Source organism: Priestia sp. TGN 0903, assembly GCF_050846855.1.
GTDB lineage: Bacteria > Bacillota > Bacilli > Bacillales > Bacillaceae_H > Priestia > Priestia zanthoxyli.
Map to the genome: position 1 here is coordinate 288,358 of NZ_JBOZGL010000002.1, position 114,127 is coordinate 402,484.

Consider the following 114,127-nt stretch of genomic DNA (forward strand, 5'->3'; position numbering starts at 1 on the left):
GGTTTTTATTTGGTTGAAATAAAAACGAATGTTTTTTTATTTTTTTATTTTAATGTTCGTGTATATTGTTGACTAAAGGGTTTGTTTTTGATATATTATCAAATGGCTAGAAAATAACCGAATGATAATAAAAAAAGAAAATTCGGTCAATAACTTTTATCTTTTACCCAAAGAAAAAAGATGATGGGAGAATGTACAATGAACTCAAAATATGATGTTATTGTGGTAGGGGCAGGACCCGCTGGAATTTTTACTTGCTATGAGCTAACGTTAAAATTACCGGAAGCAACTATTTTATTAATCGATAAAGGACACGATATCTATCGACGTAATTGTCCGATTCTTCAGAAAAAAATTGAAAAATGTCCCCCTGCAGTTGGCAGAAAAGAGTTTGCTGGCTGTTTGCCTGCTTGTTCTATCACAAATGGTTTCGGTGGAGCCGGCGCATATTCAGATGGGAAGTTTAATATCACCAGTGAATTTGGAGGCTGGATGACGGATTATCTGTCTGAATCACAGGTGGTAGATTTAATTAAATACGTGGATGAAATTAATTTAAAACACGGAGCAACCGATACGATTACGGATCCGTTAACTGATAAAGTTCGTGAAATTGAAAAACGCGGATACGCAGCAGGATTAAAGCTATTGCGTGCCCAAGTGCGTCATTTAGGAACAGAGCAAAATTTAGAAATTTTAAAAAGCATTTATGAATACTTAAAAGAAAAAATTGATATGCAGTATAAAACGGAAGTAGCCGATTTAATAACAGAAAAAGAAGATGGTCAGCATATCGTGCGCGGTATTGAATTGAAGAATGGTGACAGAATTACGGCTGATAAAGTCGTGGTTTCACCAGGTCGAGACGGCTCGAAGTGGATGAGCGACTTACTAAAAAAACGCCGTTTGAAAATGATTAACAATCAAGTAGACATCGGTGTTCGAGTAGAAACATCTAACGTTGTTATGGAAGAAATCAACAAGCACTTGTACGAAGGGAAATTTATTTACAATACGTCTGTAGGTACAAGAGTCAGAACGTTCTGCAGCAATCCTTCAGGGCATGTGGTAGTAGAGAATCATTCAGGGATTATGTTAGCAAATGGACACGCATACAAAGATCCGAAGCTTGGAAGTCAAAATACGAACTTTGCGCTGCTTGTTTCTCATAAATTTTCGGATCCATTTGATCAGCCGAACGAATATGCGCACGAAGTATCAAGATTAGCTAATATGCTGTCAAACGGAGGCTTAGTTGTTCAAAAGTATGGAGATATTTTAAAGGGGCGCCGTTCAACAGCGAATCGAATTAAAGAAGGCTTTTTAGAACCAACGTTAAAAGAAGCTGTCCCTGGTGATTTGGGTTTAGTGCTTCCATACAATACAATGAAAAGCTTAATTGAAATGACAGAAGCACTGGATCATGTAACGCCTGGGTTAGCATCTGAACATACGCTGTTTTACGGTGTGGAAGCGAAATTTTACTCCGCCCGTCCGAAGTTAAACGATAAGTTTGAAACTGAAATTTCCGGTTTATACGTGGGAGGAGACGGAGCTGGTATTACGCGAGGACTCGCGCAGGCAAGTGCGTGTGGTGTGTGGGTAGCGCGTGACATTGTTGAAAAATTAAAGAATCGTAAAGCAAGTTCTGAACCTGTTACTGTATAAAAAAAGAGGCCGTCACGGCCTCTTTTTTTTATGGGTTAAATAACGAGAGGGAATAAGTAAAAAGTAAAGAACTTGTACCGCTCCAACTCCGATAGTTTTATACGATAATTACCCGCTCCTTTTTTAAAAGATAGTAGGAAATCTATACTTCTATCTTGAGCAGAATTAAGTAGAATAAGGGGAATTGATAATGTCGATTTCTTCGCATCAATAAAGTCAGTGAAATTTTAGGGAGTGTATATCAAGCAGTACAAGGATAAAATCAACAGTTGGAAAGAGTTATTTTTTTGATAAGTAAAATATTTATGGAAGCAGTAAAGTACATGGATATTAGAATAATTATACATATTTATGAATGATATTAATGAGAAGAAAGTTCACTTTATAAACTATTTTTTGAATTAATTTTTTATTCATTAGATTGTAAGTCTTGTTAAATAGGTGTTTTTGGTTTATTGAAATATGGTGTAAATATTTTAAAATATAACAATTCTCAACTTTTTACGATAAAATCATGCATTATTTTTGAATAAAAACTTGACAGGAATACATAAAATGAATTTTAATTAAAGTAACAATTATTATCATGCAAAAATATTAAAGAAAATTATTTGCTTAATCTCTTTTGTTTTATAAGAGAACGGAGGACCCATATTTGTGCGTAATGTACTTGGGGTGAATCTTGAATGAATCAAGTAGGGTAACTCACGTACCCGAATCCGACAGCTAACTCCGTAAGCATTCAGTGAGGGAATAACAGGTCTATGAAACCATGATATTCTCATGGTTTTTTGTATAGCTAAAAATATTCCTAAACTATTAATCTGAAAATTTTTAATATATTGTATATTTTGAGTGTTATCACCCTCAATGCATGGTAAAATAAGTATAGTAGTTAGAATCATTCTAATATAATTTATTTATGGGAGGTAAATCTATGAAGCTATCGACAAAGATCATTATCGCGCTAATTGCTGGTGCTGTTGTAGGAGTGTTGATTAATGCTTTTGCTCCAAGTGCTTTTGCTCCGCTGGACAAGTACTTGTTTACGCCGCTTGGGCAAATTTTCTTAAGCTTAATTAAAATGCTTGTTGTACCAATTGTGTTTTTCTCTATCACGTTAGGCGTAGCAGGTTTAGGAGATCCTAAAAAACTGGGAAGAATCGGGGCAAAAACAGTTTCGTACTTCCTAGTGACAACAACCGTTGCTATTGTAATTGGTTTATTATTAGCGTTTGTTATTAAACCAGGAACATTTGGATCTTTTGATACAAAAAACGCTTCTTTTGAAGCTGAAAAAGCACCGCCGGTTGGAGAGACATTCTTAAATATGATTCCAGTCAATCCAATCCAAGCGATGGCTGAAGGGAATATGCTTCAACTTATCGTTTTCTCTATCTTTATCGGTTTTGGTATTACGATGCTTGGAAGTAAAACCAAAGGGCTTTATAATTTACTCGAGCAAGGCAATGAATTGATGATGTACCTTGTAAATCTAGTGATGAAGTTTGCTCCTTACGGAACATTTGGGCTTCTTGCAACAGCGGTTGGAAGTCAAGGCTGGCAGGCAATTAAAGCGATGGGGCTTTACATGATTGTAGTCGTGCTCGCACTGTTCATCCATTCGATTGTAACATATGGGGGGTCAGTCGCTCTTATGGCCAGACGTAACCCTATTGAATTTTTTAAAGGTTTTGCTCCTGCGATGACAGTTGGATTCAGTACATCAAGCAGTAGTGCAACGCTTCCGATTTCAATGAATGTGGCTCAAAAAAATCTTCGTGTCCCGGAGTCCATCAGCAGTTTTGTTCAGCCGTTAGGTGCTACCATTAACATGGATGGAACAGCAATTATGCAAGGTGTCGCGACTATTTTTATTGCGCAAGTATACGGCGTTGACCTGTCGCTGGGTGCTCTTGTGACGGTTGTATTAACAGCGGTGCTTGCTAGTATTGGTACAGCAGGCGTGCCGGGAGTTGGTCTCATTATGCTAGCGATGGTATTGAGTTCGGTTGGCCTGCCTGTAGCAGGTATCGGATTGATTATCGGGATTGATCGCTTGCTTGATATGCTTCGTACATCTGTAAATATTACGGGAGACGCTGCGTGTGCCGTTATTGTGGCTGAGTCAGAAGCAAAGCGTATCGATAAATCTGTAACGCAATCGGCTTAATAAATGTAAAAGCTCTAGCTATATGCTAGGGCTTTTTTTATTGGCAAGAAACTCTTCTTTTCAGCATACAGTTTAATAAGAGTATGTGTTTGAAAGGAGAGTGCGGAAATGAATAAGACCCATGTGATAAAGCCGCTGCTCGACGACGACTACCCAGTTATTTCATATGGAAAAGGAATTTATTTGTACGACCAAGATGGAAAAAAGTACATAGATGCTTCGTCAGGGGCAGTTACAGCAAGTATCGGACACGGCGTAAAAGAAATTATTGATGCGATGACGGATCAGGCACAGAAAGTTGCGTTTGTATATCGGTCGCAGTTTACAAGCGATCCGACGGAAGCCTTAGCTAAGAAACTATGTGAATTAAGCAGCAATCATTTCCAGTGGAGCTTTTTTGTTAACAGCGGGACAGAAGCGACTGAAACGGCTATGAAAACAGCCATTCAGCATTTTCAAGAGCAAGGAAAGCCAACCAAAACAAAGGTTTTGTCACGCTGGATGAGCTATCACGGTATTACAATAGGAGCGCTGTCTATGTCAGGGCACGTTGGAAGACGAAAACGTTTCTCGTCTTTGCTTGAAGATTATCCTTCGGTTTCACCTCCTTATTGCTATCGATGTCCGTTTCATCAAACCTATCCATCCTGTAATCTTGCTTGTGCACACGAATTGGAAACAGTTATCAAACGAACCGGCCCTGAACATATTGCTGCTTTTATTACAGAGCCCATTGTAGGAGCTGCCGGAGCAGCTCTTACACCTCCACCCGGTTATTATGAAGTGATAAGAGAAATTTGTGATAAATATGATGTGTTATGGATAGCCGATGAAGTCATGACTGGAGTTGGGCGTACAGGCGTGATGTTTGCATATGAGCACTGGGGAGCTAAACCAGACATCATGACGCTTGGAAAAGGAGTGGGAGCAGGATATACACCGATAGCCGTTACGTTAGCTAGCAGCAAAACGATTGAACCTATCATGAACGGATCCAAATTAATTATGAGCGGCCATACGCTAAGCGCTAATCCGCTGTCAGCGGCTGTAGGGCTAGCTGTCTTAGCCTATATTGAAAAGAACGATCTTGTTCAACAAGTAGCGCTGAAAGGAGCCTATTTAGTAAAAAAATTGAAGGAGCTTCAACTTCTTTACCCTATCATTGGTGATATTCGTGGCAAAGGCTTACTAGTTGGTCTTGAGCTTGTACAAAATCCAAAAACGAAGGAGCCTTTTTCATCCTCCGAAAATATGACGGCGCGCGTAATAAGTAAAGCCCATAAAAATGGTCTTCTCCTTTATCCTTCACAAGCAGGAACAGATGGAGTAGAAGGAGACGGTATTATTATTGCGCCGCCATTTACGATTACTCATCGCCAACTTGATGAAGCGGTCGTGTTGCTTTCGAAAACATTGTATGAAGTACAAAATGAAAAACAGGGAAATGAGGTGAAATAAGTGACAAAGGTCGAAAACTCATTTCAAAAGATTACAACTGTGGAACAAGCAATTGAATACGTGGATCATGCTGCTACGCTGATGATAGGAGGGTTTGGAGGCGTAGGCAGTCCGCCTTCTCTCATTGACGGCCTTATTGAAAGCGAAAAATCAAATTTCACACTGATATGTAATGATTCAGGCTTTCCTCATATTGGTGCGGGAAAATTAGTAAGTCAAGGAAGAATTCAAAAACTGATCGCTTCTCACATTGGATCGAATCCCGTGGCTGGAACGCTGATGACAGAAGAAAAGCTGAAAGTTGAGTTTTCTCCTCAAGGAACGCTTGCTGAACGGATTCGAGCGGGGGGAGTTGGACTTGGAGGAGTACTGATTGATGTAGGAATAGAAAATGACATTATTCAATTTGGAAAAGAAAAAGTGGAAGTAGACGGCAAGACATTTTTAGTTGAAAAACCGCTCACAGCCGACGTGGCTTTTGTATATGCAAAAAAAGCAGATCCATTCGGCAACTTGCTCTATGATAAAAGCGCTCGAAACACTAATCCATTAATGGCTATGGCAGGTCGTATAACTATTGCTGAAGTGGAGGAAATCGTTCCTCTTGGCGACATTGACCCAGAGAATGTGATGACGTCAGGCGTATTTGTGGATTATATTGTGCCTTCAAAAGGAGTGAATTGGAAATGGGTTTGGGAATAGATATTCGTCATCGTATTGCAAGACGTGCTGCGGCTGAAATCAAAAACGGCATGATTGTTAACTTAGGGATTGGCATTCCTTCTCTTATTCCTAATTATGTACCAAGCGCTGTTCATGTGATGTTTCATGCTGAAAACGGAATTTTAGGGTTAGGATCTTCGCCTCCTTTAGGTGAAGAAGATGAGAATGTCTGCAATGCAGCAGGCTATCCAACAACTACTGTTCAAGGGGCTTCATACTGTGATAGTGCTACAGCCTTCGCGATGATTCGAAAAGGATACGTCGATATGACCATTCTTGGTGCGTTAGAAGTGAGTGAAAAAGGGGATTTAGCTAATTGGATTGTGCCAGGTAAGCGAGTTCCTGGGATGGGAGGAGCGATGGAATTAGCTCAAAAAGCGAAAAAAGTCATTGTGCTAATGAATCATACGAGCAAGACAGGAGAACCAAAACTGGTCAAGACATGCTCTTTACCTCTTACTGCTTCGGGCTGCGTGGGATTAGTTATTACGGATCGGGCGGTTTTTAAAGTAGAAAAAGATGCGCTTCTTCTAACCGAGTTAATGTCTCCTTATACCGTAGAGGATATTTTGAGTTCAACAGAAGCGACAGTTCGCCTGAGTGATCAATTGATTACGATACGATAAGGAGGACCATTACATGAACATACAGCAATCTATTCATAACTGGATGACAGAGCATCGTCAAAGTGCAGTGCGTTTACTCAAGCGTTTCGTAGAAGAAGCAAGCGTACAGGGTTCTGAAAAGCATGCGCAGGCAATTGTCATTGAACGCCTTCGACAGCTGCAGTTAGATATTGATATATGGGAACCAGACGAAAAAACACTTCGTACCCATGAAGCTTTTGCCTCCAACCGTTCTAGTTTCCGAGATAGCCCGAATGTGGTAGGCGTGTTAAAAGGAAAAGGTGGGGGAAAATCCATCATTTTAAACGGACATATTGATGTTGTGCCTCCCGGCGATCTTTCACAGTGGAAGGAAGACCCTTATACGGCCGTTGTAAAAGATGGAAACTTATATGGGCGCGGTGCAACGGATATGAAAGGAGGAAATGTGTCGTTACTTTTAGCGATTCAAGCATTAAAAGAGCTAGGTATTTCATTAAAAGGAGATGTTATTTTTCAAAGCGTAGTAGAAGAGGAAAGCGGAGGGGCAGGAACACTTTCCTGCGTGCTTAGAGGGTATAAAGCAGATGGTGCCATTATTCCAGAACCAACCAACATGAAGATCTTTCCTAAACAACAAGGCTCGATGTGGTTTCGCGTGACCGTACATGGAGTAGCAGCACATGGAGGGACTCGGTATGAAGGCGTGAGTGCCATTGAAAAAGCAGCTGTTGTGCTTAAACATATTGAGGGTCTTGAAAAAGAGAGAAACAGCCGAATTACAGACCCGCTCTATAATAAAATTCCCATTCCCGTGCCCATTAATATCGGAAATATACAAGGAGGAACGTGGCCTTCTTCAGTTGCTGATCAAGTAGTATTAGAAGGCAGGATAGGAGTTGCTCCGCATGAAAAAATGAAAAATGTCAGAGCGGAAATGAAATCGTGGCTTGAACTTTTGCCTCAGTGTGATGAGTGGTTTGCTGAGCATCCTGTCGACTTGGAATGGTTTGGGGCCCACTGGCTTCCTGGTGAAATTGAATTAGAGCATCCGCTTATGACCTCTCTTTCGTCCTCTTTTTATCATGTGAAACAGAAACAGCCGATCATTGAAGCATCTCCTTGGGGAACGGACGGAGGGATATTGTCACAAGTTGGAGATATTCCAACAGTTGTGTTTGGACCAGGAGTAACAGAAGTAGCCCACTTTCCAAATGAGTATATTTGTATTCAAACGATGCTTGATGCAGCAGAAATTATTGCGCTCACCGTAGCAGACTGGTGCAGTATTGCGGACTAAGCTAAAAAGGGAGAGGATACAAACAAATGGCGAAACAAGAAACTATTTGTCAACCAACCTTTGCTATGACTCTTTTTTTAGATGAATGTAACAAGCGTCTGAGAATGGATGATTACCGGGGAAATGTGAACGATATTTACAGCTATATATATAAAGAAATGGATAAGGCAACGTACGAAAAGTGGATTATAAAAGCACGTGCCGAACATCTGTTGGACTGGATGAGCTTGGGATTTTCTTTAGAAGCAACTGTTCCCTACTATTTTAACGGAAGCGACGCGTATCTTTTATGCTACTATACGTCTCAATCCCGCCGAGACAGCGGGGAGACGTTAAAAGAAACAGAGCTGCTTCAAGATGTTTTGAATTTGCCGACATCTGATTATTCTCCTTTATCGAATCAACTGATCATGCGCCGAGCCATTTCATCTGACGCCAAACAACTTTCTCAGCTCTACCGTCAAATCTTCACAGTGTATCCGACTCCCCTCTATGAAGAAGAGTATCTCTTTAGTTTGCTTCAAGAAGATAATTTGTTTTATATCATCGTTGACAAGAACGATATCGTTAGCGCTGCTTCTGCTGAAATTGACTATGTCTATCACAATGCTGAACTAACGGATTGTGCGACTCTCCCTGCTTACCGAAAGTATGGATTCATGAAGCATTTATTAAGCGCACTAGAGGCGGAGCTAAAACAGAGGCATATTTTTTGTGCATACACAATAGCGAGAGCGCTTTCATTTGGGATGAATGCCGCTTTTCATCAGCTTGGGTATACCTATACGGGACGGTTAACGAATAATTGTTACATTTATAAATCGTTAGAAGATATGAACGTATGGGTGAAGGATCTATCAAAAAGTAAAGGATGAGAAATAATTAACCAATTTATGGGCTGTAACATATAACAATAGTAAATCTTCATAAAGGAGCGATTGTATGTTATATGATTTATATAAGCCGTCCCGACATTGGAAAGATATCGAATTATGGAAAGATGTGCCCGAGGAAAAGTGGAACGATTGGATTTGGCAATTAACAAACACAATTCGAACGCTAGATGATTTAAAAAAAGTCATTAATTTAACTCCTGAAGAAGAAGAAGGAGTGCGCATTTCAACCAAAACCATTCCGCTTAATATTACGCCTTACTATGCATCTTTAATGAATCCAGATGATCCTCGCTGCCCCGTCCGTATGCAGTCTGTTCCGGTTGGCCAAGAACTTCATAAAACAAAATACGATCTAGAAGATCCGCTAGATGAAGACGAAGATTCTCCAGTGCCAGGATTGACTCATCGCTATCCGGATCGCGTTTTGTTCTTAGTTACCAATCAATGCTCCATGTACTGCAGATACTGCACTCGAAGAAGGTTTTCAGGACAAATTGGAATGGGCGTTCCAAAAAAACAGTTAGATGCTGCGATTGCTTATATCGCCAAAACACCTGAAGTGCGAGATGTACTCATTTCAGGCGGTGATGGCTTGCTGATTAATGACAACATTTTAGAATATATTTTGAAAAATTTAAGAGCTATTCCCCACGTGGAAATTATTCGAATTGGCACCAGAGCACCCGTTGTGTTTCCCCAGCGAATAACGGAAAATTTATGTGCCATTTTAAGAAAATATCATCCAGTGTGGTTAAATACTCACTTTAATACATCCATTGAAATTACGGAAGAGACAAAAAAAGCATGTGAAATGCTTGTCGATGCAGGCGTTCCAGTTGGCAATCAAGCGGTTATTTTAGCTGGGATTAATGACAGCGTAGCTATCATGAAAAAGCTTATGCACGATTTAGTAAAAATACGCGTTCGTCCTTACTATATTTATCAATGTGATTTATCAGAAGGAATTGGGCATTTCCGCGCACCTGTTTCCAAAGGGCTTGAAATTATGGAAGGGCTGCGAGGTCATACGTCTGGCTATGCTGTTCCAACGTTTGTTATTGATGCGCCAGGAGGTGGAGGAAAGATTGCCGTTCAACCAAACTATATTATTAGTCAAAGCGCAAGTAAAGTTGTTCTGCGAAACTTTGAAGGCGTGATTACGACGTATCCGGAGCCAGAAAGCTATGTGCCTGGGCGTGCAGATGATTATTTTCGAGCTGTTTATCCAGAATCGGATGCTAAAGATTCTTCCATCGGCATCTCGGGTCTTATGAATGATGCTCAATTCAACCTTGTACCGGAAGGGTTAGGGAGAGTAAAAAGACGTAAAACATATGAAAGTGACAGTGCTCACGAAAGCCTAAAAGACAAACGTGAAAAAAGAGATGAATTAAAAGATAAAAAGTTTAAAGCTCAATTGAAAAAAGACGGTAAAAGCGACGATGCTCCATCATCTTAAGGAGGTCCTGTAATATGACTGTTCAATGCGCATGGTGCGAAGAAGAAAAAGCGGTAGAAACAACCAATACCGCATACTGGGAATTGCCAGATGGAACGAGAAGTATCGAAATTACTCATATGCCATGTATCAGCTGTTCAGGTTGCGGGATGTCATATCAAGAAGAAGAGATCATAGAAGAAGTGGAAACACAGCTGCTTCTTGTCGATACAAAAAAACTTGATGAATCCATTCGGTATGATGAGCTATTAAAAGTGCCAAGATTATTAAAGCGCAACTACTTTAAATTCTAAAAATCCGCCCCTTATTTTGTAAGGGGCGGATTTTCTTATTGATAAGCCTTTGTTCCAGCAGTACGTAGGCTGTATGCGTGCTTTAAAGCTACTGTAACAGGACGAACAGTTGGAAGTTCGACTTCGTCTATTTTCGAAACGGGCAAAAGACCAACGGACGTGCTCGTAATAAAAACTTCATCAGCGTCTTTTAAAAAGGAAGGAGTCATATTTTGTTCTCGGATTTGAATGGCTTGTTCCTGCGCACATTCCAGTACGTTAGCGCGCGTAATACCGGATAGAATTTTTCTTGTGGCAGGAGTCGTGAACAAGACGTTGTCTTTTATCGCAAATACATTGCTGCTCGACCCTTCGGTTATGTATCCGTCTTTTACTAAAATAGCTTCTTTGCACCCTTTAGAAGCCGCAGCTTGTTTGGCCAGAAGGTTAGGAAGTAGGTTCAATGATTTGATATAGCAATTAGCCCATCGTTCGTCTTCCAATAGAAGAGTGGAAATGCCTTTTTCATAGGCTTCTTCAGGTGTTTGGCGAGGATGGCGTATTGTGAGTGCTAATTGTGCAGGTACATCAGGAAATAAATGATTTCGAGGAGCAATCCCGCGCGTAACTTGAATATAAATATCAGCGTCTTTTAACGTTGATTTTTCCATTCCTTGACGAATGATGTCCTTTAGTTCCTGTCTTGAAACCGGCAGTTCAATAAAGATTGCCTTTGCACTTCTTTCTAAGCGGTCTAAGTGACGTTCAATCGAAAACGGAACTCCTTTGTATACACGAATAAATTCATAAACACCGTCTCCAAACTGGTGACCGCGTTCATCAATTGGAATAACAGCCTCGTTAATATCTCTAAACTCTCCAGCATAATATGCTAATTCCATCTTGAAAAACTCCCTTCCTTTAGATATTAAAACGTTAACATAAAATTCAGCAAAATGAAATTATTTACTTGGTTTCTCTAAAGAAAATGAAAAAAGTCATACTCCTAAAGGAGTATGACTTTTATGAAAACGTACGTTTGAATGCTAATGAAAATTTCTGAATGGCTTTTTTAGGTGTAACAAACTGAACGATGAGCTTGGTACCGGTGATGAACCAATCGACAATACGGCTGCCAAGAAGCATCGTTACTAAAATGGACAGTGCGATTAAGACGATAATACCCCATGATGTTGGCTCTAGACTTTTTGAGAAGTCAGTTGTAAAGAACCATTTTAAAATGAAGCCGTGCAATAAATACACGTATAGTGATCGCTGTCCAATGCTTGTTAAAGCAAAACCGCGCGTTGGAATTAAAGCCATAAAGGCAAAAGATACAAGAAAAGCAATTCCATAGTGAGAAACGCGCATTAAAAATTCGGCCACATTGTCGTACGTGTTCGTTCCATACAGCATATCTGTGTAAGCCGTGTCGTCTAAGAAAGAATAGCTTCCAATTAATGTAACTAGTAATACGATGGATGCAATGATTCGATTTCGCGCTGTCAAAAGATTTGTAAAAGGCTCTTGTCGCTGTGACAAATAGTAGCCTAAAAGGAAAAACGGGAAGAAGACAAACATTCTGCTAATGCTTAGAATTTTATCAAATCCGTCAATATCAATGAAGCCCATTGCAAGTCCAAGCGAAATAGAGACAGTTAAGCTAATCCACATTGGGAATTTTGCAAAGAAAGGAAGCATTAATTTCCAAAAAATTAAGCTCAGTAGAAACCACATTGCCCATCTAGGAACCAAATATTGAAGCGTGTACGTTTCATCTGTATAAAGCACACTATAATAAAGAGTATAGATCGTTTGGAAAGCTAAGTAAGGAAGAGCCACCTTTGTAAATATTTTTTTGTAATATCCTTTTTTATGGAAATTTTTCGAGAAATAACCTGCTAGTAAAATAAAGACAGGCATATGGAAAATAAAGATAAAGTGATAAATGGACAGCATTCCGCTGCTATCTGTTCGGTACGGAGAAATCATGTGCCCAAATACAACTAAAAAAATTAATACGAATTTAGCATTATCAAAGTAAGCATTTCGAGTATTCATAGTATTATTTTTCCTCAACATATGCTGATGTAAACCTCCCACCAACAAGATTTATTTAAATGGCGATTATTGTTAGAATAACCTTTCACTACGGAATTAAAACATGAATTCTTCTTTTTTGCAATTACATAAAGGCTTGAGAAACCTGTCGAATCAACGCTTTTGTTATAAAAACGATGTGTTTTTGTTACAAATGTCTTTTTGAAAAAAGAAAAATATTGATATAACAATATTTATTCGTTACGCTAATAGTGAAATTTGTTTTGCAACTGTAACATGAATTTAATATTTTTTGTCCAGTAAAACACTCATATTGCAGTGTTCGACATCTACATATCACAGAAGAAAGTTGTAGATTTCTTGAAAAAATGATAGAAAAGATACACATACCGCTGGAGGGGGAGTACGATGAAATCCTTTTATCACTATATAATGAAATTCCGATCAAATAAAAAACATGATCGAATGGGAGAGTTTGCGCGAAGTGCTTATGATGATCACAGCTTCCCGAAATCTTCAACAGACTATGACGAACTGAGTTCTTATTTAGAGCTCAACGGACATTATTTATCAAGTATGACCGTATTTGATGAAGCATGGGAGCTTTATCAAAATAATGCGTGAGAAAATAAAAAGATCCGAACGATGAATCGTTCGGATCTTTTTATTTTCCTTAGCCTGTACAATAAGCAGAAAAAAATGATAGAGGGCAATAGATAATAAAGGCTTGGTTCTAAAGATGTTATACTTCCCCTTTTTTAGTTACTGCATATAATATTGTAACTTTTCAGTAGGTGTATGTTTACTAAGGAGGTGCGACGATGGCAGGGAAGAAAAAACCTAAATACGGAATTGGTGAAACAGTCGTTGTAACAATATACGGGACCGTTGGCACTATTACCGATATAAAAGTGATGGATGGGATTTTTGTATACGAAATCAACCATAGTGAAGGTCTTTTTTTAGAAGATACAATTGAGCTTCTAGAAGAATATGAAGGTCAAATATTAGTACAGGAAAGAGTAGAGCTTGAATATAAATTTTTCTTCGGCGATATCGTCCAGGTTTTTAATTATGGAAAAGAGTTATTTAAAATCATTGGTATTCGAACAGAAATATGGCGTTATAAAGAGGATTCATGGGAAGATATTGTCTATGAATTGTCACGTGTAACAGATGGAGAATGGCTTGAGGCTAGTGAAGAAGAACTCATTCTCGTAACTCCTCATGAGGAAACAGAAAATTACGCTCAAAGTGTTGATATGTTGTATTTAGGTAAAGAAATTAAAAAGACGGAGTTGCTACCAAAGATGAAAAAACAAAACGGTTCTGAAAAAGAAGAAGTGAGGTTAACTAAAGAAAAGCATGAGATTATAAACGGTCTTTTAGATGTGTACAATGATTATAAATTTTTGTATGAGCTTTTTGAAGATGAAGAATACGCTGAAGTCATGAACTTAGTGCTGAAACATTTAAAAAAGATAGCAAAATCCGAACAAGGAAAATAGCAGGTAGATGCCTAATAAATAAAAGATAGCCGAGATAGATCATCACATCTCTCTTAGCTATCTTTTATTGTGTATACGGCGATGGTAATGAAAAAAGAATGGGTATAATTACCTTTCTATTTAAACTGCTGAAATTTTAGACATACTATTGCCAAATTGTTCATAAATGTGTATAAGGTAAAACTTCAAGCAGAAGATGGAGTGAACCTATTTTTAAGAAAAATAAGGTACGCTAATCCGTTCAAACGGGATAAGGAGTGATATTGTGAAAGAAATCGAAGTGGTCATTGATACGGAAGAAATTGCGGAGTTCTTTTACAATGAACTAGTCAAGCGAGGCTATGTTCCCGCTGAAGAAGAGCTAGGCGAATTAGCGGATATAACTTTTGATTATCTCATTGATAAATGTATTATTGATGAGCAAGATGAAGAATAAAAAGATAGATACATCTGTAACGACGGGGAAACTCGTCGTTTTGTTTATGAGACAGCGGTTATGAAAAAGGATTAGCAGCTTTTATAGCGGATTGCACTTTTATATGATGCTGAAGGGGAATTTTTTTAACTGAAGAAGCGGGAATAGAGTCAAGAAGAGAAAATATGCTTTCGTCTTCAAACCAATCTTCTTTTCTTAAAAAAAGATGTACGCGGTCTCCCCAGCTCATAGTTAAAGTCGGGCTATAGAGCTTTTTGGAATGAGTTCTGTCATTTGTAAATATATCTGAATTATAATCGCTTCGAGACCCTGTATGAGGGTGTTTAAGGCTAAAGGTATAAATAGCATCATGCAAGTTTGAATAAAAAAGAAGAACGTATAGGGTTTTTCCCACTTCAATCCGTCTTATCACAGACTCAAAATGGTAGACTTTCGTTCCACATAAATCAATTTTATTACCTGAATAATAGGGAAAGACGATTTGAGTCATACCGAGAAAATTTTGAGTGTGAAACTGCCAAGAGTTAAGAACATCACGCTGAAACTCTTTTTTAAAGAGAACATTTTTTTCGATATGATACTGTTCGTTCACAATCAGGGCTATTGATAAGAGCGTTTTGTTTCTGTGCTGCCAAAAGTCATTCCAAACAGCTTTCATAAAAGAAGATATGTGAAAGGCGGGGAGTAAATGAAACAGATTGCTGTTTTGCTCTTTGCTTTTTTCATAGAGTAACAGCTGAGCGTAAGCATCATGAAATATCGCTGAGTTGGAATGTTCTAAAAACAAGAAGTATGCGTGCTGTTTCTCTGATGAAAGCAGGGATTTTATTAAGGTAGTGGAGAGATCTGTCATATAATAGCCGCCGTTTCGTGAAACTAAGTGTGCTAAAAGAGCCCAGTGAATTTCAGGGTGTTTTTGATAATAGTCCAAATAAGCTTGTGTACGTGTAACATTGTTTTGATTAGCTTTTTTTACTTTTCTTCGAATTTCTTTAATCCATTTTACATCTTCTCCAATAAAAGAGAGCGGGAGAATAGCAGGAGGTTTGTGCTGCATCATCTGCTGCAGACGAAGAACATCCTCCAATCTAATGAGGGGATTTGTGTCAGTAGAAGTCATGTTAAGCCTCCTTTGAAACGTTTAACTATTTTAAAAAAGGGTAAGGGACTTTTTGAAACCTTTATAACATTTCGTACGTATAAAGGGTAACAAATGTTAAGAAAAGAGGTTTTCTTTATGTTCAGAAAAATATTTGAATCATTAACTGGATCTAAACATCGCCGCTACAGCAGCAGTGATCGACACTACCGAGGTCCACGCCACTACAGCAGCAGTGATCATCATCACAGACGTCCGCGTCACCATAGCAGCAGTAGCGATTATAAACGAAGCAAATATTATGACAGCCACAGTCATTCAAAATATGGTCATCACCATTACAAGCGTAAACGCAAAAGCGGAAGCTTCTTCTCAAGCTTTTTCTCAAGTTGATTTGGAATGAAAAATCGAATGTTCAAACACTTTCATCGCTGGCTAGTTGACCGTCCTTTTAAAAAAGGAACAGTCATTTGTGAGCGCTATGAAATCATAAATGTACTGGGAATGGGGAGCTATGGTATAACATATGTTGCTAGTGACATTGTGCAACAAAAAGAGGTAGTAATAAAGCAGCTCCGCAAAACGAAGCAGCGCACGCCTCAGGGGCTGAAGTCTTTTCATTATGAAGCAAAACTGCTGTCTCAACTAGATCATCCTCAAATTCCTTCGCTGTATGAAGCTGTTGAAATAGATGAAGGGTGTTTTCTAGTGATGGAGTTGATTCAAGGAAAAACGTTTGAAGATTTAATTTTTGAAGAGAAGCGCGTATATACAGAAGAAAAAGCGCTTGACATTTTACTTGATATTCTAAAAGTAGTTTCCGTTATTCATGAGCAAGGAATCGTTCACCGTGATCTTCGTATTCCAAACATTATTGATGTTAACGGGACCATCTATGTTATTGACTTTGGTCTTGCAAGATTTTTGGGAGCTCATGAAGAAACAAGCAGCCTTATAGAAGAACAGCAGTTTATGAGACAAACATCGGTTGCAAGCGATATCTATGCGCTTGGTCATTTTCTTTTATTTTTATTGTATTCTGGTTATGAGCCGACGGATAAACAAGAAAAAAGCTGGGAACAAGAGCTAAGCTTGTCGGCGCCCATTAAAACCATCATTCAAAAAATGCTGAGAGCAGATGAAGCGTATGAAAGTATTAAAAGTTTACAAAAAGACATTTATGACTATATAAATAGTAAGAACTCGGGGAGGGAAAAGCATGGCGCTATTTAATAAAGCGTTAGCCCGCATTGGAATTGGTGCAGCGCGAGTGGATGCTAAGCTTGTCAATGATGAATTTCGTGCTGGTGAAACGATTGAAGGGATTGTTGAAGTGTACGGCGGAAATGTTGAGCAGAAAATTGACAGCATCTATCTGCGTCTATTCACAACCTATGTAAAAGAAAGAGACGATAAAAAATACAAGCAGGACATTGAACTTAATACGTTTAAGATTAACGACCCGTTTACGATCCAACCATCTGAAACCAAGTCTATTCCTTTTACCTTTCAGCTGCCTGATGATACGCCTGTTACATTAGGGAGAACCCGAGTGTGGGTGGCGACGAGCCTCGATATTAAAGATGCGGTTGATCCGTCGGATATTGATCATGTAAAAGTGCTCCCTAACCTTATGGTAACAAGCACAATTGAAGCGATGGAACAGCTTGGCTTTCGCTTGCGCCAAGTCGAGTGCGAAGAAGCTCCTCGCAGGATGAGAAAAAGACTTCCTTTTGTTCAAGAATTTGAATTTGTTCCAAGCGGTGGAGTGTACGCTGGGAAAGTAGATGAAATTGAAATCATCGTGCAGCCGAGCGGCTTACATGACTACGATTTATTTATAGAAGTAGATCGACGAGCCAGAGGGTTTGGGGGGTTTTTATCTGAAATGCTGGATGCAGATGAGTCGCTCGTTCATGTTCATGTTTCTGAAAAAGAAATTCCTCAGTTAAAAAATAGATTAACCAATATTATTTCACGCTATAGCTAACGTGCATAGCTCTCCTTTATTTTTCGTATATTAAAGACAGTAAAAAGAAAGGAGAGAGGTATATGCCGCAATCAAAACAAACGAAAAAAATAAATGCAAAAGAGGAATTTTCGGCTGAATTTGTCGTTCATCAAGCTCCCAAGCCGGAAGACTATATTCAGCCAAAACGTGTGAATAAGTAAAGCATGTAGCACGCTACATGCTTTTTCTTTTAATAGGTTGGAGGAAATAAAAAATGGTAAATCGCACTACAAAATATTCTCTATTTATTGTATCGCTTTTAGCTTTCTTTTTACTCATTTTATTTACGTTTAATACACCTTGGGTGAAACAGCTTGACTTTAATGTACTTCATACCATTGAAGGATGGAGGACGGATACGTTAACACCCATCATCATATTTATAACAACTGTAGGATCTTGGTATGTCACTGCGCCAATATGGTTTGCCATTATAGTATTTCTTCTTTATAAACGAAAAGGATTGCTCGCTTTATATATCACGCTTGTTTTTTGGGGAGTTCGCGCTTTAAATTGGGGATTGAAGGAGATTTTTGCAAGACCAAGACCTGATTGGAGTCAAGTCGTTCCCGCCTCTCACTATAGTTTTCCGAGCGGACATGCCATGAACTCAATGGCGTTTTACAGCGGAGTGCTTTTGTTAATATGGATGTATACAAGAAGCAGGGCTATTAAAACGGCAGCTGCATGCGTAATTGCTATTATTATTTTATTAATTGGATTTAGCCGTTTGTATTTAGGCGTACACTTTTTAACGGATATACTAGCAGGATATTGTGTAGGACTTGCTTGGTCATTAGGAGTCTACCTCCTTTCTAAGCGCCTATATAACCAAAAATAGGAGCAATGGTTACATTTTTTTCGTTAATATTTCATTTTGTTTAAGTAGGTCTATTGATTCATCCATTCAAAAACAACTAATGATAAAATGGGAAACAAATATTTTATGTACATGTTTAATAAGGAGAAACTAGTAATTTCGACAAAAAACGTTTTGATTCGATAAAGGATTTTCGGATTTTATCACTAATTATATAAGAATACATGACGTAAAAGAGTAAATACTTGCTTTTGGGTGGAGGGAAGAATGTTGAGTGTGTGGACCACAATAAAAAAACAATTTAATATTAGCACAGAATATGATGTAACCATTATGCAAACAGAAGAAAAAGGCGAAAAGCGCGGATATAAGCCTGTCCATCGTCTAACGATTACAGCATTCGATCATCAAGACGCTGCAACACAAGTATTTCAGATGTTTAATATTGCTGATAATTTGCCAAAAGATTGTGATGCGAGATTTATTAGCACAGGCGATATTTTGTTAATTGATGAAGGTACTCGAGGGAAGTATTACTACAAGCTATGGACAGACGGATGGCAAAAAGTGAATCGCCTGCATGTACGTTAAACATAAGGTAAAAGCGACCTATCTGGCCGCTTTTTATTTATATGTTGACTCTTAGTAATCACGAGTATGATGACCAGGGCCATTTTTTCGGTTTGTTGCTGAATATTCATCTCCATGGGCTTCATGTTCTGCTATAATTGCTTCTTTTGGAATGTGATTATTCTTTTTAGGCGAATTAATTCGGTTGCGATGTTTTTTCCCCATACATATCACCTCAGCTAAAGTTAGTAAATCCCTTGCGCTATTAGCGTACCCTTATATAAAAAGACATACTACGCCATTTTTTGGGCAGTATGTCTTTTTATTTTTGACGCATAATGTTAGAAGTAAATAGACATGCAAGGGATACAATATGGTATAGTGAAAGCGTAAGATTTTTTACATATAGGAGGTACGAAATGAGCGTACATATTGGGGCAAAACAAGGTGATATTGCAGAAACAATTTTACTTCCAGGTGATCCACTTCGTGCAAAATACATTGCAGAAACGTTTTTAGAAGATGTAACTTGCTATAACGAAGTGCGCGGTATGCTTGGATTTACAGGAACATATAAAGGAAAGCGCGTTTCTGTTCAAGGAACGGGAATGGGTGTACCATCGATTGCTATTTATGTAAATGAACTAATGAATGAATATGGTGTTCAAAACCTAATTCGCGTGGGTACATGCGGAGCAATCCAAAAAGATGTAAAAGTACGTGACGTTATTTTAGCCATGTCTTCGTCAAGTGATTCACAAATGAACCGCGTTAAATTTGGTCCTATTGACTACGCACCGACAGCTAACTTTGATTTATTAAAGCGCGCTTACGATGCAGGTGTTGAAAAAGGCCTTCAGTTAAAAGTAGGAAGTGTATTTACATCTGATCAATTTTACAATGAAGACGGCCAGCTAGAAAAATTAGCAGCTCACGGCGTATTGGCAGTTGAAATGGAAACGACGGCTCTGTATACGCTAGCCGCTAAATACGGCCGTAATGCTTTGTCGGTTTTAACAGTAAGTGATCACATCTTCACTGGTGAAGAAACAACGTCAGAAGAACGTCAAACGACGTTCAACGATATGATTGTTGTTGCGCTTGAAGCAGCAATTAATGAATGAACATAATTTCATTTATTTGCTGAATGGAAGCGAAATGCTGCCGCGTAACAAATAAAAAGACGAGAAGCAATCAAGCTTCTCGTCTTTTTATTTGTGAAAATTAATTGTTTCCAAATAGGAAATTGTATGGTACGATTTGATACGTTAAAAACGGCCTTGATTTTCGTGAAAGTCGAAAATCGTATAAAAAATTCATAAGAGGTGATAAACCATCATGATGGCAAGTATTAAACAGCAGTGGTTTTCAAATGTTCGAGCAGACATTTTGTCAGGGATGACAGTTGCTCTTGCGCTTATTCCAGAAGCCCTTGCTTTTTCCATTATCGCCGGTGTCAATCCTATGGTGGGTCTGTATGCATCTTTTTGTATGGCAATTGTGATTGCTTTTACAGGTGGAAGACCAGCTATGATTTCAGCTGCAACAGGAGCAATGTCTTTATTGATGATTAACTTAGTCAAAGATCACGGCATTGAGTATTTATTTGCAGCTACTGTTTTAACCGGAATTATTCAAATTTTACTTGGTGTTTTGAAAGTAGGAAGGTTTTTATCATTTCTTCCTCAAACAGTGATGATTGGCTTTGTAAATGCGCTCGGTATTTTGATTTTTACCGCACAGCTTCCGCATTTTGAAGGAGCAAATTGGATGATGTACGCAATGGTAGCCGGAACGCTGCTCATCGTCTACTTATTTCCGCTCATGACCAAGGCAATACCATCTCCGCTTGTTGCCATTGTCTTGATGACGATTGTAGCGATTGTCTTTCATTTAGATTTAAAAACGGTAGGAGATATGGGGAATATTACGCGTTCGCTGCCGGTTCTTCACTTTCCAAAGGTTGATTTATCAGTGGAGACACTGGTCATCATTTTACCTTATTCGCTTCCTTTAGCGATTGTAGGTCTACTTGAATCTATGCTAACGGCAACGGTGCTGGACGAAATTACAGATACGCCTTCGAATAAAAATAAAGAAGCGCGCGGTCAAGGCATCGCTAATATTGTAACAGGTTTCTTTGGAGGAATGGCTGGCTGTGCCATGATTGGACAATCTATGATTAATGTAAAATCAGGGGGACGTGGAAGGTTATCTACCTTAGTCGCCGGAGTCTTTTTATTGTTCTTAATTATGGTGCTTGGCGATGTTGTTAAACAAATTCCAATGGCTGCTCTTGTAGGCGTTATGTTTATGGTAGCTGCCGGTACATTTGATTGGCAGTCCCTTAAAGACTTAACGAAATATCCGCTATCGGATGCCATTGTAATGGTTGTTACGGTGGTTATCGTATTGTTTACACATAACTTAGCATTAGGAGTAATGGTAGGTATTGTTTTAAGTACGATTGTATTTGGCTGGAAGATGGCTAAAATCAAAACAACTTCACAAACAGAAGGTAATACGAAGCAATACAGAGTTTCAGGACAATTATTTTTTGCTACCATCAGTTTCTTTATGGATGAATTTCAGTATGAAACAGACCCAGATACCATCATTATTGATTTTAGTTCTTCTCATATATGGGATCAATCGGCCGTGATTGGCATCTCGAAAATTATCGATAAGTACGAGCGATTGAATAAAAAGGTTATTGTAAAAGGATTAAATGAAGAGAGTAAAAAAATCGTTAGGCAGATTGGCTTAACGTCGCTGTCGAACAAGTAAAAAAGGTGTGCAGTAGCACACCTTTTTTACTTGTTTCGTTTTAGTAGCTGTATGAGCCAGGTGGAAAAAGAAGTTGTAGATGAGGGTGCGGATGTCTGTTTTAACAAAATAGCATAGGCTTTGCGCCGATATTGGTAATCAAGCATGCATATCTACTCCTTTCAAAACAGTTTTTGAAAGCGTTTTCTTTATTGTAGCATGCTTAATAGGGAGATAAAAGAAAAAAGAGAGACCATTGTCTCTCTTTAATCATTTCCAAACATATAGCGTTTGTGATGCCATGAGATTCCAAACATCAGACCCATTGCAAACATGTTCCCCATCAGTGAACTACCTCCATATGAAATAAAAGGAAGTGGAATTCCGGTAATAGGCAAGACTTGAATGGTCATACCGATATTTTGAAATACGTGGAACGTAAGCATTGAAATAACGCCTACACATAAGTAAGAATTGAATTCATTTTTTGTTTCAAGCCCTAGCTTGATCAAGTAATAAACGAGTACGAAGAAAAGACTAATAACAATGCTGGCGCCTATAAAGCCAAACTCTTCTCCAATAACCGCAAAAATAAAGTCGGTCTGTCCTTCTGGCAAATAGACAACTCCATTTCCGATCCCTTTACCGTTTACCATTCCTGACCCAATCGCATCTAACGATTTCTTTAAATGATAGCCCTCTCCCGAACTATACGACTCAGGATCAAGCCAAGAATAAATACGTCCAAATTGGTATTGCTTAACCCCTAGATACTTTTCTAATAAGTTAGGTGCATAAACAACAAGTCCCAAAATAACAGAACCAACCGCTGTAATACCTAAAAACGCAGGCGCGATGATTTTCCAGCTTACGCCTGAAACAAATACAAGTCCAACTGTGATTGCTAAGAACACAAGAGCGGTACCTAAGTCAGGCTGCTGCATGATTAACAATAAAGGTAAAGCAAGTACAGCGCCTAGTTTACCAAGCAGTAAAAAGTCTTCTCTTACTGTTCGGATACGATATTTTTCATTGTGTTTAACAATGACCGTACTCAGTGTGATAATCAAAAACACTTTCATAAACTCTGATGGCTGCAACGAGAAGCCGGGAAGTGTGAACCAACTTTTTGCCCCGTTAATTTCTCTGGCAATACTTGAAGGAGCCACTAGTAAAAGAAGCAATAAAAAGTTCCCAAATCCATAAAAAACCCACGTTAGCTTTTGAAGCTGATCGGAGTCAAAACGCATGACAAATCCTATAATCACCATTCCAATAATATAAAAAACAACTTGTTGCGCTACGAAGTTCTTATCATACTGCCCAATTTTTTCAGCACTATGGATTGCCACAACGCTTACGCAAAACAATAGGAAGATTAGGAAAGCCAAGTTCCAGTCAAATCTACTAACATTTCTTTGATTTTCACCCATATTATTCACCTGTCACTATTAAATCTCATTCTTTCTTTATGATAAAAGAAAAATGCTGGTTTTTAATGCAAAGTCGATTAATGAAGAGTCGCACTAACCCCGCTTTGCAGTTTTTGCTTTGAATATAGACTTGCTAAAAGTAAGAAAAGATATGTCGCAAGCTGCGTTACCATACAGCCTTTTATTATACATGAATTATTCTATAACATAAATAGGAGAAATGATAACAATTTCTTTTTTCTAAAAACTCTATTTGTAAGGATTTATTCAATTCATCTTCTTTATCTCCTTAAAGGTTAATATGAAAACATATTATAGGAATTTATCTTTTTTTGCACGTGAAAAGATAAAGAAACATGTATATATATAACGAAAGAAAGGGGCAAATAGTTTCATATGAACGACTGAAAAATTCTAAACTGCAAGGACTAAATCTAGCAAGCTATACATATGAATAATAGTAAAGGTAAGAGAAAGTGTTCTACACTATCTTTTTCTACATGCAGACATTCAACTTCTTAGCTCCCTACAAGTAAACAGTCATAGTCTACTTTCTTACTGATGAACGTATGGAAGGCATAGGGTAGATTACCGAATAAGAGACACAGGATATTAGGAAAATAATAGATAGAGATTAATAGAATCATAACGTAGAGAGGTGTGTTTATGATTATAGGGGCAAGTTTGACAGCATTTTTATTATTATGGTGGACAATTTTTTATAGCGGGCGCTACCATCATTATGTTTCAGAGCCTGTTGGCAAAAGAATTTCCCTTCACGTAGGAATACATGTTACCTTAGTGGTTGGAGTGAATGCATGTCTCTGGCTTGAGCAGCCGCTGCTTTTTTCTAGCATTTTAGCAGGGTGTGCAGGACTAGGAGCCGGATGGTTTGTGGGGATTCCTTTTTCGGTAAAAAGTATTTTAAGCGGAATAATGGGGGGCATAGGAACCGGTGTTAGTTTTTATATCTCTATGAGTATGTGGATAGATCAATTTAACTCGCTGTCTTTTTTATTGATAGGAACGAGCGTTATTTTTAGCGGAAGCTCGTTATTTCAAGTGTTAAAATCGATTCCGTCATTTGAAAAGGTACTGGTGAAAAGGTGGGTTCAACATCCTTTTCTGATAGCGCCTATTTTGATTACCGTATTTTGGCTGTATAATTTTATTGAAAAATATTTTCCGCAAGCAGATCCAACACGCAAGTAGTTTCCGTGTTGGATTTATTATTTCTTCGGGTAAGCCTCCTTTAAGCTCACCAAGTTTGACATCGTTCCATTAGTCTATAGAAGGTAAAAGTAGACATTCACCTATCTTCATTATGATGCATATTGTAACGTAGCAAGCATTATAAAGGGGGAGTGCGTATGTATCCATATCAATACGATCCACGTTTTCAAAATTTGTTTCCACCTGGAGGAGGCCAAGGCTTTCCATCGTTTCCACCTGGAGGAGGAGGTCAGGGCTTTCCGCCGCCGCCACCTGGAGGAGGAGGTCAAGGCTTTCCACCGCCACCACCTGGAGGAGGGGGCCAAGGGTTTCCGCCGCAGGGAGGGGCGCAGCCACCTTCAAGTCCGCCGCCAGCTTTTACACCTACACCAAAGCTAGGTTCAGGAGGTCCATCGCTTTATGCTGTTGATCCAGGCGCTATTTCAGGATGCTTATACCGATACACCTATATATGGCCGAGAAATGGTCGACCTTACTGGTTTTACCCAACCTTTGTAGGCAGACGCTCAGTTGCAGGATATCGCTGGACAGGATCTTTCTGGGTGTATGCAGGGGTAGATGTAAATCAAATTCGAGAATTTCAATGTATATAAAACTCCGCTTGCGGAGTTTTTTTGTGCGAAAAGGTTGACGCATAAAAAATGGCGTTATATAATAAATCTCGAATTAAAGATAATTTGTTTAGTAATATCTCGAACTGATGATAATAGACACTTTTTAGGAGATGACATTTATGGCAAATGTATTATATGTAAAAGTAAATCCGCAGGTTGATGAAGCATCATTTTCAACTCGTTTAGCACAGGTTTTCTTAGATGAGTATAAAACAGCAAACCCGACTGATACAGTGACAACGCTTGATCTGTATAAAGAAACAGTTCCATTCATCGATGGAGATGTTTTAGCAGCATGGGGAAAAGCTGGAGCTGGTGAAGAATTATCAGCTGTTGAGTTAGAAAAAGTAACGCGTATGGGTGAATTAGTAGAGCAGTTTTTACAAGCTGACAAAGTTATTTTCTCAGCTCCAATGTGGAACTTAAGTTTCCCTCCACTAATGAAAGCATATATTGATAACATTTTAATTGCAGGAAAAACGTTTAAATATACTGAAAATGGTCCAGTAGGATTAGCTTCAGATAAAAAGGTAGTATTACTAGAAGCTCGTGGAGGCGTGTATTCAGAAGGCCCTGCGGCAGAGCTAGAATTTACTCAAAGCTATTTACGTACAGTAATGGGATTCATTGGTGTTCAAGATTTCCAACTGGTTGTTGCAGAAGGCATGGCTTACACGCCAGCAGAAGCAGACAATATTCTAGCAAAAGCATCTGAAAAAGCAAAAGAAGTTGCGTCAACGTTCTAATCTCAAGAGGCTGGGACAAAAGGATTTTAGACGAAGTGAAAAACGAACCACTGATCAAGATGTTTGATTAGTGGTTCGTTTTTTTTTGTTACGGTGAACGTAGGTTTCATGTTTGTAAGTCTTTCTAGCAGTTGATGGGAGGGCAAGCCGAAGACTCCTGCGGGAAAAGCGGAATAGGTGAGACCCCACAGGAGCGTATGCGACGAGGAGGCTCAGCATCCGCCCGCGGAAAGCGAAGTCTTGCACGGAAATCAACTGCGGTGTCAAAAGCGGTTCGGCTCATGTATACGAGTTATTCGTCTTTAGATTGGATTCATTTGTTTATGTCTTAACCTCTTTTTTAGGGTTAAAATTCAATATCCACCCTTCAGAAGATGTAGAAAGGGTTACATAAAGTGCAGCATAGGGAACGTGCTTCTTATAAAAGCGCTTATACATTTTTATTTACAAGATAAAAAAAGCATGGTTAAATAATGACCATGTTAATGTACCATCAGGATAGGGGAAGTTTTTCTGCAGAATCATTGGGGTATGCTACAAGTACAATCTAAAAAAGGGTGATTGAGATGTTTAAAAAATTATTTGGTAATAAGACAAAATCAAAAGAAACAACCGTTCTAGCTCCGCTTTCAGGTAATATCCTGCCAATCAGCGAAGTGCCAGATCCAGTGTTCGCACAGAAGATGATGGGAGACGGTTTTGCAATCGAACCTTCAGAAGGACAAGTTGTTTCACCCGTTGCTGGGGAAGTCGTTCAGCTTTTTCATACAAAACATGCGGTAGGCTTAAAAACAGAAGCCGGTACAGAAGTATTAATACATATCGGCCTTGAAACAGTGGCAATGGAAGGCGAAGGATTCGAAGCTCACGTAACACAAGGTGACAAAGTAAGTGTAGGAACACCTCTTATTACATTTGATTTAGCGCTTATTCAAGAAAAAGCGAAAAGCATTATCACACCAATTGTTGTTACAAATAGTGATGCAAGTGAAAGTTTCGAAATTTTGGCTCAAGGGACGGTTCAAAAAGGCGAAACTGCTTGTGCAAAAGTAACGATGAAGTAATAAGCAAGGCCTTTTCCTTTAAGAAAGGAGAGCGCATTTGAAGATTTTAAAAGTGTTAAATAACAACGCCGTTGTCTTTAAGGAAGGCGGAGTTGAAAAGATTGCGATGGGTCCCGGCATCGCTTTTCAAAAAGGTAAAAATGATCTTATTAATGCTGCAAAAGTGGAGAAAGTCTTTGTCATGAAAGAAGAACAGGAAAAGTTTCAAGAACTATTAAAAAATCTTCCTGAAGAGCATATTCAAGTGGCGGAAGAAATCATTTCGTATGCTGAGCAGCAGCTTTCTGCTACGCTAAGTCATCATGTGCATATTGCTTTGAGCGATCATTTATCCTTTGCTGTCGAAAGGATAGCCCGCGGAATTTCCATCCAAAATAAATTGCTTAATGAAATTAAATCACTCTATCAGCCTGAGTATGCAATAGGAGTGTGGGCTCTTCAGCATATCAAAAAGAGGTTAGACATCACGATGCCGATTGATGAAGCGGGATATATTGCGCTTCATATTCATACGGCGAAACTGAATTCACCAGGAATGCAGCAGCTCATGATGAATACAACGATTATTAATGAAATGGTTACGATTATAAAAAAAGAGCTGAATATGGAGATTGATGAAAACAGCATGTCCTATCAGCGTCTGCTGACTCACTTGCGCTTTGCGTTAAATCGTTTAGCGCAAAATGAACCTTTTCATGAGATGGATGAAGAGATGCTCGACGTATTAAAAGTCAAATATAAAAAATCGTATCAGTGTGCTGAAACGATAAAGCAATTTGTCAAAGAGGAGTACGACATTAATTTTCCAGAAGCGGAGTTAGGCTACATCACGCTTCACATTTGCCGAATAGAGCAAAGAATATAGAAAAAAGCATTGACGAATATTGTTGCATTGAGTACAATGAAAGCGTATTAATTGAATAATCGGGATTGTGACTGGTAAAGCAGGCAAGACCTAGAATGCGCATAAAGGACAAGTGTGTCTTTTATAAGCGTGTTTTAGGTCTTGCTTTTTTTATGACATACAACAAGGAGGAAGTAAGATGGACGTAAAAGAAATTGCTAAAAAGCTTGTTCCGCTTTTGGGAGGAAAAGAAAATATTGCTAGTGCCCAGCACTGTGCTACGCGTTTGCGCCTCGTTATTCGAGATGAAAGCAAAATCGATCAAAAAGGTTTGGATGAAATAGAGGATGTAAAAGGGGCTTTTTCAAATTCAGGACAGTTTCAAATCATTTTTGGAACCGGTCTCGTTAATAAAATCCACGCTGCTTTTGTTAAAGAATTAGGCGCTGAAGAGGCTGCTGCCCCAGTAGATCACCAAGAAGAAATGAAGAAGAAGATGAACCCATTTGCCCGTTTTGCCCGCATGCTTTCCAATATTTTTGTTCCGATTATTCCAGCCATTGTAGCAAGCGGTTTATTAATGGGATTGCTCGGTATGATGAAAGCGTTCCACTGGGTCTCAGAAGATAGTGCGTTATTTGTTTTATTGGACATGTTCTCAGGCGCAGCATTTATCATTTTACCGATTTTAATCGGGTTTTCAGCTGCAAAAGAATTTGGTTCAAACCCTTATCTTGGAGCGGTTATCGGAGGGATTTTGACGCATCCGATGTTATTAAATCCATGGACATTAGCAGATGCTAAGCCAGAATATATGGATTTGTTTGGCTTAAGTATTCCGCTGATTGGCTATCAAGGTACGGTCGTTCCAATTTTATTAGCTATTTACGTGATGAGTAAAATTGAAAAGGGCCTGCGGAAAATTGTGCCGAATTCGGTTGATTTACTTGTTACGCCTTTTTTAACTGTTATTATCACGGGCTTTGTGTCACTTGTGTTTATTGGTCCTTTCGGCCGCTATATTGGAGATTTAATTTCCATTAGCCTTCAGTCTCTATACGATGTAGCCGGAGTGTTTGCAGGAATTTTGTTTGGTGGCTTATATTCAACCATTGTATTAACAGGCCTGCAGCATAGTTTTCATGCTATTGAAGCAGGGCTGCTTGCTAACCCGAAGATTGGTGTTAACTTCTTACTTCCTATTTGGGCCTGCGCGAATGTAGCGCAAGGAGGAGCAGGGCTGGCTGTTTACTTTAAGACGAAAAATGCCAAAACGAAAAAAATTGCGATTCCGGCGGCTATTTCTTCTTTCTTAGGAATTACAGAACCGATTATCTTTGGCGTCAATTTACGGCTTCGCAAGCCATTTATTGCTGCGGCTATAGGCGGGGCAGCCGGGGGAGGCTACGTTGTACTTATGCACGTAGTAGCCAATGCATACGGACTCACAGGTATTCCAATGATGGCAATCGCCGCACCGCTTGGTATGAGCAATTTAATTCACTATATCATCGGTATGATTATTTCTGTGGGTGTAGCATTCGGCGTTACGTGGTTCATGAAACTAAAAGAAGACTGAGAACCAGCGCTAAGCATACGAGAATAGAGAATGGTATTAGATTTGCTCATCATATTTTATGGTGAGCAAATTTTGTGTCGTAAATATGAAACTTTTTAAAAAGTAATACGTAGAACAGTCAAAGAGATAAGTTGATGTTGTGTAACAGGAACGTAAATGCTACACTACATATATTGGATTGTACTATTATAGTCAGAAAGAGAGCTGGCACATGGAATTTTATCACGATCTTTTTCTATATGCGCCGTATTTATCTGCTTTCGTTTTATACATCCTTTGTTATTATATGCTTCGTGAAGCTAGGTTTACGGCTTTTCATGCGGAACCTGTCACTGACCATGTGAATGCAGGGATCGATCCTTCAGTATTAACGATATGGAAAAGACGAAATGTATTTATACATGTGTATAGAAAAACACCAGTTAAAGAGAAGAATAATGATGAAGAAGATCCTTTCCTTCTGAAAAACACTTCATACATTTAGTCATTATTAGGAGGAAAGAATATGAAAAGAAATAAAAAATTATTATTGCTTGGTTTAATGGGAGCGCTTCTTTTAGCTCTAGCCGGCTGTAGCAGTACAAAAACACCGGTTACGGCTACAAGTGGCGGATTCTGGGATCATTATTTTGTTTACCCTTTATCTATGGCATTAACGAAAATTGCTGAGTGGGCAGGCGGAAGCTATGGTCTGTCTATTATTATTGCGACGGTTATCATTCGTTTAGTTCTATTGCCACTTATTTTAAAACAGCAAAAGAGCACGATGGCTATGCAAGCACTTCGTCCAGAGATGGAAAAGATTCAAAAGAAATATGCTGGTAAAAAAGATCCGGAAACACAGCAAAAGCAGCAAAAAGAAATGATGCAGCTTTACCAAACGCATAAAATTAATCCGGTTGGCGGATGTTTGCCAATCTTTATTCAAATGCCTATTATTATCGCATTTTATAATGCCATTGCACGAACGCATGAAATTGCGCAGCATTCATTCTTATGGGTAAGTTTAGGAAAGCCAGATCCTTACTTCATTTTACCGGTAGTTGCAGCGATTACGACATTCTTACAAATTCGTGTAAGTATGACGGATGAAATTCAACCTCCAATGAAAATGATGATGAACATTATGCCAATCTTCATCTTAGTAGCGGGAATTTCACTTCCATCTGCTCTTGCACTATATTGGGTAATTGGTAACTTATTCGGAATTGGACAAGGTTACTACTTGAAAAAACGTATGAGTTTATTAAAAGAAAAAGATGCGGCCAATAATGCAGCACAAGCTAAAACAAAGCCATCACCAAAATCTAAGTCAAAATCATAATATACAAAAAGCGCAGCTATCCGCTGCGCTTTTTTATTTTTTCAAAAATGTGATGAGATGAGGAGATTTGTGTAACGCTATAAAAAAAGACAGGAGTGAACATGGTGAAAAAAATAGCGTTATGTCTGCTTTTTCTTATGTTGTTCCCTATGCAAATAAATGCTGCCAATACAGTGAAGGTCAGTTTTATACGGCAAGGAAACCTATGGGTATATGATAACGGTACCGAAAGGCAGTTATCCTATGCCCGTCATGCCTCTATGCCTCAATGGTCATCACATGGAGATATAGTTGCGTATGCAGAAAATGATTCTTTAATGATTGCACCGTTAAAAGGAAAACCGCTGCTTGTTGAACATGATGTGACTCATTATCAATGGTCACCGGTTGCCGAGGAGCTTGCGTATATTTCGAATGGAATCTTAGTATATTACAACGTTAAAACGCATGAAAAGAAGCGTGTAGCCATAGGAGTTGATCAGTTTTCATGGTTTCCGGAAGGAGATCGATTTTTAATTACGTCAGCTGCTGCGCTGGCGCCCACGGGATGGGGACCGGTAAAGCTATATACAGTGAGCAAATATGCAGGGTTAGATGTGAAAAAAGTAGAGGCTTTTACGACGCTGCCAGCAGAAAATGATTCATTTTTTGCGTATACAACAAGCAGCTTTAAATGGTCTCCTAACGGTCAATGGATTAGTTTTATCGCTATTCCAACGGCTTCGATGTCTGCAGATGCAAATAAGCTGTGCATCATTACAAAAGAAGGAAAAGCTTTTCAAGTGGTGGGAGATATGCTTAATGTACCCAATTGGTTTAAGTGGAGTAATGAAGAGCAAGTACTGGCATTTATTAATGGAGAAGGAAGATTTGCCACCGAAAATAAAAAGTTCACTTTAAAAGAGATGCCCGTTTTTAAAGAACATGTGTTTACGCCAAAAGGCTTCGCAGATTGGGATTTCACTTGGACAGAAAAAGATAACATCATCATTTCACGTGTGCCCGAAGCAGGGTGGTCGAATGATGAAAAAAAGAGGCCGCTGCCTTTTTTATATAGCATGAATGTAAAGACAAATAAGCAAAGTCAGTTCACATTTCCGCAAAAAGGCTTAGGCGATTACGCGCCTGTTTATCATAAAGCAACGAATCAAACGATGTGGATTCGTACAAATCGAAAACAAGCAAATCTTTTAACGCGCATAAAAGATACGAAAAATGACAAGGTACTTATTTCAGATTTAGACCTGCCGGGAAATTATTATGAGCTGTATCGGTGGAATGAAGTATTTAGCGTGTACAGTCCTTAATAGCTAATTAAAACATAAGAAACTAAGGTGAAAAGATGAATATACGATTGTTGGCAAAAGAAGACGCTGACGTGTACTTTGAACTCCGTCTTCGTGCTTTAAAAGATCATCCCGAAAGTTTTATTTTAAGTTATGAAGAAGAATATGAAAAAGAAATTGCTGATATCAGAAATTATTTCCCAAGCAGCCAATCAGAATTTGTAGTAGGAGCTTTTATGGAAAGCCAGCTTGTAGGGATTGTAGGGTTTCAGCAGCAAAAGCCTTTAAAAGTTCAGCATAAAGGAGATATTTGGGGCATGTACGTAGCCCCTGAAGCAAGGGGGAAAGGTCTTGGGAAGAAGCTGTTAAAAGCCGCTGTTGAACAAGCTTTTTCCAAAGCGAATGTTTTGCAAATCTACCTAGCTGTCGCTGCTAAAAATGAAGGGGCAAAAGCCCTATACAAAAGCCTCGGTTTTACTTCTTATGCGTATGAAAAAAGAGCTCTTCAAGTAGATGGTGAATTTATTGATGAAGAGCATATGGTATTGTCTATAAAAAGCCTTTGATCATATCAAAGGCTTTTTTGTACGGGAAAAATTTAGCTGAAACGTATAGAGATGGAAGCACATTCCCCATAAATATGCTATGATTTAACATATAGGATTATGGAGAGGCGAGGCAGCGGATGGAAAAACTGATTGAATTAAAAAATGTTGCAAAAGTATACAAAAAACATACCGTATTAGAAAACATTCATACGACCCTTTATAAAGGAGAGACTGTTGCGATTGTTGGAAAAAATGGGGCGGGAAAAAGTACGTTTTTAAAGCTAATTGGCGGATTATCTAAACCGACTAAAGGAACAATTCACCTTGATAAAGAAACCGGTACGCCTGGATTTGTGGTAGAGCAATTTCCTCAGGAGCTGCGTTTTACCCTAGCAGGTTATTTGCAGCACATGGGACGAATTCAAGGATTGTCTAAGAAAAAGCGCAGCTCTAGAATTGAAGAGCTGCTCGAAACTTTCGAAATGGTAGAGTTTAGACATGAAGAAATCGTTTCTTTTTCAAAAGGAATGAAGCAAAAAGTCAACATGATGCAAGCACTGCTGAGTTCTTCTAAGCTGCTATTGCTTGATGAACCTCTATCAGGATTAGATGCGCGTGCTCAGCTAGAAGTAGAACGAATTTTTACAAAGCTAAAAGAACGAGGGATGACCATTGTATTTACGTGTCATGAAGAAAGGCTCATACATGCTGTAGCGGATCGTGTTATCACCATTGGGTCACAGCGCATTTTAAAAAATGAGCGCGTTCAACTCATTGAGCATTTAACGGTTATTGAGGCAAATGTGATTCTTAATAAGCCACTTCGTTTATTAAAAGAAAAGTGCACGAAAATTGAACAGCACGGAAACTACTGGATTTTTTATATAGATAAAAAATATGTAAACGAGTTTCTTGCAGAATTACTTGCTGTTCAAGGTGAAGTTGTAAAGCTATATCATATGGAAAGGGAAGAAATTTAAGATGGGTGCATTGATTCGCTATCATTTTATTACATATATTAAATCGTATCGATATATTCCGCCGCTTGCACTTTATATTATTTCGCTGTGTATGAACTATACATATAGACCGAACCCGGTGCTTGATAGCTTTTTTAATACGGCGCTTTTCCTCTTTTTTCTAACCACTTGGTTTACAATGTCGCTGTTTCACGCGGAAGATTCCAGTCAAGAAGTTATTACAAAACTTCACGTAGGGAAAAAGAATAAGTACTTTACGAGCAAACTTATTAGCTGTGTTCTGCTGTTTACATTTTTATCAGCGGTTTCAATTGCCTATCCCGTGCTGCTTGATATGTTTGAAGTGGATATATCCACTAAGCAAATGGTGTTTGGGTTTATTATTCACTGGACGTTTAGTTTGCTTGGTATGAGCATAGGTCTTGTTTTTACAAGAGATGTTGTAAGAGAAGGCAGCTTATCGTGGTTTGGACCTCTGTTTATTTTAATCATTACGCTTGCAGCGGCAGGCGTTTCATTTCCGTATCAAGGAGGCGGACTGCTGCTGTATGTACTGCCGCCCGTATCTGCAATCATTCAATTTATTAACGAAGGATTAAATAAATTTTTGGTGTTTGGCTGGGCTTTGCTTTATGCCATAGCATTAATTAGCCTGTACTTGTGGCGAGCGAATAGAAGAGATGTATAAAGAATAAACACTTGCCGCGGCAAGTGTTTATTTTTTATGAAGCACGTTATAAAGACGATCCGGGTAATTAGTAAACATGCCGGTTACGCCCCACTCGATAAGTGTTCTCATTTGTTTTTCATCATTTACTGTATACGGGTGGACGTCTAAATCATACGAGCGAGCTTTTTGTACATATGGTTTTGTCAGCGTGCTTGCGTTAGGACCGATGCCGTTCGCGTATGTTTTAATTTGTCTGAACTGCTGATCTGTTAACATATTGGTTTGCTTGGAACGAATCAGTTGAATTAGTTTCATAGTAGGTCGGTATCGATGGACGGTTTTTAAGCTTTCAGGACTAAATGATTGTACAATGACGTGATTGGTATGAATGTTGTACTTAGCCATCAGCGTTAACAATTCTTTTTCCATACCTGGATATTCATGAGGAGATTTTGTTTCAATATAATAGTTTGTTCGATTGCCAAACTTACGGAATATTTCTTCTAAAGTTGGAATGACGGCTTTTTTAGGACCTTTTCCTGCGTTCAAACGCTGAAGCTGCTTCACTGTATACTGTTTTACATATCCTGTTCCATTTGTCGTGCGGTCAACTTTGTAGTCATGAATGGCTACAAGCTGCTGATCTTTAGACATGTGAAGATCAAGTTCAATGTAATCCGCTTTTTGCTGGACGGCCGTGAGATAAGATTGCATCGTATGCTCTGGCTCATATCCTGATGCGCCTCGATGAGCAATAATGGCTACTTTTTCTGCTTGAGTAGAAGCTGCCTGCGTATGTATAAACATAAAAATACCGCATAAACAAAAAGTGAGTGAGCTTACAAACCACCATTTTCGTCTCATATCAAAACTCCTTTTTATTGAGGGGTCGTGCATTAGTTTACCAGCGAGATGTTGTGTTCATATTAAGGCTGTGTAAATATTTAAATAAAACGAACCAGTGTGTAATTAAAAGTAATAAAGGCCGATGTTTAGTGAGAAACATCGGCTGTTTTTTCCGGGCGGAGGCTTGTATAAATAACGAGTCTGCGCTCATGAGTTTTCTGTTTATGATCAAATGTTCCCGTACAGGTGATTAAATTAAGCTGGTGTTGAAAAGTTGGACCGAAAATCTCTCTGATAGGAGCAGACTCTCGGGGGTAAGAAGCTTTATTGGTAACAACAAAGGCCAGCTGCTGACCTTGCTGATCGGTTACAAAAATTTCATCTCCTTTTGTGAGCTTGTCGAGATGATAGAAGATAGCGGGTCCTTTTTGGTCATCAACATGTCCTGCAATGACCGCATTTCCTTCCTCTCCGGGTCTTGCTCCAAGCTTAAACCATGCTACATCATGACCATTATCAGGAACGCTCATTTCACCTTGATTAGTAAGGCCCATTCCTTTTATAAAAGCCTTGATATGAAGCTTCGGAATAATAAGCTGAGATGGAAGAGGTGTAGAAGCGGTCCCTGAAGATTTCAAGGATTGAGCCGATTTTGTTTCAGCCATCTTCACAACAAAATCCGTCGAGCTATTTGCAAATGCTGATTGGGCAAACCAGCTGCTCATGAATAGTATAAAAGAAAAGGTGAAAACCCCTCCTATCCATTTCATTCGCTTTCGTATCCTCTGTGACGACGAACAACAAATATAGCGACCGCTCCAATTCCCAATAAAGTAAGAACAGGCACAATTGAATTATAATTATCCTCTGAAGCACCGCCCATACCGGTTTTTGGCATTTCGGAAGGCATAGCGGTATTATCTTTTAATAACAGCGTTTCAAGGCTGTCGGCTTTGTTAATAGCGAGCACCGTGTAGACCGTGTTGGCTTCTAAATTAAGATTTGGAATTTCCAGTATTTTTTTATTGTCTTGACTAGTTGCGATGGTTAAATCATAAGTTCCGGCATCTACTTCAGAATAATTTGTCATTTGTTTAAAAGCAGTGTCTTTAAACAAAGTAGGGCCGTGATTAATACCTACATTAACAGCGGGAGCATCTGGAGAAAAGTGAGCAATTCGGATTTTACTCTTTCCTTTAGCTACGTTCATATCATCTTGAGCTACTTTTAATTCTAAGTGTGCAACTTGGTTAATAGCAGCAAGGGTATAGGCTTTGTTTGCTTCGACGGTTACATTAGTTGAAATGACAGGTTTTTCTTTTCCTTTTGTACCTATAGCATATACCTCTACTTTATGAGACCCCGCAGGTACCTTAAGGTAATCTGTCACATCTTTAAACGATGCGCCGACTACGATGCTTTGATTGTCCACATATATATCTACTTCAGGTGCATCAGGTGATGCATGCACAACTCGTATCATTGCCTCCTGCACAGCTGCAGAAGTGAAATTATCTGAAAAAGCTAGCAATAAAACTGCGAGTAAAGAAGCAGCAATAATCTTTACACGGTTCATAACGTTTTACTCTCCTTTTAATCTAAGTTTGTCCTGTTAATCCCGTATGAAAAGTGGTCGGGGTGCATTCACTTTTGAACGTACTCGGGCATTTATTCACTTGTTATCATCTACAATTTTATCCAATATATGCATAATTTATTTCATTAGATGAAATTTTTGTAAAAGAGCAGATAAATAGTTTGAATTTTGTGATAATATTAAAATAGAGCGTTTAGTTAGTAATTGATGTCTCTATCACAAAAAGGAGGGGAAGTTATGTGCTGCAAACGAATCATGAAATAAAAAAGGTTGTTCATCGTTCGCTATCAGCTAAAATGATTGTAAAGCGTATGCTATTTATTTTAGTGGGGGCCCTTTTAATGGCCGTCGGGCTAGAATTTTTTCTTGTCCCTAATGAGGTTATTGACGGTGGAATTGTAGGTATATCTATTATTTTATCCCACTTAACGGATGTTCAAATCGGCTTTTATATCTTCGTATTAAATCTTCCATTCTTTTTTATTGGATACAAGCAAATTGGAAAAACATTTGCGCTATCTACGCTATTAGGTGTTATCATTCTATCCATTGCTACCTCTATTTTTCACGACTTGCCGGTCTTAACAGGCGACCCTCTTTTAGCAACTGTGTTTGGCGGAATTGTTCTCGGTGTGGGAGTAGGAATTGTTATTCGATACGGAGGTTCTTTAGACGGCACCGAGATATTAGCTATTTTATTTAATAAGCGTACGCCGTTCTCCGTAGGTGAGACGATTATGTTTTTTAATTTATTTATTTTGGGAAGTGCCGGTTTTGTATTTGGCTGGGACCGCGCTATGTATTCTTTAATGGCTTACTTCATTGCTTTTAAAACGATTGACATTGTGATTCAAGGTTTAGATGAGTCCAAGTCAGCTTGGATTATTAGCGAACAATATGAACAAATTGGTGAAGCAATCCTTGCTCGTTTAGGGAGAGGCGTCACGTATTTAAACGGGGAAGGTGCGTATACGGGAGATGATAAAAAAGTGATTTTTTGTGTTATTACCAGGCTTGAAGAAGCAAAGTTAAAAGCGATTATCGATGAGATAGATCCATCTGCTTTTTTTGCTGTAGCAGCTATTGCTGAAGTCAGGGGAGGAAGGTTTAAGAAACGAGATATTCATTAATGAAGGTTGTCTGCTAATGAGACTGCCCCTTATTATAGCTTACAGCCGAATTTTTAGCTTTCTCTGCTTGATTGTTTGTAATGGTTTACGTTACTTTTGCTGCTTCATGCATATTGAGCCCCTCTTTTTTCTTGTATGTCTTTGAAACAAACATGTAAAATGTCTAAAAGATATAAAAAGAGTACATAGTAAAAAAACAGAAAGAGGGAGTGACATGAAAAAAACGTTAAAAATACTAGGAGTCAGTCTTGCCGTTCTTGTTGCAGTAACCGCGGCTTTTTTTGTTATATGGTCGGGTTTTGATTATGAACCTTCAAAACAGCTTCACTCACTGGTAGATGAGAAAAAAGTAGTGAAAAAAGACGATTATTACGTATTTAAGCCTCAAACGAACAAAGAGATAAAGGCCGGCTATATTATTTATCAAGGTGCTAAAGTAGAGCCGTTAGCATATGGCTATTATGCTCAGCAAATTGCAAATGAAGGATATCTTGTTGCTGTTGTAGATTCTCCGTTTAATATGAGCTTCTTTAGTCAAAATAAAGCGACGGATATTGTGAAGAGCTACCCGAAGATTGCCGCATGGTTTATCGGAGGGCATTCCCTTGGAGGAGTGAGTGCAGCGTCTTATGCGTATGATCATCAAAACTCAATAAAAGGCTTAGTTCTTTTAGCATCGTATCCGATGAATAAAAATGATTTTTCAACCTCCACTTACCCTATTTTGTCTTTAACCGGTGAGAAAGATGGTTTGTCGACGCCTGAAAAAATTAAAGAAACCAAGCATTTACTTTCAAAAAATACGGAGCTGGTCCAAGTAAAAGGAGCTAATCACGCACAGTTTGGAATGTACGGGAAACAAAAAGGCGACAACAAAGCCAGTATTTCTCCTAAAGAGCAGCAGGATGAGCTAGTAAAAAGAACGGTCAAGTGGTTCAACAGTCAAATGAAAAAGTCCGTCAGTAACTAACTGACGGACTTTTTTTCTTTTTTTGGAAATAATACTTGAAAAAATAACCAGTTAGTTATATAGTTAGTTACATGAGTAATGAACCACTTAAGTGAGGTAGTCAAAATGAAACAATCATTAGATCATCAGCGACCAATTTTTCAACAAATCAAAGAAACCATCGAAGAGAATATTTTAAATGATGCTTTTCCAGAAGAAGAAAGAGTACCGTCTACGAATGAATTTGCCAAAATGTATCGCATTAACCCTGCAACGGCAGCTAAAGGAATTAATCAGCTAGTTGACCACGGAATATTGTATAAAAAGAGAGGGATCGGGATGTTTGTATGTGCGGGTGCCAAAGAAGTGTTGCTTACACAAAGAAAAGAAGAATTTTATAACCGTTTTATCGTTCCGCTGAAAAAAGAAGCACAGCATTTAGGAATTACGGTAACCGAGTTAAAAGAGCTGTTAGACAAGGGGGAAATAGAATGAATATAGAAGCGCAGCTGTTAAATAAATGCTACGGATCTAAGCAAGTGTTAAAGGATATTTCACTTACGCTAGCACAAAATAAAATATACGGACTGCTAGGTAGAAACGGAGCGGGTAAAACGACTCTGATGCAAATTGTAGCCGGACATATTCCAGTTACAACAGGAGAGGTAAAAGTGGGAAATCAATCTCCGTTTGAAAACCGCTCTGTTCTACAAAACATCTGCTTAATTAACGAAAGCGGAAATTTCAAAAAAACATTAAAAGTCAAAGACGTGCTAAAAATTGCCTCCTTTTTTTATCCTTATTGGAGCCAGGAAGCTGCTGAGAGGCTTATGGAAGAGTTCGATTTAGATTGTAATAGGAAAGTGAAAGCATTGTCTAAAGGTATGGAATCAGCGTTAGGAATTATTGTTGGGTTATCTTCTCGCACAAGCATCACAATTTTTGATGAACCTTATATTGGACTTGATGCTGCGATGCGAGCCCGCTTTTATGAGCTTTTATTGGATGAATATGAAGAATATCCACGCACGTTCATTATTTCAACGCACTTAATTGATGAAGTAAGTAATTTGTTTGAAGAAGTACTTATTATGCAAAAAGGAAAGCTGATTCTTCAGGATACAGCAGAAAATTTGCAGCAGCGCTGTGTAAGTGTGAAAGGACCTAAAAGTCAAATTGAAGAATATGAAAAAGGAAAGCAAGTCATCCATGAACAGGTATTCGGGGGAGAGAAAAAAATAGTGCTGTTTAATGAAGATATTTATGCTGAAGAACTTGTCGACAGTTCGTTTCATGTAGAAGCCGTTCACATACAGGATATTATGATTTATCTTACAGCCAATCGTGGAGGTGTAGCGTAATGAAAGGACAGTTTGCAGCCATTAGTTATTCGCTCTACGTTGAACTAAAGTATTTAATGATTCGCTTTTGGACGATTCTGCTAGCTTTTGTTGCAGTAGATATTTTAGTGTTCAGTCAGGTGAATGAGCATCTTCTGTTAGTAACAAGTATGCCGCAGTATATCTTTTCAGGTATTGTAAGTTTTATTATCATTCGAAAAAGTTTTTCCTTTTGCTTAAAGTTAGGAGCTACTCGTAAAGCATATCTTTCAACGATGACCTGTGTTTTTGCTCTATTTGCAATTGTAATGTCTTTTATCAATGTTGTCATCATGAGCATTTCAATGAAGGTGATTAATAGTTTGAATTTAATGAATGTTCAGCTTTATTATGCAAGTGATTTTATCTTCCATGATCCTACTCTCGCTGTTCACTTTTTAACGGACGCTGTCTTTATCTTTTTTATTACAGCAGCCGCGTGTTTGCTTGGCAGCATTGTCTACAAATTCGGGCAAACAGGAGGGATGATCAGCGGTGCTGTTCTGGTGTTACTGTTCACAATTCCAGTAACAAAAGAACCGATTATTCATTTTATAAAAAGCTTTTCGAGCGGGTCGTTATTGCTTACATTCGGAACAATGGTTATCGTAAGCTTCCTACTCTTTCTTATCAACTGGCTGTTTTTAAAAAAAGCGTCTCCTGTCCATCAAGCCTAATAAAAAAGCAATCATTCCTTTACTGAATGATTGCTTTTTTACTGTACTTTTTTTGAACAAGCTGCATCAATATCTAGAATCCAGTCGTGAAACTTTTGCTGAAGCAGTTGAAGAGAAGACTGATTGTTTGATACGATGTCCAGGCCGCGCTCGTCGTATAGGTGGAAGATGGTTTCTTTATTCAAATTCACAATGTAACACTCTTCTTCAATAGCCGGATGAATATGAAGATCACGGTTGGCAATTGATTGCAAAAGAAGCTTTTCTTTCACATCATTTGTTTTACAGGCAATAATATACTCAGCGTTATTTAATAATGCTACGGATTGAACTTCTTGTTTCTTCAGGCGAGAGCGGATGAATTTTTTAATAGCTGTTTCTTTTTTCTTTTTTAAAAGTAAATCATCCTGTGCAGCATTCGCTTTGAAAACAAGCAGCAGCTCATCATTTTTTTCATGGAGTGTTTCAAAAATTTCGTAAGCGCGTGCGTACACATTTTTCATGTATTCTCGTTCCCATACGCCTTTTTGATTGGTAAGCGTAAAGCGAATACCCGCAGGCGCGTTATAAAAAAGAGGTCTTTTCATTTGAACATTTGGAAACATTGTTGTTAAGTATGATTGAAGCCGCATTGTGGTCATACGCAACACCTCATTTAGTTTAGTCCTGACTTAATATGTTGAATTTAGTCTATCACGTGATTAGCTAAATTTGTAAAGAAGTAATGTTATTTAATCAAAAGGTAACCAAACTGTTATATTTTGTTGATTTTGCATTATTTCTTTACACAACCTTTGCGGATGAACAGGTTTTTTCATACGCCTGTCGTATTACTTAACGTAGTAACGACGTGAAGAAAGGGTGATAGACGGTGAAAAAACAGCTTGTTCTTATTTCAATTGTTACAGCTGCTTTCTTTGTGCTTATTTTTCACAAAACGATCTTTCAAGAAGGTAATCCTCTTCCCATTGCATGGAGTATTGTAAAATTAAAGTCTTCAGGTGAAGATGTTGTTCAAATATCTGATAAGCCTAAGAGGTACCTCATTCATTCAAATGACTATTTAACGTTTATTAAACAAATGAAAAAGAAAAAAGTGAATTTTCAATATCAGGACGATAAAAAGTTTTATTTTAATAACGATGATGAACGCCAGCTGTTCATCAGCAAAAACTATACCGATAAGTTCACGATTATGGAACTAAAGAAAAAAGAGCTGACTGAAGCTGGCGTTGAGTAATAAGACTAATCTCTGCCCTGTGTACCAAAATCTTTAATTTGAACATCGACATGATAGTCGATGGTCGACTGGCTAAATATTTCATCCCATTCATGCTGATGTTTTTTCCAAAAATGAGGATGATGAATTCGTACGTAATTATGCAGGTCAAGCACATCAGCTTTGTAATTATTTTGTAATAAGCGAAGTGTTTTTTCTGCGTCTTTTCGAATAATTTTTTCTATTTTTTTCTCGGTGTTCTTTACATTAGAGGCGGCAAGAGCCTGTTTTGAAGTCTCCCAATCTTCTGATAGCCTGCCGCTTGTTTGAACGTTGATGTCAAAATGAAGGGAGTGATTTGAATCAATGCGGGCCTTCACATCTTGCTGAACATCTCCAATTTCATAGGAAAAGGGGTATGGACCGTGTTTGCCGTAAATAATTCCGCCTTTAATATTCCCCGTTAACCACGTTAAAGCCTCCACTTGGTGCTGAGTTAAGGTGAATTTTGCTTTTTTATCTTTTATGATTGCCGCGCCGTCTATTTCAACGCTGTTTTTTATTTTAGAAAGCCGCTGTATTAAAAAGCTTTGATCTGTTTTTAACTTAGCCGATAGCTCTCCCATGGTTAAGGGATTTAGAATTTTATTCGTTTTGAATTTATTGTAAACAAGCTCGTAAATTAAGTTGACTGGAGGCACAGACATTCCTTGAATCGTTAAAACGTTTTTAGCGTCTCCTTTTGTAACAAACGCAAGGCTGCTGCGCCGTATTTCATTATCACGTACAAACTGATTGATAAGCGCATCAAGAGGGATTGTCTTGCTCGCTTTTTCTCCTATTAAAAGTGCTCGCTGATGCTGGCTGTATATAGGGTCAGATTTCAGCGAAATATTTCGTGTGATTTCATGAATGGTAGGGCCGGCTGTTGTAATGTTTTTGTATGGAATGGAAGAAGACATATTTCCGGATTCCGTTTCGGTTAACGTTTGATGAGTCAGCACAAGCTGATTTTTTCCTGTTTTTGGTTCGATTTTTGGTGTAATATCCATTGCCACTCCTATAACAAGAGCAAGTTGTTCAATATTCCGATGGCTCATACAGCCGCATAATAAAAAAACGGTCATCATGACAGGAAGACATTTTTTCGTCATTTGAACACAACCTTTTTTATTTTCATTAACGTGCTGAAAAAAAGAGGGATAACTAAAAATGTCACTAAAAATGCCCAGCCTAATACCGTTGAAAAATGGGACACGTCGCTTGCTGTTTTGGGGGCTAACGAGCTCATAAATAAAATGGGCACAAGAAAGATAATATTGGTAGTTGACCGGTTTTTGAAAATCTTTTTAAATCCTGAAACAGCCAAAAAGAAATACATTACAAAAGTTAAAAAAAACTGAAGAAGCCAGACAATAAGTAAAAATAATTCAAGCCTCTCAAAGAAAATTCCTTTTACTTCATGCGTCTGAACAAATTCAATCGTAGGCCAAACGGTTGTTTTTACCTCCGGAACGGATAAAGCGCCTACAACTAATACGTAAGTGATAATATACAAAAGTAAAGGAATAGAAAATCCGATGATCGAAACTTTTCGTAAGTGATTTTTATTTTTCATATGCTTCGGAAGAAAGACAATGGTTTCAATCCCTAAAAAAGAAACAGAGACGGTTGTAAAGGCAGCAAGAAGCGGGCTGAATCCGTCAGCTAATACAGGCTGCAAGTTTTTTAAATCCACCATACCGATGCTAAGAGCGTATAAGGTAAGAAGAATGATGACCGTTACAGGAAAACATAGTGCCATTACTTTTCCAATAGAATCAATACCTCCCGTGATTAAATAAACGCCTGTCAAAATAAACGAAAGAATAATTAATTCAATGGGCATCGTTTCCAGTAAATAAAAATGAATCATTTCTGCCATAGCTCTTACTTCAAAGCTTGCTACAGATGTAAAATAAACGACCATAGCAAAGTTGAAGATATTTCCAATTATCTTGCCGGTTACTTCCTGTGTAAAATCAAACATACAGCTAATTGTAAAATACTTAACCATCCAGACTAAAAAAAGAACAATTCCAATAAACAAAAGACCGTCCATAATCAGTACAATCCATCCGTCTGCATTATTTGTCTGGTTTGTAATACTGCTTGGCAGTGTTAATAAACCGACGCCAAGCATAGTTGAAGAAATAATTGAAATGGCGTAAAAATCTGAAAGAAGCTTGCTTGATTGTGATTGTTGCATATGGTCCTCCTTTTGTTAGTTTTGTTTTGATTTATTTTTAGACTGTTTTAGGCTTTTGTTTGGAAGACGAACATAAGAGTCTTTCCACGCTTTTTTATTTAACGCAAAAAACGGTTTAAAGTAGGCTATACCAAAACTTTCGAGCTTAGTTAGATGAATGACAAGAACAAGGAAAAACATGGTAACTCCGTATAATCCAAAGATTGCTGCAATCATCATAGATACGAAACGCAAAATTCGAAACGAAAGGCCAATTCCATACTGAGGAACGGTAAAGGACGCAATTGCCGATACGGATACAACAATAATCATAACGGAGCTAACGATATGGGCTTCCACCGCTGCTTGACCAATCACAACCCCTCCTACAAGTCCAACTGTTTGTCCGACAGGAGTAGGGAGACGCAGCCCGGCTTCGCGCAATAATTCAAGCGTCACTTCCATGACCACTGCTTCGATAAAAGGAGAAAAAGGAACGTTTTCTCGTGTAGCCGCAATAGTGATAGCTAGCTCCGTCGGAAGCAGACCTTGGTTAAACGAAACGAGTGAAATATAAATAGCTGAAAAGAATAGGGTAATAAAAATAGACAAGTACCTTAGTAATCTCAGCAACGAACCCGCTATCCATCTTTCGTAATAATCATCGGGTGATTTCATAATCATATCGAAAGTTGTAGGTACTAAAAGAGCAAAAGGAGAGCCATCTACTAAAATGGCTACTCGCCCTTCATTCACCGCAGCGAGAACGCGATCCGGTCTTTCTGTATTTTGCACTTGAGGGAACGGTGAGTAGGGTGCTTCTTCTAAAAATTCTTCAATCATTCCTGAGTCTTGAATGTTATCTAAAGGAATGTCTAATAATTTCTCTCGGACTTGATTCACGATGTGAGTTTGACAGTGTTTATTATGAAAAACGATACTTGTTCGATGTTCCTTTGTATTTCCAATGTAAATGTCTTCAATAACCATTTCTTCTTCGGTAGAACGCTGCCTTAAAAGACCAAGGTTTTCATCTAAGTTTTCGATAAGCGCAATTTTAGGGCCACGCACTACTTTTTCTGTTGTAGGTTCACTTAAAGAGCGCTGTTTGGTCATAGACATATTCAGCGAATATGCCGTGGTGCTTTCGCTAATGAACAGCAAGGGCTGACCTTTAAAAAAACACGAGATCGCTTGCTTGTATGTATAAACTTCTTTGTCTTTAATGACAGAAATAAACGAATCGATGTCATCGAGTGTTTGCGTTTCACTTTTTGCTTTGGTCTCAACAATATGCTGAGTGAGATTATCAAGTTTTTCTCCGTCGACTAATCCTTGGAGATAAATAATGCATATATATTTTGTGGGGGACAGCCATAATTTTTTGGAACCAACATCTGTATTTTGACCCACCAAATCTAGAAACGTTTGAACGGTGTAGTCTGCATTGGGCTGAAATTTTGAATCAAGCATAAATAAACTCACCGCCTGTTGTATTAATGAGCTTAGTGTTTACGATGTAAAAACGAGTTATGCGAAAAATGTGGAAGAATAGAAAAGATATGTTATGGTAAAGAAAAGAGGTGATGGTATGCTACATTCATTTACGTTAAAAACGAATAAGCGTGACGAAATGATCGACGTTACGAGTCATGTACAAGCAGTAATAAGAACAGAAGGATTAAAAGAAGGGGCTGTAGTTGTTTACTGTCCTCATACAACCGCTGGTATAACAATTAATGAAAATGCGGATCCCGATGTAAAAACGGATATGATCCGACGCTTCGATGAAGTATATCCTTGGGAACATAAGTTAGATCTTCATATGGAAGGAAATACGGCGGCACATCTCAAAGCGAGCACGGTCGGCCCCTCTCAGCATATAATCATTCACGATGGGCAGCTGCTGCTAGGAACGTGGCAAGGAATTTATTTTTGTGAGTTTGATGGACCGAGGAACCGTACGTATTATGTGAAAATTTTATCCCTGCAATAACTTTTTTTCATACTCATTGTCCAACTTTCTTTTTAAAGTTGTTATAAAACAAAGTTTAGTTAATATAAATGTTATATAACAGTTAAAGGGAGAGATTGAATAATGGAAAAGATCGGTGCAGAACAAGAAACAGTAAAAAAAGAAAACGAAAAAACAAACTTTACATGGGTGGAAGAATACCCAACTATTTTAGACATTGTTAATGAGTATTACAGTACGTGTCGATAATGTGAAGAATCTGGGGCAAAATTATTTTAGTTGAAGGAAGATCCGAACGCGTTTGATTCTTGCTGGAGAATCCAACGCATTCGGATTTTTTCATTGATATAGTGAACGTAGATTTTATGTATGTAGACGAGGAGGCTCATCAGCCGCCTGGGGAAAGCGAAGTCTTACAAGGAAATCAACAGCAACGTAACAAGCAGTTGAGATTATTTATCTCGTTTGTTCGTCTTTGGATTGGAATAATTTAGTTAGGTCTTAATATCTTTTTTATAAAAAAGATATTATAGTAGCAATTTTTCTAAAAGGTTTAATATAATAAATATTAGGGTACTGAATTGTATGAAGTAAAGATAAAACGCATCGTTTCATACTATTTCCTTTTTTACCGCTAGTATAGCCTTGAAGAAAAAGTTTCATTTGATATACTAACTATACGCTTAGTCTTTAAGAGAAAGATGAAGATTCATTGTCATTGTTACACGCAGTGAATGAGCTGCCTTTGCTTGGCGAAAACGTCGTACAAACAAAGACAGATAGCGAATTGTTTTGGGTGCGTTCATTTAGTTCAAAACAGGGAGGCGATTAGTCTATGTTACTTGTACGTATGGCCATGATTGGTTTCTTTTCATTAACAGCCATATCATTGTTTTCTTTTCAGTCCGTTGAAATTATCCATGCCATTATGGACTTTTTTTCATCAGCTGATAAGTACTAAAAACGATATCTTTTTTAAATAAAAAGCGGATAACCCTTAGGGGGCTATCCGTCAAAAACCGCCCAAAAGGCGGTTTTTTTATGCTTATAGCTGTGCTCACAAACGCACTGCATTCATTCTCTGATGACAAAGTCTACGTGTTTTTTTGATTAACATTCGTTGAAATAAGTATTTACGTACTGTTCAAACTGAAGCCAATCGTCCACGCGAGGGACATTTACTTCTTCGTTGTATGGGTAGCTCATGGCAACAGCATGGCGACCTGTAGCTTGAAAAGCCTTCAAATTATGCGGTGCATCATCAAATAGCAAGTCTCCGTATATTTTATCTTTTTGGTGTGTAAACACGATATTGTACTTTCCGATAAACGGAAGGTGTTTTTCAACCCACTGCTCTTTTTCTGTATAAGCATAGGTACGGCTGCTTGTGACAATTAAAATGGAAAACCTTTCATAAAGTCGTTTAAGAACCTCAACAGCATGAGGCAGAGGTTGTAAATGTAAAAAAAGCCCCGGCTGATCGAGGTAGTCATAAATCTTTGTGCCGCATTCCGGCTTTACATACTTTTCTGATTCCCAGCATTTTAACTTTTCAACCGATAAGCTGTCGCAATAATCTTTGTTATATTGGTTATGCCAATCCGTCATAAGATCACAAATGACAGAATCCATGTCAATTAAAAGGGTGTGCATTTATTCAACTTCCTTTACAGTATTCATCTACACGCTTGGTTTTGTAATGCGCTGCTTCTACTATACCAAATCTTTTACATGCAGAAAAAGAGCAAGCCGCATCAAAATCGCACAGCTTGCCCTTTTTATCGAAACTACATTCTTTTAGCACCTAAATAGCGTTTGCTCCAATAGCTCTCTTTTAGAGAAGAGATGCTCACACCTTTAGATGAAGAACAGTGAAGAAACTGGTTGTTTCCTAAATAAATTCCTGCATGGGAAGGCCCTTTTGTATAGGTTTGGAAGAACACAATATCTCCAGCTTTTGGACTTGAGACGCGCGTTCCTTTTTGGTAAATTTGAGCTACTGTTCGAGGAAGCTGAACCCCGCCGCCATGTTTGAACGCATAGCCAATAAAACCGCTGCAGTCAAAGCCGCTTGGCGTTGTTCCGCCCCAGCGATAGCGAACGCCCATGTACTGTTTTCCTTTGTTAATCACTGCGTTAGGGTTATAGCGCGCTGAGCTAGAAGACGATTTGCCCTTTGCTGAAACGCCTAGTTTAGCGTACGTTCCTTTTCCGACAATACCATCTGCTGCTAGTCCATTTTTGCGCTGAAATGATTTTACAGCAGAAGTTGTAACAGTCCCAAAGTATGTAGTCGTATTCCCTTTAAAATAACCTTTATTTTTCAACGTTTGTTGTAGTTGTTTAACATCTTGGTGATTCATGCCTTGGCGAAGCGTTTGGTCGCCTAGAGCCGCTTGGCTGACAATCGGGCTAGTAGAAACAATAACGCCAGCAAGCGTAAGAGCTGCTATTACTTTTTTCATAAAACTAGTACCCCCTGAAAATTTTTCCTGATTTGAGTAAATTCATCATATCATCTTTCGACAGTGTTCTACGTTACAATTTCATTACATATATGAAAAAAATGAAATATAAAGGTGAATATAGTCTTATAAAAGCTGTAATTAAAAGGGTTCTTTAGATGTGTAATATTGCTAGAAAAACTTTGAATATTTGACGGTAAATAACTAAAAGATATGAAAAAGTATGTACATTTAAAATTTAACAAAGAAATATGTTGTGAATTACTACACAAAAAGTTCGAACTCGGGTAAAATGTAGAACTATAATATAGTAGTCATATATGTGACTTTGATGAGGTGAAAGTAATGAAAAGAATAGGTGTATTAACAAGCGGCGGAGATTCTCCAGGTATGAATCCTGCGGTTCGTGCTGTTGTGCGTAAAGCAATTCATGAAGGTATGGAAGTTTATGGTATCTTCCAAGGATATCAAGGATTAATAGAAGGAAATATTAAAAAGCTAGAAGTTGGAGATGTTGGTGACATCATTCAACGCGGCGGAACGATGCTTTATTCTGCAAGATGTCCAGAATTCAAAACAGAAGAAGGGCGTTTAAAAGGTATTGAAAACCTTAAGAAGCACGGTATTGAAGGCTTAGTAGTTATCGGTGGAGACGGATCATATATGGGAGCTGTAAAACTAACAGAGCTTGGTTTCCCTTGTATCGGTATTCCAGGAACAATTGATAACGACATTCCAGGAACAGATTTTACACTAGGATTTGATACGGCTCTTCATACGGTTATCGATGCAATTGATAAAATCCGTGATACGGCGACTTCTCATGAGCGTACGTTTATTATTGAAGTTATGGGTCGTAATGCAGGAGACATTGCTCTTTGGTCAGGTCTTGCTGGCGGTGCGGAAACAATCCTTATCCCAGAAGCAAAAGATGAGTTCCAAGAAATGGTTGATCGTTTGAGAAAAGGACAAGAGCGCGGTAAAAAGCACAGCATTATCGTGGTAGCTGAAGGTGTAGCTAATGGTAATGAAGTAGCGAAACAGCTTCATGAAGCTGCAGGTATTGAAACGCGTGTAACAGTATTAGGACACATTCAGCGCGGTGGTTCCCCAACTGCTCAAGATCGTGTGCTAGGAAGCCGTTTCGGCGGTCGTGCAGTCGAACTTTTACTAGAAGGTAAAGGCGGCCGTGCAATCGGTATCCGTAAAAATGAAATTGTAGATTATGATATTATGGAAATTTTAGGTGAACCTCACCATATCAATGCTGATATGTACCGTTTATCTAAAGAGCTTTCAATCTAATCACAGTGTTGCTGAGGCGAAACTTCTTATATTGAAGGAGTTTCGTCTTTTTTTGACTGCATCCCTGTCCCTTCACAGTGTTTGCATGTTTTCATGTAACCGATACCAGGAATAACAGCTAGCTTTCCGAGCCCTTTGCAAAAAGTGCAAATTAATTCAAAACCAAACATTGGTTCATCCCCTCTGTACACGTTTTCTTTCAGTTTATCATAAAAGTAGACAAATAATTTTAAAAATTATAGAAATAATCAAAAAAATGATTACATTTGAACAGCGAGTGATATAGTAAAGAGAGAAGACCATTTTATAAAAGAGGAGAGGAAGCGTGATGTTTAAACGAATTTTACTTGCCTCAGATGGCTCAGAGCATGCAGCTAAAGCAACAGAAAAAGCCGTTCAGCTGGCTCAGCTTACGGAAAACAGTTTTATTCAAGTTATTTATGCAGTAGAAGGTGATTCAAGATTAAAATCACTTAGCCGCGACGAGGAACGGGAAAGTCGGATACATACAACGGATGAAATTTTAAAGCAAGGAAACGTGGAGTATGAGATCACCTTTATGCACGGAGACGCGGCTAAAACAGTGATTCAATTTGCTAATCAAAATTCATTTGACCTTGTAGTAATAGGAAGCAGAGGGTTAAATCCTGTAAAAGGCATGCTGCTTGGAAGCGTTAGTTCTAAGATAGCACAGCAAGTAACAATTCCTGTGCTAATTGTTAAATAGGAGAGAAATGCAATGTCAAACCAGTACAAAGAATTAAAACAGCTCATTGATGATGCTAAACACATTTGTTTTTTTACGGGAGCAGGAATGAGCACAGAGTCGGGCATACCTGACTTTCGCTCTCAAAATGGCTTATATCGCCAAAACAAAAGCTTTGTGGACATAGTAGCTGCTGACTTCTATGAACAGTATCCTCATGAATTTTGGCCGCTGTTTAAAGAAATTTTTCATATTAAAATGCTGCATCATTATAAAGCAAATACGGGCCATCGCTTTATTGCTGAACTAGAAGACGCCAAAACCGTGCATGTGATTACGCAAAATATCGATGGGCTGCACCAAGATGCAGGAAGCACGAACGTTTTTGAAATTCATGGGTCCATTAAGAGAGCTCATTGTCCGAGGTGTAAAAAAGAGTATGACTTAGCGTATTTAAATCAGTCAGCTCTCCCACAATGTACAGCGTGTGAGCGCCTTTTAAAGCCAAATGTTGTTCTCTTTGGAGATGCCATTCATCAGTTCGATGAAGCAGTTACAGCAGCGCTGTCATCTGATTTATTCATCGTGCTTGGTTCATCGCTTGAAGTAGCACCGATTAATCAGATTCCGCTGCTTGTGAGCCGGTACAATCGTACAAATATGGTGATCATTAATAAAGAACCTACGCATTACGATTATTTGTTTGATTTGGTTATCTATGATTCCATTGGACAAGTGGTTGCAAATTTATAAGCGTCTATGCATGGACATAGCGCTTTTTTAGCATTTAGTGATAAAGTGTAGGGATGTATCATATGGTGTAGTACATCATCCATTCGCTAATGGATAGAAGGGATGTTTTTGCATATGAGTGGAGGCCTGAGAGTTTGTCTTTTCATTGTTGGTATTGCACTCAAAGTGACAGCTGTTTTGACTTTGATTTTTGAAATGAATCTTGTCCCTATTCACGGAAGGAGTCTCACTTATTATGCTGAAGCGATAGGTATGAAACTCCCCATTATCTGTTTTGTCCTTGGTTTTTTTTGTGTAGCAGCAAGCTTTTATTTGCCTGCTAAAAATCGCCGCACCAGTAAATAGCAAGGGCAGGAGACTAACTAAAACGTTTGACTGCAAAGTTTTTAACATTTAAAATAAAGTCAATAAGTTTAAAAAGAAATAGGATAATTATTCCTAAATCTTTTTAGATATACGGAAATAGAGGTGATTGGATGGGGCAGTGTACCACGTTGGCGAAGTAGCATTATATGCACCAGTGTCAAAGCGTACAATACAGTATTATACAAACCTACATTTGCTTCACGCATATCGCTCTTTATCACATAATCGCTCTTTTAAGGCGTTAACAGACTTTAACTTTATAAAGATTGTAAACTACTAAATTTTTTATAAATGAATTGGGAGAGAGAATCAGCGCTGAAGCAACATCATGAAATGAAGCGATGTGAGCCATTGCTTCACATCTAGAACAGCTGAATAAAGAATGACCTGCTAGATTAACGAGTGAAACGTGAGATAAGGAAGAAAGGCTGGCAGTTTTGCTCCATATAAAAATGTTTATACATTTATCATGTGATTCCTCCTTATATGCACTTTTCCAAGTGATCAGTACAGGGATAGAGTTCTTTATCCAAATTTTTTATTTTTTAGGAGGTGAGTCCTTACTCGTTTTTAAACGAGCTAAGGAACTTGATTGGACATATTTAACTTGATTTTACTAGCGGTACTGATTGCATTAACTGCTTTTTTCGTTGCTACCGAGTTTGCGATTATTCGCGTGAGGAGTTCCAAAGTGGATCAGCTTATAGCAGAAGGGAGCAGCAATGCAAAAGCTGCGAAGCAAGTTATTTCAAATTTAGATGAATACTTATCTGCGTGCCAGCTTGGTATTACGATTACTGCGCTGGGAATTGGTTGGTTAGGAGAGCCTACACTTTCGCATCTCCTGTCACCATTACTTGATCAACTAGGGATAAGCGGAGCGTTAACAAAAGTACTATCTGTTGCGATTTCTTTTGCGGTTGTTACATTTATAAATGTTGTGGTCGGAGAGCTTGCTCCGAAAACATTTGCAATTCAAAAAGCAGAGAAAGTCACTTTATTATTTGTTCGTCCGCTTATACTCTTTTATAAAGTAACCTATCCTTTCATTTGGCTATTAAACAGTTCTTCTCGTTTAATAACAGGGTTATTTGGTCTAAAGCCTGCTTCAGAAAATGAGCTTGCACACAGTGAAGAAGAGCTTCGCATCTTGTTATCAGAAAGCTATAAAAGCGGTGAAATCAATCAATCGGAGTTTAAATATGTAAGTAAAATTTTTGACTTTGATGATCGCGTTGCCAAGGAGATTATGGTGCCGCGTACGGAAGTCGTTTCAATTGACCAGGAAGATACGGTCGAATACATCCTTGAGATGGTCCAAGAAGAACGGTTTACCCGCTATCCGGTCATCGATGGAGATAAAGACCATATTATTGGAATGGTCAATATGAAAGAAATTTTAACCGAGATTGTCATGAACAACAGCAAGGAAAAAATAGATTTAAAACAGTATATCCGTCCTGTTATTGAAGTAATTGAATCGATTCCTATTCATGATTTATTGCTTAAGATGCAGCGTGAACGCATCCATATGGCTATTTTAATTGATGAATACGGTGGAACAGCAGGGATTGTAACAGTAGAGGATATTTTAGAAGAAATTGTCGGTGAAATTCGTGATGAATTTGATGCGGATGAACTTCCATTAATTCAGAAAGTCAAACCCGATCATTATATTGTAGATGGAAAATTATTAGTAAGTGAGCTTAACGAGCTGCTTGGCACGACAATTGATGATACGGATGTTGATACAATTGGAGGCTGGGTCTTAACGGAAAAATATGACGTCAAACAAGGAGAAAGCCTTAGCTTTGATCAGTATGATTTTACCGTTACGAAAATGGAAGGCCATCACATTCAATATATTGATGTGATTAAAAAACGTCAGGTACATCAAAGTACGGATGAAGCGGTTAATGTGTCGGACATGAACCAGTCACAGGCTTTATCTTCATAATAAGAAGGCGCATTGCGAAAGAGCAGTGCGTCTTTTTTTAAAAGAAAGTGTGGAGGGAAGATGACAAAGTCATATGATGGAACTATGGGATAATATTACCGCTATGAATCTTGAAATCAATTTGCTTTAATAAAAGTATGAAAACTCTATCAAAACTTTTATTAGTAACATTGTTGTCTGTCACTCTAGCTTTTGGTCTTAATAACACTGCGCAAGCAGCAACCGTACATACCGTTCAATCGGGAGATACGATGTGGAAAATAGCAGTAAAATATCAGGTGGGCGTTTCCGAGCTGATTGAAGCGAATTCTGCTATTAAAAATCCTAATTCGATCTATCCGGGACAAAAAATTACCATACCAACAGATAAAGCGGGAAGTTCATACGAAGAGCAAGTGGTTCAGCTAGTGAATCAAGAACGTGCTAAAGTAGGGCTTAAGCCTTTAAAGTCTAATTGGGAAGTAGCTCGCGTGGCTCGCTATAAATCGCAGGATATGATTGATAAAAATTATTTCAGTCATACATCGCCTACGTATGGAAGTCCGTTCGACATGATGAAAAAATTTGGCATTACATACAGTACAGCAGGTGAAAATATCGCTGCTGGACAAGCAACTCCAAAAGAAGTGGTTAACGCATGGATGAATAGCGAAGGTCACCGTAAAAACATACTATCAAGTCAATTTACCGAAATCGGAGTAGGTTACGCTAAAGGCGGAAGCTACGGTCATTACTGGACTCAAATGTTCATTTCAAACTAAAGAAGAAAGGAAAAAAAGCTGACTACTAAGTCAGCTTTTTTTAGCTTCGAGCACTTTCTAGAAATTCTTTTGGATTGCCAGAAAGCTTTCCGTCCTGCTCAACGATGAGTGTGCGTGTAGGGAAAGCAAATTCTACGCCTTCTTCTTCAAGAATGTCCATAATTTCGAAGTTTATATTTTCTTTTACATCTAAGTAATCAGCAAAAACGGTTGTATTTGTAAAGAAATACAGATAGATATTTAAACTAGATTCATAGAAACCGTCAAAATTTACAAGAATCGTTTCATTGTGAATTTCTTCGTGCTCAGTCAGCATCTTTTTAATTCTTGCCACTACGGTTTCTAACTTTTCTTTTGGTGTATTATAATTCAAGTTTAAATGAAAGGCAATTTGACGTTTCCCCATTTTAGCCCAGTTAATAATAGGTTCATTAGAAAGAGTAGCATTTGGAACCGTTACGACTGCTTGAGCGAACGTTCGAACTTTGGTGCTTCGAAACGTAATATCTTCTACAACGCCTTCAACACTTGGTGTTTTAATCCAATCTCCAATGGTAAAAGGCTTTTCAGTAATAATTACGATTCCGCCGAATAAATTACTAACGGTGTCTTTTGCGGCTAGGGCAAAAGCAAGACCACCTAAGCCAAGACCTGCTACAAAGCCGTTTACGTTAAAACCCCATTCTTCTGCGATGATGGAGATAGAAAGCATAACAACAACGATGCGGATAAACTTTTCAATAAAAGGAATAATGATTCGATCCACTTGGATATCAAAATTTTTGGCAAACGTTGCAAAAAATAAATTGGTAGAAGCAGCTAAATTATACAAGCCCCATCCTGCAAGGCCAACAGAAGCTGAACGAACTAAATGTCTTTCCGTATCGGCTGTTAAAACATCAAAGGGAAGATAGGGAAGAGCAAGCTTGAAACCAATAATCACAAAAATCCAGCGCAGCGGCTTTTCAAAAGCTTCTAAAACGCTCGTAATTAAATTGATTTTTTTATTTTTGACAAAACCAATAATAAACTTAAACAAATAAGTCGTGAAAAGCTTGCGAAGAATTAAAAAGATCAAAAAGATCCCAATCGCAATCACGATTTTTTTCCAATCATCTAACGATGATAGAGACTTCAAAAAATCCATACAATCCTCCTAGTTACCAAAACTGTGCTACAGTCCATTTATATCCGTCAATTGAAAGCATTCCTATGTAGAGTGTTCTTTACCCTAAATTCATGCTTTTTAAAAGCTTCTTCCCTATTAAAATAGCACAAAAATACCTGTAAATCTATTTAAGTGATAATTATGAATATATCTCTTTTTAGTAAAAGAGACAGACAATAGTCTGAAAATAAGTTGTATAATAAATAGGTGATATTATAAACGTTAATTTATCTTATTATTTATTTAAAACGTTCGTTGGAGGGAGAAAGCTTTGTTAAGTCAATTAAATAGAATGCTAGAAAAATTGATGCCGTTTATTACGCCGCTCAGCTTGCTCATAGGAGTTCTTATCGGTTCATCATTAAGTCAGTATACCTTCTTAATTCCATGGCTTTTTGCATTAATGACGTTTGCCGGAAGTTTGAATTCAAACTTTCACCAATTAAATGCCACGATACATCGTCCATTTCCAATCATTATGGCTCTGTTTGTTTTACATATTTTTATGCCAGCATGGGCTTGGAGCGTTGGCCAAGTGATTTTTCCACATGATGTATTTACAAGCACGGGTCTTTTGCTAGCAGCAATTATTCCAACGGGAGTGACTAGTTTTATATGGGTCTCGATTTACAAAGGAAGCATTCCTCTTGCACTATCCATTATTTTAATTGATACTCTTTTAGCACCGCTTATCGTTCCTTATACGCTTTTATTGGTGGTTGGAGACACCGTACATTTGGAAGCGCTAAAGTTAGTCAAAGATTTATGTTTTATGATTGTCCTTCCATCTTTGTTAGGCATGTGCTTAAATCAATATACAAAAGGAACAATTAAGCAGACCTTAGGACCAAAGCTGGCACCTGTTTCGAAAATAGGGTTAAGTGTGATGGTTATGGTAAACGGGGGAGTGATTGCACCTTATTTAAAACATATTGATAAAAAACTGCTGTTTATTATCGTGATCGTCTTTTTAATGAGTTCAGCTGGTTATTTCTTCAGCTGGATGATTGGCAAATGGCTAAGATGGGACCGAGCAAAAGTTGTGACGCTTACGTTTTGCGGAGGCATGAGAAATATTAGCGCCGGAGCCGTATTAGCCGTATCTTATTTTCCAGCTCCCGTTGCTGTACCGGTCGTATTAGGGATGTTATTTCAGCAGGTATTAGCTGCTTTATCAGGGCGTTTAGTTCAAAACTATTACCAGAAAAAAGACGCTGAATTTGCTTCATTAAAATAAATGAAAAAAGCAAGGGACGAACCACAGTAATCATAAAGTAAGCACTCTGGTTTAACGATCAGAGATAAGATACTTTTACACTTGCTGCGTTCAAGATAATGAGATGATTAGAAAAAGGTGCGGTGTGGCATACTAGAAAGAAAAAGGTCGGATATTCTTGCTTATCAATATAGCGCTGGCGTTTGTTTTACCTTGGATTTTTGGCACCCTCTATTTACATCCTAGAAATCGTCGTTTACTGCCTTTAGTAGGAACTGCTTTTTGCATTTTAGCAATCGTTATCAATGAATTAGGGAGCTATTATGGCTTTTGGAAACTCCGGACTTCTTTAGAAAATGAAGCATTAGAAGCGCTGCCTTTTAATTTAGGTGTTTATCCTGTATTGGCCAGCTATATGATTTTTTTAATCCAGCGAATCGGAAAGCCTCATTTTTTTATTTTTCTTATAGCGCTGTTTACAACATTTTTAGAAGGAACGTATATGTATATGGAAAGAGTTATATACGGAAACGGATGGAATCTCGGCTGGACATTTTTTTCCTACTGGATTCCGTACAGCGTAATTTATTTATACTATAGGTATTTGGTTAGTCTTAGACTTCTTCACTAGAAGAAAAAAAGAAGTAAATTTGCGCAATAAAAAAGCCGTGAATATTCACGGCTTTTTTTATTAGATCGCTTCTTTCGAGCTAGATTTATCTTTTGAATGATCCCATGCATCAATATTATCAAGTCCAGAAATGCTGTCTTGATAGAAGACAGGGTCTTTTCCAGCTTTCTTTTGGGCAAGATAATCTTTGAGTGCGGCAAAGGCCACTTTCGAGAGCAGGAGAATTGCGATTAAGTTGACTACTACCATAAAGCCCATAAACAGGTCTGCTAAGTCCCATACAAGCTGAATTTGAGAAATAGAACCGAACACGATCATTGCAAGCACAGCAACACGATAAGTCATCAGCCAAGCTTTATTTGTGTTCAAGAACTCAATATTTGTTTCTCCGTAGTAGTAGTTACCAATTAATGTACTAAACGCAAATAGGAAAATCATAATTGCAAGAGCACCTGTTGCCCAAGAACCAATATGAGTGCTTAAAGCAGCTTGTGTTAATTCAATACCGCTTAAATTTTTATTTGTATAAGCACCTGAAAGTAAAATGATAAAGGCAGTACTACTACAAATAATAAGCGTATCCGTTAATACACCAAAGGCTTGAATTAATCCTTGTTTTACCGGGTGGCTTGTTGTTGCAGCTGCGGCTGCGTTTGGCGCACTACCCATACCCGCTTCGTTTGAGAATAATCCGCGTTTAATTCCTTGCATAAGAGCTGCTCCAAGAGAACCGCCAGCAATTTGCTCGAAACCAAATGCATTTTTAACGATTAACGCAATAAGAGAAGGCATTTCTTGAATGTTCATAATAATAATGAAGAGTGCTACTGCAATGTAGGCAACAGCTAGTACCACAACAATGTATTCTGACATTTTTGCAATACGCTTAACTCCGCCAAAAATAATGGCAGCGAAAGCCACTGTCATAATAATTCCTAACACTAGACGATTCGTTCCGAACGCATTTTCAAACGCAAGGGTAATCGTGTTCGATTGTACAGCATTAAAAATTAAGCCAAAGGATAAAGTGATTAAGACAGCAAACAGTCCGCCCATCCAGCGCTTTTTTAACCCTTTTTCCATATAGTAAGCCGGTCCGCCTCGGAAGCCGCCGTCTTTGTCTTTTACTTTGTATATTTGTGCTAACGTACTCTCGACAAATGCTGAAGCTGAACCAATAACGGCAAGTACCCACATCCAAAATACAGCACCAGGTCCCCCTAAAGCGATCGCAATCGCAATACCTGTAATATTCCCCGTACCAACGCGGGCTGCCATACTGATACAAAACGCTTGGAATGGCGAAATTCCGTCTTTAGAAGAGCTATCCGCACCTTCTTTTAATACACGAATCATTTCTCTTAATAACCGAATTTGTAAAAACTTTGACCTGAATGTAAAAAACAAACCAAATGCAATCAGCATCGCAATCAGTAAGTAGGACCAAAGAAATTCGTTGATTGAACTAACAAAACCTTGAACTACTTCTTGCATAGTTTCACCTCTTCATGAATTATAGTAGAATAATAATAAAAAACGTGAATTTATAGAATTTTCCCTCTATTTAGATAGATCTCCCTATTTCCCCGCTGTTTTTCTTCATTATCCTTGTCGAATCTTGTTGCTAAATCTGAACCTTATATATATATAAAATAATAATTTTGGTCTTTTGTCAACTAACCTCACATGGAAAAATAGGGTGATATGACAAATGAAGCGGGTATGAAAAGGTGATAACAGCAGGGATGAAAGAAATTTCATTTTGTTTTACTTAATTGTTGCTAGAAAATAAAAGTTTTAGGCCAAGTATCCCAAAAACGGTTCCTTTTACATATTTTAATGTGTGCTGAAAGATACGGCTTTTTTTGACTTTTTTCCCAAGGCCAGAAGCAAATAGCGCAATAAGTGAAAAGATGATGAGCGTTTCGGCGATAAAGATGATCCCAAACAAAATCATCTGCAAACTTACATGTCCAAGAGACGAATTAACAAACTGCGGTAAGAACGTAATGAAGAAAATAGCTACTTTTGGATTGGTTAAGTTGCTAACAAATCCTTTTCTAAAGTGATGGTGGTGCTGAACGTTTTCTGTTAATTCCAACGGACCGCTTTTTTCGCGAAACGATTGGTAGGCTAAAAACAGCAGGTACAGAACACCTACAACCTTTAGAATCGTAAAGGCAATAATTGATTTTTGAAAGATAATAGATAGCCCCACTGCGGCTAAAAGAGTATGTACAAATGTTCCCGTAATGGATCCCAGTACGGTTTTGATGCCTGCTTTGACGCCTGAAGCAATACTTTGTGTCATTACAAAAATCATGTCTTGTCCTGGTATTAAGACAATGATAAGTGACACGGCTATGTAAGGTATAAGCCAAGAAAATGTCATGATAATTCCCTCCCAACAGAATTTTAACCATTTCGACAAAAAGTTCTCAAGAGTGTGTGCTAATGAATTAATAGTTTAATGGAGTAAAGCTAAGAAGGTATAAGAGCTTAAAAAGAGGTTATTCTCCTTAATAAAAATCAATAAAAGGTGTAGGAAAAAAATAGGTGATGTTGTATAATAATTCGATATACTTAATTTTTATAGAAAGAAGGTAAAATTTATGAACTACTGTTTAGCACAGCCGGAGGACGCTGCTACAGTTCACGATCTTATGCTGCAAGCCTTCTCCGTCTATCGCGATTCTGTCCCACCTTCCAGTGCTCTTGATGAAACAACGGAATCTATTATGCAATCGTTAAAGCATGGAAAAGAAGCTGTCATTTTATACGTCGAAAATAAGCCCGTAGCGATGGCGCGTTTTACGCTAGAAGAAACGAGCTTATATTTTTACCGTCTGTCTGTTATTCCTGCTTTTCAAGGAAAAGGACTGGCTAAACGGCTTATTCAATGGTTAGAAACATACGCCAAAGAGTGTGGTAAGGAAAGTTTATCATGCAAGGTGAGAATGAGTGTTTCTCGTAATATAGCTTTATATGAATCAATCGGCTTTTACATAGAGGAAAAAGAAATCGTACATAGAGGGGGAGTGAATATTCCCGTAGTAAATATGAAAAAAGAGATTCTAAAAGGAGTAATGGCATGAATAAATCAATTCTTCCTTTACCGCCTCCTGTCTTTCTTTTAATCGGTGTATTAGCCGTTTCCTTTTCTTCTATTTTAATTAAATGGTCGGATGCGCCTGCTTCTATTTTAGGAATGTATAGACTGCTGTTTACCGTCCTTTTATTTTTACCGTTTTTACCATGGAGAAAAATGAAAATTCTTTTTAAAAACAGCACGGTAAAAGAATGGCTAATGCTAGCTGTATCAGGCGTGTTTTTAGGGCTTCATTTTCTGTTTTGGATGGAATCTTTTTCACATACAACAGTTGCTAGCGCTATGATTTTGACTGCGCTCGAGCCGGTCTTCGTAGTGATTGGAGCTTATTTTTTATTTAAAGAAAAAACAAGCAAAGTAGGAGTCATCAGTATTTTAATGGCTGTTAGCGGCTCGGTGATTATCGCATCGGGCGATATCGGAGTATCTAAAACGGCTCTTTACGGAGACTTACTTTCTGTTTTAGGTACAGTGGCCGTTTCTGTTCATATGCTGGCGGGGCAAGATCTATGCAGGAAAATGCCTCCAATCATCTATAGCTTCGCCGTTTTTTTAATCGGTGGACTGGTTCTATTTGTTTACAATATTTGTACAAACGTATCGCTGACTCAGTATGACACAAAGGATTGGTGGATCTTTTTGCTTTTAGCGCTTATTCCTAATATTTTTGGTCACGCCTTATTTAACTGGCTGTTAAAGTATGTAGGTGCTACAACGATTTCGATGGCTATTTTAGGCGAGCCAATTGGTGCCATCATTCTCGCCTATTTCTTGCTTGGAGAAATGACAACCATTTCTCAGCTAGCGGGAGGAATGATTGTGATGATTAGTGTGATGATCTTCTTAAAGTACAAAGCAGCAGAGCCCGAAAAAGTTATAGCTTTTCAAGAAAAGTCGAATATCAGCTAATGGGATAGGCAAGCAGCACCGAGTATGATACAGTTTATTTATCATTATTTACCATTTAGTAAAGAGGTTTTTATTAAACTACATAAAGCAGGTGTAAATATGCTGAAAAAACTAACGGACCACGTTTATTACTTTCCTCATTCTGAAGAAACGGATCGGCCGGTGCTCGGGCTTATATGCGGGGAGAAGTATAGTTTCCTCGTAGATGCTGGGAATTCTCCTGCGCATGCATCATCATTTTTAGAAGAAGTGGAAAAAATGGGAGCCCCTCCAATCAAAGGAGTAGCTATTACGCATTGGCACTGGGATCATACATTTGGCATTCATGCAATGAACAAATATACAATCAGCCATCATTTGACGAAGAAAAAGCTGGCCTATTTAAAGACACTGCGCTGGGACGATGATTCCTTGGATAAACGCGTCCAGGAAGGGGAGGAAATCGAATTTTGCCGGGATATGATAAAGAAAGAAATGCCGTGTCGAGAGACGTTAATTTTACGGGAGCCGGACGTAACGTTTCATCATCATATGGAAGTTGACCTAGGTGGAATCACTTGTTGCATTCAGCATATTGGAGGGGTACACGCGCAAGACTCGTCCGTTGTCTACGTCCCCAAAGAAAAAGTACTGTTTTTAGGTGATTGTCTATGTCCAGATTTTTATAGCGGTGACTGGAGTTATGATAAAGAAGACCTTGAGCGGATTCAGAGAGAACTTAAAAAATATGATGCGCAGTATTATCTTTCATCTCATTTTGACCCTGAAACTTCTGAGGAACTTTGGAGAGATTTAAACCAATTGAGTGCGATTGGAGAAATTGTAGGAAATGAAGTCGATTTAGAAAAAGCATGTTTTCAGTTTGAATGTGAAACGTATAAGAAGCCAACAAATGAGCAAAAAGAGAGAATACAGTATTTTGTTAATGGAAATGTCAAACGTAAAAGCAGAGAACTGTTTTGATAGTTTATGCATAGCCTAATGGTAAGTAAGCCCGCCTGTTCATACTATATTATGAGCAGGCGGGCTTATTTAATTGGTTATGCTGTGATATGAGTTTTAAGTTATGATAGTAAAATAAATAACTTGACGAAACAAAGTTATAAAAATATAATAAGTTACATAAAGTAAGTTAATTAAAAAATGATCTATTTAAAAGGAGAAATAATCATGAACTTTCACCGTGCACCCCATGTATTTGTTGGGAAAGTAAATTTAAAAGTAGAAAATTTAGAGCGTTCACTTGCTTTTTATCAGCAAATAATCGGGTTTAAACTTTTAGGGAGAAAAGAGAACAAAGCCTTGTTAACAGCTGATGGACGCACGGCGCTTTTATCGATTGAACAGCCGGAAAACGTTACAGCAAAACAGCCTCGTACAACAGGCTTATATCATTTTGCTCTATTGTTGCCGACTCGTTCTGATTTAGGAAGTATTCTACAGCATCTGTTAAATAGCGGTTATCCGCTTCAAGGGGCGTCTGATCATCTAGTGAGTGAAGCGCTGTACTTGGCAGATCCAGATGGAAACGGCATAGAGATTTATCGAGATCGTCCGTCAAGTACATGGGAATGGAACGACAGTGAAGTAGTAATGGCTACAAAACCTTTAGACGCAGAAGCGATATTATCTGAAGGAAACGGTAAACCATGGACAGGATTACCTTCAGCTACCTTAATGGGACATATTCACCTTCACGTTTCTGAATTAGAGCAAACGGAAAACTTTTATCGAAATGGATTAGGTTTTGAGGTTGTGAGCAATTACCATAATCAAGCCTTGTTTATTTCAACTGGGCGCTATCATCATCACATCGGACTAAACGTTTGGAATGGAATTGGAGCGCCTAGTCCTCTTGAGAACAGCGTTGGTTTGGACTCATTTACACTTGTTTTTCCAGATGAAGAAGCAAGGGAGCAGGCAATAAATCAGCTTCGTGAAATTGGAGCAGCTGTGTCTAAAGAAAACCAAGATTTCATCACAAAAGATCCATCAGGAAATATAATTAGATTAGTCCTTTAACATAAAAGCTGCCGCAGTTGGCAGCTTTTATTTATCGCAATGTTCGTCAAAATAGGCAAGAAATGTACACTTTTTTCTCAAATAGTAAGATGATAATGGCGAAAATAGTGTTATTTTCAGGGAAATAAACGAAGAGTCTTATGCTTAAAAAAGTTTGTAAACAAGCGTGCGTGGGAATAAAATACATATCAAGCATCATTTCTTATCATTATTAAATCTTTATATAAAGTCTTTCCATATAAAACCTTGAAGGAAGGGAGCGGAAACCTGTGAGATATAAAGTGAAACATTGGCTTAGATTAACTTCAGACGAGCGCTATCTTGTATTGTTTGCTACTGCTGCTTTGCAAAAAGAAAAGCGATAAAAGAGTTGTTAATAGTAAGGAAAGTAGCTTTATATGCTAACGAAAAGGTAATAAAAGGCCTGAAAATAATATATTATTTTCAGGCCTTTTATTGTTTTCAAACCTTGTTTAAGTCAACTGTTGAGAGATAGCTTTGGCCGTTTGTTTGCCGTTTGTTATACACGCTGCAATCCCCACTCCATAGTAAGAACAGCCGGCTAATGTAATAGCGGGGTGCTTGTCATACAATTTTTGAGTCAAGCTGCGTACGAGTTCACCGTGTTTAAGGTGATAGGTAGGCATCAATTTATCCCAATTTGTTACGTCGCTTTCAATGGGCTGCTCTTTGATCCCTAAGCTGTTTTTAATGTCCTTTTGTGCCACTGCTAGCAGCTCTTCTTTTGACATCGTCCGCAGGCTGTCAAAATGGTGACTCGTGCTTTTATAAAACAGGCGAACTAACAAATTCCCTCGCTTAGAGGTGTGAGCCCATTTTTTGCTCGTCCACGTGCAGGCATTGGCGATTAAGTTGCTTGATTGAGAAGCAATAAACCCCGTGCCTTCAGCGGGAAGGTATTCGTCTGGAACGTTATAGCCGATGTACACGCTAATGAGAGAAGAATCTTTTAACTGCTCAAAGTCTTCGTTTAATTCGGGATCGTTCAACAGGTGCTGAGCAGCCGTGTGCGGTGTAGCTAACACCACGTAATCCGCTGAATGGGCTTGCCCCGGCGTACTGATTTGGTAGCGTTCACCGTTCCGTTTTATGCTGGTGGTTGGCGTATCTTTTAAAATCGTTACATCAGAAAGCTCTTCTTCTAAGCGGTGAATAATCGTTGATAAACCTTGTTTAAACGAAATGAATTTTTTATTTCCTGCCGTTTTAAATTTTTTTTCATTGGCGCCCATTCCTTTGATGATGCTGCCGTACGTGTTTTTGTAGTCGAGCAGATACGGGAGAGTTGAAGAAATCGTGAGCTTGTCTAAATCGCCAGAGTAGACGCCCGATAAAATAGGTGCAATTTGCTTTTCTACTAGCTCTTCTCCTAAAAAATGTTTTAAAAAGAGTCCAATCGAGCTGTCTTTCGTAAACGTTGTATTTTTAGTAATTAAGTCTTTTAAAGCTGTAATTTTCGCTTTTGAAGAAATCAGCTCGCTTTTAAAAAGAGATTCCACGCTTGTTGGAATACCGAACATGGTATCTTCAGGAATTGGAAGCAGCTCATTAGCAGAGTAAATAAATGATTTGCCCGTTTCGTTATAGACTAAATCGTTTGTTAAGTACAGCTCTTCTAGCAGAGGCATAACGTTTTCTTTTCGAGCCACAATAGAATCCGCCCCTGTTTCCATAATAAATTCCCCAGCTTCACGCGTATTGATTTTCCCTCCTAGATGGGGATGTTTCTCTAGTAATAATAATTTAAGCGGAAGATTACGTTCTCGTTTTAGTTTCTGCAAATAGTACAGAGTGGTTAAGCCCGTAATTCCTCCTCCAATAACAGCGACCGTTTTCAAAATATTCACTCCTACATTTTCAACAATTAGTCTGTAATATACGAAAATCATACCACTATGACTAGGAAAAGTGTAATGAATTGATTGTGAACATAGTGTATGCAAACACGAAAAGAAATATTGAAACTATACGATTAGATATTTTGAAATTACATAAAATAAAAGCTCATACACGTAGAGAAAATGACTGAGACGCAGCAGTGAAGGAAGGAGGAAGCATCATGCTCGGCGGTTTTATGGAAACGCTGAAAAAAGACTGGCTCGCTTTAGTATTAATAAGTGTTCTTATATGCGGGATTACCTTAAATGTACGAGCTGAAGAGAAGAGCGGACGAAGCGGATACATCGAACCAAAGCTAGTTTTTCCTGTGATCAGTGATGTTCATATTAAGGAAACAGGAACGCTTGATTTGCGTACTTTTCAACATGCATTAACGCAATTAAATGAACAGGCACCGAAACAAGATGCATTTGTAGTCGTAGGAGATTTGGCCGACACAGGCGCGTTAAAAGAATACGATCGCTTTTTTTCTATTTATAATCAAAATAAACAGTCGCAGGCCGTGTCTCTTTTTACAATTGGCAACCATGAATACCGGGACAGTGTAACCAATCAGCAAGCGCAGCAGCGTTTTTTATCTAAAACCAAAATGAAGTCTCTTTACTTTCATCAAGTGATAAAAGGATATCATTTTATCATGCTTGGAACAGAAAGCCGTCTGACCGCCGGTGATTATTCAATCAAACAAATTAACTGGCTTGCTGAACAGTTGAAGATAGCAAAGCGAGACGATCCTAAAAAACCGATTTTTGTCTTTATTCATCAGCCTATTAACAATACATTGTACGGGAAAAACAGATGGGGGATAGAAGTGAATGAACAGCTTCTTTACAATACGTTAAAACCTTATCCGCAGGTCATTACGTTTTCTGGTCATACCCACCATCCGTTGGACGACCCTCGTACTATTTTTCAAAGAGATTTCACCTCTCTTGCAACGTCTTCTGTTCGGTATATATGGCCTGGTGCTGGATATTTACAAGGTGAACTTCCTCCTGGCTACCGAGATGTGAGTCAAGGTCTTCTTGTAGAGGTTTATAATCGAAAAGTAGTCGTTAAAAGGCGGGATTTTCACGCAAATAAGTGGACGGGAGAAGCGTGGGAAATTGACATACCTGCAGATACAAAAAAATTTCACTACACGAATGAGCGAGATTTAGTAAAACCGATTTTTCTTCCAAGCTCTACTATTTCTGTTATACAAGAAAAAGCTTCAGCAAATCAGCTTTATATCCAGTTTACGCAAGCGGTGGATAATCTGATGGTTCATTCTTATCGCATTACCGTCAAAAATAAAGAAACTGGAAAAGTGGTCAAAACATATAATGCATTTTCTCAATATTACAGCGATCCTGTTCCGGATGTTTTAAGTCTTCCGTTATCCGGTTTGCAGCCTCATACTGCGTATCAAATAGAAGTAGCGGCAGTGGATGCGTTTGATAATCAAAGCGATCAAAAATTAATGATTGAAGGCTCTACTAAATAGCTGAAAGAATCCTGATTTTTATTGATTCTTTTAGCTTTTTTTCATCTGTTTTTAATGTTATTTTCATTAGATTTTTAAGTGGAGTTGCTACACTGAAACTGTATTTAAAGTCATAATATGTAATTTTTATGAAAGTATCAAAATCAAAAGGAGTTTATATGAAAGGATCTTTTGTACGTTTTTTAGTAGTGGGACTGGTCAATACAGCAGTAGGTCTCTCCATTATGTATGTGTTGCTTCATATCTTTCATCATTACTGGATAGCGACGTTCGTTGGCAATGCAGCGGGGGCAGTCGTCAGCTACGTGTTAAATCGAATATTTACGTTTAAAAGCGGAGTTCATTTATCAAAAAGCATACTGCGTTTTATTTTAGTTATTGGCATTTGCTACGGCTTGTCTTACTATATTGGACTGCAGTTCTCCAGCTGGTTATTGCATCAACTTCCTGTTGCGGTGCATCCGTTCAAAAAAGACGTCGGTATATTAATTGGAACAGGTCTGTATACGCTTTTAAATTATACGGGTCAAAAATACTTTGTATTTAATACAAAAAAAGAAGCAGTCGTCCACGATTAGCTTTTAGTCATTATGAAATGGAAATAGGTGTTAACAGATGAAGAAAGAAACAGCTATGAATAAAGAAAAAACATTGCTTATTATCGCTTTCCTTTTGCTGCTTGCGTATGTATCTCCTATGTTTTTGCTTGGGGAAAATTCACATATACGCGTGCATGATAATTTAGACTCAAATATTACGTGGTATAAAGTTCTGCATCGAAGCGGAGAGCTGTTTGGCTCCAGTCATGCCGTATTACCTCAAATTATTAACGGATTGCCGAGGAATACGTTTGGAACAGAATTTAGCGGTATCCAGTGGCTGTATGGTGTATTCCCGACCATGCTTGCATACAGCCTGAGTCAAACGATCACGCGCGTATTTGCTTTAATTGGAATGTATTTATTATTAAAAAAGCATTTTATTAAAAGCAAGGATGCGTATGCGATTCGAGTGCTTGTATCGCTTGCTTTTGCACTTACGCCATTTTGGCCTTCGGGCATGCTGAGTACATTAGGACAGCCGCTAGCGCTGTGGGCGTTTTTAACCATTCGAAACCGCGAAGGAACGTGGAAGGAATGGCTTACACTTTTACTGCTCCCGTTTTACGCGAGCTTTGTGCTCGGGTTTTTCTTCTTTTTAGCAGCGATGGGGCTGCTATGGCTAAGAGACGTAGTAAAAAAACGAGCGTGGAATATTCCTTTTTTAAGCAGTATTGCAGCGATGACTGCTGTCTTTCTGCTCATTGAATACCGACTTGTTGATTCGCTTTTATTTCCGGAGGCCCCGACGAGTCGAAATGAATTTTTAAGCTCTACTCTAAGCTTTGGACATTCCGTTCGCCTTGCTTTGAAGAACTATACGCTCGGGCATACGCATGTAATGACGCTTCATACTTTTGTCATTTTACCGCTTTCTTTTGTCGTATTGTGGTTTGTTGCTCGAAATCGCAAGGAAAAGCTTGACAAAACGTTTTTGCAGTTATTTATTCTTAATCTACTACTGTCGATTTGGTATGCGTTTTGGTTTTATAAAGGTTGGGAGCCGCTAAAAGAAAAATATCAGCTTTTTAATACGTTCAACTTTGCTAGATTTCACTTTTTACGCCCGCTCATTATTTATTTGATGTTTGCCGTTGGCAGCTATGTTTTATGGAAAAGGAGCAAGGCGTGGAAAAAGTTTGTGTGGGTATGTTTGATTTTACAGCTGCTTGTGTTATTTATAGCAAATCCTGAACTTTACTATCGCTACAATCACGAGCCTTCAGTCAAAGAATTTTATGCTGTGCATCAGTTTGATGAAATAAGCAGATATATTGGAAAACCTAAATCATCTTATCGCGTAGCGAGCATAGGGCTTCATCCATCAATTGCTCAGTATAACGGCTTTTATACGCTAGATACGTATAACAACTTCTATCCGTTAACATATAAACATGAGTTTCGCAAAATTATTGCCAAAGAGCTTGATAAAAATAAAAAACTAGAAAGCTACTATGATCACTGGGGCAATCGCTGCTATGTGTTTGTTAGCGAGCTAGGTAAAAAATATGATTACCGAAAAGACTCAACGAAAAAAATTCGTCATTTGCAGCTTAATATCAGCCAATTTAAAAAAATGGGCGGTCGCTATATTTTTTCAGCTGTGCCAATTGAAAATGCTGAAAGCGACGGTTTGCACTTTTTAAAAGCATTTAACGATAAACAGTCCGCTTGGAAAGTGTATGTATATGAAGCAAAGTAAGGGGGCAATAACATGAACAGACCTATTTTAACGATCGTGGTTCCATGCTACAACGAAGAAGAAGTATTCACAGAGACGTCTTTTCAATTAACTACTGTAGTAAAAGAACTGATTAATGAACGACTTGTATCAAGTGAAAGCACTATTTTATTTGTAGACGATGGAAGTAAAGACAGCACGTGGTCGCTTATTGAAAAAGAAAGCTGCAGCAATTTGTTTGTAAAAGGGTTAAAGTTAGCGCGAAATGTAGGACATCAAAATGCTTTGCTTGCAGGACTAGAAGCAGCTCATAAGCAATCTGACTGCGTCATTTCCATTGACGCGGATTTGCAAGATGATATCAGCGTCATTCGTACTTTTGTAGAGAAATATTGGCTTGGGTATGAAGTTGTATATGGCGTTCGAGACAGCAGAGAAACCGATACATTTTTCAAACGAACCACGGCAGTAGGGTTTTATCGTTTTATGAACAAGCTAGGAATTCAGCTCGTTCAAAATCACGCTGATTTTCGCCTTATGAGCAAACGTGCTCTTGGTGAACTCATGAAATATAAAGAAGGAAACGTCTTTTTGCGGGGCCTTGTACCATTAGTAGGATTTCGCTCCACGGAAGTCACATATGACCGCAAAGAACGGACGGCGGGTGAGTCAAAATATCCGCTAAAGAAAATGCTCGCTTTTGCATTTGACGGGATTACGTCTTTTAGCGTAGCACCTATACGCTTACTGACGCTGCTTGGAGGAGCTTCGTTTCTCTTTAGTATTTTGTTTGGCATTTATGCGCTGATTCAAAAATATTTAGATCATACGCAAATTGGCTGGACGTCTCTTATTTTATCAATTTGGCTTGTAGGCGGCCTGCAGCTAATGGGAATAGGTCTTGTCGGAGAATACATTGGCAAGATTTTCAACGAAGTGAAACAGCGTCCTAAATATGCGATTGAAAGAGATTTATATACAAAACACTCGTTAGACACACAAAAAGATTTGCTGATGCATTAATTAAGAAGCTTCTCCTGAATGGAGAGGCTTTTTTGTTAAAGTGTTTATCATAATTTTTAAGGTAATAGGAGATGCTACTACTAAAATTTCTAAGGAGATCAAAATCTATGAAAAGACTACTTTATACAGTCAGCACTTTTTGTTTTGTTTGGCTTGCTTTTGCAACCATTCATGTCAGCGCTCTTTCGATTGAGAAACTTCCAATGAAGAAATCATCTGAACAATGGTCGGTCGAACTGACAAAAGCGAGCATGACGGGAGATAATCAGCTAAAGTGGAAAAATAACGTCTATCATACATATGGATTAACCGTTGAAAACATTGGAAAAGACGTAGAGCGTGTGCAGGTCCAAGCTTTTCGGCACGAAGGAAAAAATAAGGCGAAATACAGCTTGTTTTCTCCTATTGAAAGGTCTAACTTAAGCAAAAGCGGTCAGCGTTTTCGCTATGCCAATTTTGCTGTTCCTGGAAAAGCGGCAGGCTTAGACATCATGATTAACTGGACGGATGAACAAGGCAACCATCAAGAACATTTTGAATTTAAATAAAAGTCTTCGCTTAGGCGAAGACTTTTTTTTGCAGGAATTTATCTCTGTATGTGGAAAACGAACACGAAAGGAGAGATTGTGATGATTGCAAAAGCTACTGAAGAAGAAATACAGGAAATTCGGACGAAATCTGCTGATGCGCTGTTTGAAGGAACAACGCATCAGTTTCAACCGTCAACTGAACGCGTAAATGAACTAATTGATAATGCCCTTGAAAAAGGGTGTTATTATTTAGTATCTAGACAAGAAAATAAACTTGCAGGCTGGGTTTTTGTCGGTCCATCTGCCGACTTCTTTTCAAAAGCAGAAATTGGCTTTATCTACGAGTTATATGTTTTACCAGAATACCGCGGGCAAGGTCTAGCCAAGCCGTTAATGCAAAAAGCAATTGATGAATTGTCTATCAAAGGATACCCTGAAATCAGACTCAGCGTTCATGCTGGGAATTTTGCACAGCATGTGTACCGTGAACTTGGATTTGTAGATAAACAAATATCAATGAGCCTACAGGTGGCAAAACGTCCGTAATGTTGGTGAATGTCAGCGAGTCCATAAAACATAAGATGTTATACATGCGATGAGGTTCGGTAATGAAAGTAAAAGTAAATAAGTAGCCCAAACAGCGCCTTTATCTAGTACTTCAACAGCTCCTCTACCTGTATGATCTGAGGAGGGGGGATCTTCAAGTGCGTTCATAATCAAAGCCGCTGCTGCTAAAATAATCCCTCCAATGCTTCCGGTTGTTTTGACAATTGCAATATGGAAAGTAGATGAAAAAGCAATGCTGAGAAGCAGCAGCAAGCTTCCCAAAAAAGCAGATAACATATATCGTTTCATGTGCTCACCATCCTTTATGAAAGCATACCATATTTTACTTCTTTTTTCTTTTTATTGAAAAGCTATTGACATAACATATAAAACATATTAGAATAGTCAGAAATAATTTAAAAACGAAATATTCTTATCTAGAGAGGTGGAGGGACTGGCCCTTTGAAGCCTCAGCAACCACAATTATTGAATGGTGCTAATTCCAGCATAGCCTAGCTCTGACAGATAAGAAGAGGAATCTTTTTCTATGATGAAATCCTCTTCTTAGGAAGAAACATTTCGTATAGAAAAGGTGATGACATTGAAAAATACACAACAGGCGCTAAGCGTTGATGATTATTTAGATCTATACTTGTTAGCAAAAGAACTAAAAGACGAAACGTGGCAGCAGGAAATTTTAGCCGCGCTAAAAACGAAGCAAAATCGTTCATTTGAAGACAAACAATCCGCACTCGTTCAAGAAATATGGGAAGATTTTAAACAGTTAAATGAAGATATTTCTTTTACGTATCGCTTAATTCAAGAAGAGCCAACTAATGAACAGTTTCAAGTTAAATTAAGGAACTTGAGAGAACGGCGGATCACGCTGAGTCGTGAATTATATTTAGCTAAAAAACAGTATGTTGAACACACGCAGTAAAAGGATCCGCTTGATAAACAAGCGGTTTTTTTGCATGTAAATGTTAGAAGCGTTCTATTTCGGGTAGTAAATAGATAAGACAAAAAAAGGAGGGATAACAGTGGCCCAAGGTGTATTATGTGAAGTGAATGAGTGCATGTATTGGAAATCGGGAAATAAATGCAGTGCAGAGTCCATTTACGTTGTGAGTCCTGAAAGTAGTCACCATGTTTCTGAAACGGAAGAACCTGGCTGTAAAACTTTTGAACCCGCGAGATAAATGCTAGTTTTATAAAAAAGCATAAAATGAACGATGCGCTGACGGAGTTGAGTCGGCGTTTTTCTATTTTTTAAAAAATACTATTACTTAGGTGCGATAATAAATACATAGTAAAAAAGCAGTGTCTACGTCTAATTGTGCGTTTAAACAAAATGATACGATAATTTTTTTGTTTTTCGACAAAAGAAAAACGAGAGAAAGGTGATAGAATAAAAATATACAGCCTAGCTGACTTTTAGCATAAATTTATATGAAAGCGCTAACAAAAAGCTGTATTCATCTCGTTTTGACAGATTGGAAAAAGGGGAGACGTTTATGCAGGGGAAAACTCAGGGGAAAGAATTGAAACGCGGGTTAGAAGAAAGACATGTGACGCTGATGTCCTTAGGAGCAGCCATAGGGGTAGGGCTGTTTCTTGGATCTGCATCTGCTATTAAATTAGCAGGGCCGGGAATATTATTGGCGTACGGATTTAGCGGAATGATTATGTTTTTTATTATGAGAGCACTTGGAGAAATGGCGATTCAAAAACCTGTTGCAGGTTCATTCAGCAAGTACGCGCGCGACTATTTAGGGCCCCTTGCTGGTTATCTAACAGGTTGGAACTACTGGTTTTTATGGGTTGTAACATGTATGGCTGAAATTACAGCCGTTGGTATTTATATGGGATATTGGTATCCGGATGTACCAAACTGGATTTGGGCGTTATCGGCGCTTGTCATCATGACAACAGTTAACTTCTTAGCTGTTAAGGCATATGGTGAACTGGAATTTTGGTTTGCACTTATTAAAATTTTAGCGATTGTGTTAATGATTGCCGTTGGATTATTAATGATTGTGTTTGGAATCGGCAACGGCGGCGTTGCGACGGGTATTAAAAACTTATGGGACAACGGCGGGCTGTTCCCGAACGGATTCAAAGGTATTTTACTGTCGCTGCAAATGGTTATGTTTGCATATTTAGGAATTGAAATGATCGGCGTTACCGCGGGAGAAGTGAAAAATCCAGAAAAATCTCTAGCAAGAGCGATTGATTCGGTCTTTTGGCGTATTCTTATTTTCTACGTTGGTGCATTATTTGTCATTATGTCGATTTATCCTTGGCAAGAAATTGGTTCACAGGGAAGCCCGTTTGTATTAACATTTGAAAAAATCGGGATTCCAGCAGCGGCAGGCATTATTAACTTTGTGGTGCTAACAGCAGCTCTTTCTTCTTGTAACAGCGGTATTTTTAGTACAGGCCGTATGCTGTTTAACTTAGCAGAGCACGGAGAAGCTCCAAAAGGATACGGTCAGCTGACAAAAGGCGGCGTACCTGGAAAAGCTGTTTTAGCATCAGCGGGTGCGTTATTAGTCGGAGTAGCGTTAAACTACATTGTGCCTGCCAAAGTATTTACGTGGGTAACAAGCATTGCAACATTCGGTGCGATTTGGACTTGGGGAATTATTTTGCTTTCTCAAATTAAGTATCGCAAAACGCTAAAAAAAGGTGAAGAGGCAAAGTTAAAATACAAAATGCCTTTATTTCCGTTAACGTCTTATGTGTCACTTGCGTTCCTAGCGCTGGTGGTTGTTCTTATGGCGTACAATCCAGATACAAGAATTGCAGTTATTATCGGACCACTATGGTTTATCGGTCTTATTATCGCGTACTACGCAAAAGGATTTCATAAACGAAGTCAAGGTTCAGCTGGGACTGAGCAAAAGCTAGTGAAATGAACGAAAAGACCTCTTTCTTGGAAAGAGGTCTTTTTTCATTAGTTTATGTGCGAATGATTAGTTTTTTTGAAGGGATTATTGATACATATGAATAATGTAGAAAATATTCTATTTATTCTGTACTATTTAGTTAGAGAATTCATTAATGATTAAATGGTAATTGGAAGTGGATAAGTATGGTAGTTTTACGTTTTTTAACGCCACACAGTGCATCGAAAAGTTGGGAGGAAATAGGCAGAAATGATAGAAAGATTTAGTGAAAAAGACATAAAGGGTTTGCTAGTGCTATCTAAGTTGGAAAAATGGGATTATAGCGAAGCGGATTTACATACGATTTTTTCAACTGGAGACGTATTTGGACATAGAAATGAGAAAGGTGACATTGTATCAAGCGTAGCAGTAGTTTTATATGAAAATCAGTCAGCTTTTATAGGAATGGTAATTGTGAGAAAAGATTATCGAAAACAAGGGTTAGCCGGGCAGCTCATGAAGCACTGTTTGCAAATTCTTTCTCCTGAGGTGAATGCCTACTTAATTGCGACAAAAGAAGGTGAGCACTTATATAAAAAAGCAGGGTTCAAAACCGTGGACTATGTAAGTAAATATATAAGCAGTGAATACATACCAAGAGCATTTAAAGCTTCAGGGTTTTATACACGATCCTTAACGAGAAGGGACTTCAAAGAGGTTTTAAAGCTTGATGAAGCAGCATTTGGAGATAATAGAAAGCTATTTTTAAAAAGTAGAATTCAGCAAGCTGAAAAAGCAGTTGTCTTACAAAACGAACAAAATAAAATAATGGGTTATGGTTTAGCGGTTCGTACCCCGAGCAATATCGTGATTGGTCCCGTAGTTGCTCCACACGCTGAAGCAGCAATGCTAGTCATTGATGAACTAGCGAAGAGTTACAAAGAAAAGCTGAGAATTGACCTGTCTTCTCATGAGGAAACGTTAAAGAAACTTGTGGAAAATCACGGATTTCAGCTTCAAAATGAGCCTCCTGTTATGGCGTATGGCGTCAATTCCCTATCTGCTAGACAGGGCAACCTTTTTGCTATAGCAGCTCAGGCGTTTGGATAAAAAGAAAGGAGAAGCTCCTTTCTTCGCGTCTACCGAATTCTCCCAATTTTAAACCCATTATCAATCTGATGAAAGCCGACTTTTGGATAGTAGTTCATTGCAGAAGGAGCGGAAAGTAAAATGAGCGCGGCTTCTTCACCGATTTCTGATTGAACGTGCTTGATGAGCTGTGTGCCGATTCCTTGATTTTGATAGTCTTTTACGACAGCTAAATCCGATAAATAGCAGCAGTAGCTAAAATCTGTTAACGCTCTGGCTATGCCAATGAGTTCGCTGTCTTTCCAAGCGGTAATGGTAAGGGAAGCATGATCAAGCATTCTTTGAATCCGATCAAGATCTTGTGCCGGACGTTTAATACCTGAATGTACAAACACTTCAGCAGCTTGTTCGGCACGGATTGAGACGTTGGTTTTGTAAGTAATGGTCATTGTGTCATCTCCTTGATTTATAAGATATAGTCCAGTATATGAAGAATCTGAACTGAGAATAAGTGTCAGAAACAGTAAATTTAATAGTGTCAGTTAGAAAGGAAAGAACATCATGTTAGAGTTAATGCCTTTGCTCGATAAAAGAAAAGCAGATCCCTTATACATGCAGCTTTATACTTACATAAAAAAACAAATTCAAAAAGGCACCATTCCGCCTCATGAAAAACTGCCTTCTAAACGAAAGTTAGCTCTTCATTTAAGCATTAGCCAAAATACGGTTGAAGCGGCTTATGTACAGTTAGAAGCTGAAGGCTATATCGAGATACTAGCCAGGAAAGGAGCATTTGTAAAAGAGATAAAAAATGAAGTCGTGCTTCAAAAACAGCCTCCCGCCTATGTCTCTTTACCGCAAGAAGAAGGGAAATCAACTGTCATTGACTTTAGCCATGGAAAGGTAGACGTAGAAAAATTTCCGTATAACACGTGGAAAAAGCTAACGGTTCAAACAATTTATCATGATGAAAGCCAGCTTTTTTATAGCGGACATCCACAGGGCGAACTGCTTCTTCGTCAAGAAATTGCAGCGTATCTTTATCATTCAAGAGGAGTGCGCTGCACAGCGGAGCAAATTGTGATAGGTGCAGGTACACAGTACCTCATGTGGCTGCTTTCTGTCATTCTAGGAAAAGAAAAGATAATTGGGTTCGAAAACCCAGGCTTTCACCGAACGAGGCACGTTTTTCAAGAACAAGGCATGTCGGTCGTCCCTATTTCTCTTGATAGTTCTGGCTTGAAAGTGAAGGAACTGAAAGAAAGCGGAGCGGATGCGGTGTACATTACGCCGTCTCATCAATTTCCTGTTGGGATGGTCATGCCGATAGCAAGAAGACTTGAACTATTAGAGTGGGCGGCAGAAACGAATGGCTATATCATAGAGGATGACTATGACGGAGAATTTCGCTATAAAGGAAAACCGATTCCGGCCCTTCAAGGATTAGATCAAGACGATCGCGTTATTTATACGGGTACGTTTTCAAAATCGTTGATGCCTTCTCTTCGAATAAGTTATGCCGTGCTGCCACACCGGCTTCTTACAAGTTATATGAAACACTGTGGACTTTTTAAACAGCCTGTTTCAAGGCTTCATCAGCATACGCTTTTTCTGTTTATGAAAGAAGGGCACTGGGAACGTCACTTGAATAAAATGAGAACAGCATACCGTAAAAAACAAGCGCTGCTGCTAGATTGTTTGACTACTATTATGGGAGAACGTGTAGATGTTATTGGAGAACATTCTGGCTTGCATATTCTTCTTAAGGTAAAAAAAGGAATGAGTGAACAGAAACTAATAGAAGCAGCTGCCAAACAAGGGGTAACGATTTATCCAACATCTATTTATTATCATAGTGCGGGTGAAAACAACACGCCCTATGTATTGCTTGGATTTGCAGGACTGTCTGATGGAGAAATAAAAACAGGTGTAAACCTGCTGTTTAAAGCTTGGTTTGAACAGAAGGATTGAGAGGTACGCTGGGGGGATTTCTATGAAAGTAAAGCGGAAATTGTTTGGTTTATGGACAGGAGAGCTTACGGCAGCTTTACTGTTTGCTGCGCTGTGGATAGGGTACTTAAATGAGTTTTCTCATCTGGCTTTTTATTTAACAACGTTTTCAAGTGTGTATGCTTTTATTATACTTGAGTTTATCCTGTTTCAAGGAAGCTTGTACTGGTTTATGAAATGGAGGCGGGTGAGCCGAAAAGAAGATTCTCATTTGCCCTCCAGCTACATTCAGTTGTTTCTGCTTTTTAAAAAAATGAATAAAATTCTTCTTACGTTAGGTTTAGGTGTACTCATTTACCACTATATGCAGTTAGGGGTTAAGGGACTTGCTTTTTTTCTAGGCCTTTACGCGTTTGCTTGGATTGAATATATTAACTACTATGTGATTAGACTTTCTTATCAAAGTCCAAGTGAAATCAAAGAATTTTTTGAGCAAAAAGGCTTTAAACGATCTATTTTAGCGAGAGAAATAGATAAAAACCAGCGCGTTTGATTACACAGACTGCGCTGGTTTTTTTGTCTGGAAATCAAGGAATAAGGCAAGAGTCGATAAATTAGTGAACTTGAAGGTAAAGGAAAGTTTGATAGGAAGAAGATGCTTCTTGTAAGGAAGTAACAAATGTATAAAAAAGCGGTGTTACATTCATGCGGTTGTTTCTCGACCAGTCATGGTTTGCGAAAAATGATTTTCTTAGTTCGGCTGTGAGTTCAAGCTGCACTCCGGCTTTTAGCAGATTATCGTTCACAATGTTTTGTTCGCTTGTTCCCGCTATGTCAGAAGGAGCTTCACGGACGGTAAAGCCGTTTTTGCGCAGTGATTGCTTCATCAGCTCTTTATAAAGCTGATTTTTTCCACCTATATACACGATAGGCTGACTGCCGCTGTAGCCGTGAATCGTCAAAACGGACATGCTTTGCTGAGCCATTCCTCTAGCCGTCGGTTCATCAAAGTTTTCTGAGGTTATGTGCAGAACTCCGTTGTTAGTGGACTTGATGCCTTCAAATAAATAATAAGAAGCGGAAAAGCGATCGGCGAGTTCTTTGGCAACTTCTGATGTACCTGGTTCAATTCCGCCGCCGTGAATGGCCATAATGGATAAATAGCTAAAGCGCTGCTCGTAGCGAATGTCGTAGTCTTGGTGAAAAATTTCGTGCTGCTGCAGTTCTGCATAGGAAGAGTAATAGTCACCGCTTGCATAAGAAGGAGGGGGAATCAAAAAGCAGTACATCAAACATAGCAAAATGCTTGTACTCCATTTGAATAAACGGTTCATTAATAATCACCTCTATTTATTCTATGATAAATAGAGGTGATTATTAATTTTTTCGCTTTTTGATAAAATGCCAGTTTACTTGAAACTCAATAGGTTCTCGTTCTAACCGTCCCCACTCATCAAATCTGCTGTAATAATCGATAACTTTATCCACTTTGATTAGCCTCCACTTTAAAAATTAGTTATAGTAAATTATAACAAAAATAGAAATAGTTAATAGGTGCATTTGTGAAAAAGTGAAGAGAAAGAAGGAGAAAGAATGACCGCAGCTTTTATTAGTCGTCTAGCCCTATCAGGTTTGTTAGGAGCTTTGGTTGGTTTAGAAAGAGAGTTTAGAGCTAAAGAAGCAGGGTTTCGCACTCATTTTTTAGTTGCTGTCGGTAGCACGCTGATTATGCTAATTTCGAAATATGGCTTTTCAGATGTGCTTCATCAAGATCATATGGCTCTTGATCCGAGCCGGGTGGCCGCACAAGTAGTAAGCGGTATTGGTTTTTTAGGAGCAGGTATGATTATTATTCAAAAGCATCATATTAGAGGGCTCACAACAGCCGCAGGCGTATGGGCAACGTCGGGAATTGGTTTAACCATTGGGGCCGGTATGTATACAGTCGGCATTAGCGCAACTATATTAGTGCTGATTGGCTTAGAAATATTGAACGTAATGTTTACATCTCTTTCTACTCATTCCATTTTAATTAAGTTTCGTGCAGCAAATCAAGAGGATATTTATGAGCTGCTTGATAAGATTGAAAAAGAAAATATTATGATTTCGTCTTACGAAATTCACCAAGATCATCATCAAGGTGAGCTGCTCTATTTTGTTGAAATAAAAGGAAAGGCAAAAAAGAAAGGGAATAAAGTAGAATTGATTAAATCGATTCACTCTATGGCTCACGTGTTATTTATTGAAATTGAATAAGCATTCATTTATTTTTTCAAAAGAGACTGGAAGAAACGTATTTTAGTTGGCGGAACAGGTGAGACCCCGCAGGAGCGTAAGCGACGAAGAGGCTCAGCGGCCGCCCCCGGAAAGCGAAGCCTTGCACGGGAATTAACCTCGGTGTTAAAAGTAATCCATACTAACTCATTTATCCAATTTGTTCTCTCTATCTTGCTTAAACCGTTTTGCTGTGTTTTATCATAGCAAAAAAAGGCTATTACCTAAATATAGAGAATTTTACTGGAGGTTATAAAATGAAAATTGGAGTTGTAGGTGCTACAGGAAAAGCAGGAAGTTTTATCGTGAAAGAAGCTTTAAATCGCGGACATGATGTAACGGCAATTGTACGTGATGCGAGCAAAGTAGAGGAACGAGATGTTCGTACACTTGAAAAAGACATTTTTGATATCACGGCAAAAGATATCGAAGGTTTCGATGCCGTGGTCAATGCGTTTGGAGCTCCCGAAGGAAAAGAACATCTACATGTAGAAGCGGGGCAATCGTTAATTCATGTATTTAAACAAGCTCCGGACGTTCGTCTTCTTGTTGTAGGAGGAGCAGGAAGTTTGTTTGTAGATGAAGAGAAAACGACGCGTCTAGCAGATACGCCTGATTTTCCAAAAGAGTACAAAGCGACAGCTGACAACCAAGCCCAAAATTTAAAAGACTTAGAAAGTACAAGCGATATTAATTGGACGTTCATTAGCCCAGCAGCATTTTTTAATCCTTCAGGAAAACGAACGGATGCTTATAAAACAGGGAAAGATCATGTTATTTTAAACTCAGAAGGAAACAGCCATGTCAGCTATGCGGATTACGCCATTGCAGTTATTGATGAAATTGAGCGAGGAGAGCATGTAAACGAACGCTTTACCGTTGTATCCGACGCTAGATAAAGGAAAAGCCGCTTTATGCGGCTTTTTTTGTGCATGTTATACTATGGAAAAAGAAAAGGAGTCCAGCAGAAAATGGAGAATAAAGAAAACGTAGCACTAACGTTTTATAGTGAAGCCTACGAGTCATCTATACATAGCTATACGCTGCCTGAAGAGCAGCTCATTTACACGGCACTTCCCGCTGAAGCTATAGCTAAGTGTAAGCAGGAAAGAGATAGAACGCCCGTTTTGATTTTGGCAGAAAACAAACTAGCCGGCTTTTTCGTGCTCGACGCAGGGGAAGCCGTTAAAGCATATACCGAGGGATCCGGCGCGCTTTTAATACGGTCTTATTCCATTCATCCTGATTATCAAGGAAAGGGAGTTGGCAAAAAGTCATTGAAACTTCTTCCTTCTTTTATCAACCATCACTTTCGCACTAAAAATAAAGTGGTGCTAGGCGTGAACCATAAAAACACGGCGGCGCAGCACCTATACAAACGATGCGGCTTTGTCGATACAGACCGGCATGTTTTTGGAAGCCAAGGAAAGCAGTTTGTTTATCAGATGAACATAAAAAAAGCTTGAACAAGAGTTCAAGCTTTTTTCTTATATAACAAGGAGAAAGCTAGAGCAAATAGGCAGCGCTACAAGGGACGTTTTTAATACGGGAGCAGGTACACGATTTGTAAATTTTGCTCCAATATATGAACCGACCATTGTGCCGACAACTACTTGAATCAACAGCGGGATATCTAAAAAGCCCTGCTGATAATAGCCCATTCCTCCGCCAATTGCAATCGGAATAATAACGAGCATCGTCGTTCCGGCCGACTGGCGAATAGACAAGCCTAACACCATCATAAGGCCAAGCTGGATAAATGGAGTTGAGCCAATTCCAAACATTCCGGACAGAGCGCCCGTAATTAAGCCGATTAGTAAAGAGTAGACGACAAATTTAGCTCCTGTTGGAACAGTACGTTCTTTTTGCTGACGGGAAAATAAAAACATTCGCAGCCAAAGTAAAACACCAGATAATAAAAGCATGCCGGCTGTGAGCCATTTTAGCTCGCCTTCTGGGATAAAGGATGAAAGGTTAGACCCAATCCAAGCGCCTAATGCACCGAGGATACCAACAGAGATACCGGATTTTAAAGATACGTTACCTTCGCGGTAATGACTGACGGCGCCAGATAAAGAAGAGAAAATCATTGCGGTAAGAGCCGTTGCGAGTGCAACGTGTACAGATACGCCGTACAGCAGCGTTAAAATTGAAATAATAAAACCTGATCCGCCTGCTCCGACAAATCCTAAGATCAGTCCGACGGCTAACATTGTTAAAATAATTGAAACATCCATAAACGAATTCCTTCTTTCAACACTTATTCTATGCAGACACATAACATTTTCGGCAAGTGCTACGTTCTTCATTTAAACATGAATTTTTTATGACGTCCAATGTATAATTTATATGAAATCGATAGTATTATGTAATAAGTAAAGGATGTGAAAAAAATGGAATGGCAGCAGCTCGAATATTTTAATGTTGTAGCTCAAACGGAACATTTCACAAAGGCAGCGGAACAATTATCAATTGCGCAGCCTACGCTCAGCCGCTCAATTTCTAAATTAGAATCAGAGCTTGGCGTGCCGCTATTTGAAAGAAAAGGAAGGCAAGTTATTTTAAATCGATACGGAAGGCTTTTTTATGAACGAACGGCTAAAGTATTAAACGAAATGGAAGAAGCGAAACGTGAGCTTTCAGATTTGATTCATCCTCATCGCGGCAGCATTTCGTTTGCTTTTTTAAAATCATTAGGCGCTTCGTCCGTCCCGAAACTAGTTCATGCTTTTTTACAAGAGTATCCGAACGTTCAATTTCAAATTTTTGAGAACGCGACGAACATCATGCTCGATCAGCTTCAAACGGGAGAAATTGATTTTTGTATGTCTTCCGTAACGGAATCTAGGGCAGGAATTCAGTGGGAATATTTATGGAAAGACGAGCTGTACGCGTATGTCCCTGATACACATTCTTTTGCCTCAAGACAAGTGCTTTCGATTTCAGAGTTGGCTCATGAATCGTTTATCGCGTTAAAAAAAGGATACGGAAGCCGAACAATTTTTGATCAGCTGTTCGAAGAAGCTGAAATTGTCCCAAATATTACGTTTGAAGGAGAAGAATTTTTGACGGTGATTGGTTTTGTAGCGGCTCATTTAGGGGTTGCCTTGCTTCCTGAAATAAAGGGAGTGGACTTGCGAGGCATTAAAAAAATAAAGCTCAAAGAAGACACAGCTTCAAGGGTAATTGGGATTGCGTGGAACAAGGATAAATACTTAACTCCTGTTGCGAAAAAGTTCCAGGAATTTTTAATTCAGTATTTCAAAGACCATCATACAGGAGGAAAACGATGAAGAAAATTGCTTGCCTGCACGCTCATCATTCGAACATCTCTTATATAGAAAAAGCGCTGCCGTTTGTGAGCTGTATGCATTTCGTAGACCCTGGACTTGTACATCGGGTAAAAACCAATCCTAAATTTGCAGCGGAGTCAGCAGGTGCAAAAGTAGAGAAGCAGTTAAAGTGGATGGAAGAATGTTCAGCGGATGCCATTTTACTTACGTGTACGAATTACATTGCTCTTTTACCAGAAGCATTTACAAGTGATGTTCCAATTATTAAAATCGATGAGCCTTATTTTCGCCGAATATGTGAAATAGAAGAACCGCAGCTTATCGTGTTTACAAATCCGGAGACCGTAGAAGGAACGATGAAGCGTCTAGACGAATTTGCATTTTATCAAAATGTAAAGATAAAAGTTCACCCTGTTGTGATAGAAGGTGCTTTTGAACTAGTAATGACTGGAAACATAGAGAAGTATAAACAGAAGGTGAAACATGTCTTAGATGAGCTAGTAAAAGACCTTAACACTGTTGTTTCAGTGGCCCAGCTCTCGATGGTAGAAGCGGCTGAGGAGGTAAGCGACCGTATTATTACGCCTCTTCAACCGTTAGCGGAAGAAGTAAGAAAAACAATTATTAGGTCATAAGAAATGAAAATAAGGAAAAATAAATGGTAAAATATTCACTTTATTTTGACAAAAATTTCATTTCCTTATATGATAAGTAGTGTTATAGAAACCACTTATTATATAGGGGAGGCATCGTTTTGTGAAGAAAGCAAATGCACGCGATAAGATTTTAGAAACAGCATCGCGGCTTTTTCAGCTGCAAGGCTATCATGCAACGGGATTAAATCAAATTATTAAAGAGAGCGGGTCGCCAAAAGGGTCTCTTTATTATTATTTTCCAAAAGGGAAAGAAGAACTGGCGATTCACGCTGTTCAATATACGAATAAATACGTCCAAGTTCAAATTAAAGAAAGTTTAAATAAATCTTCTGACGCGGCACAGGCTATTCAGTATTTTATTGAAGAATTGTCCAAGCAGTTTGAACACGAAGAAAGTATTGCTGGTATGCCTGTTGGACTGATGGCTGGAGAAACGGCGCTTATTAATGAACCGCTTCGTGAAGTCTGCTATGCAGCGTTTCAAGATTGGGAAAAACTTTTTAGAGAAAAAATGATAGAGAGCGGATTTCAAGATAAGCAGGCAGGAGAGCTTGCAGTTGTGATTAACTGTATGATCGAAGGAGGAATCTTGCGTTCGTTAACAGAGAAAACAGGTGCTCCTTTGCAGCAGATTCAGCAGCAAATTCCGGTTTTGATTCGCAAATAAAAAAAAGCTTTTCACTTTTAGAGTGGAAAGCTTTTTTTATAGATTGACGGAATTTGGCATATATTGATAAAATTTAAAGGTGTATTTTCTGAAAATTCTATTTCTTGAAAAAGAAAGAAAGGAGTAGCGTGTGATTTTTACTATTATTCAAGCTGATGATACGTGGGCACTATGGGGAATTCTAGCGATTTGGGCTTCTGTTAGTATTTTTCTCGAACAAAAGTATAAGTGGGCTTCTTTTCTGTCAGGAGCTATTATTGCGCTAGCAGGAGCTCTTATCCTATCAAATTTAAAAATCATTCCAACAGAGTCTCCGGTTTATGATGCTGTTTGGGCGTATCTAGTACCGCTTGCCATTCCATTATTGTTATTTCAAGTCAATATGAAAGAATTATTTCAAGAAAGCCGGAAACTGCTTTTTATTTTCTTAATCTGTGCAGTAGGAACGGTTATAGGGAGCACGGCAGGCTTCTTGTTGTTAAAAGATTATATTCCTGAACTAGCAAAAATTGCAGCTGCTATCGGCGCTTCTTATGTAGGCGGAGGGGTTAACTTTGCTACCGTTACGGCCAAATTTGAACCATCAAGTCAAATGGTTTCCGCGACGGTGGTTGCTGATAATATGGTCATGGCTTTACTGTTTGCCGTGTATATGTTTGTTCCTTCTATGAAGTTTTTTAGGAAACATTTTAAGACGCCTCATATTCAAGAAGTAGAGGCCGGGCAATATGGAGAAAATGATCGTCATACGCTTGCAGAAAAATATTGGGCAAAAAAAGAAATTTCGTTAAAAGACGTGGCAGCTTCAATTGGTACATCATTTTTTCTAGTGGTTGTATCGTTTAAATTAGCCGAATGGTTTGGAACAATCATTCCAGCCGGTCCAAATGTTTCCGTAGTTCAAACGTTACTACATACTATTTTGAGCGAAAAATACTTATTGCTTTCCACACTTACGTTTCTTGTCATTTATCTGTTTCCTTCTTATTTTAAAAACATTAGCGGAAGCCAAGAAATCGGCACGTACTTCATTTATATTTTCTTTGTTGTCATTGGAGTGCCGGCGTCCATTCCATTAATTGTTGAAAAAGCACCTCTTTTGATTCTATTTGTGCTCATTGTGGGACTGAGTAATTTAATAGTGGGGCTGCTTTTAGGAAAAGTATTTAAAATTGATTTAGAACATATTTTACTGGCGAGCAATGCAACGGTAGGGGGACCTACGACAGCAAGCGCGATGGCGATTGCTAAAGGATGGGGAAGTTTGGTTGGTCCTATCTTGGTAGTAGGAACGCTTGGCTATATTATTGGTAACTATATCGGCTTTGCACTTGGCTATTGGTACTTAACATTTTAAATAAAAAAACGCCTCCTCTGATGACTCAAAGGAGGCGTTTTTTTATTTAGCGTGCTTGACTGCTGAAGATTGATAAAAGCGACCTTTAAAGATATACGTAGCTGTAATAAATAAATAGATAGCTAGTGTAATAGTCGTAATAACAACGGATGTTGTGCAGATAACACCAATTAAAATAGCGCTTAGTGCAATAAGGGCAGCCCACGTTGTATAAGGAAACCATTTAACAGAGTAGCTGCTCGATGCTTCTGACTGAACTTTGCGGGACTTTAAGTGTGCAATCGCAATAATCAACCAAATAAACAACACGGTATACCCTAAAGATCCCATCAAATAATCAAATGTCTTATTTCCTGCAAATAAGGAAATCAATACGCCGACATAAAGGGATGATGTACACATTAAAATTGCATAGACAGGAACTTTGTTAACAGAAAGTTTCGAAAATATCTTCGGCACTCGACCGTCTACTGCTTGCGTATACAAAATACGTGATGAACCGTAAAGTCCTGAGTTCATAGAAGAAATAACGGCTAACAAGATCACGGCATTCATAATATGATCTGCTCCGGGAATGCCAATCATTTTAAATACCATTACAAAAGGACTTTGAGAAACGCCGTTCACTTCATTCCAAGGAATCAAGCTCACGATGATAAAAAACGGGAACAGATAAAAAGCAATGATACGCGTTAATGTACTGCGCACAGCCTTAGGTACTACTTTTTCAGGGTTTTTTGTTTCAGCTAGCGTTACTCCGATGATTTCAGTTCCACCGTATGAGTAGATGACAACTAACATCGCCGTAATTAGCCCGGTTGGTCCCTTTGGGAAAAAACCGCCGTGATCGCTTAAATTTGAAAAACCCGCTGCGGTATGATGACCGAATGATACAAACAATAATAAAAGTCCAGCGATAATAAAGATCACAATGACCGTGATTTTAATTAAAGCTAACCAGTATTCCGTTTCAGCAAATGCTTTAACTGAAAGCAAGTTAATGGCTGTAACAATAACGGATACGCCTAAAGCAAGCATCCAAATTGGGTAATCAGGAAGCCAGTACTGAATAAAAATAGCGGCTACAACGGCTTCAGCTGCAATGTTTAACACCCACATTTTCCAGTAAATCCAGTCCAAAAAGTAAGCGGGATAGCTTCCTAAAATCGACTGAACTAAATCACGAAACGTTCGTGCTTCACTATTTCGAACCGCCATTTCAGCAAGACCTTGCATGATGAATAGTAAAATAATTCCGCCAATTAAATAGGCAATAATAACTGATGGTCCTGCCATATCAATAGCCGAGCTGCTTCCTTTAAATAAACCAGCGCCAATTGCTCCACCTAGCGCCATCATCATAATGTGACGTGAAGTCATTGTTCGCTGCAAACCTTGGTTGTCCTTCTTCATGACTTTTCCCTCCACTTTTTTATAAAATAAAAAAAGCTTATCGTCTCCTACCTCATTATCAAATGAGAGAAGAGACGATAAGCTTTAGCTAACCGCGGTACCACTCTTGTTGGCTCTTAAAGAACCCTGCTTAAAACCTGATAACGAAGGTTAGACGTTAAAACTTAGAGAACACTTCTGCATTCTTTCTGAATTACCACTCCTGGGCGAGTTCAAAGTATTATTGGACTACGTCACACCAACCCGTAGCTCTCTTGACCGAATAATAAGCTTTTACTACTCCCAATCGCTGTGTTTTTGATTAAAATCTGAAAGTTCTTGATGAATAACCATTACTATACGTGCTTCTTTTTTCTTTGTCAACAGCTATTTTCGAAAAAATAAAAATGATTCCATTCTACTTTTATAGAACTCAGGACTGGTTATTTTGGTAAAAAAATCAGTCGTTTCACCTAATTTTCACCAACTCTGCTTACATTAAGAAATATGAAAAAGGAGTTGTTTTGACAAATACATAGGTGAGGAGAATGAATAGAGTGAAAAAGATGATGTACGTCCGGTTTGGACTGGATCTTTTAATGGCCGTTACGTTTGTTTTGTTTTTTAACAAGCAAGTATTGGGAGGGTTAACATTTCATGAAATTGCGGGGTTGGCGATTGCCGTCGCCTTTTTTACCCACGTGCTGCTAAACTGGCAGTGGGTAAAGAAAGTTACGGTTAAGTTATTTGACCGCAGGCTTCCGCGCAGAACAAAGTTCGGTTACTTTTTAAATATCATGCTGTTGATTACGATGTCATTTATTATGATTAGCGGTATTTTTATTTCAAGAGTAGTATTTCCAAATATTAATGTTGGGAACGAACAGTGGTTTAAGGTTTCGCATATTTCCGTATCATTTTTAGTGTTAATTTTAGTAGCCGCTCACATAGGTCTTCATTGGCAATGGGTTATAAATGTATGTAAAAATATGACGAAATTCAAAAAGTCAAAGAAAAGCTTGAGCATAGCAGCTAAGCTCACAACCGCTGCGCTGTTAGTCATTGGCATATACGAAATAAATGAAACGGGTTTTCTTGGAAAACTTGGAGGAGTAGCGAGAGTACTGAATGTAAGTTCCTCAGATATGCCGCAAAAAGGCGGTGGGAAGCCGGATTTTGATCGCCATTCATTTAGCGAGAACAAATCTTCTGCGACGGCATCTGCTGGTCACGAACGTCCAAACTTTGATCACGATGGCGGAGGTCCGGAAAGAGGAATGAAAGGAAAAGAAAGCGGTTTTGAAAGTCCAAATCCTTTTGTTGTAATCGGTACTTATTTTGCTATTATGTCAGTTTTTATTATTGTTATTTATTATATTGAAAAAATATTAGCAAGTGTGAAGAAACGTAAAAAAATAACGGGTCCTGCTGCGGAAATTTAAAATGAAAAAGCTTTCTATTTCACCGTTTTTTCATCGTATAGAAGTAAAATCATTTATGTAAAAGCGAATGCTTTGCAAAATTAAAATGAGAGAACCTTAGGTGGTGGAGATCGTGAAACAACATACACAGCCTGAAACGGAACATAAGAAAAATTGGTTTATTAATGCGCTATTGAATTTTGGTATTTATAAAAAAGGAAATCGGCATCTATACGAACTGACACTTCAAGAGTTAGAAGCTCAATATGTAAAAGTAAAATCATTTATGTATAATCAGGAACCTCTTTCGCAATGATAAAAAAGCACTCAGTATATGAGTGCTTTTTTGTGTTAGAAAGTCTTATTCTTTGACAGGTAAAACTGTACAGATTAAAATCACAGTATATTTTAAAGTTACAGTTTTAAATGACACATATTATAGGAAGGAAAACAGTCTCTACCTATAATATGCCACTATTTTTGACCGTATCATTTTTGGAGGGAAATAAAATGACAAATAAAAAGTATGAGCCGCTTTTACAGCCATTTACTTTTTCAAATGGCATCAAATTAGATAACCGCGTTATTCTTGCTCCTATGACAAATTTTTCATCAAATGAAGATGGGACAGTATCAAATGCAGAAGTAGACTACTACGTACGACGTTCAAAAGGTGTTAGCATGGTCATTACAGCATGTACATACGGAACGGCGAACGGAAAAGGATTTCACGGAGAGTTTGCTGCAGACAGCGATGAAATGATTCCTAGCCTGCGTCGATTAGCAACAGCCATTAAAGATCAAGGAGCAAAAGCAGTTCTTCAAATTTTTCACGGAGGCCGCATGTGTCCGCCTGAGCTTGTTCCAAATGGAGAGGTTGTTAGCGCAAGTGCTGTTGCTGCAGAACAAGAAGGAGCTCCGGTACCGCGAGAGTTAACAAATGAAGAAATTGAAGGCATTATTCACGATTTTGGTGAAATGACGCGCCGTGCCATTGAAGCAGGATTTGACGGAGTTGAAATTCACGGAGCAAATAACTATTTAATTCAGCAGTTCTTTTCTCCGCATTCTAATCGCCGCGAAGATAAATGGGGCGGCAGCGTAGAAAAACGCTTAACATTCCCGCTTGCAATCGTAGACGAAGTAAAGCAAGCCGTTTCTAAGCATGCAAAAGAATCATTTTTAGTAGGCTATCGCTTCTCGCCAGAAGAGCCTGAAACGCCAGGAATTACAATGGCTGATACGTTGAAGTTAGTCGATGCACTAGCAGAAAAAGACCTTGATTACCTTCACGTATCGCTAATGGAATTCTGGTCAAAACCGCGCCGAGGCGTGGAAGATACTCGTTCACGTATTGAAATTATTCAAGAGCGAGTAGGAAGCCGCGTACCTGTGATGGGCGTAGGTTCTATTCATACAGCAGACGAAGCAGCAGCCGCTCTTGAAACGGGCATTCCACTGCTTGCGATTGGCCGCGAATTAATTATGGATCCAGACTGGGTTCAAAAAGTAAAAGAAGGCCGTGAAAATGAAATTGTGACAACATTAAGCAAAAAAGATCAGGAAAAGCTTGTGATTCCTGACCCGCTGTGGCAAGCCGTTATTAACACACCAGGCTGGTTCCCGGTTGAAGATTAAAAGAAAGGCAGAAAAGCGCAAAGACGATGGGACTGATCCCATGTCTTTGCGCTTTTTGCTTTTTCATGGAATAGCGCTTTTGAACCATTAATTTACAAATGGGCTTCTTTATGTTTGAATAGTAATAGTTTTCTGAAAGTGAGGTGAGAGAATGAAAGCAGGGCCAATGGTGAAAATGATGATTTCAATGAGTATTTTTGGTTCAATTGGCTTTTTCTCCACACAAACTGGACTGCCTTCTTTTGACTTAGTATTCGTTCGCTGTATTTGTGCAACACTTTTTCTCGGAATGTGCTGGTTCGTAACGGGTGAATATAAAAGGGAAAAATGGAATGCCAAAGAAATAAAGCAGATTTTACTGTGTGGGATATTTCTTGTGTTTAACTGGGTGTTTCTATTTAAAGCATTTGAAATGATGTCCGTTACGGTTGCTATTTCTATTTATCATCTTGCACCCGTTTTAGTATTGCTTCTGGGGAGCTTTATGTTTAAGGAGAAATTAACGGTTCTTGGCGTGATGTCTATCTTCATTTGTTTTGGAGGAACACTTCTAATTATTGGAGTGGAGCAACTTACGATTGACGGCTTCATGTCTTCAGGAATACTCTGGGCGCTTTTAGCCGCTTTGTTTTATGCATGCACGACGCTGCTTGGTAAAGGCATTATTCATACGAGTGCTTATGCTGTTACATTTCTTCAGACTTTTTTAGGGATTTTTCTATTATTGCCGTTTGTTCATTTTACTGATTTTCATTTCCTAACAACGGCCAACTGGACATCTATTTTAGTAACAGGCTTTGTACATACTGGTTTAGTGTATTATTTGTTTTTCGACAGCCTGCGCTATTTAAAAACTCAGGTGATTTCGGTTCTGGTGTTTTTAGATCCAGCCGTTGCCATTTTATTAGATACAGCATTCACGGGATTTCGTCCTACGCTTTTGCAGCTTGCAGGCATTGTTTTGATCTTTTTAGGAATGCTTTTTACTTTGAAGCCAAAGCCTTCATCTGAAAAAAATATTTCCAATAGCAAGATTAAAAAGATCACATAGAATTTCTATGTAATCTGCAGGTGTTCATTTATTAAAAAAGGGGAGCTAGTCATGAAAGTTAGTAAGCAAAACGCAGAACACTACGTGTGGGGAGGAAAATGCGATGGGTGGCACCTAGTGAAAAATAAAGACGTAAGTATTATTCATGAGCGCATGCCCCCTTATACGGAAGAGGTAAGGCATTATCACTTGAAAGCACATCAATTTTTCTTTGTACTAAAAGGAACAGCTGCTCTAGAAATAGACGGAGTTATTTACGATGTAAAAGCACACGAAGGAGTAGAAGTATTTCCTTCGATTCTTCATCAAATGATGAATCGTTCGAGTGAGGAGATTGAGTTTCTTGTGATTTCACAGCCTTTTGCACAAGGAGACCGCATAGCTGTTGATGAAGATAAAGACTAAGCATAGATAAGTCTATTTTTACTAGTCCTAACAGTAAGCGAAGAATACCGTCCAGTACAATAGTACCTTTTCATTCAGCAAGTGAAATATTATGCCTAATAAAATAAAAATACTTTTATTGCAGAGCAGAAATGTGGTAAATTAATATGTATGCAATATAGGGAGAACAAAATTTACAAATTAACAATTGTGTAATATTAACATCACGATGAAAAATAAGAGATTACAAGTTAAAATGTAAATTTTGTAGATGACTAAAAAAAGAGATGAAGATGATATTGTTTGACAAATTGAATCATTTTCAGGTAATCTTTTGCAGGACGTAACCGTTACGATTTAATGTAGGGGACTTTCCTGAGGTTAGCTGAACATGAAATCTCTACTTTTTAGTGAAAGGAATTTGAAAATGAAAAAACTATTTTCAAAGCCGTTGTTTTACTTTTTTATAGCGGTTTTATTCATGTGGATCAAGTCTTACATGTCTTACAAAGTGGAGTTCAACTTAGATATAAGTGACTCAATGCAAAAAACGTTATTGTTTATTAATCCAATTAGTTCAACTTTGATCTTTTTAGGGTTAGCATTGTTTGCAAAAGGAAAAAGAGCCATCGTTTGGACGCTTATCCTTAGTACAATCATGACGGTCATTTTGTACAGCAATATTTTATATTATCGATTCTTCAATGACTTTGTGACATTGCCTACTTTAACGCAAACAAGCAATGTGGGTCATTTAGGAGGCAGTATCGCTGATTTAGTAAAAGCTCACGATATTTTTTACTTTGTAGATATCATTTTACTGATTGCGCTATTGTTTGTTAGAAAAATCGAATGGCCAAAAGCACGTCTTAAATTCCGCTATACGTTCATGGTGTTAGCGGCAGGAGCTGTCGCATTTGCAATTAACTTGCACTATGCTGAAAAAGATCGCCCTGAATTATTAACAAGAACATTTGATCGCAACTACCTAGTGAAATATTTAGGAGCATACAACTACACGGTGTATGATGCAGTTCAAACGTTTCAAAACTCAAAGCAACGAGCATTCGCAAGCAGTGATGACTTAACAACAGTGAAAAACTTCAGTACAAGTCACTATGCAGCTCCGAATATTGAGTATGCGGGTAAAGCAAAAGGAAAAAATATTATTAAAATTCATCTAGAATCATTTCAGTCATTCCTAATTAATTACAAGTTAAATGGACAAGAAGTAACGCCGTTTTTAAATTCATTAGCAAATGGAAATGAATTTATGTATTTTGATAACTTCTTCCATCAAACAGGACAAGGTAAAACAGCTGATGCAGAGCTTATGATGGATACGTCATTATATGGCTTGCCTCAAGGATCAGCATTTAGCTTAAAAGGCCGCAACACGTACCAAGCAGCACCAGCGATCTTAGATCAAGAGGGCGGCTATACAAGTGCTGTGTTACACGGAGATTATAAAACGTTCTGGAACCGTAATGAAATTTACAAACAGTTCGGTGTGGATAAATTCTTTGATGCAAGTTATTACAATATGACTGGTGATAACAAAGTAAACTATGGATTAAAAGATAAGCCATTCTTCAAAGAATCTATGCCAATGCTACAGTCATTGAAGCAGCCGTTCTATGCGCATATGATTACATTAACAAACCATTTCCCATTCGTTCTTGATAAAGGTGATGCTAGCATTGAACCGGCGAACACAGGAGATGGAACGGTAGACCGTTATTTCCAAACGGCTCGTTATTTGGATGAATCACTGCAAGAATTCTTTACAGAGCTAAAAGCTTCAGGTTTATATGACAACTCAGTTATTATGATTTACGGTGACCACTACGGTATTTCTGAAAATCATAACAAAGCAATGGAAAAAGTTCTTGGCGAGAAAATCACGCCATATAAAAACGCTCAGCTTCAACGCGTACCGTTCTTCCTTCACGTACCAGGTGTAAAAGGTGGAGTGAACCATACGTACGGCGGTGAAATTGACGTAGTGCCTACGCTTCTTCACCTAGTGGGAATTGATAGTAAAGAGTATGTTCAATTCGGTACAGATTTATTATCAAAAGACCATGATCAGGTAGTAGCATTTAGAAACGGTGATTATGTTTCTCCGAAATACACGTCAATTGACGGCAAGTATTACGATACAAACACAGGAGAAAGAATCACAGCAACAGACGAAGCGAAAGCTTACAAAAAGAAAGTTGGAAGAGAGCTAGAACTTTCTGATAAAGTGTTATACGGTGATTTATTACGATTTAATAAATTAGATGACTTTAAACCGGTCGATCCATCAAAATACATGTATGGAAAAGACCAAGAAACAGAAAAATAATGTAAGCTTTCACACCATACAATCCAAACAAGCAAGTAGAGGAGCTTTTTAAAAGCTTAGCTACTTGCTTGTTTTATGAGAACTTCATTGAAAAAGAAAGCTGGTGACAGAAACGTGGAGCGAACAAGACGCAAAAGAAGAAGAAGAGTTCGATGGGGCAGAGTGTTCTTTGCTTTGTTGTTCCTTTTTATTATCGTTGGGGGCATATACAGCTATTTCCAATATAAGCAAGGGCTATCGATAGCAAGCGATGGTAAATTTGCGGATGACGGCACGACATTTGAACAGTTTCAAGGCAGTCTCCCGAATAACGGAGAAGTAAATATGCTGCTGTTAGGAAGTGACTCGCGCGGGGAAAAGCATTCTCGTACAGACTCTATTTTAATTGCTCACTACGATTCTAAAAGCAAACACCCGAAAATTGTTTCTCTTATGAGGGATATGTACGTGGATATTCCAGGACACGGCAAGCAAAAGCTGAATGCTGCTTACGCGTTCGGAGGTCCTGAGCTGCTGCGTCAAACGATCAAACAAAATTTTGATATTGATATTAACTATTATGCAGTTGTGGACTTCGAAGGATTTTCAAAAATTGTAGATACGATTGCGCCTGATGGCATTGAAGTAACCGTGCCTCACGATATGTCTTCGGGAATTGGTATGACGCTTCACAAAGGTACCCAAGTTTTACACGGTGAACAGTTGCTTGGCTACGTACGTTTTCGCCATGATAACATGAGTGATTTTGGACGCGTTCAGCGCCAGCAAGAAGTCGTTTTAAAGCTCAAAGATGAAGTAGCAAGCCTAAACAGCGTGTTTAAAATACCGAAGCTTCTCGGCGTAATGGATCCTTACATCGATACAAATTTAGATACAAAAAGCATGATGCTTCTAGCTAAAGATGTGGTAACAGGAAACATGAAAGACGTTCAAAGCCTACGACTGCCTTTAGACGGATCATTTGAAAACAAAACGTATAGCGGCGTTGGTATGGTGCTTGATATTGATTTAGATAAAAATAAAGAAGCGCTGCAAGAATTCTTAAATGACAAATAAAGAAAAGCCTCGAGACGCATGTCTCGAGGCTTTTTCCTTATACATAGACGATGATGCGTTTGAATGACGTAATTAAACTGGTCACTATACCAGAGCATACAACAATGAATAATGAATAAATAGCTGTATCGTTTTGAAGCAGTAAAATACCTGAAATAATAATAGATGCGTCAATCACTAAAATGATGATGCCAGGGTTTAAAGATAACCATTTTGCAAGTATCAGAGAAAATAAGTCGACCCCGCCTTGACTTGCGTGCTGCCGGAGCATGATGCCAGTTCCAATTCCGTTAAAAACGCCTCCAAGGCAAGCGCTTAAGATAATGGGAAGGTGAAAAATTCCGTGAAGCGGAAACAGCAAATCAATCATAACGGCTGAGAGAACCATGCCATAGATAGCATTTAAAAAATAAGAGCGGTTAAAACCTAGAGCGAGAAGGTAAATCGGCAAGTTTAAGCAAAAAATCATCACGCCTACTTTATAGCCAAGTAAATAATTAATGATTAAGCTAATTCCCGTAATGCCTCCTGTTACAAGCTGAAGCGGAAGAATAAAAACGTTAATTCCAATACTAACAAACACACTGCCAATTCCAATTGCAATTAATTTTTTGTACATGCTGTCTCATCCTTGTCTATGAATCTCTTTATATGTATATGAAGACAAGCAGAGTTTCAGCACAAAGACTGCTTCAGAAACCATAATGCACGGATTAAATATATGCAAAGGAAGCTGTTTCGCAATGCAAATGTGTTGCATAAACATTCTTCACCATAGACAATAAGAATTAACGAAGAAGGTAAATGGAGGAGAAAAAATTGATCGTTCGAAAAGCTAGAGAAGAAGAAACATCATCTATTGAAACAGTAACGCTTGCTGCTTATGAGCAATATGCAGCTGTAAAATCGGAAGCACACTGGAAAAGATATCGAAAGGGAATTTTACATACCCTGAGTGAAGAAAAGAAATTTGAATGCATGGTAGCTGAAATCGATGGAGAAATGGCAGGAAGCGTTTTGTTTTATCCGCCGAATACAGATGTATATGGAGGGTTATTAAAACCATTTCCATGGGCTGAAATTCGTCTGCTGGCAGTTGCTCCATCTCATCGCCGAAAAGGAGTCGCCAATGCGCTTCTTGAAGCGTGTGAAAAAAAATCTCGGGAGCTAGGGTGTTCTTATTTAGGTTTACATACAGATCATTCAATGGAACATGCCATTAAGCTGTACACTAAAAGAGGTTACGTTCGCTTTCCTGATAACGATTTTTATCCGGTAAAAGATTTGCATGTTATGGCATTTAGAAAATCAGTTTAATAAAAAAGCCTTTGAAATCATTGACTTCAAAGGCTTTTTTATTTATATAACGTAACGATTCCAGTGGCGGTGAGCTGAAACAGCTTCAACAAATTCATCTGTAAAACGTGTAGAATCTCCAGTTACGACACCGGGACTACTATCTAAGCCAGCAGCTTTTAGCCACTTAATACCTTCATCTGTGGCGCCAATTGGTTTAAAATGCTCGAATGCTTCTTGAGCAAACGTCAGTGCTTCTTTACGAAACTTCTCATCAGCTGACGAACTTCCGACAACATAAACCGCATCGAATAAGACAGAATCACTTGTTAAGAACGTGTGCTGTACTTCAAGTTCTGACCCGTCTGTTCCTTTTACGTTTTGGAGGGTTGTGCTTACAATTTCAGGCTGAATGCCCTGTTGTTTTAAACTGTTTAACACTTGTGGTAGGTCACCGCTAAAGTCATTAGCTACAATGACAGCTACTTTACGCGTATTCGGCTTTTTAATCGTCTGTTCCTGACTAAGAGCCGGAGACGACTTGGTCACTGGCGCGTCTTCTCCCGATGGAGGCGTTGCACCAATCGCTTGTGCCACTTGTTTAGCTAGCACTGTACTGACGTTGGCAAACATATCAACAACCTGTTGCTGAACAGACTTGCTTTTCACTTTTCCAAGCTCAAAGCTGAAAGCACTGATAATATGCTCTTTTTCTGGGTCGCTCATGCTATTCCAAAATAGCTTTGCCTGTGAAAAGTGGTCTTTAAAACTTTCGCTTCGGCTTCGAACTTTTCTTCCTTCCACTTTTTCTTGGTAGTGAGCATAACCGCCTTCTGCCTCTGGGACAGGAGCCGGCGTATTGGCTGCAAGAGAGTTTCTGTGGTAGCTGACAGGCCCTTTGTTGATCGTTTGACGTCCGTAACCGTCTCGTTGATTGTTATGAAACGGGCATACTGGACGGTTGATTGGAAGTTCGTGAAAATTCGGACCACCAAGACGAATAAGCTGGGTATCCGTGTATGAAAACAATCTTCCTTGTAAGAGAGGATCATTGGAAAAATCAATTCCCGGTACCACATGCCCCGGATGGAATGCGACTTGTTCCGTTTCGGCAAATACGTTGTCTACATTTCGATTTAAGGTCATTTTTCCAACCAATTTGACGGGAATGTCTTCTTCTGGCCAAAGCTTAGTTGGATCAAGAATGTCAAAGTCGAATTTAAATTCATCTTCCTGAGCTATGATTTGAATGCCTAGCTCATATTCAGGGTAGTCTCCGTTTTCAATTGACTCCCATAAGTCGCGGCGATGAAAATCAGGATCTTTCCCAGAAATGGTTTGAGCTTCGTCCCAAACGAGGGAATGAGTTCCGAGTACAGGCTTCCAGTGGAATTTGACAAAATGAGCTTTTCCTTCTGCATTAACTAAGCGAAAAGTATGTACGCCGAAGCCTTCCATCATACGTAAGCTGCGAGGAATTGCGCGGTCTGACATTGTCCACATGACCATGTGGGCAGACTCTTGATTATTAGCGACAAAATCCCAAAACGTATCGTGTGCTGAAGCCGCCTGAGGCATTTCGTTGTGAGGCTCAGGCTTAACAGCATGAATTAAATCTGGGAATTTAATTGCATCTTGGATGAAAAACACGGGAATGTTATTGCCAACTAAGTCATAGTTTCCTTCTTCTGTATAAAATTTTGTTGCAAAACCACGTGCGTCGCGAACCGTTTCAGCTGAACCTTTAGAACCTGCTACAGTAGAAAAACGGACAAATACAGGTGTTTTTACAGACGGATTCTGTAAAAATTTAGCTTTTGTATATTCACTGAGCGAGTCATACAGCTCAAATTCTCCGTGAGCAGCGAAGCCTCGTGCATGAACGATGCGTTCAGGAATGCGCTCGTGGTCAAAATGCGTCATTTTTTCACGGAAATGAAAGTCTTCCATAAGGGTTGGACCACGTTCGCCTGCTTTTAAAGAAAATTCATCTTCGGAAAGCTTTAACCCTTGATTGGTTGTGAGCGCTTGGTTTCGATCGTCTGTTTTAAACTGCTCGAGCTGTTCTTGCTTGCTTTTTTCATTTACAGGGTGCTTTTTTGTCATACTTGTCTTCCTCCTTGATCTTCAGTTAATAATCATTACAAAATGTGTACCCTATCAAAAGTTGAAGCAAACAGAAATGTTGGAATTTTTTCGTAGGAAATCCGTTATTTTCTTGTTATGATTATGAATAAGTATTCATAAATACAAAAATAAAAGGAGAGGGGATACATAGATGAAAACACGGGTAACAGATTTATTAGGAATTCAATATCCAATTGTACAAGGAGGTCTTGCGTATCTAGCGTACGCAGAACTTGCGGCTGCTGTCTCAAATGCAGGCGGGCTTGGACAAATTACAGCTATGACGCTCCGAACACCTGAGAAACTTCGAGCTGAAATTAAGAAAGTACGTTCTTTAACTGAGCGTCCTTTTGGCGTTAATTTTGCTGTTGGAGGTCAAACAGAAGGTTCTTATAAAGAACTTCTCGACGCAGCAGTAGAAGAAGGTGTTCCGGTTATTTCCATAACAGGAGCAAATCCCACACCTATTTTTGAAAGATTAAAAGGAACGGGAATTAAAACGCTCGTGCTGGTAGCCAACGTACGTCAAGCTCAAAAAGCTGAGAAGCTAGGAGCAGATGCTGTCATGGCAGTAGGGCAAGAAGCCGGAGGACATATCGGGCGTGAGGATCTAGGCACAATGGTATTAATTCCTCGAGTAGCTGCGGCTGTGTCAATTCCGGTCTTGGCAAGCGGAGGGATTGGAAACGGACAAGGATTATTGGCAGCGTTATCATTAGGCGCTGAAGGGATAGAAATGGGAACACGTTTTATCGTGACAAAAGAATGTGTAGATGCCCATGATGCGTATAAACAAGCTATTATAGAAGCAAAAGAAACGGATACTGTGGTTATTAAACGTTCGTTCGGGGCACCTGGACGCGTATTGAAGTCCCACTACACTCTTGACATTATTAAGCGTGAGGAGCAAGGAGAGAGATACGAAGAGTTAAAAGACGTCATTAGCGGAGGGGCAAACTGCCGGTATATTTATGAAAATAAAATCGATGAAGGCTATGGATGGGCAGGCCAAGTCGTTGGACTGATTGATAGTATTCCAACGGTGCAAGAGCTGTTTGACAGTATAATAGAAGAAGTGCACGCCGGTTCTAAACGACTGTTGAGTATAGTAGAAAAGAAGTAGATATACAAGCCGTCATACTGTAGCAATTGTTCGCATATTTATAATCTATATCTCTAAATGAGGTGAGAGAATGAAAAGAATGCGAGCATTTGCTATCATGACGTTTTTAATAGTAGGTTCAGGATATGCAGTTTTTATTAAAAAAGAAGAAGTTTCCAAGACTCAGCAAGCACAAGTGTACGAAGAAGCAAAGCCTGTTATTAAACAAATGGACAAACTGGATATTTGGCATAAAATCAGCAGCGGTTTAACTGAAGCGGGCTATGAATCAAGGGGTGTGAATTCTTCCCTTTATTCAAAGGACAGAGTAGAGCTGGATGTGTATATGGAGCCTTCCGTTTCAGCTGATGCCAAAACGCAAGAAACGATTAAACAAATGGTATATAAAATACTGGAAGAAAATAAATTTCAGCAAAAGGCCTTTCATGTAACAATTAAATTCCTGCCCGAAAAACAAGCAAAATAGACTTGTCTCGGCCAGGAATTTTTTTTATTAAAATGCTTTTTCATTGGCTGCTGGAATACTCTCAGGGAGAGAAATTTCAGCATTTTTGGGCTGATACGTAATTTTTCCGTCAAGCACATCATTGGCTTTTTGTAGGTCTAATAAATTTTCCCATCGTGCGATAATAAAAGCAGCTACCGCATAACCAATAATATTAACTGTGGTCCGGTAATTACCCATAAAGCGATCAGGAGCAAGCATCAGAGCAACGGCAGCTACCGGAATGGATCCGGTTGCTGCTGCGGTAGCAGACAGAGCAACAAAAGCTGATCCTGGAATGCCAGCCATTCCTTTAGACGTAAGAAGAAGAACACCAAGCATTAAAAGCTGATCAGTGAGGCTCAAGTCCACGCCCGTTGCTTGTGCTAAAAAGACGAGAGCAAGAGACAGGTAGATAGAAGCACCGTCTAGATTAAACGAATAGCCCGTAGGCACAACAAGGCCAACGACTGCTTTGTTGCATCCTGCTTGTTCAAATTTCTCCATGAGCTGCGGCATAACGGCTTCAGTAGAACCCGTAGCAAATGCCAGCATAATTTCTTCTCGTATATATAGAATAACTTTCCACAAGCTTAATTTTAAATAGGTTCGTAAAATAACAGCTAAAACAAGAACAAATGCTAGACAAGCAATTGTCATAGCGATAAATAGCTTTCCAAATGCAGCAAGTGTTCCAAGACCGTACTGACTAACCGCAAATGCCATGGCGCTAAACGTGGCAAGAGCCGTTAACTTCATGATGTATCCCATAATTTTAAATAACACATCATTTACTTTTTCTAATACGTGTAGAAGGGTCTCCGCTGTTTTTCCACCTATATGGACAAGAGCGATTCCGAACAAACACGAAATTAAAAGCACTTGAAGCATGGAGTTGTTTGAAAAAGCACCAACTGCACTGTCTGGAATCATATTAAGAAAAAAATCACCTTCGCTCGGAAGTTCGGAGCCGTTTGTCTTCGCGTCCACTTCAGTTGTGCTTAAGCTTGAAGGGTCAACATTCATACCGGCCCCGGGGTTCATTACGTTTGCTACTAATAGACCGATAAGTAGAGCGAATGTTGTGACAATTTCGAAGTAAAGAATGGTTTTTCCACCGATACGCCCAACTGTTTTAATGTTTCCAACCTTGGCAATTCCGACAACGACTACCCCAAAGATAAGAGGAGCAATCAGCATTTTGATGAGCTTAATAAAACCGTCTCCAATCGGTTTCACAGCATTTCCAAAGCTTGGCCATAGATATCCTACGGCTACGCCAAGTACAATTGCCATCATAATTTGAAAGAAAAGACCTTTATAAAAAGGTTTTTGCTTACTTTTTGCCGCTGTTTGTGTCATGTGTTCTCCCTTCGTCGTACAATTTTTTTGATGTTACAATAGATGTTATGTTTTTTTACATTTTAACGTAAGGTTGTTTGAGGTGTCATTGGTCTCTTTGACTAAAATTCAATAAAAATATTAGTTGAAGTGTATAAGAAGGGAAGGGAGTGGTTTAAAACATTATTATTTTTAATGTAGATCTTTAAAAAAACTAATAAAAAGCACATGCAAAGGCATGTGCTTTTTATTTATTAAATTAGTTTAATTCCGCTAATTAAAATGATGGTCGCCATAATGGCTTGAAGCGGTCTTGAAGGCACTTTCGTTGATAAACGGCTTCCGAGTAACACACCCGGAATAGATCCAGTTAATAGGTTAGCAGTCAACATATAATCAACGCTTCCAAAGCTTGCATTTAAAATACCAGCCACCGTAACGAGAAGAAACGCATGTGCAATATCAGTACCAACCAGCTCAGATGTTTTTAACTTAAATAAGTACAGCATTGCAATGGCAAATAATGAGCCAGAACCAATCGATGTTAGTCCGACAACGAACCCAAAGACTACGCCAATTCCGATTGTTAATCCTTTTTTCTGATTTAAGTCCATTTCCTGAAACCGATTTGGGCGAATTAATTTATCAAAAAAGACGCGAAAGATAATTGAGATGGCAACCAGCGTCATGACGTACCCGAGAGCGTGCTTAATAATCGTTTCTTGATGCTCGTGAAAAGATGGGAATGCATGAAGTGTGACAATAGCCAGCACAGCGCTCGGAATACTTCCGAAAGCTAAATATTTTGCTAATTTAAAGTTAATGGTTCGCTGTTTGTAGTGCTGAGCGACTCCGAATAATTTTGTGATAGAATTGTAGACAAGATCTGTTCCTACGGCAATGGAAGGGTTAATGCCGAGTACAATCAGTAAAGGTGTTAATAAAGCGGCACCTCCAACCCCCGTTAAGCCTACAAGGGTTCCAACGAATAATCCCATTAAGGTAATTGATAGTTCCATATTTTGTCCTCCTACTCTCAAAACCAAGTACATTGATCTGATTATAGAGCATTGTAACTCATATGTAAATAAAATTCTGAATATTTTTAGTGAAGTTGAAAAGGTTTTCTTAGTCTTCACTATTTTAGGGAACGGACGATAAAGTCATAGGAAGTTATAAAAAAGTAAATAGAATACGTTTATTTATCTATGATTACGCTCTAATTTGTGTTACAAATGTAAATGCAATAAAAGAGTTTATTTTTATCTCATTTGAAAGACCGGTGAATGCATGAGTTTTGTTACGAAAGATTTGTTAATTAATTTTTTATTTATTTTATTGGCGCTGTTTTTAGTGCAGATGTTTTATTTGATCAAGTATGCTAAAAAAGTTCATTGGTGGAAAGATCACTATATCGCGGTATTTCCGATTTTAGCTATTACCTTTTGCCTTTTGTTTCCGGTTAACGGAGCTTATGTCCCGGATGACTATCGAATGGATTTACGAAGAATTCCTTATATTTTAGGAACGTTATATGGAGGCTGGCCGCTAGGAAGCTTGCTTTTCGTCTTTATTTTACTGCTGCGCTTGCTAATTGGCGGGTACGATGTAGGGTTTTTATCAACATTAATTGCTCTTCCGATTTTATCCATTCCTTTATTTTTCATAACAAAATACTTTTTACATTTCTCATTAAAAAATAGAATTATCGTGAGCACCTGTCTTAGTGTAATTGGTTCTTTATTAGCTATGCTTGTATCTATTTTTGTTTTACACGTAACAAGCATTCCTATTAGCGTGTGGGTTCAGTTCGCTGTTTTAGATGTGGCAGGCATGTTTGTGATTACCATACTGTGGGAAGCGATACGGGCAAATTTATTAGTGCTGCAGCGCCTAATGAAAGCAGAAAAGCTAGAAATTGTCAGTCATTTAGCTGCCAGCATCTCTCATGAGGTGCGAAATCCTCTAACTGCAAGCAGAGGATTTATGCAAATGCTGCAAGAAGATGAAAAAGAACCTGCTAAAAAACGCTACATTTCGATTGCTATTAATGAACTAGACCGCGCAAAAGAAATCATTGATGATTACTTGCTATTTGCCAATTCCGCTCCAGAACGAAATGAAAAAATGAATATGTCAGAAGAAATTCATCACGTCACCCATATTATGACGCCTCTTGCCAATATGAACGGAGTCGCGATTGATTTTACATTCGATGAAGAAGTGAAGTTCTTCGTAATGGGAGAAAGAAGAAAGCTTCAGCAGTGTCTAATCAACTTATTTAAAAATAGTATTGAAGCCATGCAAAACGGAGGCACGTTAACTATTAAAGTAGGAAAAGAAGGCGGAGTTGTGATCGTTGATATTATGGATACAGGCTGCGGTATGACGCAAGAACAAATCAACCGGTTAGGTGAACCGTATTTTACAACAAAAGAAAAAGGTACGGGGCTTGGAACGATGGTATCTTTCAGTATTATCCATTATATGAAGGGAAAAGTAAGTGTGTCTAGCGTAAAAGGAAAAGAAACGTGCTTTTCACTTCAATTTCCTCTTTGTGAGTAAAGAGCAGCTTTAGGGCTGCTTTTTTTATATGCAAAAATTTTAAAAATAGATAAAAGTAAACTGATTATTAAAAAAGTATTGAATTTAAGAAATGAAAGCGTTACAATCTATTTAAAGTTATCCGAAACGTTTTGGAGGAATTTTGATTGACAACGATTAAAGATATAGCGCGAGTTGCCGGCGTATCTGTAACAACGGTGTCTCGGGCTTTAAATGGTTATTCAGATGTAAATGAAAAAACAAGGCAAAAGATTGCAGCCGTAGCAAGAGAGCTGGACTATAGCCCCAATACGTTAGCTCGAGGATTGGTTATGCAAAAGTCAAAGACAATTGGACTACTAGTTTCAGGCATCAGCAGAGAGAGCGTAAAAGATAATTTCACGTTTGAAGTATTGTGCGGTGTAAATGAGCGTGCATCTACTTTGGGGTATGACTTGATTTTATTTAATACAAACACGATGATGCAGCGAGAAAAAACGTATACTCAGCTTTGTCGAGAGCGAAGAGTGGACGGGGCAATTATTCAGGGCATCAAAAAAGAAGATCCTTATTTAAAAGAAGTAGTAGAAAGCGATATTCCTTGTGTTTTAGTTGATATTCCCGTCCATTCTAGTTCAGTAGGCTATGTCACCACCGATAATGCCTTGGGAGCTAAAAAAGCGGTTGAACATTTAGCGAGTCTTGGCCATCAGCATATTGGGATGATTAACGGACATGAAGACGCATTTGTCAGCCAAGAACGTCTCAACGGATACAGACAAGCCCTCAAAGAATGCGGTTTGTCGTTTCGGTCTGAATGGGTTGTAAGCGGAAAGTTTGAAGAAAAGAAAGCAGAGAAAGCTGCCAGTGAGCTTTTAAATAAGTATGAAGAGCTCACCGCTATTTTTTGTGCAAGTGATTTAATGGCACTGGGAGCATTAAAAGCATGCAAAGAACTTGGCCTTGATGTACCAAAAGACGTTTCGATTGTCGGATATGATAATATTGTTCTTGCTTCTTACTCGTCTCCAAATTTGACGACTGTAGGGCAGGAAGTATATCAGATTGGCTATGAAGCTGCAGATTTACTAATTGAGATGCTAGAAGGAAAAGAAACAAATATGAAGCGTTATCTTGATACACAGCTGATTATTCGAGAATCAACAGCTAAAAACCACGGCTAGTGGTTTTTATATAATGTAAAAACCGAAACGTTTCGGTTTTGTGTTTCGTTTTTCCAAAACGTTTCGGTGAAATTTAGGGGGATGGAAATGGATTACCGTGTGATTAAAGAAAATGACTTATTTTTACTAACAGATCAAGCAGGAAATATCACTGAAAACCATCAGTATGGTTTAGGGCTATATATGAAAGATACGCGTTTTTTGAGCAAATTTCATTTGAAAATTAACGGTACAGATCCTGTGTTATTGTCCTCAAGTGCCGACGAAAACCTGTTAGCCACAATTCTTCTTACTAATCCGCATATGGAAAAAGAAGGAGAACTATCGCTGTGGCGAGAGTCTGTAGAAATAGAAAGAAAGCGCTTTATATATGAGGGTATTTTCTATGAAAAAATAAAATTGAAAAGTTATTTTCCTAAAAAAATTGCTTTTACATTAAGTATCCAAGCAGATGTCGATTTTAACGATATGTTTATCGTAAGAGGTTTTCAAACTGGAAATGTCGGAAAACGAACAGGGCAAATAAAAGGGGAAAGCAGTTTAATATATACATACGAAGGATCAGATGATATCAAGCGTTCGACACGGATTTCTTGGGATAAAAAAGCCTCACACGTGTATGAACAAGGAGAGGTTATGTTTTCTTTCGAACTGAACCATCAGGAAGAAGAAGAAATTACATTAATGGTTCAGCCGCAAATGGGTGAAGACATCAATGAAAATATTTTATCAGCTGGTGAAGCATTTAGTTTACTAACGCAGTCATATAAAAAGTGGGAAAAATCTTCTACAAAAGTGACAACCGATCATCCGACAATGCAGCGCCTTATTACAAGAGGACTTAACGACCTGCGCGTACTGCTAACGGATGTAGGATTCGGTGCTTTTCCTGTAGCTGGATTGCCTTGGTTTGGTGTGCCATTTGGAAGGGATAGTCTAATTGCAGCGCTTCAAATGCTGGCTTTTAATCCGGAAGTAGCAAAAGGAACGCTACGTACTATGGCAGCATATCAAGGAACGGCAAATGATCCATGGCGTGATGAACAGCCGGGTAAAATTATGCATGAAATACGTTACGGAGAACTAGCCAACACAAATCAAATACCTTTTACTCCATATTACGGAACAGTTGACGCGACACCATTATTTTTAATTTTGTTAACGGAATATGTGAAGTGGACGGGAGACTTCGAGTTTGTAAAAGAAATGCAAATGACTGTCGATGGAGCTTTGACATGGATCAATGAATATGGAGATCGAGACGGTGATTTATTTCTTGAATACCATCAAGAATCAAGTAAAGGAATTGCTAACCAAGGATGGAAAGACTCAGGGGATTCTGTTGTCCATCGCAGCGGTGAATATGCAAAAACTCCTATTGCTTTAGTGGAAGTACAAGGCTACGTATATCAAGCGAAAATGGGTATTGCTTCTTTGTATGATCAGTTAAACAAAACAAATGAAGCAAATAGTTTACGTGAAGAAGCTGAGCTGCTGCGTAAAAAGTTCAATGAAGCCTTTTGGATGGAAGACGTGTCATTCTATGCCATTGCACTTGATGAACATAAACATCAAGTAGGAACGATTACGTCAAATCCAGGTCATGTACTTTTAGCCGAGATGATGGATGAGGAGAAGCTGAACAAAGTAGCGGAAAGGCTAGTATCAGAATCTATGTTTTCGGGATATGGAATTCGTACAATGGCAGAAGGAGAAGCGGGTTATAATCCAATGAGTTATCATGACGGGAGCATTTGGCCGCACGATAATAGTTTAATTGTTCTCGGTTTGAGTAAAGCGAACAAGCAAACAGAAGTCAATAAAGTGATAAAAGGGCTGGTTGATGCAGCTGAGCATTTTGAATACGACCGCCTTCCAGAGTTATTCTGCGGCTATTCAAGTAACCTTGGCAAGCCTGTCAAATATCCCGTTGCCTGCTCACCTCAAGCTTGGGCAGCCGGCACGCCTTTAGCTTTCGTACAGGCGATGCTAAGACTGTTTCCTGATAGTACAGCAGGTACTATACAGATAAATCCTTTGCTCATAGACGATATGAATGAAATCTCTGTAGAAAACCTTGTGATTGGCAGTGGGAAACTTTCATTAACGGTTAAAAAAGAAGAAAGCGAAACTATTATTTACGTGAAAGAAAATACGACAAAATACGAGCTTCTATCTCAATGTAAGGTAAGAAATTATGTAGGTTAATGTTACTTCGACCGCGGCTTATTAAGCGTCAATTAATAAGCCGCAGGTCAATGAAATGAAAGGAGACAGCTAATGAAGAAGTGGATACTCGCTTTAAGTTTGGTTCTGGCAGTGGCTGGAGCAGCTTTAACTGGATGTTCAAATGTACAAGAAGTTTCCGGGGAAAATGGTCAAGTCGAAATTGTATTAGCCGGCTGGGGAGGCAACCCAACAGAGACGAAGCTGCTTAATCAAACTATTCAAGACTTTGAAAAACTTCATCCATCAATTCATGTGAAGCATGAAGTAATCACTGATCAATACATGGATATTCTAAAAACGCGTTTAATAGGTGGAAATGGTCCAGATGTTTTTTATCTTGATGCACTTGAAGCGCCGGGTCTTATTAATACAGGGGTTTTAGAACCTTTAAATTCTTATGTAAAATCTGATTTTGATGTTCAGGATTTTGAGAAACCATTATTGAAAGCGTTTCAAAAAAATGGAGAGACTTATGGTTTTCCAAAAGATTACTCCACATTAGGCTTATTTTACAACAAAAAGCTATTTAAAGAAGCAGGAGTAGAAGTACCAAAAACATGGGGTGAGTTTAAAGAAGTTTCAAAAGTATTTAAAAAGAAAGGGATTCAAGCGTTTGGTGTCACGCCGGAATTAGCGCGTATCTTCTACATGGCGCAGGCAAACGGAGGAGACGTTGTAAAGAACAATAAGGCAAACTTTGCTACGAAAGAAGTCGTGGATTCTCTTCAGCCGCTCATCGATCAGCATTTAAAAGATAAAACGTCTGTACAGCCCTCTGATGTAGGCGCGAATTCAGGTACGGACATGTTTGCACAACAAAAAGTAGCTATGGTGATTGAAGGAAATTGGATGATTCCATTTTTACAGGAGTCCTTCCCAAAACTTGATTACGGTACAGCGGAAGTTCCGACAATAAACGGTCATAAAAATACGATGGCATTTACGGTCGCGTATGTAATGAATGCCGACTCAAAAAAGAAAAAAGCGTCTTGGGAGCTCATCCAGTACTTAACCGGGAAAGAAGGAATGGAAACTTGGACAAGTAAGGGTTATGCATTGCCAACAAGAAAATCCGTAGCGGATAAGCTTGGTTTTGCTGAAGACGAAAAACGAGGTCCATTAGTAAAAGGAGCTGCTTATGCAACTGTCTGGCAAGATGGTCCGTATTTGCCTATTATCATGAATAACTTTAATAACCAGTTTTTAAGCGCCTTTTTGGGACAAAGTGATTTAGAGACAGCTTTGAAAAAAGCACAAAAGCAGGCAAATCAAGAGATTAGTATTTACGAATAAGGCTCGGCGGGGGAGTGGAGGAAATGAAAAACGGAAAAATACGAACGTACAAACCTCGTGATGTAGGGCAAGGATATGCTTTTATGACACCTACACTGTTTGTACTATTGCTGTTTGTTATTGCACCTATTTTTTATGCCATCTTTTTGTCTTTACATAAAGTTCAATTGCTGGGAGGAACTGAGTTTCATTTTCGAGGGCTTGAGAACTACATGAAGGTTCTTGAAGATGACAAAGCTAAAATTGCTCTTTGGAATACGGTGAAGTATGTAGTAATTGTTGTACCGGTACAAACCGCATTGGCACTTATACTGGCGGCCACATTAAATGCAGGGCTAAAAGCAGAAAAAGTTTTTCGCATTATTTATTTTTTACCTACACTTACATCATCGGCTGTATTAACGCTTATTTTTATGTGGATGTACAATCAAAATGGAATTGTGAACGAGTTTTTAAAGTTTGTTGGTCTTCCAACTTACAATTGGCTTGGAGATCCTCAGGTCGCTTTGATTGCCATTATGATTATGAACATCTGGGCAACAGCTCCATTTTTTATGGTTATTTATTTGGCAGCTTTGCAAGACGTACCAGATTCGCTTTATGAAGCAGCTCAGTTAGATGGGGCTAATGTATTTCAACGATTTTGGCATATTACAGTTCCGAATCTGCGACCGGTTACATCATTCGTAGTGATCATGGGACTGATTGGTACGTTTCAGTTATTTGATCAATCGTTTATTTTCTCAGGAGGTTCAGGAGGTCCTAATAACTCGACTCTGACTGTTGTTCTGCTTATTTATCAATATGCATTTAAAAATTTAGGTACTATGGGGTATGCTGCAGCACTAGCCTTTATGCTGGCGCTCGTGATTTTGGTGGCAACGGTTATTCAGAGAAAGTTTTCAAAAGAAGAAAGTATGTACTAAGGGGGGAAGAAAAAGATGAAGAAAAAAACAGGAGTCCTCATTTTATATACGATTTTAAGCATATACGCGCTGATTACTCTGATTCCATTTATTTGGGCGCTGTCCGCTTCTTTTAAAACGCTAGAAGAAATTGTGTCAGGTACTGTGAACTTTATTCCGAAACACTTTACGCTAGACAACTATAAACAAATTTTTGTGGAACAAAAGCTGTTCCCTCGCTGGATGTTTAATAGCTTATTCATTGCCGTAGTAGGAACAGCTCTAAATTTGCTATTTAACTCAATGGCTGGTTATGCCCTTGCACGCCTCAGTTTCCCGGGAAAGAAAAGTTTATTTATTATTATTTTAGCGGTGCTTATGATTCCTGGACAAGTAACGATGATTCCTAATTTTTTAATTTTAAAAGAGTTAGGCTGGTTAAATACCTATCAGGGAATGATTGTACCGGGAATGGTAAATGCGACTTTTATATTTATGATGCGTCAATTTTTTATTAATTTCCCAAAAGAGCTTGAAGAAGCAGCGGAGTTGGATGGGTTATCGAAGTTTGGAACATTCTTCAAAATAGTCCTTCCACTTGCAAAACCTGCCTTAGCAGCACAAACGATTTTTGTATTTATGGGGTTTTGGAATGATTTTATGAAGCCTTTAATTGTGATGTCTGATGAAAATATGTTCACGTTGACTTTAGGCCTTAACACATTTAAAGGTCAGTATATCAGTTATTGGAACTATATTATGGCAGCTTCCATGGTTTTTACACTTCCAATTTTGCTCATTTATGCGTTTTTTAACAAATATTTCATTAAAGGAATTTCGTTTACTGGAGGAAAATAAAAAAGAGGCTGGGATAAAAGTATTTTAGTTGGAATTACAAACGAACGATTAATTAAAAAATCATAATCGTTCGTTTTTTGTTGTTATGGTGAGCGTGAATTTCATATGTTTAGTTGCTTCTAGCTGTTGATTGAAGTTCACTCACATACTGATCAATCATCGTTTGCAGTTCCTCTAGGTTCGTTTTACGGTTGTTAACAGGCAGCTGCTTTAATGAATGAAGGGCACTATCCACAACAAACTTGCGTGGATTCGATTGTTTAAACATCTCTTCTTCAATAAAACTAATAAGCTCTGTGCATTTTTGACGTTCGAATTCATCCGTAAATTGTTTGTGAGCTTGCTTTTTTAAATCGATAAGTGCTGCGGAAATGTCCTGTTCTATTTGATTTTTAGTATTTGGGCAAGATGGAAGCCATTCTTTGATCGTTTGCGGATCGAGCAAAATGTCTCCTGAACTTGCTACTTCGTCTACAAGAGGAAGCAGACGCTTAACGCTGTAAGTTATAATCTCATGGGGATCAGTATTTGTACCGTTGACCATAAAATTATAGTGAAAGTTGCGGTGAAGCATGCCAAGAAACATAATTGCACAATCTAGCAGATAAGGTTTCTTTTCTTGTCCAAATAAATCAATAAACCGTTTGTAGAACCAGTTTACTTCAATGAACTGGGTTTTTTTTATGTATGCTTTTAAATCAGGATCATTAGAAACAAATACTTCTTCAAGTAACGTAAAAAATTTATGTTTGTGATGGTTTTTCATCTGCGCATCGATCTGTTTAATAAATACATCTACATCGGTCAGACTTTTACCAACCAGCAGCTGATTGCGCTCTTGTTCAATGGTCGTATGAAGCCATGTAAAAACAGCGATTAATAATTCATTTTTTGAAGAAAAATAGTTGTAGAATGTTCCTTTTGAAATGCCGCTATAATCAATGATGTCTTGAATAGAAGTAGCTTGAAATCCTTTTTCAACGAAGAGATGGTGTGCATTTTTTACAACTTGCTGTTTTCGATTATTCATTATTATCACCTAAATGTAAAATTAGACTCATGGTCCAACTTTATGATACATGATTTAAAGCGTTTACACAAATGTTCTTTTCAGAAAACTGAACGATATCACGACAATATATTGGTATAAAAGGATTATAGGACTAAAAAAGTTGAGAAAATAAAGAACGTGAACGTAAGATTTTTCACTTGCATAAATTGAACTCACAGTATAATATACTCTATGTAGAACACGTGTCTAAAAAAATGAACCTAAAGTATAAGGAGGTACAATAATGAGTCGATCGATAAATCAAATGGAAAAGCCGCCTTATGGCATAATTGCTATTTTGTTAATTGGCGCTTTTATCTCATTATTGAATGAAACGTTATTAAATGTGGCGCTGCCGTCTATTATGAAAGACTTAGATGTGACAACGTCAACTGTCCAGTGGCTTTCTACTGGTTATATGTTAGTGAATGGTATTATGATTCCAACTACCGCTTTTTTAATTCAGCGCTATTCTGTCAGAGGCTTATTTTTAACGGCGATGACTTTATTTACAGCAGGAACAATACTTGCAGGTGCTTCGCCCGTATTTTCGGTCTTGTTAACCGCTCGTATTATTCAAGCGTCAGGCGCAGCTATTATGATGCCGCTTTTAATGAACGTATTGCTCACAAGTTTTCCATTAGAAAAACGCGGAGCTGCGATGGGGATTTTCGGTTTAGTTATGATTTTTGCTCCGGCAATTGGTCCTACATTATCAGGATGGCTAATTGAACACTATGAGTGGAGAATGCTGTTCCACCTTGTTACGCCAATCGCAGCCATTGTATTAATAGGCGCTTTCTTCCTATTAAAAGACAAAAAAGAAAAAGTGGAAATCAATTTGGATTTTTTATCCCTTTTGCTATCTACAATTGGATTTGGCGGACTTCTATACGGGTTTAGCTCAGCAGGGGATAAAGGCTGGGATTCTGTGGAAGTATACGGTACCATTATCGTAGGAGCTGTGGCTCTGATTTTATTTATTACACGTCAGTTCAAGCTTAAAACACCGATGCTTGAATTCCGCATTTTTAAATATCCAATGTTTGCTTTATCATCAACGATTTCGATGGTGATCACAATGGCATTATTCTCAGCCATGCTGCTAATGCCAATTTATGTTCAAACGGTACGAGGCATCTCTCCGCTTCATTCAGGATTACTAATGCTTCCAGGTGCGCTGCTAATGGGTGTGATGTCACCGATTACCGGAAAATTATTTGATAAATTCGGAGCGCGTGCATTGGCTGTAACGGGTCTAACGATTACAGCCGTTACGACGTATTTCTTCAGTAACTTAGAGCTTGATACGACCTATACAACCCTCATTACGCTTTACACGCTTCGTATGTTCGGAATGTCTATGGTGATGATGCCGGTTATGACAAACGGATTAAATCAGCTTCCGCAGCGTTTTAATCCGCATGGTACTGCGATGAACAATACGCTTCAACAAGTATCGGGAGCTATTGGTTCGGCTCTTTTAGTAACGGTGATGTCAAACCGTACAGCTACTCATGCAAAAGAGCTCGCTCAAGATGCAATGAGCGGAGCAGGAGCAGCTAATGCAACCGCAGCCGGGGCAGCTCAAATGAAAGAACAGATTGGGATGCAGGCAATGGTACAAGGGATTAACGATGCGTTTGCTGTCTCAGTAGTCCTAGTGGTGGTTGCCTTAATTCTTTCATTCTTCATGAAACGCGCAACGCCGGCAAGTGAAGATGAAGTGATAAAGGAAAAAGCAGCACGCGAGCAGTTTGCTAAATAAAAAAAATCCCCGCTGAGACAGCGGGGATTTTTTTAGCTTGTATATCTAAAGCTTAAGCCCATTTTCTTTAATAATTTCCGGTAACCGATGGACGTTTGATCAGCCATAATATGCGCTTCCATCTGCAGGTCTAAAGGCAAGTCTTCAGGTTTTTGGTTTTCCACCATTTCACGGTCTTCGTCAAAGACGCGAAGGTTAAAGTCATACACACCTTCAACGGGAGAATCTTTGTCAAAGTTTCGAGCGATTGGCGCGAATAAACGTGTTTCGCGGGCTGAAATAGGAGAGACTGCATTCATAATCCACAGCTCTGCGCCTTCTGGGAAGTATACTTTTAGCGTAGCTGTAAACGGGGGATAAACATCAAAGACGCGAAGCCATTTAAAATCAGGTGGATTTAAATGCTGCTGTTCTTTGGAATAATTGCTCACGGTGCTCGTATATTCTACATGAAGCCCATAGTCTGTATCGCTTACTTTATATTTAGGCACAAAGGCGTTGTTTCGATCACCAAATGTGTCTGTGTGAACCCAAGCAAAATGAGCTACGTCTAAAAAGCCTTCCATTTGACGACCGGCTGAACCCATGATATCAAAGCTCGGACAAACAATTTGCTGAAAATCAGGGTCCTCCCACGCATCGAAATAAGGCAGGTTATCTTGTTCTCCTGTCAGGGACGTCCACACTAATCCATATCGTTCAATAACTGGATAGACGGCCATACAGAGACGGGGAGAAATGTTGGCGTCAGGGTGAGCTGGAATTGACGTGCATGCGCCGTCCGTTGCGTAGCGGAAGCCGTGGTAAGGACAGACAATTTCATCATCTTCCACCCAGCCCATGCTAAGCGGGGTGCCTCGGTGAACGCATAAATCACGTGCCGCTACAACTTTGTGTGTGGTGCGGTATAAAACTAGATTTACATCTAGTAATTTTACGGACGTTGGTTTTTCTGTTACATCACTGCAGCGTGCGACGGGGTACCAATACTTAGCAAGCGTCGTCCAATCTTCCAGGCTGAACGTGCAGTCTCTTGGGTAGGGAGTTGCCGTTTTTGATTTTGTCATGGTTGGTTGTTGTTCCATCTATTTTCTTCCCTTCTTTTGTAAGCTCTTTTAATAAGGGTAATATAAAAAAAGAAAATTCACACAATTTATGTA

General features: G+C 38.6%; 118 protein-coding genes, 1 pseudogene, 2 riboswitches and 1 other annotated feature. Of the genes and pseudogenes, 88 read left to right on the forward strand and 31 right to left on the reverse strand.

The annotated features are described in order from the left end of the window. The first annotated feature begins 198 nt into the window (after positions 1 to 198). The 9 genes from ACRPLY_RS07830 (at position 199) to ACRPLY_RS07870 (ending at position 10,575) form a co-directional block, all read left to right on the forward strand. Positions 199 to 1,668 (forward strand): NAD(P)/FAD-dependent oxidoreductase, encoded by a 1,470-nt coding sequence (locus tag ACRPLY_RS07830; protein WP_165636113.1) that lies wholly within the window; start codon positions 199 to 201, stop codon positions 1,666 to 1,668. Between the two features lie 602 nt (positions 1,669 to 2,270). Beyond that, a riboswitch (cyclic di-AMP (ydaO/yuaA leader) is annotated at positions 2,271 to 2,425 on the forward strand. Positions 2,426 to 2,605: 180 nt separating this feature from the next. Further along, on the forward strand, positions 2,606 to 3,841 hold the full coding sequence (locus tag ACRPLY_RS07835; protein ID WP_057242995.1) for a dicarboxylate/amino acid:cation symporter: 1,236 nt from the start codon (positions 2,606 to 2,608) through the stop codon (positions 3,839 to 3,841). A 108-nt stretch (positions 3,842 to 3,949) separates the two neighbouring features. Then, positions 3,950 to 5,299, forward strand: coding sequence for an aspartate aminotransferase family protein (locus tag ACRPLY_RS07840; protein WP_098999605.1), 1,350 nt, complete (start codon positions 3,950 to 3,952; stop codon positions 5,297 to 5,299). Beyond that, complete coding sequence (locus ACRPLY_RS07845) at positions 5,300 to 6,001, forward strand: CoA transferase subunit A (RefSeq protein ID WP_028415119.1); 702 nt, start codon at positions 5,300 to 5,302, stop codon at positions 5,999 to 6,001. Then, entirely contained in the window at positions 5,986 to 6,648 is a 663-nt protein-coding gene (locus ACRPLY_RS07850) for a 3-oxoacid CoA-transferase subunit B (protein WP_028415118.1), read from the forward strand. Before ACRPLY_RS07845 ends, ACRPLY_RS07850 begins: the two co-directional genes overlap by 16 nt. 13 nt (positions 6,649 to 6,661) lie before the next feature. Continuing rightward, positions 6,662 to 7,927, forward strand: a complete 1,266-nt coding sequence (locus ACRPLY_RS07855) for a peptidase (RefSeq protein WP_028415117.1) — start codon at positions 6,662 to 6,664, stop codon at positions 7,925 to 7,927. Positions 7,928 to 7,953: 26 nt separating this feature from the next. Continuing rightward, positions 7,954 to 8,802 (forward strand): putative beta-lysine N-acetyltransferase, encoded by an 849-nt coding sequence (ablB, locus tag ACRPLY_RS07860; protein ID WP_028415116.1) that lies wholly within the window; start codon positions 7,954 to 7,956, stop codon positions 8,800 to 8,802. A 67-nt stretch (positions 8,803 to 8,869) separates the two neighbouring features. Further along, positions 8,870 to 10,282, forward strand: coding sequence for a lysine 2,3-aminomutase (gene ablA, locus ACRPLY_RS07865; protein WP_028415115.1), 1,413 nt, complete (start codon positions 8,870 to 8,872; stop codon positions 10,280 to 10,282). 14 nt (positions 10,283 to 10,296) lie between these two features. Then, positions 10,297 to 10,575: a YokU family protein gene (locus ACRPLY_RS07870; RefSeq protein ID WP_013058725.1), complete on the forward strand. Its 279-nt coding sequence runs from the start codon at positions 10,297 to 10,299 to the stop codon at positions 10,573 to 10,575. Positions 10,576 to 10,610: 35 nt separating this feature from the next. Here the strand turns inward: ACRPLY_RS07870 and dat are convergent, their stop codons facing one another. Both dat and ACRPLY_RS07880 read right to left on the reverse strand, forming a co-directional pair. Continuing rightward, positions 10,611 to 11,456: a D-amino-acid transaminase gene (gene dat, locus ACRPLY_RS07875; RefSeq protein ID WP_028415114.1), complete on the reverse strand. Its 846-nt coding sequence runs from the start codon at positions 11,454 to 11,456 to the stop codon at positions 10,611 to 10,613. Between the two features lie 121 nt (positions 11,457 to 11,577). Then, complete coding sequence (locus ACRPLY_RS07880; protein ID WP_013058723.1) at positions 11,578 to 12,615, reverse strand: acyltransferase family protein; 1,038 nt, start codon at positions 12,613 to 12,615, stop codon at positions 11,578 to 11,580. A gap of 408 nt (positions 12,616 to 13,023) precedes the next feature. Between ACRPLY_RS07880 and ACRPLY_RS07885 the strand changes: the two genes are divergently transcribed. The 3 genes from ACRPLY_RS07885 to ACRPLY_RS07895 all read left to right on the forward strand — a co-directional run bounded on the left by ACRPLY_RS07885 (position 13,024) and on the right by ACRPLY_RS07895 (position 14,559). Beyond that, the gene (locus ACRPLY_RS07885) at positions 13,024 to 13,239 is read left to right on the forward strand and encodes a YozE family protein (protein ID WP_013058722.1); all 216 of its coding nucleotides are present in this window, start codon (positions 13,024 to 13,026) and stop codon (positions 13,237 to 13,239) included. Between the two features lie 197 nt (positions 13,240 to 13,436). After that, positions 13,437 to 14,123 (forward strand): hypothetical protein, encoded by a 687-nt coding sequence (locus ACRPLY_RS07890; RefSeq protein WP_013058721.1) that lies wholly within the window; start codon positions 13,437 to 13,439, stop codon positions 14,121 to 14,123. A gap of 265 nt (positions 14,124 to 14,388) precedes the next feature. Continuing rightward, positions 14,389 to 14,559 (forward strand): YozD family protein, encoded by a 171-nt coding sequence (locus ACRPLY_RS07895; protein ID WP_013058720.1) that lies wholly within the window; start codon positions 14,389 to 14,391, stop codon positions 14,557 to 14,559. A 58-nt stretch (positions 14,560 to 14,617) separates the two neighbouring features. On the opposite strand, the gene ACRPLY_RS07900 is transcribed toward ACRPLY_RS07895, so the two are convergent. Next, the gene (locus ACRPLY_RS07900) at positions 14,618 to 15,679 is read right to left on the reverse strand and encodes a DUF2515 family protein (protein WP_028415113.1); all 1,062 of its coding nucleotides are present in this window, start codon (positions 15,677 to 15,679) and stop codon (positions 14,618 to 14,620) included. A 117-nt stretch (positions 15,680 to 15,796) separates the two neighbouring features. Here ACRPLY_RS07900 and ACRPLY_RS07905 point away from each other — a divergent pair, with 117 nt between their 5' ends. The 5 genes from ACRPLY_RS07905 (at position 15,797) to ACRPLY_RS07925 (ending at position 19,080) form a co-directional block, all read left to right on the forward strand. Next, a complete protein-coding gene (locus tag ACRPLY_RS07905) occupies positions 15,797 to 16,051 on the forward strand; it encodes a hypothetical protein (protein WP_323873956.1) in 255 nt (84 codons plus the stop codon). A 6-nt stretch (positions 16,052 to 16,057) separates the two neighbouring features. Beyond that, positions 16,058 to 16,891, forward strand: a complete 834-nt coding sequence (locus ACRPLY_RS07910) for a serine/threonine protein kinase (RefSeq protein ID WP_047749946.1) — start codon at positions 16,058 to 16,060, stop codon at positions 16,889 to 16,891. Then, positions 16,878 to 17,648, forward strand: a complete 771-nt coding sequence (locus tag ACRPLY_RS07915) for a sporulation protein (RefSeq protein ID WP_028415111.1) — start codon at positions 16,878 to 16,880, stop codon at positions 17,646 to 17,648. Before ACRPLY_RS07910 ends, ACRPLY_RS07915 begins: the two co-directional genes overlap by 14 nt. A 235-nt stretch (positions 17,649 to 17,883) precedes the next feature. Next, positions 17,884 to 18,510 (forward strand): phosphatase PAP2 family protein, encoded by a 627-nt coding sequence (locus tag ACRPLY_RS07920; RefSeq protein ID WP_028415110.1) that lies wholly within the window; start codon positions 17,884 to 17,886, stop codon positions 18,508 to 18,510. Positions 18,511 to 18,756: 246 nt separating this feature from the next. After that, a complete protein-coding gene (locus tag ACRPLY_RS07925) occupies positions 18,757 to 19,080 on the forward strand; it encodes a hypothetical protein (RefSeq protein ID WP_013058713.1) in 324 nt (107 codons plus the stop codon). 51 nt (positions 19,081 to 19,131) lie between these two features. Here the strand turns inward: ACRPLY_RS07925 and ACRPLY_RS07930 are convergent, their stop codons facing one another. Then, positions 19,132 to 19,284 (reverse strand): hypothetical protein, encoded by a 153-nt coding sequence (locus tag ACRPLY_RS07930; protein ID WP_013058712.1) that lies wholly within the window; start codon positions 19,282 to 19,284, stop codon positions 19,132 to 19,134. 194 nt (positions 19,285 to 19,478) lie between these two features. On the opposite strand from ACRPLY_RS07930, the gene deoD reads away from it, so the two are divergent. Next, positions 19,479 to 20,183: a purine-nucleoside phosphorylase gene (deoD, locus tag ACRPLY_RS07935; protein ID WP_013058711.1), complete on the forward strand. Its 705-nt coding sequence runs from the start codon at positions 19,479 to 19,481 to the stop codon at positions 20,181 to 20,183. Between the two features lie 214 nt (positions 20,184 to 20,397). After that, positions 20,398 to 21,846 carry a SulP family inorganic anion transporter gene (locus ACRPLY_RS07940; protein ID WP_323873958.1) on the forward strand — a complete coding sequence of 483 codons (1,449 nt, stop codon included), beginning with the start codon at positions 20,398 to 20,400 and terminating at the stop codon, positions 21,844 to 21,846. A 245-nt stretch (positions 21,847 to 22,091) separates the two neighbouring features. Here the strand turns inward: ACRPLY_RS07940 and ACRPLY_RS07945 are convergent, their stop codons facing one another. After that, positions 22,092 to 23,258 (reverse strand): FtsW/RodA/SpoVE family cell cycle protein, encoded by a 1,167-nt coding sequence (locus ACRPLY_RS07945; protein ID WP_014458560.1) that lies wholly within the window; start codon positions 23,256 to 23,258, stop codon positions 22,092 to 22,094. Between the two features lie 666 nt (positions 23,259 to 23,924). Here ACRPLY_RS07945 and ACRPLY_RS07950 point away from each other — a divergent pair. From ACRPLY_RS07950 to ACRPLY_RS08005, 12 genes are all read left to right on the forward strand, one after another. Beyond that, positions 23,925 to 24,470 (forward strand): hypothetical protein, encoded by a 546-nt coding sequence (locus ACRPLY_RS07950; RefSeq protein ID WP_047749948.1) that lies wholly within the window; start codon positions 23,925 to 23,927, stop codon positions 24,468 to 24,470. A gap of 158 nt (positions 24,471 to 24,628) precedes the next feature. Then, positions 24,629 to 25,084, forward strand: coding sequence for a transporter (locus tag ACRPLY_RS07955; protein WP_116739483.1), 456 nt, complete (start codon positions 24,629 to 24,631; stop codon positions 25,082 to 25,084). A 140-nt stretch (positions 25,085 to 25,224) separates the two neighbouring features. Next, complete coding sequence (locus ACRPLY_RS07960; RefSeq protein WP_014458563.1) at positions 25,225 to 25,851, forward strand: FMN-dependent NADH-azoreductase; 627 nt, start codon at positions 25,225 to 25,227, stop codon at positions 25,849 to 25,851. Between the two features lie 134 nt (positions 25,852 to 25,985). Beyond that, the gene (locus tag ACRPLY_RS07965; RefSeq protein ID WP_372452798.1) at positions 25,986 to 26,183 is read left to right on the forward strand and encodes a hypothetical protein; all 198 of its coding nucleotides are present in this window, start codon (positions 25,986 to 25,988) and stop codon (positions 26,181 to 26,183) included. A 234-nt stretch (positions 26,184 to 26,417) separates the two neighbouring features. Then, positions 26,418 to 26,915, forward strand: a complete 498-nt coding sequence (locus tag ACRPLY_RS07970; RefSeq protein ID WP_098999610.1) for a PTS sugar transporter subunit IIA — start codon at positions 26,418 to 26,420, stop codon at positions 26,913 to 26,915. 37 nt (positions 26,916 to 26,952) lie between these two features. Continuing rightward, complete coding sequence (locus ACRPLY_RS07975) at positions 26,953 to 27,780, forward strand: PRD domain-containing protein (protein WP_028415104.1); 828 nt, start codon at positions 26,953 to 26,955, stop codon at positions 27,778 to 27,780. 178 nt (positions 27,781 to 27,958) lie between these two features. Then, positions 27,959 to 29,338 carry a sucrose-specific PTS transporter subunit IIBC gene (locus ACRPLY_RS07980; RefSeq protein ID WP_028415103.1) on the forward strand — a complete coding sequence of 460 codons (1,380 nt, stop codon included), beginning with the start codon at positions 27,959 to 27,961 and terminating at the stop codon, positions 29,336 to 29,338. Positions 29,339 to 29,843: 505 nt separating this feature from the next. Beyond that, positions 29,844 to 30,662 (forward strand): membrane protein insertase YidC, encoded by an 819-nt coding sequence (gene yidC / locus ACRPLY_RS07985; protein WP_014458568.1) that lies wholly within the window; start codon positions 29,844 to 29,846, stop codon positions 30,660 to 30,662. Positions 30,663 to 30,763: 101 nt separating this feature from the next. Further along, positions 30,764 to 31,969: a TolB family protein gene (locus ACRPLY_RS07990; protein WP_224980521.1), complete on the forward strand. Its 1,206-nt coding sequence runs from the start codon at positions 30,764 to 30,766 to the stop codon at positions 31,967 to 31,969. Between the two features lie 35 nt (positions 31,970 to 32,004). Next, positions 32,005 to 32,514: a GNAT family N-acetyltransferase gene (locus tag ACRPLY_RS07995; protein WP_098999613.1), complete on the forward strand. Its 510-nt coding sequence runs from the start codon at positions 32,005 to 32,007 to the stop codon at positions 32,512 to 32,514. 119 nt (positions 32,515 to 32,633) lie between these two features. Further along, positions 32,634 to 33,476: an ATP-binding cassette domain-containing protein gene (locus ACRPLY_RS08000; RefSeq protein WP_033579865.1), complete on the forward strand. Its 843-nt coding sequence runs from the start codon at positions 32,634 to 32,636 to the stop codon at positions 33,474 to 33,476. A gap of 1 nt (position 33,477) precedes the next feature. After that, positions 33,478 to 34,164, forward strand: a complete 687-nt coding sequence (locus tag ACRPLY_RS08005) for a hypothetical protein (RefSeq protein ID WP_028415100.1) — start codon at positions 33,478 to 33,480, stop codon at positions 34,162 to 34,164. A 27-nt stretch (positions 34,165 to 34,191) separates the two neighbouring features. Here the strand turns inward: ACRPLY_RS08005 and ACRPLY_RS08010 are convergent, their stop codons facing one another. The 3 genes from ACRPLY_RS08010 to ACRPLY_RS08020 form a co-directional block, all read right to left on the reverse strand. Next, positions 34,192 to 35,010, reverse strand: a complete 819-nt coding sequence (locus ACRPLY_RS08010) for a glycerophosphodiester phosphodiesterase family protein (protein ID WP_155010511.1) — start codon at positions 35,008 to 35,010, stop codon at positions 34,192 to 34,194. A gap of 128 nt (positions 35,011 to 35,138) precedes the next feature. Next, positions 35,139 to 35,762, reverse strand: a complete 624-nt coding sequence (locus ACRPLY_RS08015; RefSeq protein WP_028415098.1) for a class F sortase — start codon at positions 35,760 to 35,762, stop codon at positions 35,139 to 35,141. Continuing rightward, positions 35,759 to 36,568, reverse strand: coding sequence for a DUF4397 domain-containing protein (locus ACRPLY_RS08020; protein ID WP_033579867.1), 810 nt, complete (start codon positions 36,566 to 36,568; stop codon positions 35,759 to 35,761). The genes ACRPLY_RS08015 and ACRPLY_RS08020 overlap by 4 nt, the downstream gene beginning before the upstream one ends. Before the next feature lie 260 nt (positions 36,569 to 36,828). On the opposite strand from ACRPLY_RS08020, the gene ACRPLY_RS08025 reads away from it, so the two are divergent. The 5 genes from ACRPLY_RS08025 to ACRPLY_RS08045 all read left to right on the forward strand — a co-directional run bounded on the left by ACRPLY_RS08025 (position 36,829) and on the right by ACRPLY_RS08045 (position 40,724). Then, positions 36,829 to 37,719: a YitT family protein gene (locus ACRPLY_RS08025; protein ID WP_013058693.1), complete on the forward strand. Its 891-nt coding sequence runs from the start codon at positions 36,829 to 36,831 to the stop codon at positions 37,717 to 37,719. A 214-nt stretch (positions 37,720 to 37,933) separates the two neighbouring features. Then, positions 37,934 to 38,689 (forward strand): alpha/beta family hydrolase, encoded by a 756-nt coding sequence (locus tag ACRPLY_RS08030; RefSeq protein WP_049166054.1) that lies wholly within the window; start codon positions 37,934 to 37,936, stop codon positions 38,687 to 38,689. A 105-nt stretch (positions 38,690 to 38,794) separates the two neighbouring features. Continuing rightward, positions 38,795 to 39,163 (forward strand): GntR family transcriptional regulator, encoded by a 369-nt coding sequence (locus ACRPLY_RS08035; protein ID WP_028415095.1) that lies wholly within the window; start codon positions 38,795 to 38,797, stop codon positions 39,161 to 39,163. Next, on the forward strand, positions 39,160 to 40,029 hold the full coding sequence (locus tag ACRPLY_RS08040; protein WP_028415094.1) for an ABC transporter ATP-binding protein: 870 nt from the start codon (positions 39,160 to 39,162) through the stop codon (positions 40,027 to 40,029). The genes ACRPLY_RS08035 and ACRPLY_RS08040 overlap by 4 nt, the downstream gene beginning before the upstream one ends. Further along, complete coding sequence (locus ACRPLY_RS08045) at positions 40,029 to 40,724, forward strand: hypothetical protein (RefSeq protein WP_033579869.1); 696 nt, start codon at positions 40,029 to 40,031, stop codon at positions 40,722 to 40,724. Before ACRPLY_RS08040 ends, ACRPLY_RS08045 begins: the two co-directional genes overlap by 1 nt. Before the next feature lie 38 nt (positions 40,725 to 40,762). Here ACRPLY_RS08045 and ACRPLY_RS08050 read toward each other — a convergent pair whose 3' ends face one another. Then, complete coding sequence (locus ACRPLY_RS08050) at positions 40,763 to 41,365, reverse strand: DUF3885 domain-containing protein (protein WP_013058688.1); 603 nt, start codon at positions 41,363 to 41,365, stop codon at positions 40,763 to 40,765. Positions 41,366 to 41,595: 230 nt separating this feature from the next. Here ACRPLY_RS08050 and ACRPLY_RS08055 point away from each other — a divergent pair, with 230 nt between their 5' ends. Further along, positions 41,596 to 41,964 carry a hypothetical protein gene (locus ACRPLY_RS08055; RefSeq protein ID WP_028415092.1) on the forward strand — a complete coding sequence of 123 codons (369 nt, stop codon included), beginning with the start codon at positions 41,596 to 41,598 and terminating at the stop codon, positions 41,962 to 41,964. Between the two features lie 5 nt (positions 41,965 to 41,969). On the opposite strand, the gene ACRPLY_RS08060 is transcribed toward ACRPLY_RS08055, so the two are convergent. The 3 genes from ACRPLY_RS08060 to ACRPLY_RS08070 are packed head-to-tail and all read right to left on the reverse strand — an operon-like array spanning position 41,970 to position 45,643. Beyond that, on the reverse strand, positions 41,970 to 43,097 hold the full coding sequence (locus ACRPLY_RS08060; RefSeq protein ID WP_098113575.1) for a Ger(x)C family spore germination protein: 1,128 nt from the start codon (positions 43,095 to 43,097) through the stop codon (positions 41,970 to 41,972). Then, complete coding sequence (locus tag ACRPLY_RS08065) at positions 43,094 to 44,191, reverse strand: GerAB/ArcD/ProY family transporter (protein WP_098113576.1); 1,098 nt, start codon at positions 44,189 to 44,191, stop codon at positions 43,094 to 43,096. The genes ACRPLY_RS08060 and ACRPLY_RS08065 overlap by 4 nt, the downstream gene beginning before the upstream one ends. A gap of 15 nt (positions 44,192 to 44,206) precedes the next feature. After that, positions 44,207 to 45,643 carry a spore germination protein gene (locus tag ACRPLY_RS08070; RefSeq protein ID WP_028415089.1) on the reverse strand — a complete coding sequence of 479 codons (1,437 nt, stop codon included), beginning with the start codon at positions 45,641 to 45,643 and terminating at the stop codon, positions 44,207 to 44,209. A 118-nt stretch (positions 45,644 to 45,761) separates the two neighbouring features. Here ACRPLY_RS08070 and ACRPLY_RS08075 point away from each other — a divergent pair, with 118 nt between their 5' ends. The 3 genes from ACRPLY_RS08075 to ACRPLY_RS08085 all read left to right on the forward strand — a co-directional run bounded on the left by ACRPLY_RS08075 (position 45,762) and on the right by ACRPLY_RS08085 (position 47,106). After that, the gene (locus ACRPLY_RS08075) at positions 45,762 to 46,166 is read left to right on the forward strand and encodes a secondary thiamine-phosphate synthase enzyme YjbQ (protein ID WP_028415088.1); all 405 of its coding nucleotides are present in this window, start codon (positions 45,762 to 45,764) and stop codon (positions 46,164 to 46,166) included. A gap of 102 nt (positions 46,167 to 46,268) precedes the next feature. Then, complete coding sequence (locus tag ACRPLY_RS08080) at positions 46,269 to 46,394, forward strand: hypothetical protein (protein ID WP_016765283.1); 126 nt, start codon at positions 46,269 to 46,271, stop codon at positions 46,392 to 46,394. Between the two features lie 586 nt (positions 46,395 to 46,980). Next, on the forward strand, positions 46,981 to 47,106 hold the full coding sequence (locus ACRPLY_RS08085) for a hypothetical protein (RefSeq protein WP_013058681.1): 126 nt from the start codon (positions 46,981 to 46,983) through the stop codon (positions 47,104 to 47,106). Between the two features lie 149 nt (positions 47,107 to 47,255). On the opposite strand, the gene ACRPLY_RS08090 is transcribed toward ACRPLY_RS08085, so the two are convergent. Beyond that, the gene (locus tag ACRPLY_RS08090; RefSeq protein ID WP_028415087.1) at positions 47,256 to 47,798 is read right to left on the reverse strand and encodes a 5' nucleotidase, NT5C type; all 543 of its coding nucleotides are present in this window, start codon (positions 47,796 to 47,798) and stop codon (positions 47,256 to 47,258) included. Between the two features lie 134 nt (positions 47,799 to 47,932). Then, entirely contained in the window at positions 47,933 to 48,610 is a 678-nt protein-coding gene (locus ACRPLY_RS08095; protein WP_013058679.1) for an NlpC/P60 family protein, read from the reverse strand. A 345-nt stretch (positions 48,611 to 48,955) separates the two neighbouring features. Here ACRPLY_RS08095 and pfkA point away from each other — a divergent pair, with 345 nt between their 5' ends. After that, entirely contained in the window at positions 48,956 to 49,915 is a 960-nt protein-coding gene (gene pfkA, locus ACRPLY_RS08100; protein WP_028415086.1) for a 6-phosphofructokinase, read from the forward strand. Positions 49,916 to 49,941: 26 nt separating this feature from the next. Here the strand turns inward: pfkA and ACRPLY_RS08105 are convergent, their stop codons facing one another. Next, positions 49,942 to 50,085: a hypothetical protein gene (locus tag ACRPLY_RS08105; RefSeq protein ID WP_013058677.1), complete on the reverse strand. Its 144-nt coding sequence runs from the start codon at positions 50,083 to 50,085 to the stop codon at positions 49,942 to 49,944. 158 nt (positions 50,086 to 50,243) lie between these two features. Between ACRPLY_RS08105 and ACRPLY_RS08110 the strand changes: the two genes are divergently transcribed. The 5 genes from ACRPLY_RS08110 (at position 50,244) to safA (ending at position 54,458) form a co-directional block, all read left to right on the forward strand. Beyond that, entirely contained in the window at positions 50,244 to 50,642 is a 399-nt protein-coding gene (locus ACRPLY_RS08110) for a universal stress protein (RefSeq protein WP_013058676.1), read from the forward strand. 12 nt (positions 50,643 to 50,654) lie between these two features. Then, the gene (locus ACRPLY_RS08115; RefSeq protein WP_028415085.1) at positions 50,655 to 51,374 is read left to right on the forward strand and encodes an NAD-dependent protein deacylase; all 720 of its coding nucleotides are present in this window, start codon (positions 50,655 to 50,657) and stop codon (positions 51,372 to 51,374) included. A 114-nt stretch (positions 51,375 to 51,488) separates the two neighbouring features. Then, positions 51,489 to 51,719: a hypothetical protein gene (locus tag ACRPLY_RS08120; RefSeq protein WP_016765278.1), complete on the forward strand. Its 231-nt coding sequence runs from the start codon at positions 51,489 to 51,491 to the stop codon at positions 51,717 to 51,719. A 613-nt stretch (positions 51,720 to 52,332) separates the two neighbouring features. Continuing rightward, on the forward strand, positions 52,333 to 53,697 hold the full coding sequence (locus ACRPLY_RS08125) for a hemolysin family protein (protein ID WP_028415084.1): 1,365 nt from the start codon (positions 52,333 to 52,335) through the stop codon (positions 53,695 to 53,697). A 137-nt stretch (positions 53,698 to 53,834) separates the two neighbouring features. After that, positions 53,835 to 54,458, forward strand: a complete 624-nt coding sequence (gene safA, locus ACRPLY_RS08130) for a SafA/ExsA family spore coat assembly protein (RefSeq protein WP_074677042.1) — start codon at positions 53,835 to 53,837, stop codon at positions 54,456 to 54,458. 40 nt (positions 54,459 to 54,498) lie between these two features. On the opposite strand, the gene ACRPLY_RS08135 is transcribed toward safA, so the two are convergent. Then, entirely contained in the window at positions 54,499 to 55,605 is a 1,107-nt protein-coding gene (locus tag ACRPLY_RS08135) for a mechanosensitive ion channel family protein (protein WP_025750169.1), read from the reverse strand. 292 nt (positions 55,606 to 55,897) lie between these two features. Here ACRPLY_RS08135 and ACRPLY_RS08140 point away from each other — a divergent pair, with 292 nt between their 5' ends. Together ACRPLY_RS08140 and ACRPLY_RS08145 are read left to right on the forward strand one after the other, a co-directional pair. Beyond that, a complete protein-coding gene (locus ACRPLY_RS08140) occupies positions 55,898 to 56,863 on the forward strand; it encodes a bile acid:sodium symporter family protein (protein WP_028415083.1) in 966 nt (321 codons plus the stop codon). Between the two features lie 157 nt (positions 56,864 to 57,020). Continuing rightward, the gene (locus ACRPLY_RS08145; RefSeq protein ID WP_028415082.1) at positions 57,021 to 57,473 is read left to right on the forward strand and encodes a CBO0543 family protein; all 453 of its coding nucleotides are present in this window, start codon (positions 57,021 to 57,023) and stop codon (positions 57,471 to 57,473) included. Between the two features lie 60 nt (positions 57,474 to 57,533). On the opposite strand, the gene ACRPLY_RS08150 is transcribed toward ACRPLY_RS08145, so the two are convergent. Both ACRPLY_RS08150 and ACRPLY_RS08155 read right to left on the reverse strand, forming a co-directional pair. Continuing rightward, positions 57,534 to 58,967 (reverse strand): alanine/glycine:cation symporter family protein, encoded by a 1,434-nt coding sequence (locus ACRPLY_RS08150; protein WP_028415081.1) that lies wholly within the window; start codon positions 58,965 to 58,967, stop codon positions 57,534 to 57,536. Between the two features lie 277 nt (positions 58,968 to 59,244). Continuing rightward, positions 59,245 to 59,865, reverse strand: coding sequence for a LysE family translocator (locus ACRPLY_RS08155; RefSeq protein WP_224980520.1), 621 nt, complete (start codon positions 59,863 to 59,865; stop codon positions 59,245 to 59,247). Between the two features lie 220 nt (positions 59,866 to 60,085). Between ACRPLY_RS08155 and ACRPLY_RS08160 the strand changes: the two genes are divergently transcribed. The 4 genes from ACRPLY_RS08160 to ACRPLY_RS08175 all read left to right on the forward strand — a co-directional run bounded on the left by ACRPLY_RS08160 (position 60,086) and on the right by ACRPLY_RS08175 (position 63,513). Beyond that, on the forward strand, positions 60,086 to 60,568 hold the full coding sequence (locus ACRPLY_RS08160) for a GNAT family N-acetyltransferase (RefSeq protein WP_033579878.1): 483 nt from the start codon (positions 60,086 to 60,088) through the stop codon (positions 60,566 to 60,568). Then, positions 60,565 to 61,491, forward strand: a complete 927-nt coding sequence (locus tag ACRPLY_RS08165; RefSeq protein ID WP_224980519.1) for a DMT family transporter — start codon at positions 60,565 to 60,567, stop codon at positions 61,489 to 61,491. Before ACRPLY_RS08160 ends, ACRPLY_RS08165 begins: the two co-directional genes overlap by 4 nt. Before the next feature lie 24 nt (positions 61,492 to 61,515). Continuing rightward, the gene (locus ACRPLY_RS08170; RefSeq protein ID WP_028415077.1) at positions 61,516 to 62,454 is read left to right on the forward strand and encodes an MBL fold metallo-hydrolase; all 939 of its coding nucleotides are present in this window, start codon (positions 61,516 to 61,518) and stop codon (positions 62,452 to 62,454) included. A gap of 207 nt (positions 62,455 to 62,661) precedes the next feature. Continuing rightward, positions 62,662 to 63,513, forward strand: coding sequence for a VOC family protein (locus ACRPLY_RS08175; protein WP_034270678.1), 852 nt, complete (start codon positions 62,662 to 62,664; stop codon positions 63,511 to 63,513). 473 nt (positions 63,514 to 63,986) lie between these two features. On the opposite strand, the gene ACRPLY_RS08180 is transcribed toward ACRPLY_RS08175, so the two are convergent. Continuing rightward, a complete protein-coding gene (locus ACRPLY_RS08180; RefSeq protein WP_224980518.1) occupies positions 63,987 to 65,372 on the reverse strand; it encodes a protoporphyrinogen oxidase in 1,386 nt (461 codons plus the stop codon). A gap of 221 nt (positions 65,373 to 65,593) precedes the next feature. Here ACRPLY_RS08180 and ACRPLY_RS08185 point away from each other — a divergent pair, with 221 nt between their 5' ends. The 6 genes from ACRPLY_RS08185 to ACRPLY_RS08210 all read left to right on the forward strand — a co-directional run bounded on the left by ACRPLY_RS08185 (position 65,594) and on the right by ACRPLY_RS08210 (position 71,298). Next, complete coding sequence (locus ACRPLY_RS08185; protein ID WP_033579882.1) at positions 65,594 to 66,919, forward strand: metallophosphoesterase; 1,326 nt, start codon at positions 65,594 to 65,596, stop codon at positions 66,917 to 66,919. Between the two features lie 158 nt (positions 66,920 to 67,077). Then, entirely contained in the window at positions 67,078 to 67,497 is a 420-nt protein-coding gene (locus tag ACRPLY_RS08190; RefSeq protein ID WP_033579883.1) for a GtrA family protein, read from the forward strand. Positions 67,498 to 67,534: 37 nt separating this feature from the next. Beyond that, positions 67,535 to 69,220 carry a DUF6044 family protein gene (locus tag ACRPLY_RS08195; RefSeq protein WP_154989809.1) on the forward strand — a complete coding sequence of 562 codons (1,686 nt, stop codon included), beginning with the start codon at positions 67,535 to 67,537 and terminating at the stop codon, positions 69,218 to 69,220. Positions 69,221 to 69,232: 12 nt separating this feature from the next. Beyond that, entirely contained in the window at positions 69,233 to 70,222 is a 990-nt protein-coding gene (locus tag ACRPLY_RS08200) for a glycosyltransferase family 2 protein (protein WP_048019921.1), read from the forward strand. A gap of 107 nt (positions 70,223 to 70,329) precedes the next feature. Next, positions 70,330 to 70,770 (forward strand): hypothetical protein, encoded by a 441-nt coding sequence (locus ACRPLY_RS08205; protein WP_028415071.1) that lies wholly within the window; start codon positions 70,330 to 70,332, stop codon positions 70,768 to 70,770. Between the two features lie 81 nt (positions 70,771 to 70,851). Next, positions 70,852 to 71,298, forward strand: a complete 447-nt coding sequence (locus ACRPLY_RS08210) for a GNAT family N-acetyltransferase (protein WP_028415070.1) — start codon at positions 70,852 to 70,854, stop codon at positions 71,296 to 71,298. A 12-nt stretch (positions 71,299 to 71,310) separates the two neighbouring features. Here the strand turns inward: ACRPLY_RS08210 and ACRPLY_RS08215 are convergent, their stop codons facing one another. Beyond that, entirely contained in the window at positions 71,311 to 71,607 is a 297-nt protein-coding gene (locus tag ACRPLY_RS08215; protein ID WP_033579886.1) for a hypothetical protein, read from the reverse strand. Positions 71,608 to 71,728: 121 nt separating this feature from the next. Further along, a riboswitch (SAM riboswitch) is annotated at positions 71,729 to 71,830 on the forward strand. 63 nt (positions 71,831 to 71,893) lie between these two features. On the opposite strand from ACRPLY_RS08215, the gene ACRPLY_RS08220 reads away from it, so the two are divergent. The 4 genes from ACRPLY_RS08220 to ACRPLY_RS08235 all read left to right on the forward strand — a co-directional run bounded on the left by ACRPLY_RS08220 (position 71,894) and on the right by ACRPLY_RS08235 (position 75,296). Further along, on the forward strand, positions 71,894 to 72,238 hold the full coding sequence (locus tag ACRPLY_RS08220) for a hypothetical protein (RefSeq protein ID WP_230624677.1): 345 nt from the start codon (positions 71,894 to 71,896) through the stop codon (positions 72,236 to 72,238). 100 nt (positions 72,239 to 72,338) lie between these two features. Further along, the gene (locus ACRPLY_RS08225; RefSeq protein ID WP_016765258.1) at positions 72,339 to 72,497 is read left to right on the forward strand and encodes a DUF1540 domain-containing protein; all 159 of its coding nucleotides are present in this window, start codon (positions 72,339 to 72,341) and stop codon (positions 72,495 to 72,497) included. A 315-nt stretch (positions 72,498 to 72,812) separates the two neighbouring features. After that, positions 72,813 to 74,216 carry an alanine permease AlaP gene (gene alaP / locus ACRPLY_RS08230; RefSeq protein ID WP_224980516.1) on the forward strand — a complete coding sequence of 468 codons (1,404 nt, stop codon included), beginning with the start codon at positions 72,813 to 72,815 and terminating at the stop codon, positions 74,214 to 74,216. A 240-nt stretch (positions 74,217 to 74,456) separates the two neighbouring features. Then, complete coding sequence (locus tag ACRPLY_RS08235) at positions 74,457 to 75,296, forward strand: GNAT family N-acetyltransferase (protein ID WP_034270652.1); 840 nt, start codon at positions 74,457 to 74,459, stop codon at positions 75,294 to 75,296. A gap of 29 nt (positions 75,297 to 75,325) precedes the next feature. Here the strand turns inward: ACRPLY_RS08235 and ACRPLY_RS08240 are convergent, their stop codons facing one another. Continuing rightward, positions 75,326 to 75,724, reverse strand: coding sequence for a GNAT family N-acetyltransferase (locus tag ACRPLY_RS08240; RefSeq protein WP_034270649.1), 399 nt, complete (start codon positions 75,722 to 75,724; stop codon positions 75,326 to 75,328). A gap of 112 nt (positions 75,725 to 75,836) precedes the next feature. Between ACRPLY_RS08240 and ACRPLY_RS08245 the strand changes: the two genes are divergently transcribed. Both ACRPLY_RS08245 and ACRPLY_RS08250 read left to right on the forward strand, forming a co-directional pair. After that, the gene (locus tag ACRPLY_RS08245) at positions 75,837 to 77,246 is read left to right on the forward strand and encodes a PLP-dependent aminotransferase family protein (protein WP_049166046.1); all 1,410 of its coding nucleotides are present in this window, start codon (positions 75,837 to 75,839) and stop codon (positions 77,244 to 77,246) included. Positions 77,247 to 77,268: 22 nt separating this feature from the next. Next, entirely contained in the window at positions 77,269 to 77,778 is a 510-nt protein-coding gene (locus ACRPLY_RS08250; protein ID WP_034270643.1) for a hypothetical protein, read from the forward strand. A 61-nt stretch (positions 77,779 to 77,839) separates the two neighbouring features. Here ACRPLY_RS08250 and ACRPLY_RS08255 read toward each other — a convergent pair whose 3' ends face one another. Beyond that, positions 77,840 to 78,559: a poly-gamma-glutamate hydrolase family protein gene (locus ACRPLY_RS08255; RefSeq protein ID WP_034270640.1), complete on the reverse strand. Its 720-nt coding sequence runs from the start codon at positions 78,557 to 78,559 to the stop codon at positions 77,840 to 77,842. Positions 78,560 to 78,614: 55 nt separating this feature from the next. Next, positions 78,615 to 78,713 (reverse strand): annotated as a pseudogene (locus tag ACRPLY_RS08260) (class I SAM-dependent methyltransferase); the annotation flags it as partial. Between the two features lie 105 nt (positions 78,714 to 78,818). Between ACRPLY_RS08260 and ACRPLY_RS08265 the strand changes: the two are divergent. From ACRPLY_RS08265 to ACRPLY_RS08275, 3 genes are all read left to right on the forward strand, one after another. After that, complete coding sequence (locus ACRPLY_RS08265) at positions 78,819 to 79,481, forward strand: MgtC/SapB family protein (RefSeq protein WP_034270637.1); 663 nt, start codon at positions 78,819 to 78,821, stop codon at positions 79,479 to 79,481. Positions 79,482 to 79,756: 275 nt separating this feature from the next. Continuing rightward, positions 79,757 to 80,398 carry an NAD(P)-dependent oxidoreductase gene (locus tag ACRPLY_RS08270; protein ID WP_224980515.1) on the forward strand — a complete coding sequence of 214 codons (642 nt, stop codon included), beginning with the start codon at positions 79,757 to 79,759 and terminating at the stop codon, positions 80,396 to 80,398. Between the two features lie 72 nt (positions 80,399 to 80,470). Beyond that, positions 80,471 to 80,965, forward strand: coding sequence for a GNAT family N-acetyltransferase (locus ACRPLY_RS08275; RefSeq protein WP_098113626.1), 495 nt, complete (start codon positions 80,471 to 80,473; stop codon positions 80,963 to 80,965). Positions 80,966 to 80,986: 21 nt separating this feature from the next. On the opposite strand, the gene ACRPLY_RS08280 is transcribed toward ACRPLY_RS08275, so the two are convergent. Next, the gene (locus tag ACRPLY_RS08280) at positions 80,987 to 81,736 is read right to left on the reverse strand and encodes a sulfite exporter TauE/SafE family protein (RefSeq protein WP_028415058.1); all 750 of its coding nucleotides are present in this window, start codon (positions 81,734 to 81,736) and stop codon (positions 80,987 to 80,989) included. 156 nt (positions 81,737 to 81,892) lie between these two features. On the opposite strand from ACRPLY_RS08280, the gene ACRPLY_RS08285 reads away from it, so the two are divergent. The 4 genes from ACRPLY_RS08285 to ACRPLY_RS08300 all read left to right on the forward strand — a co-directional run bounded on the left by ACRPLY_RS08285 (position 81,893) and on the right by ACRPLY_RS08300 (position 85,472). Continuing rightward, on the forward strand, positions 81,893 to 82,792 hold the full coding sequence (locus ACRPLY_RS08285) for a LysR family transcriptional regulator (RefSeq protein ID WP_033579892.1): 900 nt from the start codon (positions 81,893 to 81,895) through the stop codon (positions 82,790 to 82,792). Next, positions 82,789 to 83,427, forward strand: coding sequence for a hypothetical protein (locus tag ACRPLY_RS08290; protein WP_224980513.1), 639 nt, complete (start codon positions 82,789 to 82,791; stop codon positions 83,425 to 83,427). Before ACRPLY_RS08285 ends, ACRPLY_RS08290 begins: the two co-directional genes overlap by 4 nt. Positions 83,428 to 83,548: 121 nt before the next feature. Then, entirely contained in the window at positions 83,549 to 84,115 is a 567-nt protein-coding gene (locus ACRPLY_RS08295; protein ID WP_033579894.1) for a TetR/AcrR family transcriptional regulator, read from the forward strand. Between the two features lie 130 nt (positions 84,116 to 84,245). Then, the gene (locus tag ACRPLY_RS08300) at positions 84,246 to 85,472 is read left to right on the forward strand and encodes a DUF819 domain-containing protein (RefSeq protein ID WP_176343495.1); all 1,227 of its coding nucleotides are present in this window, start codon (positions 84,246 to 84,248) and stop codon (positions 85,470 to 85,472) included. Between the two features lie 42 nt (positions 85,473 to 85,514). Here the strand turns inward: ACRPLY_RS08300 and ACRPLY_RS08305 are convergent, their stop codons facing one another. Next, positions 85,515 to 86,885 carry an amino acid permease gene (locus tag ACRPLY_RS08305; RefSeq protein ID WP_432231710.1) on the reverse strand — a complete coding sequence of 457 codons (1,371 nt, stop codon included), beginning with the start codon at positions 86,883 to 86,885 and terminating at the stop codon, positions 85,515 to 85,517. Between the two features lie 67 nt (positions 86,886 to 86,952). Next, positions 86,953 to 87,184, reverse strand: a binding site (T-box leader). A 246-nt stretch (positions 87,185 to 87,430) separates the two neighbouring features. Between ACRPLY_RS08305 and ACRPLY_RS08310 the strand changes: the two genes are divergently transcribed. The 7 genes from ACRPLY_RS08310 (at position 87,431) to ACRPLY_RS08340 (ending at position 94,764) form a co-directional block, all read left to right on the forward strand. Then, the gene (locus ACRPLY_RS08310; RefSeq protein ID WP_255219847.1) at positions 87,431 to 88,306 is read left to right on the forward strand and encodes a DUF4405 domain-containing protein; all 876 of its coding nucleotides are present in this window, start codon (positions 87,431 to 87,433) and stop codon (positions 88,304 to 88,306) included. 109 nt (positions 88,307 to 88,415) lie between these two features. Further along, the gene (locus ACRPLY_RS08315) at positions 88,416 to 88,601 is read left to right on the forward strand and encodes a Fur-regulated basic protein FbpA (protein WP_033580328.1); all 186 of its coding nucleotides are present in this window, start codon (positions 88,416 to 88,418) and stop codon (positions 88,599 to 88,601) included. Positions 88,602 to 88,795: 194 nt separating this feature from the next. Further along, positions 88,796 to 89,923, forward strand: a complete 1,128-nt coding sequence (locus tag ACRPLY_RS08320; protein WP_033579898.1) for an NADH-dependent flavin oxidoreductase — start codon at positions 88,796 to 88,798, stop codon at positions 89,921 to 89,923. Between the two features lie 151 nt (positions 89,924 to 90,074). Then, positions 90,075 to 90,974 carry a DMT family transporter gene (locus tag ACRPLY_RS08325; RefSeq protein WP_047749974.1) on the forward strand — a complete coding sequence of 300 codons (900 nt, stop codon included), beginning with the start codon at positions 90,075 to 90,077 and terminating at the stop codon, positions 90,972 to 90,974. 51 nt (positions 90,975 to 91,025) lie between these two features. After that, positions 91,026 to 91,379, forward strand: coding sequence for a cupin domain-containing protein (locus ACRPLY_RS08330; RefSeq protein ID WP_028415049.1), 354 nt, complete (start codon positions 91,026 to 91,028; stop codon positions 91,377 to 91,379). Positions 91,380 to 91,785: 406 nt separating this feature from the next. Next, a complete protein-coding gene (locus ACRPLY_RS08335) occupies positions 91,786 to 93,708 on the forward strand; it encodes an LTA synthase family protein (RefSeq protein ID WP_028415048.1) in 1,923 nt (640 codons plus the stop codon). An 87-nt stretch (positions 93,709 to 93,795) separates the two neighbouring features. Further along, a complete protein-coding gene (locus tag ACRPLY_RS08340; protein WP_028415047.1) occupies positions 93,796 to 94,764 on the forward strand; it encodes an LCP family protein in 969 nt (322 codons plus the stop codon). A 37-nt stretch (positions 94,765 to 94,801) separates the two neighbouring features. Here ACRPLY_RS08340 and ACRPLY_RS08345 read toward each other — a convergent pair whose 3' ends face one another. Further along, a complete protein-coding gene (locus ACRPLY_RS08345; protein ID WP_013058630.1) occupies positions 94,802 to 95,383 on the reverse strand; it encodes a YitT family protein in 582 nt (193 codons plus the stop codon). Positions 95,384 to 95,583: 200 nt separating this feature from the next. Here ACRPLY_RS08345 and ACRPLY_RS08350 point away from each other — a divergent pair, with 200 nt between their 5' ends. Next, positions 95,584 to 96,081, forward strand: coding sequence for a GNAT family N-acetyltransferase (locus ACRPLY_RS08350; RefSeq protein ID WP_028415046.1), 498 nt, complete (start codon positions 95,584 to 95,586; stop codon positions 96,079 to 96,081). 42 nt (positions 96,082 to 96,123) lie between these two features. Here ACRPLY_RS08350 and ACRPLY_RS08355 read toward each other — a convergent pair whose 3' ends face one another. After that, positions 96,124 to 98,166 (reverse strand): catalase, encoded by a 2,043-nt coding sequence (locus ACRPLY_RS08355; RefSeq protein WP_224980511.1) that lies wholly within the window; start codon positions 98,164 to 98,166, stop codon positions 96,124 to 96,126. 172 nt (positions 98,167 to 98,338) lie between these two features. Here ACRPLY_RS08355 and ACRPLY_RS08360 point away from each other — a divergent pair, with 172 nt between their 5' ends. Further along, positions 98,339 to 99,310, forward strand: a complete 972-nt coding sequence (locus tag ACRPLY_RS08360) for an NAD(P)H-dependent flavin oxidoreductase (protein WP_224980509.1) — start codon at positions 98,339 to 98,341, stop codon at positions 99,308 to 99,310. A gap of 70 nt (positions 99,311 to 99,380) precedes the next feature. Next, the gene (locus tag ACRPLY_RS08365) at positions 99,381 to 99,776 is read left to right on the forward strand and encodes a hypothetical protein (RefSeq protein WP_028415042.1); all 396 of its coding nucleotides are present in this window, start codon (positions 99,381 to 99,383) and stop codon (positions 99,774 to 99,776) included. A 27-nt stretch (positions 99,777 to 99,803) separates the two neighbouring features. Here ACRPLY_RS08365 and ACRPLY_RS08370 read toward each other — a convergent pair whose 3' ends face one another. Then, a complete protein-coding gene (locus tag ACRPLY_RS08370) occupies positions 99,804 to 101,156 on the reverse strand; it encodes a cation:dicarboxylate symporter family transporter (protein ID WP_165636139.1) in 1,353 nt (450 codons plus the stop codon). Between the two features lie 233 nt (positions 101,157 to 101,389). Beyond that, complete coding sequence (locus ACRPLY_RS08375) at positions 101,390 to 102,154, reverse strand: sulfite exporter TauE/SafE family protein (RefSeq protein ID WP_224980507.1); 765 nt, start codon at positions 102,152 to 102,154, stop codon at positions 101,390 to 101,392. 271 nt (positions 102,155 to 102,425) lie between these two features. Between ACRPLY_RS08375 and ACRPLY_RS08380 the strand changes: the two genes are divergently transcribed. The 6 genes from ACRPLY_RS08380 to ACRPLY_RS08405 all read left to right on the forward strand — a co-directional run bounded on the left by ACRPLY_RS08380 (position 102,426) and on the right by ACRPLY_RS08405 (position 110,148). Beyond that, positions 102,426 to 103,700 (forward strand): ATP-binding protein, encoded by a 1,275-nt coding sequence (locus ACRPLY_RS08380; protein ID WP_033579905.1) that lies wholly within the window; start codon positions 102,426 to 102,428, stop codon positions 103,698 to 103,700. A gap of 146 nt (positions 103,701 to 103,846) precedes the next feature. Beyond that, positions 103,847 to 104,863, forward strand: a complete 1,017-nt coding sequence (locus tag ACRPLY_RS08385) for a LacI family DNA-binding transcriptional regulator (RefSeq protein WP_028415038.1) — start codon at positions 103,847 to 103,849, stop codon at positions 104,861 to 104,863. Between the two features lie 87 nt (positions 104,864 to 104,950). Beyond that, a complete protein-coding gene (locus tag ACRPLY_RS08390) occupies positions 104,951 to 107,071 on the forward strand; it encodes an amylo-alpha-1,6-glucosidase (protein ID WP_224980505.1) in 2,121 nt (706 codons plus the stop codon). 72 nt (positions 107,072 to 107,143) lie between these two features. Continuing rightward, positions 107,144 to 108,385, forward strand: a complete 1,242-nt coding sequence (locus tag ACRPLY_RS08395; protein WP_098626884.1) for an ABC transporter substrate-binding protein — start codon at positions 107,144 to 107,146, stop codon at positions 108,383 to 108,385. Positions 108,386 to 108,408: 23 nt separating this feature from the next. Beyond that, positions 108,409 to 109,311 carry a carbohydrate ABC transporter permease gene (locus ACRPLY_RS08400; RefSeq protein WP_016765225.1) on the forward strand — a complete coding sequence of 301 codons (903 nt, stop codon included), beginning with the start codon at positions 108,409 to 108,411 and terminating at the stop codon, positions 109,309 to 109,311. Positions 109,312 to 109,326: 15 nt separating this feature from the next. Further along, the gene (locus ACRPLY_RS08405; protein WP_014458643.1) at positions 109,327 to 110,148 is read left to right on the forward strand and encodes a carbohydrate ABC transporter permease; all 822 of its coding nucleotides are present in this window, start codon (positions 109,327 to 109,329) and stop codon (positions 110,146 to 110,148) included. Positions 110,149 to 110,257: 109 nt separating this feature from the next. Here the strand turns inward: ACRPLY_RS08405 and ACRPLY_RS08410 are convergent, their stop codons facing one another. After that, positions 110,258 to 111,178 carry a TetR/AcrR family transcriptional regulator gene (locus ACRPLY_RS08410; RefSeq protein ID WP_028415034.1) on the reverse strand — a complete coding sequence of 307 codons (921 nt, stop codon included), beginning with the start codon at positions 111,176 to 111,178 and terminating at the stop codon, positions 110,258 to 110,260. Positions 111,179 to 111,443: 265 nt separating this feature from the next. On the opposite strand from ACRPLY_RS08410, the gene ACRPLY_RS08415 reads away from it, so the two are divergent. Further along, positions 111,444 to 112,967 carry a DHA2 family efflux MFS transporter permease subunit gene (locus tag ACRPLY_RS08415; RefSeq protein WP_028415033.1) on the forward strand — a complete coding sequence of 508 codons (1,524 nt, stop codon included), beginning with the start codon at positions 111,444 to 111,446 and terminating at the stop codon, positions 112,965 to 112,967. Between the two features lie 32 nt (positions 112,968 to 112,999). Here the strand turns inward: ACRPLY_RS08415 and ACRPLY_RS08420 are convergent, their stop codons facing one another. Next, entirely contained in the window at positions 113,000 to 114,052 is a 1,053-nt protein-coding gene (locus tag ACRPLY_RS08420; protein WP_028415032.1) for an aromatic ring-hydroxylating oxygenase subunit alpha, read from the reverse strand. Positions 114,053 to 114,127: the final 75 nt, after the last annotated feature.

Coding starts and splice junctions, on each gene's coding strand:
- ACRPLY_RS07830 (WP_165636113.1), top strand. CDS start 199: ATGAACTCAAAATATGATGTTATTGTGGTAGGGGCAGGACCCGCTGGA.
- ACRPLY_RS07835 (WP_057242995.1), top strand. CDS start 2,606: ATGAAGCTATCGACAAAGATCATTATCGCGCTAATTGCTGGTGCTGTT.
- ACRPLY_RS07840 (WP_098999605.1), top strand. CDS start 3,950: ATGAATAAGACCCATGTGATAAAGCCGCTGCTCGACGACGACTACCCA.
- ACRPLY_RS07850 (WP_028415118.1), top strand. CDS start 5,986: ATGGGTTTGGGAATAGATATTCGTCATCGTATTGCAAGACGTGCTGCG.
- ACRPLY_RS07855 (WP_028415117.1), top strand. CDS start 6,662: ATGAACATACAGCAATCTATTCATAACTGGATGACAGAGCATCGTCAA.
- ablB (WP_028415116.1), top strand. CDS start 7,954: ATGGCGAAACAAGAAACTATTTGTCAACCAACCTTTGCTATGACTCTT.
- ablA (WP_028415115.1), top strand. CDS start 8,870: ATGTTATATGATTTATATAAGCCGTCCCGACATTGGAAAGATATCGAA.
- ACRPLY_RS07870 (WP_013058725.1), top strand. CDS start 10,297: ATGACTGTTCAATGCGCATGGTGCGAAGAAGAAAAAGCGGTAGAAACA.
- dat (WP_028415114.1), bottom strand. CDS start 11,456: ATGGAATTAGCATATTATGCTGGAGAGTTTAGAGATATTAACGAGGCT.
- ACRPLY_RS07880 (WP_013058723.1), bottom strand. CDS start 12,615: ATGAATACTCGAAATGCTTACTTTGATAATGCTAAATTCGTATTAATT.
- ACRPLY_RS07885 (WP_013058722.1), top strand. CDS start 13,024: ATGAAATCCTTTTATCACTATATAATGAAATTCCGATCAAATAAAAAA.
- ACRPLY_RS07890 (WP_013058721.1), top strand. CDS start 13,437: ATGGCAGGGAAGAAAAAACCTAAATACGGAATTGGTGAAACAGTCGTT.
- ACRPLY_RS07900 (WP_028415113.1), bottom strand. CDS start 15,679: ATGACTTCTACTGACACAAATCCCCTCATTAGATTGGAGGATGTTCTT.
- ACRPLY_RS07905 (WP_323873956.1), top strand. CDS start 15,797: ATGTTCAGAAAAATATTTGAATCATTAACTGGATCTAAACATCGCCGC.
- ACRPLY_RS07910 (WP_047749946.1), top strand. CDS start 16,058: ATGAAAAATCGAATGTTCAAACACTTTCATCGCTGGCTAGTTGACCGT.
- ACRPLY_RS07915 (WP_028415111.1), top strand. CDS start 16,878: ATGGCGCTATTTAATAAAGCGTTAGCCCGCATTGGAATTGGTGCAGCG.
- ACRPLY_RS07920 (WP_028415110.1), top strand. CDS start 17,884: ATGGTAAATCGCACTACAAAATATTCTCTATTTATTGTATCGCTTTTA.
- ACRPLY_RS07925 (WP_013058713.1), top strand. CDS start 18,757: ATGTTGAGTGTGTGGACCACAATAAAAAAACAATTTAATATTAGCACA.
- ACRPLY_RS07930 (WP_013058712.1), bottom strand. CDS start 19,284: ATGGGGAAAAAACATCGCAACCGAATTAATTCGCCTAAAAAGAATAAT.
- deoD (WP_013058711.1), top strand. CDS start 19,479: ATGAGCGTACATATTGGGGCAAAACAAGGTGATATTGCAGAAACAATT.
- ACRPLY_RS07940 (WP_323873958.1), top strand. CDS start 20,398: ATGATGGCAAGTATTAAACAGCAGTGGTTTTCAAATGTTCGAGCAGAC.
- ACRPLY_RS07945 (WP_014458560.1), bottom strand. CDS start 23,258: ATGGGTGAAAATCAAAGAAATGTTAGTAGATTTGACTGGAACTTGGCT.
- ACRPLY_RS07950 (WP_047749948.1), top strand. CDS start 23,925: ATGATTATAGGGGCAAGTTTGACAGCATTTTTATTATTATGGTGGACA.
- ACRPLY_RS07955 (WP_116739483.1), top strand. CDS start 24,629: ATGTATCCATATCAATACGATCCACGTTTTCAAAATTTGTTTCCACCT.
- ACRPLY_RS07960 (WP_014458563.1), top strand. CDS start 25,225: ATGGCAAATGTATTATATGTAAAAGTAAATCCGCAGGTTGATGAAGCA.
- ACRPLY_RS07965 (WP_372452798.1), top strand. CDS start 25,986: ATGGGAGGGCAAGCCGAAGACTCCTGCGGGAAAAGCGGAATAGGTGAG.
- ACRPLY_RS07970 (WP_098999610.1), top strand. CDS start 26,418: ATGTTTAAAAAATTATTTGGTAATAAGACAAAATCAAAAGAAACAACC.
- ACRPLY_RS07980 (WP_028415103.1), top strand. CDS start 27,959: ATGGACGTAAAAGAAATTGCTAAAAAGCTTGTTCCGCTTTTGGGAGGA.
- yidC (WP_014458568.1), top strand. CDS start 29,844: ATGAAAAGAAATAAAAAATTATTATTGCTTGGTTTAATGGGAGCGCTT.
- ACRPLY_RS07990 (WP_224980521.1), top strand. CDS start 30,764: ATGGTGAAAAAAATAGCGTTATGTCTGCTTTTTCTTATGTTGTTCCCT.
- ACRPLY_RS07995 (WP_098999613.1), top strand. CDS start 32,005: ATGAATATACGATTGTTGGCAAAAGAAGACGCTGACGTGTACTTTGAA.
- ACRPLY_RS08000 (WP_033579865.1), top strand. CDS start 32,634: ATGGAAAAACTGATTGAATTAAAAAATGTTGCAAAAGTATACAAAAAA.
- ACRPLY_RS08005 (WP_028415100.1), top strand. CDS start 33,478: ATGGGTGCATTGATTCGCTATCATTTTATTACATATATTAAATCGTAT.
- ACRPLY_RS08010 (WP_155010511.1), bottom strand. CDS start 35,010: ATGAGACGAAAATGGTGGTTTGTAAGCTCACTCACTTTTTGTTTATGC.
- ACRPLY_RS08015 (WP_028415098.1), bottom strand. CDS start 35,762: ATGAAATGGATAGGAGGGGTTTTCACCTTTTCTTTTATACTATTCATG.
- ACRPLY_RS08020 (WP_033579867.1), bottom strand. CDS start 36,568: ATGAACCGTGTAAAGATTATTGCTGCTTCTTTACTCGCAGTTTTATTG.
- ACRPLY_RS08030 (WP_049166054.1), top strand. CDS start 37,934: ATGAAAAAAACGTTAAAAATACTAGGAGTCAGTCTTGCCGTTCTTGTT.
- ACRPLY_RS08035 (WP_028415095.1), top strand. CDS start 38,795: ATGAAACAATCATTAGATCATCAGCGACCAATTTTTCAACAAATCAAA.
- ACRPLY_RS08040 (WP_028415094.1), top strand. CDS start 39,160: ATGAATATAGAAGCGCAGCTGTTAAATAAATGCTACGGATCTAAGCAA.
- ACRPLY_RS08045 (WP_033579869.1), top strand. CDS start 40,029: ATGAAAGGACAGTTTGCAGCCATTAGTTATTCGCTCTACGTTGAACTA.
- ACRPLY_RS08050 (WP_013058688.1), bottom strand. CDS start 41,365: ATGACCACAATGCGGCTTCAATCATACTTAACAACAATGTTTCCAAAT.
- ACRPLY_RS08060 (WP_098113575.1), bottom strand. CDS start 43,097: ATGACGAAAAAATGTCTTCCTGTCATGATGACCGTTTTTTTATTATGC.
- ACRPLY_RS08065 (WP_098113576.1), bottom strand. CDS start 44,191: ATGCAACAATCACAATCAAGCAAGCTTCTTTCAGATTTTTACGCCATT.
- ACRPLY_RS08070 (WP_028415089.1), bottom strand. CDS start 45,643: ATGCTTGATTCAAAATTTCAGCCCAATGCAGACTACACCGTTCAAACG.
- ACRPLY_RS08075 (WP_028415088.1), top strand. CDS start 45,762: ATGCTACATTCATTTACGTTAAAAACGAATAAGCGTGACGAAATGATC.
- ACRPLY_RS08080 (WP_016765283.1), top strand. CDS start 46,269: ATGGAAAAGATCGGTGCAGAACAAGAAACAGTAAAAAAAGAAAACGAA.
- ACRPLY_RS08085 (WP_013058681.1), top strand. CDS start 46,981: ATGTTACTTGTACGTATGGCCATGATTGGTTTCTTTTCATTAACAGCC.
- ACRPLY_RS08090 (WP_028415087.1), bottom strand. CDS start 47,798: ATGCACACCCTTTTAATTGACATGGATTCTGTCATTTGTGATCTTATG.
- ACRPLY_RS08095 (WP_013058679.1), bottom strand. CDS start 48,610: ATGAAAAAAGTAATAGCAGCTCTTACGCTTGCTGGCGTTATTGTTTCT.
- pfkA (WP_028415086.1), top strand. CDS start 48,956: ATGAAAAGAATAGGTGTATTAACAAGCGGCGGAGATTCTCCAGGTATG.
- ACRPLY_RS08105 (WP_013058677.1), bottom strand. CDS start 50,085: ATGTTTGGTTTTGAATTAATTTGCACTTTTTGCAAAGGGCTCGGAAAG.
- ACRPLY_RS08110 (WP_013058676.1), top strand. CDS start 50,244: ATGTTTAAACGAATTTTACTTGCCTCAGATGGCTCAGAGCATGCAGCT.
- ACRPLY_RS08115 (WP_028415085.1), top strand. CDS start 50,655: ATGTCAAACCAGTACAAAGAATTAAAACAGCTCATTGATGATGCTAAA.
- ACRPLY_RS08120 (WP_016765278.1), top strand. CDS start 51,489: ATGAGTGGAGGCCTGAGAGTTTGTCTTTTCATTGTTGGTATTGCACTC.
- safA (WP_074677042.1), top strand. CDS start 53,835: ATGAAAACTCTATCAAAACTTTTATTAGTAACATTGTTGTCTGTCACT.
- ACRPLY_RS08135 (WP_025750169.1), bottom strand. CDS start 55,605: ATGGATTTTTTGAAGTCTCTATCATCGTTAGATGATTGGAAAAAAATC.
- ACRPLY_RS08150 (WP_028415081.1), bottom strand. CDS start 58,967: ATGCAAGAAGTAGTTCAAGGTTTTGTTAGTTCAATCAACGAATTTCTT.
- ACRPLY_RS08155 (WP_224980520.1), bottom strand. CDS start 59,865: ATGACATTTTCTTGGCTTATACCTTACATAGCCGTGTCACTTATCATT.
- ACRPLY_RS08160 (WP_033579878.1), top strand. CDS start 60,086: ATGAACTACTGTTTAGCACAGCCGGAGGACGCTGCTACAGTTCACGAT.
- ACRPLY_RS08165 (WP_224980519.1), top strand. CDS start 60,565: ATGAATAAATCAATTCTTCCTTTACCGCCTCCTGTCTTTCTTTTAATC.
- ACRPLY_RS08170 (WP_028415077.1), top strand. CDS start 61,516: ATGATACAGTTTATTTATCATTATTTACCATTTAGTAAAGAGGTTTTT.
- ACRPLY_RS08175 (WP_034270678.1), top strand. CDS start 62,662: ATGAACTTTCACCGTGCACCCCATGTATTTGTTGGGAAAGTAAATTTA.
- ACRPLY_RS08185 (WP_033579882.1), top strand. CDS start 65,594: ATGCTCGGCGGTTTTATGGAAACGCTGAAAAAAGACTGGCTCGCTTTA.
- ACRPLY_RS08190 (WP_033579883.1), top strand. CDS start 67,078: ATGAAAGGATCTTTTGTACGTTTTTTAGTAGTGGGACTGGTCAATACA.
- ACRPLY_RS08195 (WP_154989809.1), top strand. CDS start 67,535: ATGAAGAAAGAAACAGCTATGAATAAAGAAAAAACATTGCTTATTATC.
- ACRPLY_RS08200 (WP_048019921.1), top strand. CDS start 69,233: ATGAACAGACCTATTTTAACGATCGTGGTTCCATGCTACAACGAAGAA.
- ACRPLY_RS08205 (WP_028415071.1), top strand. CDS start 70,330: ATGAAAAGACTACTTTATACAGTCAGCACTTTTTGTTTTGTTTGGCTT.
- ACRPLY_RS08210 (WP_028415070.1), top strand. CDS start 70,852: ATGATTGCAAAAGCTACTGAAGAAGAAATACAGGAAATTCGGACGAAA.
- ACRPLY_RS08215 (WP_033579886.1), bottom strand. CDS start 71,607: ATGAAACGATATATGTTATCTGCTTTTTTGGGAAGCTTGCTGCTGCTT.
- ACRPLY_RS08220 (WP_230624677.1), top strand. CDS start 71,894: ATGACATTGAAAAATACACAACAGGCGCTAAGCGTTGATGATTATTTA.
- alaP (WP_224980516.1), top strand. CDS start 72,813: ATGCAGGGGAAAACTCAGGGGAAAGAATTGAAACGCGGGTTAGAAGAA.
- ACRPLY_RS08235 (WP_034270652.1), top strand. CDS start 74,457: ATGATAGAAAGATTTAGTGAAAAAGACATAAAGGGTTTGCTAGTGCTA.
- ACRPLY_RS08240 (WP_034270649.1), bottom strand. CDS start 75,724: ATGACCATTACTTACAAAACCAACGTCTCAATCCGTGCCGAACAAGCT.
- ACRPLY_RS08245 (WP_049166046.1), top strand. CDS start 75,837: ATGTTAGAGTTAATGCCTTTGCTCGATAAAAGAAAAGCAGATCCCTTA.
- ACRPLY_RS08250 (WP_034270643.1), top strand. CDS start 77,269: ATGAAAGTAAAGCGGAAATTGTTTGGTTTATGGACAGGAGAGCTTACG.
- ACRPLY_RS08255 (WP_034270640.1), bottom strand. CDS start 78,559: ATGAACCGTTTATTCAAATGGAGTACAAGCATTTTGCTATGTTTGATG.
- ACRPLY_RS08265 (WP_034270637.1), top strand. CDS start 78,819: ATGACCGCAGCTTTTATTAGTCGTCTAGCCCTATCAGGTTTGTTAGGA.
- ACRPLY_RS08270 (WP_224980515.1), top strand. CDS start 79,757: ATGAAAATTGGAGTTGTAGGTGCTACAGGAAAAGCAGGAAGTTTTATC.
- ACRPLY_RS08275 (WP_098113626.1), top strand. CDS start 80,471: ATGGAGAATAAAGAAAACGTAGCACTAACGTTTTATAGTGAAGCCTAC.
- ACRPLY_RS08280 (WP_028415058.1), bottom strand. CDS start 81,736: ATGGATGTTTCAATTATTTTAACAATGTTAGCCGTCGGACTGATCTTA.
- ACRPLY_RS08285 (WP_033579892.1), top strand. CDS start 81,893: ATGGAATGGCAGCAGCTCGAATATTTTAATGTTGTAGCTCAAACGGAA.
- ACRPLY_RS08290 (WP_224980513.1), top strand. CDS start 82,789: ATGAAGAAAATTGCTTGCCTGCACGCTCATCATTCGAACATCTCTTAT.
- ACRPLY_RS08305 (WP_432231710.1), bottom strand. CDS start 86,885: ATGAAGAAGGACAACCAAGGTTTGCAGCGAACAATGACTTCACGTCAC.
- ACRPLY_RS08310 (WP_255219847.1), top strand. CDS start 87,431: ATGATGTACGTCCGGTTTGGACTGGATCTTTTAATGGCCGTTACGTTT.
- ACRPLY_RS08320 (WP_033579898.1), top strand. CDS start 88,796: ATGACAAATAAAAAGTATGAGCCGCTTTTACAGCCATTTACTTTTTCA.
- ACRPLY_RS08325 (WP_047749974.1), top strand. CDS start 90,075: ATGAAAGCAGGGCCAATGGTGAAAATGATGATTTCAATGAGTATTTTT.
- ACRPLY_RS08330 (WP_028415049.1), top strand. CDS start 91,026: ATGAAAGTTAGTAAGCAAAACGCAGAACACTACGTGTGGGGAGGAAAA.
- ACRPLY_RS08335 (WP_028415048.1), top strand. CDS start 91,786: ATGAAAAAACTATTTTCAAAGCCGTTGTTTTACTTTTTTATAGCGGTT.
- ACRPLY_RS08345 (WP_013058630.1), bottom strand. CDS start 95,383: ATGTACAAAAAATTAATTGCAATTGGAATTGGCAGTGTGTTTGTTAGT.
- ACRPLY_RS08355 (WP_224980511.1), bottom strand. CDS start 98,166: ATGACAAAAAAGCACCCTGTAAATGAAAAAAGCAAGCAAGAACAGCTC.
- ACRPLY_RS08360 (WP_224980509.1), top strand. CDS start 98,339: ATGAAAACACGGGTAACAGATTTATTAGGAATTCAATATCCAATTGTA.
- ACRPLY_RS08365 (WP_028415042.1), top strand. CDS start 99,381: ATGAAAAGAATGCGAGCATTTGCTATCATGACGTTTTTAATAGTAGGT.
- ACRPLY_RS08370 (WP_165636139.1), bottom strand. CDS start 101,156: ATGACACAAACAGCGGCAAAAAGTAAGCAAAAACCTTTTTATAAAGGT.
- ACRPLY_RS08375 (WP_224980507.1), bottom strand. CDS start 102,154: ATGGAACTATCAATTACCTTAATGGGATTATTCGTTGGAACCCTTGTA.
- ACRPLY_RS08380 (WP_033579905.1), top strand. CDS start 102,426: ATGAGTTTTGTTACGAAAGATTTGTTAATTAATTTTTTATTTATTTTA.
- ACRPLY_RS08390 (WP_224980505.1), top strand. CDS start 104,951: ATGGATTACCGTGTGATTAAAGAAAATGACTTATTTTTACTAACAGAT.
- ACRPLY_RS08395 (WP_098626884.1), top strand. CDS start 107,144: ATGAAGAAGTGGATACTCGCTTTAAGTTTGGTTCTGGCAGTGGCTGGA.
- ACRPLY_RS08400 (WP_016765225.1), top strand. CDS start 108,409: ATGAAAAACGGAAAAATACGAACGTACAAACCTCGTGATGTAGGGCAA.
- ACRPLY_RS08405 (WP_014458643.1), top strand. CDS start 109,327: ATGAAGAAAAAAACAGGAGTCCTCATTTTATATACGATTTTAAGCATA.
- ACRPLY_RS08410 (WP_028415034.1), bottom strand. CDS start 111,178: ATGAATAATCGAAAACAGCAAGTTGTAAAAAATGCACACCATCTCTTC.
- ACRPLY_RS08415 (WP_028415033.1), top strand. CDS start 111,444: ATGAGTCGATCGATAAATCAAATGGAAAAGCCGCCTTATGGCATAATT.
- ACRPLY_RS08420 (WP_028415032.1), bottom strand. CDS start 114,052: ATGGAACAACAACCAACCATGACAAAATCAAAAACGGCAACTCCCTAC.